The 93,444-nt window shown below is 50.7% G+C and carries 75 protein-coding genes (1 of these 75 cut by a window edge); 46 read left to right on the top strand and 29 right to left on the bottom strand.

Going from position 1 to position 93,444, the window contains the following annotated elements; all coding sequences use genetic code 11:
* Positions 1–139 precede the first annotated feature (139 nt).
* Both purC and V5T57_RS09530 read right to left on the bottom strand, forming a co-directional pair.
* Positions 140–868: a phosphoribosylaminoimidazolesuccinocarboxamide synthase gene (gene purC, locus V5T57_RS09535; RefSeq protein WP_332890970.1), complete on the bottom strand. Its 729-nt coding sequence runs from the start codon at positions 866–868 to the stop codon at positions 140–142.
* Positions 869–932: 64 nt separating this feature from the next.
* Positions 933–1,763 (bottom strand): TIGR00282 family metallophosphoesterase, encoded by an 831-nt coding sequence (locus V5T57_RS09530; RefSeq protein WP_332890969.1) that lies wholly within the window; start codon positions 1,761–1,763, stop codon positions 933–935.
* Between the two features lie 99 nt (positions 1,764–1,862).
* On the opposite strand from V5T57_RS09530, the gene V5T57_RS09525 reads away from it, so the two are divergent.
* The gene (locus V5T57_RS09525; protein WP_332890968.1) at positions 1,863–2,306 is read left to right on the top strand and encodes a YtoQ family protein; all 444 of its coding nucleotides are present in this window, start codon (positions 1,863–1,865) and stop codon (positions 2,304–2,306) included.
* Positions 2,307–2,635: 329 nt separating this feature from the next.
* On the opposite strand, the gene V5T57_RS09520 is transcribed toward V5T57_RS09525, so the two are convergent.
* From V5T57_RS09520 to V5T57_RS09485, 8 genes are all read right to left on the bottom strand, one after another.
* Positions 2,636–3,721 (bottom strand): L,D-transpeptidase family protein, encoded by a 1,086-nt coding sequence (locus V5T57_RS09520; protein WP_332890967.1) that lies wholly within the window; start codon positions 3,719–3,721, stop codon positions 2,636–2,638.
* On the bottom strand, positions 3,718–4,884 hold the full coding sequence (locus V5T57_RS09515) for a CinA family protein (RefSeq protein WP_332890966.1): 1,167 nt from the start codon (positions 4,882–4,884) through the stop codon (positions 3,718–3,720). Before V5T57_RS09515 ends, V5T57_RS09520 begins: the two co-directional genes overlap by 4 nt.
* A 117-nt stretch (positions 4,885–5,001) precedes the next feature.
* Positions 5,002–5,505, bottom strand: coding sequence for a phosphatidylglycerophosphatase A family protein (locus V5T57_RS09510; protein WP_332890965.1), 504 nt, complete (start codon positions 5,503–5,505; stop codon positions 5,002–5,004).
* A 441-nt stretch (positions 5,506–5,946) separates the two neighbouring features.
* On the bottom strand, positions 5,947–6,663 hold the full coding sequence (locus V5T57_RS09505) for an ABC transporter ATP-binding protein (protein ID WP_442918194.1): 717 nt from the start codon (positions 6,661–6,663) through the stop codon (positions 5,947–5,949).
* Positions 6,664–6,680: 17 nt separating this feature from the next.
* A complete protein-coding gene (locus tag V5T57_RS09500; RefSeq protein WP_442918193.1) occupies positions 6,681–7,553 on the bottom strand; it encodes an ABC transporter ATP-binding protein in 873 nt (290 codons plus the stop codon).
* Complete coding sequence (livM, locus tag V5T57_RS09495) at positions 7,544–8,818, bottom strand: high-affinity branched-chain amino acid ABC transporter permease LivM (RefSeq protein WP_332890963.1); 1,275 nt, start codon at positions 8,816–8,818, stop codon at positions 7,544–7,546. Before livM ends, V5T57_RS09500 begins: the two co-directional genes overlap by 10 nt.
* 4 nt (positions 8,819–8,822) lie before the next feature.
* Positions 8,823–9,746 carry an ABC transporter permease subunit gene (locus V5T57_RS09490; RefSeq protein WP_332890962.1) on the bottom strand — a complete coding sequence of 308 codons (924 nt, stop codon included), beginning with the start codon at positions 9,744–9,746 and terminating at the stop codon, positions 8,823–8,825.
* A 179-nt stretch (positions 9,747–9,925) separates the two neighbouring features.
* Positions 9,926–11,050: a branched-chain amino acid ABC transporter substrate-binding protein gene (locus V5T57_RS09485; RefSeq protein ID WP_332890961.1), complete on the bottom strand. Its 1,125-nt coding sequence runs from the start codon at positions 11,048–11,050 to the stop codon at positions 9,926–9,928.
* Positions 11,051–11,314: 264 nt separating this feature from the next.
* Here V5T57_RS09485 and V5T57_RS09480 point away from each other — a divergent pair, with 264 nt between their 5' ends.
* Positions 11,315–12,742: a sensor histidine kinase gene (locus tag V5T57_RS09480; protein ID WP_332890960.1), complete on the top strand. Its 1,428-nt coding sequence runs from the start codon at positions 11,315–11,317 to the stop codon at positions 12,740–12,742.
* An 89-nt stretch (positions 12,743–12,831) separates the two neighbouring features.
* Complete coding sequence (locus V5T57_RS09475) at positions 12,832–14,925, top strand: RecQ family ATP-dependent DNA helicase (RefSeq protein ID WP_332890959.1); 2,094 nt, start codon at positions 12,832–12,834, stop codon at positions 14,923–14,925.
* Between the two features lie 262 nt (positions 14,926–15,187).
* Here the strand turns inward: V5T57_RS09475 and mltA are convergent, their stop codons facing one another.
* The 4 genes from mltA to V5T57_RS09455 all read right to left on the bottom strand — a co-directional run bounded on the left by mltA (position 15,188) and on the right by V5T57_RS09455 (position 19,693).
* Positions 15,188–16,426, bottom strand: coding sequence for a murein transglycosylase A (mltA, locus tag V5T57_RS09470; protein ID WP_332890958.1), 1,239 nt, complete (start codon positions 16,424–16,426; stop codon positions 15,188–15,190).
* Positions 16,427–16,681: 255 nt separating this feature from the next.
* A complete protein-coding gene (locus tag V5T57_RS09465; RefSeq protein WP_332890957.1) occupies positions 16,682–17,014 on the bottom strand; it encodes a hypothetical protein in 333 nt (110 codons plus the stop codon).
* Positions 17,015–17,091: 77 nt separating this feature from the next.
* On the bottom strand, positions 17,092–18,120 hold the full coding sequence (locus tag V5T57_RS09460; protein ID WP_332890956.1) for a Tim44 domain-containing protein: 1,029 nt from the start codon (positions 18,118–18,120) through the stop codon (positions 17,092–17,094).
* A gap of 289 nt (positions 18,121–18,409) precedes the next feature.
* The gene (locus V5T57_RS09455; RefSeq protein ID WP_332890955.1) at positions 18,410–19,693 is read right to left on the bottom strand and encodes a (Fe-S)-binding protein; all 1,284 of its coding nucleotides are present in this window, start codon (positions 19,691–19,693) and stop codon (positions 18,410–18,412) included.
* 276 nt (positions 19,694–19,969) lie between these two features.
* On the opposite strand from V5T57_RS09455, the gene V5T57_RS09450 reads away from it, so the two are divergent.
* The 3 genes from V5T57_RS09450 to ruvA are packed head-to-tail and all read left to right on the top strand — an operon-like array spanning position 19,970 to position 21,878.
* On the top strand, positions 19,970–20,719 hold the full coding sequence (locus V5T57_RS09450) for a YebC/PmpR family DNA-binding transcriptional regulator (protein ID WP_332890954.1): 750 nt from the start codon (positions 19,970–19,972) through the stop codon (positions 20,717–20,719).
* A 17-nt stretch (positions 20,720–20,736) separates the two neighbouring features.
* Entirely contained in the window at positions 20,737–21,264 is a 528-nt protein-coding gene (gene ruvC / locus V5T57_RS09445; protein WP_442918192.1) for a crossover junction endodeoxyribonuclease RuvC, read from the top strand.
* The gene (ruvA, locus tag V5T57_RS09440) at positions 21,261–21,878 is read left to right on the top strand and encodes a Holliday junction branch migration protein RuvA (protein WP_332890952.1); all 618 of its coding nucleotides are present in this window, start codon (positions 21,261–21,263) and stop codon (positions 21,876–21,878) included. The genes ruvC and ruvA overlap by 4 nt, the downstream gene beginning before the upstream one ends.
* 26 nt (positions 21,879–21,904) lie before the next feature.
* On the opposite strand, the gene V5T57_RS09435 is transcribed toward ruvA, so the two are convergent.
* Entirely contained in the window at positions 21,905–22,390 is a 486-nt protein-coding gene (locus V5T57_RS09435; protein WP_332890951.1) for a hypothetical protein, read from the bottom strand.
* Positions 22,391–22,859: 469 nt separating this feature from the next.
* On the opposite strand from V5T57_RS09435, the gene V5T57_RS09430 reads away from it, so the two are divergent.
* The 11 genes from V5T57_RS09430 to ybgF all read left to right on the top strand — a co-directional run bounded on the left by V5T57_RS09430 (position 22,860) and on the right by ybgF (position 32,730).
* On the top strand, positions 22,860–23,462 hold the full coding sequence (locus V5T57_RS09430) for a hypothetical protein (RefSeq protein ID WP_332890950.1): 603 nt from the start codon (positions 22,860–22,862) through the stop codon (positions 23,460–23,462).
* Positions 23,452–24,042, top strand: a complete 591-nt coding sequence (locus V5T57_RS09425; RefSeq protein WP_332890949.1) for a hypothetical protein — start codon at positions 23,452–23,454, stop codon at positions 24,040–24,042. The genes V5T57_RS09430 and V5T57_RS09425 overlap by 11 nt, the downstream gene beginning before the upstream one ends.
* Before the next feature lie 227 nt (positions 24,043–24,269).
* Positions 24,270–25,301 (top strand): Holliday junction branch migration DNA helicase RuvB, encoded by a 1,032-nt coding sequence (ruvB, locus tag V5T57_RS09420; protein WP_332890948.1) that lies wholly within the window; start codon positions 24,270–24,272, stop codon positions 25,299–25,301.
* Positions 25,298–25,693, top strand: a complete 396-nt coding sequence (gene ybgC, locus V5T57_RS09415; protein ID WP_332890947.1) for a tol-pal system-associated acyl-CoA thioesterase — start codon at positions 25,298–25,300, stop codon at positions 25,691–25,693. Before ruvB ends, ybgC begins: the two co-directional genes overlap by 4 nt.
* 8 nt (positions 25,694–25,701) lie before the next feature.
* The gene (gene tolQ / locus V5T57_RS09410) at positions 25,702–26,391 is read left to right on the top strand and encodes a protein TolQ (protein ID WP_332890946.1); all 690 of its coding nucleotides are present in this window, start codon (positions 25,702–25,704) and stop codon (positions 26,389–26,391) included.
* Position 26,392: 1 nt separating this feature from the next.
* Positions 26,393–26,821 (top strand): protein TolR, encoded by a 429-nt coding sequence (gene tolR, locus V5T57_RS09405; protein ID WP_332890945.1) that lies wholly within the window; start codon positions 26,393–26,395, stop codon positions 26,819–26,821.
* A 22-nt stretch (positions 26,822–26,843) separates the two neighbouring features.
* A complete protein-coding gene (tolA, locus tag V5T57_RS09400; RefSeq protein ID WP_332890944.1) occupies positions 26,844–27,866 on the top strand; it encodes a cell envelope integrity protein TolA in 1,023 nt (340 codons plus the stop codon).
* Positions 27,867–27,872: 6 nt separating this feature from the next.
* Complete coding sequence (locus tag V5T57_RS09395; RefSeq protein WP_332890943.1) at positions 27,873–29,210, top strand: TonB family protein; 1,338 nt, start codon at positions 27,873–27,875, stop codon at positions 29,208–29,210.
* A gap of 23 nt (positions 29,211–29,233) precedes the next feature.
* Complete coding sequence (gene tolB / locus V5T57_RS09390) at positions 29,234–30,583, top strand: Tol-Pal system beta propeller repeat protein TolB (RefSeq protein ID WP_332890942.1); 1,350 nt, start codon at positions 29,234–29,236, stop codon at positions 30,581–30,583.
* A gap of 210 nt (positions 30,584–30,793) precedes the next feature.
* Positions 30,794–31,414, top strand: a complete 621-nt coding sequence (gene pal / locus V5T57_RS09385) for a peptidoglycan-associated lipoprotein Pal (protein WP_332890941.1) — start codon at positions 30,794–30,796, stop codon at positions 31,412–31,414.
* A gap of 110 nt (positions 31,415–31,524) precedes the next feature.
* The gene (ybgF, locus tag V5T57_RS09380; RefSeq protein WP_332890940.1) at positions 31,525–32,730 is read left to right on the top strand and encodes a tol-pal system protein YbgF; all 1,206 of its coding nucleotides are present in this window, start codon (positions 31,525–31,527) and stop codon (positions 32,728–32,730) included.
* A gap of 236 nt (positions 32,731–32,966) precedes the next feature.
* Here ybgF and V5T57_RS09375 read toward each other — a convergent pair whose 3' ends face one another.
* A complete protein-coding gene (locus V5T57_RS09375; RefSeq protein ID WP_332890939.1) occupies positions 32,967–33,533 on the bottom strand; it encodes a hypothetical protein in 567 nt (188 codons plus the stop codon).
* Between the two features lie 91 nt (positions 33,534–33,624).
* On the opposite strand from V5T57_RS09375, the gene V5T57_RS09370 reads away from it, so the two are divergent.
* From V5T57_RS09370 to folP, 8 genes are all read left to right on the top strand, one after another.
* Entirely contained in the window at positions 33,625–34,635 is a 1,011-nt protein-coding gene (locus V5T57_RS09370) for a GlxA family transcriptional regulator (protein ID WP_332890938.1), read from the top strand.
* Positions 34,636–34,857: 222 nt separating this feature from the next.
* Positions 34,858–35,745, top strand: coding sequence for an SPOR domain-containing protein (locus V5T57_RS09365; RefSeq protein ID WP_332890937.1), 888 nt, complete (start codon positions 34,858–34,860; stop codon positions 35,743–35,745).
* 106 nt (positions 35,746–35,851) lie between these two features.
* Positions 35,852–36,211, top strand: coding sequence for an Hpt domain-containing protein (locus V5T57_RS09360; RefSeq protein WP_332890936.1), 360 nt, complete (start codon positions 35,852–35,854; stop codon positions 36,209–36,211).
* A 268-nt stretch (positions 36,212–36,479) separates the two neighbouring features.
* Positions 36,480–37,583 (top strand): response regulator, encoded by a 1,104-nt coding sequence (locus V5T57_RS09355; RefSeq protein ID WP_332890935.1) that lies wholly within the window; start codon positions 36,480–36,482, stop codon positions 37,581–37,583.
* A 60-nt stretch (positions 37,584–37,643) separates the two neighbouring features.
* A complete protein-coding gene (gene queC, locus V5T57_RS09350) occupies positions 37,644–38,321 on the top strand; it encodes a 7-cyano-7-deazaguanine synthase QueC (protein WP_332890934.1) in 678 nt (225 codons plus the stop codon).
* Positions 38,322–38,324: 3 nt separating this feature from the next.
* Complete coding sequence (gene tilS, locus V5T57_RS09345) at positions 38,325–39,371, top strand: tRNA lysidine(34) synthetase TilS (RefSeq protein ID WP_332890933.1); 1,047 nt, start codon at positions 38,325–38,327, stop codon at positions 39,369–39,371.
* A gap of 162 nt (positions 39,372–39,533) precedes the next feature.
* A complete protein-coding gene (ftsH, locus tag V5T57_RS09340) occupies positions 39,534–41,552 on the top strand; it encodes an ATP-dependent zinc metalloprotease FtsH (protein WP_332890932.1) in 2,019 nt (672 codons plus the stop codon).
* Positions 41,549–42,706, top strand: coding sequence for a dihydropteroate synthase (gene folP / locus V5T57_RS09335; protein WP_332890931.1), 1,158 nt, complete (start codon positions 41,549–41,551; stop codon positions 42,704–42,706). The genes ftsH and folP overlap by 4 nt, the downstream gene beginning before the upstream one ends.
* Positions 42,707–42,720: 14 nt before the next feature.
* Here folP and V5T57_RS09330 read toward each other — a convergent pair whose 3' ends face one another.
* The 5 genes from V5T57_RS09330 to V5T57_RS09310 form a co-directional block, all read right to left on the bottom strand.
* On the bottom strand, positions 42,721–43,044 hold the full coding sequence (locus V5T57_RS09330) for an STAS domain-containing protein (RefSeq protein ID WP_332890930.1): 324 nt from the start codon (positions 43,042–43,044) through the stop codon (positions 42,721–42,723).
* Positions 43,045–43,234: 190 nt separating this feature from the next.
* Positions 43,235–45,640, bottom strand: a complete 2,406-nt coding sequence (locus V5T57_RS09325; RefSeq protein ID WP_332890929.1) for a methyl-accepting chemotaxis protein — start codon at positions 45,638–45,640, stop codon at positions 43,235–43,237.
* A gap of 411 nt (positions 45,641–46,051) precedes the next feature.
* Entirely contained in the window at positions 46,052–48,490 is a 2,439-nt protein-coding gene (locus V5T57_RS09320) for a methyl-accepting chemotaxis protein (RefSeq protein WP_332890928.1), read from the bottom strand.
* A 526-nt stretch (positions 48,491–49,016) separates the two neighbouring features.
* The gene (locus V5T57_RS09315; RefSeq protein WP_332890927.1) at positions 49,017–50,024 is read right to left on the bottom strand and encodes a thioredoxin domain-containing protein; all 1,008 of its coding nucleotides are present in this window, start codon (positions 50,022–50,024) and stop codon (positions 49,017–49,019) included.
* A gap of 105 nt (positions 50,025–50,129) precedes the next feature.
* Positions 50,130–50,567 (bottom strand): type II toxin-antitoxin system RatA family toxin, encoded by a 438-nt coding sequence (locus V5T57_RS09310; protein WP_332890926.1) that lies wholly within the window; start codon positions 50,565–50,567, stop codon positions 50,130–50,132.
* 381 nt (positions 50,568–50,948) lie between these two features.
* Here V5T57_RS09310 and gap point away from each other — a divergent pair, with 381 nt between their 5' ends.
* From gap to V5T57_RS09290, 4 genes are all read left to right on the top strand, one after another.
* Complete coding sequence (gap, locus tag V5T57_RS09305; protein ID WP_332890925.1) at positions 50,949–51,947, top strand: type I glyceraldehyde-3-phosphate dehydrogenase; 999 nt, start codon at positions 50,949–50,951, stop codon at positions 51,945–51,947.
* A gap of 693 nt (positions 51,948–52,640) precedes the next feature.
* Positions 52,641–53,168: an HPP family protein gene (locus V5T57_RS09300; RefSeq protein ID WP_332890924.1), complete on the top strand. Its 528-nt coding sequence runs from the start codon at positions 52,641–52,643 to the stop codon at positions 53,166–53,168.
* Positions 53,169–53,461: 293 nt separating this feature from the next.
* Positions 53,462–56,341, top strand: coding sequence for a CHASE3 domain-containing protein (locus V5T57_RS09295; protein ID WP_332890923.1), 2,880 nt, complete (start codon positions 53,462–53,464; stop codon positions 56,339–56,341).
* Positions 56,342–56,690: 349 nt separating this feature from the next.
* Positions 56,691–57,281, top strand: coding sequence for a hypothetical protein (locus V5T57_RS09290; protein WP_332890922.1), 591 nt, complete (start codon positions 56,691–56,693; stop codon positions 57,279–57,281).
* A gap of 56 nt (positions 57,282–57,337) precedes the next feature.
* Here V5T57_RS09290 and lptE read toward each other — a convergent pair whose 3' ends face one another.
* The 3 genes from lptE to V5T57_RS09275 all read right to left on the bottom strand — a co-directional run bounded on the left by lptE (position 57,338) and on the right by V5T57_RS09275 (position 61,577).
* Positions 57,338–57,853: an LPS assembly lipoprotein LptE gene (gene lptE, locus V5T57_RS09285; protein ID WP_332890921.1), complete on the bottom strand. Its 516-nt coding sequence runs from the start codon at positions 57,851–57,853 to the stop codon at positions 57,338–57,340.
* A 2-nt stretch (positions 57,854–57,855) separates the two neighbouring features.
* Positions 57,856–60,435, bottom strand: a complete 2,580-nt coding sequence (gene leuS / locus V5T57_RS09280) for a leucine--tRNA ligase (RefSeq protein WP_332890920.1) — start codon at positions 60,433–60,435, stop codon at positions 57,856–57,858.
* A 935-nt stretch (positions 60,436–61,370) separates the two neighbouring features.
* Positions 61,371–61,577 (bottom strand): hypothetical protein, encoded by a 207-nt coding sequence (locus tag V5T57_RS09275; RefSeq protein WP_332890919.1) that lies wholly within the window; start codon positions 61,575–61,577, stop codon positions 61,371–61,373.
* Positions 61,578–61,614: 37 nt separating this feature from the next.
* On the opposite strand from V5T57_RS09275, the gene V5T57_RS09270 reads away from it, so the two are divergent.
* The 8 genes from V5T57_RS09270 (at position 61,615) to blaOXA (ending at position 73,347) form a co-directional block, all read left to right on the top strand.
* Positions 61,615–63,303, top strand: a complete 1,689-nt coding sequence (locus V5T57_RS09270) for an FAD-dependent oxidoreductase (RefSeq protein ID WP_332890918.1) — start codon at positions 61,615–61,617, stop codon at positions 63,301–63,303.
* A 17-nt stretch (positions 63,304–63,320) separates the two neighbouring features.
* Positions 63,321–64,307, top strand: a complete 987-nt coding sequence (locus V5T57_RS09265) for a succinate dehydrogenase/fumarate reductase iron-sulfur subunit (RefSeq protein WP_332890917.1) — start codon at positions 63,321–63,323, stop codon at positions 64,305–64,307.
* 15 nt (positions 64,308–64,322) lie between these two features.
* Positions 64,323–65,210: a CoB--CoM heterodisulfide reductase iron-sulfur subunit B family protein gene (locus tag V5T57_RS09260; protein WP_332890916.1), complete on the top strand. Its 888-nt coding sequence runs from the start codon at positions 64,323–64,325 to the stop codon at positions 65,208–65,210.
* Positions 65,211–65,439: 229 nt separating this feature from the next.
* On the top strand, positions 65,440–67,005 hold the full coding sequence (locus tag V5T57_RS09255) for an HD-GYP domain-containing protein (protein WP_332890915.1): 1,566 nt from the start codon (positions 65,440–65,442) through the stop codon (positions 67,003–67,005).
* A gap of 58 nt (positions 67,006–67,063) precedes the next feature.
* Positions 67,064–68,818, top strand: a complete 1,755-nt coding sequence (locus V5T57_RS09250) for a chorismate-binding protein (protein WP_332890914.1) — start codon at positions 67,064–67,066, stop codon at positions 68,816–68,818.
* A 125-nt stretch (positions 68,819–68,943) separates the two neighbouring features.
* Positions 68,944–69,840, top strand: coding sequence for a substrate-binding periplasmic protein (locus V5T57_RS09245; protein ID WP_332890913.1), 897 nt, complete (start codon positions 68,944–68,946; stop codon positions 69,838–69,840).
* A 1-nt stretch (position 69,841) separates the two neighbouring features.
* Positions 69,842–72,520 (top strand): response regulator, encoded by a 2,679-nt coding sequence (locus tag V5T57_RS09240; protein ID WP_332890912.1) that lies wholly within the window; start codon positions 69,842–69,844, stop codon positions 72,518–72,520.
* 11 nt (positions 72,521–72,531) lie between these two features.
* Positions 72,532–73,347 carry a class D beta-lactamase gene (gene blaOXA / locus V5T57_RS09235; protein ID WP_332890911.1) on the top strand — a complete coding sequence of 272 codons (816 nt, stop codon included), beginning with the start codon at positions 72,532–72,534 and terminating at the stop codon, positions 73,345–73,347.
* 152 nt (positions 73,348–73,499) lie between these two features.
* Here the strand turns inward: blaOXA and rlmB are convergent, their stop codons facing one another.
* Together rlmB and cysS are read right to left on the bottom strand one after the other, a co-directional pair.
* Positions 73,500–74,237: a 23S rRNA (guanosine(2251)-2'-O)-methyltransferase RlmB gene (gene rlmB / locus V5T57_RS09230; RefSeq protein WP_332890910.1), complete on the bottom strand. Its 738-nt coding sequence runs from the start codon at positions 74,235–74,237 to the stop codon at positions 73,500–73,502.
* A complete protein-coding gene (gene cysS / locus V5T57_RS09225; RefSeq protein WP_332890909.1) occupies positions 74,234–75,685 on the bottom strand; it encodes a cysteine--tRNA ligase in 1,452 nt (483 codons plus the stop codon). The genes rlmB and cysS overlap by 4 nt, the downstream gene beginning before the upstream one ends.
* 235 nt (positions 75,686–75,920) lie before the next feature.
* Here cysS and trxB point away from each other — a divergent pair, with 235 nt between their 5' ends.
* The 4 genes from trxB (at position 75,921) to V5T57_RS09205 (ending at position 79,532) form a co-directional block, all read left to right on the top strand.
* The gene (trxB, locus tag V5T57_RS09220) at positions 75,921–76,865 is read left to right on the top strand and encodes a thioredoxin-disulfide reductase (RefSeq protein WP_332890908.1); all 945 of its coding nucleotides are present in this window, start codon (positions 75,921–75,923) and stop codon (positions 76,863–76,865) included.
* A 389-nt stretch (positions 76,866–77,254) separates the two neighbouring features.
* Positions 77,255–78,391, top strand: a complete 1,137-nt coding sequence (locus V5T57_RS09215; RefSeq protein ID WP_332890907.1) for a glycosyltransferase family 4 protein — start codon at positions 77,255–77,257, stop codon at positions 78,389–78,391.
* A 150-nt stretch (positions 78,392–78,541) separates the two neighbouring features.
* Positions 78,542–79,027 carry a hypothetical protein gene (locus tag V5T57_RS09210; RefSeq protein ID WP_332890906.1) on the top strand — a complete coding sequence of 162 codons (486 nt, stop codon included), beginning with the start codon at positions 78,542–78,544 and terminating at the stop codon, positions 79,025–79,027.
* A gap of 136 nt (positions 79,028–79,163) precedes the next feature.
* Positions 79,164–79,532, top strand: a complete 369-nt coding sequence (locus tag V5T57_RS09205; RefSeq protein WP_332890905.1) for an STAS domain-containing protein — start codon at positions 79,164–79,166, stop codon at positions 79,530–79,532.
* Between the two features lie 30 nt (positions 79,533–79,562).
* Here the strand turns inward: V5T57_RS09205 and V5T57_RS09200 are convergent, their stop codons facing one another.
* Positions 79,563–81,575 carry a diguanylate cyclase gene (locus tag V5T57_RS09200; protein WP_332890904.1) on the bottom strand — a complete coding sequence of 671 codons (2,013 nt, stop codon included), beginning with the start codon at positions 81,573–81,575 and terminating at the stop codon, positions 79,563–79,565.
* A gap of 177 nt (positions 81,576–81,752) precedes the next feature.
* Between V5T57_RS09200 and V5T57_RS09195 the strand changes: the two genes are divergently transcribed.
* From V5T57_RS09195 to V5T57_RS09175, 5 genes are all read left to right on the top strand, one after another.
* Complete coding sequence (locus V5T57_RS09195; protein WP_332890903.1) at positions 81,753–82,613, top strand: hypothetical protein; 861 nt, start codon at positions 81,753–81,755, stop codon at positions 82,611–82,613.
* A 361-nt stretch (positions 82,614–82,974) separates the two neighbouring features.
* Entirely contained in the window at positions 82,975–85,296 is a 2,322-nt protein-coding gene (locus V5T57_RS09190) for an EAL domain-containing protein (protein ID WP_332890902.1), read from the top strand.
* Positions 85,297–86,003: 707 nt separating this feature from the next.
* Positions 86,004–86,828 (top strand): ethylbenzene dehydrogenase-related protein, encoded by an 825-nt coding sequence (locus V5T57_RS09185; protein ID WP_332890901.1) that lies wholly within the window; start codon positions 86,004–86,006, stop codon positions 86,826–86,828.
* Complete coding sequence (locus tag V5T57_RS09180; protein ID WP_332890900.1) at positions 86,828–90,034, top strand: hybrid sensor histidine kinase/response regulator; 3,207 nt, start codon at positions 86,828–86,830, stop codon at positions 90,032–90,034. The genes V5T57_RS09185 and V5T57_RS09180 overlap by 1 nt, the downstream gene beginning before the upstream one ends.
* Positions 90,035–90,455: 421 nt before the next feature.
* A complete protein-coding gene (locus V5T57_RS09175) occupies positions 90,456–91,604 on the top strand; it encodes an aldo/keto reductase (RefSeq protein ID WP_332890899.1) in 1,149 nt (382 codons plus the stop codon).
* 55 nt (positions 91,605–91,659) lie between these two features.
* On the opposite strand, the gene V5T57_RS09170 is transcribed toward V5T57_RS09175, so the two are convergent.
* Both V5T57_RS09170 and ahcY read right to left on the bottom strand, forming a co-directional pair.
* Positions 91,660–92,793: an acyltransferase family protein gene (locus V5T57_RS09170; protein ID WP_332890898.1), complete on the bottom strand. Its 1,134-nt coding sequence runs from the start codon at positions 92,791–92,793 to the stop codon at positions 91,660–91,662.
* Positions 92,794–93,238: 445 nt separating this feature from the next.
* Positions 93,239–93,444 carry the 3' end of an adenosylhomocysteinase gene (ahcY, locus tag V5T57_RS09165; protein WP_442918190.1) on the bottom strand. It continues 1,120 nt past the right edge of the window, so 206 of the gene's 1,326 nt are visible here — the last part of the coding sequence; the start codon falls outside the window, past its right edge; the stop codon is at positions 93,239–93,241.

The raw sequence follows: 93,444 nt of genomic DNA, 5'->3' as shown, positions 1-93,444 counted from the left end.
TACTTCACAGCATCTCTCCCAACCTCGTACAGTGTCTCTGGCCACCCCAAGCACCCCAGGCCAAAACCCGACAAAAAAAGGTCCATGCCTTGGAAGAGACATGGACCTTTTTTTTCATCACGAGCAAGAAGCAGAGCGCTTACTTGGTGGGCATTTCCAGCCCCATACGACGCGCAACCTCTTGGTAAGCCTCTTCAACACCACCCAAATCGCGGCGGAAGCGGTCTTTATCCAGCTTTTCACCGGTCTCCATATCCCACAGACGGCAGCTGTCGGGGGAGATCTCATCGGCCAAAACCAAGGTAGAAGGGCTCGCGGCCAGACGACCGTACTCCAGCTTGTAGTCCACCAGGTCAATACCGATGTTGGCGAAGAAGCCCAGCAAGATGTCATTAACCCGCAGAGACATCTCAATCATCTCTTCAATTTCACGATGCTTAGCCCAACCAAAGACTTCCGCATGATCCATAGTGATCATGGGATCATCCAGTTCATCGTTCTTATAGTAGAACTCGACCAATGGACGGGGCAGTTCTGTACCCTCTTCAAAACCCAGGCGGCGGGCCAAAGAGCCTGCAACACGGTTACGAATAACCACTTCCACAGGCAAAATTTCCACCTTGTGCACCAACTGCTCACGGGGTGAAATTTGTGCTTCCAGATGGGTGGGAATACCCACTTTTTCCAGAATGTGGTAGAGGCGGGCTGAGATCAGGCTATTAACCACGCCTTTATCGGAGATGGTACCCTTTTTCACCCCATTAAAGGCGGTGGCATCATCCTTAAAGTACTGGATAAGCATATTGGGTTCTTCGGTGGCAAACAGAGCTTTTGCCTTACCTTCGTAGAGCTTTTCCCCTTTTTGCATGGCACACTTCCTCGCGAAACAAAGCGGGTTTTTAAATAACCCGTACAACATGATGATCAGTTCTTTACGGTGTGGGAGAGAGCCCATCACCGCGGCGAACCGGTTGAATATCCACGCAGCGGCCATTTTTGGCCTCTGCGGTTATCACAGTTCCACACAACATCGCAGAACCTTCTTGGATGGTATGCCGTGCTGGCATAGCGCTCAGATATCGATCAATGATCGCTTCTGGCTTCACCCCAATAATTGAATTTACATACACACCACACATACCCATATCGGTCTGCATACCACTACCCCCTGGCATAATACGATAATCTGCTGTGGGAATGTGGGTATGGGTACCGACCATGGCGGTGATTCGTCCATCCAGATAGACAGCCATGGCCTGTTTTTCAGACGTTGCCTCAGCATGCATATCCACCAGAATAATGTCGCACTCCTGGCGGATCCGATCCAACAAGCTATCCGCAGCTCGGAACGGACAATCTACATCGTTCATAAAGACACGACCGATGAGATTGATTACACCAACTTTAACACCAGACTTGGTCGTTACAATACCATGACCATGCCCTGGTGCTGCAGGGGGATAGTTCGCTGGGCGTAAAACACGCCGCATCTGCTGGATCTCTGCGCTTAACTCTTTATAATGCCAAACATGGTTTCCGGTGGTCAGTAAGTCCACCCCCATGTCAAAGATCTGGTTGGCATGTTTGGGGGTTAGCCCATTACCATTGGTGGCATTTTCAGCATTGGCCACCACCATATCCAGATCCAACTCTTTTTTCAGGCCAGCCAGATGATCCTGGACCACTTTACGTCCGGGCCGTCCGACAATATCGCCAAGCATGAGAATGCGGACTTGACCTGCACCTTTTGTGGGCACGGACATGGGCTTCCTTTCCTGGAAAAAAAGGCGTGATTTTAGCACAGAACCGCACTTTGGCAATCAAAAAGTGTTTTATAGCCCTTTTAGCAGGAGTCTTAAGTTATGGTTTGGCGGGTTTATCTTTCCGGTGAAATTCACACCGATTGGCGTACACAGATTGAACAAGGGTGCAAAGATGCAGGCTTGGATGTGCATTTTGATGCACCGGTTACAGACCATGCAGCCAGTGATGAGTGCGGTGTCCGTATTATGGGGGAGGAGCCCAACCCTTTTTGGGCAGACCACATGGGGGCCAACGTTAACGCCATTCGCACCCAAACCCTGTTAAAAAAAGCCGATGTAGTGGTGGTGCGTTTTGGGGAGCAGTACAAACAGTGGAATGCCGCGTTTGATGCAGGCCAAGCTGCGGCTTTGGGCAAGCCAATGATTGTCATGCACGATCCTAAGCTCACTCACGCCCTCAAGGAGATTGATGCCGCAGCCCGCGCCGTGGTACAGACACCAGAACAGGTTGTTGAAATGCTTAAGTATGTCATGACGGCATAAACCGTGTCATACCATAGCTTTCGCGGTGTGGCGTGAAGTGGGGCTCATCCCCTAGCAGGGTCATCCAGCGTGGACCGGCCTGTCTATTTAGCATGAGGGTTTCAAAGACGCTACCGGATCAGCCACCAAACAGCTTTGCTTCCTGCCACAGGGAGGATTGTTCTGTTGAACCCCGTCACTGAGATCGGCGGCTCCACCCCGGTAACACCCCAGCCAAAAAGCCCCCTATAGAACGCAATCTATAGGGGGCTTTTTCGTTTTAAACAGATCTAAAACTGTTAGGGTTTGGGTCACCGTTTAATCAGGTACCCTCCCCATCTTGCTAAGGATTAAGGCTGCATTAACCTGACCGGAACCAGCTGTTTCATATCGTCCCCCACGGTCATACGCCCAATCACACGGGGAATACCATCTGGCGCTCGAGCCATACCACGCACCAACTTCCAATCAATTTTGGCGGGGTAACCCGCACGGCGCCCTAACGCTTTACGTATGGCCATGGCGGCCATCTCTTCCAACGGTTTGGGGGGTTCCACCTCTTTTTTCCCACGTCTTTTGGTCGGTAGGCTCGGATAGATCTCCAGCAAAAGGTTATCTCCATACCACCCCGCCTTGGCCGGTTCGTTCACAATGGCCACACTGGAGCCTACACGGGCATTGGAGTGCAGTCGGGGAATATCTTCGGGATACATGCGGATACAGCCATGGCTTACCCGACGACCAATACCATAAGGTTTGTTGGTGCCATGGATCAGATAACCCGGCAAGCTCAGGTAGACCGCATGGGAACCCAGAGGGTTGTTTGGCCCCGCTGGCACCACCTTGGGGAGCTTAGGATTCTCTTTACGGATGGAAGCGGGCACATACCAGTTGGGCGCCGATTTTTTACGGGTAATTTTAGCCCGCGCAACCGGGGTATCAAATCCCTCCCGGCCAATACCAACCGGATAGGTTTCCAGGCTACCATCGCCACGCCGGTGGTAGAGACGCATCTCTGGCAGGTTGATGACCAACGCGGTGCCGCTATGTAAATCCGTTGGCAGAACATGCGTCATGGAGAGGAAAATTTCGTCCCCTTTTTTCGGTGCCCAGGCATCAATTTTAGGGTTGGCCAAAGAGACCTCGTTGTACCCTAAATCGTATGTACGCGCCAAAAGCAGCAGGGTCTCATGCCCTTGAATTCGATATTTAAAAGCGCCACTCCCGATCACCTCGGTTTGGGTATCAAAAGGGAGTGGCCGGTTTTTATGGGCCAGGTTGGCGTCCATTTGCAAATTCTTGACGCCATCTTTCTCTGTACCATCAAACCACTTCCAGTTTTGGTTACCAAATGCTGAGGCACAACCAAAACTGAGTGAACTGAACATCAACAGTGCCATACCCAGCACCGGACGTTGTAATCGCCATGTTTTCATGATGAACCAACCTTTTCTGCCAGGCGACGCAGTAGATGCAACGCCGTCTGACTGGCCTGATACCGAACCCGGTCCCGGTTACCCCGGTACAACCCCCGATGTTCCAGTATGTTCCCCTCCTGGGATACCACAGCAAGGAAGACGGTTCCTACCGGCTTATCCTCGCTCCCTCCTCCTGGACCGGCTATGCCGGTAATCGCCACGGCTAAATCAACACCGTGCCCTTTTAAGGCGCCTCGGGCCAACGCCAAAGCAACCTCTGCACTCACCGCACCACAGCGCTCTACCAACGGTGCAATACCCTCTACCGTCCGGGCCTTGGATTCATTGCTATAGGTAACCCAGGCTCCATCCAAATAATCACTGCTACCTGGCACAGCAGACAAGCGTGCTGCGGTCAAACCCCCGGTGCAGGACTCCGCCGTCGCCACCCGCCAACCACGCCGCCATAAAATTTCTGCCACATGCTGCTCTAAAGAGACCGGTCCCTGACCATAGAGCCGATTACCCCAGACATGGGGTAAACTTTCCCCCATAATGTCGCCAGAAGGGATCATGACCGCAGTATCCCCACTGGGCATAGGCATAACCTTGCAACGTCGGTACATCGCTGCTGCGGTTGTCTCATTCATATTCAAGGTGATGGTATCCGGGTTCCCCGCACACTCCACCAAGCGACATTCACTAAAGGGTAAACGCCTTAAACTCCGTGATCCTTCGGTCAAGATAACCCGTAATCCATACTCCAGCGCGGGCATTACCTCACTAACCGTATCATCACAGTAGGCGACCACCCGGCCCCGTTTGTTGGAGAGAAAACCCACCGTCTCCCCTGCAGCATTACGCAGCTGTTTGGCCCCTGCCACCCGTAGCGTGGTGGAGTTCTCCCCATCCAACCCCAGGGAGAGCCCAAGGCTGGAAAGGATCCCACGACGTAATCGGCCTGACTCACCTTGGGCCTGAATAATCATCACACCATAGCTATCAGCCAGCTCGGAGGGATCAAACTTCTCAGCCGGATCAATCTCCAAGGTATCCAACTGATCATAGCCCAATGAGAGCAGCATCAGATCCAATAGGGGGCGGTTGGAGGGACGCAGCAGTCCTTCCAACTCACTCCAACGGGGTGTCACCAACAGAGCACGCATGGTCGCAGTATTCATTCCTTGGTTTCGCTTTTCCTAAGGTGCTTGGCAGCCCTTTGGCAGCCCCTCTCAAAGGTAGCCCCCAACGCGGGAGAACCAGCACCCGTTTCAGACTCTATCGTCGTAAATGGGAAATTAGTAAAGCGGCAAGTGGGGCTGAGCCAGTAAAAGCAGGATACCTGCAAAGATACCCGCCACCAGATCATCCAACATAATACCCAAACCACCATGGATATGTTTATCCAGCCAACGGATGGGCCAAGGCTTTAAAATATCGAAAAAACGGAACAGTACAAACCCCACCAAAAGATTGGTGCCAGTAAGAGGTACAAACAGCATGGTTAGCAGCAAACCGGCGGTTTCATCAATCACCACCGCACCAGGATCCTCTCTACCCAACAGCACCACGGCACGGTTACAGACCCACCACCCCACGGCAGAGGTGATCACCAGAATGATCACATGTACGGTCACCCCCCCATACATGGCAAGCCATACCAGGGGTATGGATGCCACGGTACCCATGGTACCCGGTGCCTTAGGCGACCAGCCACTGCCACCTATGGTGGCCAGAAGCATGATTAAACGGTCGATAGCAGACCACGTGCGCCAGTGGGAAGGTGCTGTACCCCAAAACATAGAATAAAACCTCAAATGGTTTGAATAAGAGCGCTAAAAGGTGTGTCGAAAAGCTGGGGAGGAAGCGCTTGGATGGTCCCAGAACCATCTGTGCAGCTTGAGCAGGCACCACACCCCACGACTGGGGTGTAACATAGGCAGCTAATCCTTGCGGGTACGACCACCTATCCTCACTCGGCACACCGGTATGGCCAGACATCGGCGTCATCGTGGCGCACAAAGCTTCGGATAAAAAAAGGGGATCCCAAGAAAGCGCCTTCCCAATACTGGCCCTAGATCTTCCGAACAGGCCGAACACTGAGACTTTATAATCAATCATCACCACAAAAACCAGGAGACAAATCTCTACGCAACTGCCGCCCTAACGGACCGGGTGACCACACGTGCGATGGTCAAGCCCCCAGCCAGTATACTTGCTCAAGGGAGATATACACCCTCGACTTAGTGCCCACCCAGATAAGCATGGCGCACTTCCGGGTCATTCAACAGCGCCTGCCCTGAGCCCGATAAGGTAATGCGCCCATTCACCAACACATAGCCACGGTTGGCCAGTTGCAAGGCCTGGTTGGCATTTTGCTCTACCAAAAAGATGGTCACCCCCTCTTGGGCAATTTGCCGAAGTGTGGTGAAAATCTGTTTAATTATCAGTGGCGCCAAACCCAATGAAGGCTCATCAAGCAACAGCAGCTTAGGGCGGCTCATCAGGGCCCGACCAATGGCCAGCATCTGCTGCTCGCCACCGGATAGGGTACCGGCCCGTTGCGCTTTACGCTCCTCTAAGCGGGGAAACAGGCTCATCACCCGCTGTAGATCTTGCGCCTCACGGGTATCATCCCGCTCTTTGAGGGGTGCGGTACCCATGGCTAGGTTTTCCAACACCGTCATCTCACCAAAGATCCGGCGTCCCTCCGGCACTTGGGCAATACCCATACGGGCAATAGCATGGGTCGAGGCCTGGGTAATCTCCTCTTCATTAAACTTAATAACACCCGCCTGTGCCCGTGGATTACCAAAAATCGACATAAGCAGTGTCGACTTACCCGCGCCGTTGGCCCCAATTAAGGTCACAATTTCACCTTGGTGCACATGCAAAGAGACCCCATGTAGTGCGTGTACCGGGCCATAAGCAGCATCCACCCCCTCCAGTTGGAGCATCATATGTGGCTGGATCTCACTCATGCAGCATCATCCTCCACCCCCAAATAGGCCTCCAGCACGCGCGCATTGTTCTGAACTTCCTTCGCTGTACCACGGGCAATCACCTCACCATGGTCCAACACCACAACATGGTCAGAGATATCCATCACCAACCCCATATCATGCTCAATCAAAAAAATGGTGATCCCATGCCGTTCACGCAGTTTACGGATCGTGGCCGAAAGCTCTGTGGTCTCACGGGGGTTCAAGCCTGCCGCAGGCTCATCCAAGCAGATCAAAACAGGATCGGTACACAACGCCCGGGCGATCTCCAAACGTCGCTGATGACCATAGGGCAAGGCACCAGCCAACAGGTTGGCACTCTCTTCAATACCCAACTCAGAGAGCCAATAGAGCGCACGGTCCAGGGCATCTTGCTCACTACGTCGATAGGTGGCGGTCTGTAAGATACCCGAGAGCAAATTGCGGTTTACCCGCTCATGCTGGGCCACCAGCAGATTCTCCAGCGCTGTCATCTCTCTAAAGAGACGAATATTCTGGAAGGTACGAGCCACACCAGCCCGTGTCACCCGATGGCTCCCCCCAAACAGTTTGAAGTAGAGCCGCCGCATAAAAGCCGCTGGCTGAACAAAATCCTTCAGCTCAAAAGGCAGGCCCAACATCTCGACCAAATCTTGCCGCTTGTGACCTTGCCGGTTTAAAGAGATCTCCCCCTGGCTGGCCTTATAAAAACCGGTCACGCAGTTAAAGACGGTGGTTTTGCCCGCCCCATTGGGACCAATCAGGGCCGTAATACTCCCTTTTTCTACCCCAAAGGAGACCTCACTCAGTGCGGTCAATCCCCCAAAACGCATGGTCAGTTTATCGACATTTAATAAGCTCATGGCGATTTCTTCTCCACCACGAATTCTGGGCGATGAATTCTCAGCAGCCCCCGAGGTCGCCAGACCATCATTAAGACCATCGCCATACCAAAGATCAGCACACGGTACTCAGAAAAATCCCTTAAAATTTCGGGCAGTACCGTAAGCACCACCGCTGCCACAATCACACCCACAATGGAGCCCAGGCCCCCCAACACTACAATGGCCAGGATTAAAGCTGACTCAAAAAAGGTAAAGGAGGCTGGGTTGACAAACCCTTGGCTGGCGGCAAAAAACACCCCGCCAATGCCCCCCACTGTTGCCCCCATGGAGAAAGCGGATAGCTTGACCGTGACATGGTTAATCCCCAAGGAGCGACAGGCAATTTCATCTTCCCGCAACGCTTCCCAAGCACGGCCAATGGGCATTTTTTTTAATCGGTTAACTACATAGACCAACAGAATGACCATCAAAAGTAAGGTCACATAGATAAAGATATACCGAGCTGCTCGGGAGTAGTCGATCTCCATCCACTGCCCCAGCACCTCATGATAGGGGGTCCCCCCTTGCTTGGCACGTTTGGTAAACTCCATACCAAAAAAGGTTGGCAGGGGGGTTCGCAATCCATTGGGGCCACCGGTAAAGGTTAACCAGTTATTTAATACCAACCGGATGATCTCACCGAACCCCAAGGTGACAATGGCCAGATAATCACCATGCATCCGCAAGACCGGAAAACCCAACACCGCCCCAAAGCTGGCGGCAAGAATGGCCGCAAAGGGGATCGCCTCCCAAAAGCTCAGGTTCAGATACTCCGCGCCCAACGCATAACCATATGCACCAACTGCATAAAAGGCCACAAAGCCCAGATCTAGCAGCCCAGCCAGACCAACCACAATGTTCAAACCCAAACCCAATAACACATAGATTAAGGCCAACGTGGCGACATTGATCCAATATTTATTCAGCAAGAACGGTAGGGAGAAGGCTACCGCCAAGGTTAACCATATCATGACCTTATGGCGAAACTGGCCGGTAGGGCTAACCACCACCTCCACCCGATCCTTGCGCCTGAACAGGTTGGCGATGGGGGCTAAAGCCTCGGTATTACTCACGAACACCACTAAAAAACGGCCCACCAGCAGAACCCCAACCAGCCAGAAAGCGCGGGAGGGCTCATACTTAATGCCATACCCATTTAGCAGCATACCGGTCATGGGACCAAACAGCAGTAGGGCCAACAGACCCATTTTCAGGGCATCAATCGAGGCGTGTTTAAGGATCTTATTCATGGGCTCACACCTTCTCCACCGCAGGACGGCCTAAAAGACCACTGGGTTTAAAGATCAGTACCAGCACCAAAATGGAAAAGGCGAAAACATCTTTATAATCGGTGTTCACAAAGCCAGAAAAGAAGGACTCGGACAGCCCCAGAATCAGCCCACCCAACATGGCACCAGGTAGGGAGCCAATCCCCCCCAAAACAGCCGCTGTAAAAGCCTTAATCCCCGTGACAAACCCCACATGAAAATCAAAAGAGCCATAGTTTAAGGTCACCAAGACCCCTGCCACAGCAGCCATGGAGGCACCCAACACAAAGACAACTGAAATAATTCTATCGGTATTCACCCCCAACAGTTCCGCCATCATACGGTCTTGTTGGGTAGCGCGGCAGGCACGCCCTAAGGGGGTTTTTTGGATAATCCAGGTCAGAATACCCATGCTGATCAACGCCACCACCACAATCATTAATTGTAGATAGGTGATCTGTACAAACTGGTCCGGGCTATCCCCCATTAACCGCAGGTTACCTTCTATCAGGCTTGGCACCCCTTGGTTGCGGCTACCCTGGGCCAAACGCACATAGTTTTGTAGAACCAACGACATGCCAATGGCGGAAATAAGGGGCGCTAAGCGGGTAGAGCCCCTTAACGGTCGATACGCCACCCGCTCTACCGACCACCCATAGAGCGCTGTAAAGAGAATCGCGATAACCAACGTAATGATAAGGGCTAAAAAGACCGAGTTAAACCCCATGGTTGTAAGTACCGCCAGGGTTATGGCCGTTAGGTAGGCGGAGATCATGTAGATCTCACCATGGGCAAAATTGATCATGCCAATGATGCCATAGACCATGGTGTAGCCCACGGCAATCAAGCCATAAATGGAACCAAGGACCAGACCATTAACCAGTTGCTGTCCAACGACATAGCTGTTCATAGGGTTCTAGAGGTTAGAGGGCCAAAATTGGCGTAAGTGATATGCTTTAACTATAAAGAAGCAGCCTAACAGCCTGAGGGTTGGGCACTGTGATCATGCAAATAAACCTGTTGTTCACAGATACCCTGGCCGTTACCTGATAAAAAAAGGAGGGCATATCTCTATGCCCTCCCCTTTTTTTATTCTACCTCGGCATATTTGCCGTTTTTGTCCCACTTATACATCACATAGTCACTCACCTTCAGGTCACCTTTGGCATCCCATGCCTTGGTTCCCATGACGGTCTCGACCGGGTTGCTCTTTAACCAAGCGGCCAGTTTTTCCCCATCGGTAGATCCCGTTGCTTTCATGGCTGCAGCAATGGATTGCACCACAGAGTAAGCATACAGGGTATAACCTTCAGGCTCATAGCCAGTTGCGCGGAACTTAGCCACCAAGGCTTTACCTGCAGGATTTTTACGAGGGTCCGCGCCAAAGGTCATATAGACATTCTCAACAAAACGTCCACCCCCTGCGGCTGTCACAAACTCCTCAGAGACAATACCGTCACCAGAAATAAGGGGTGCCTCAATACCTTGCTCACGCATTTGCCGGACCAGGGGCCCGGCCTCACTATGCAACCCGCCAAAATAGACCGCATCGGCCTTAACAGATTTGATCTTGGTGACCAGCGCATTAAAATCCTTCTCACCACGGGTCAAGCCTTCGTAGAGGACCTCTTTCATACCCAGGCTATGCAGGTGAGCTTTCATGGCATCGGCCAAACCCTGACCGTAGGTATCTTTGTCATGCAAAACCGCGACACGTTTGGCGCCCAGCTTATTGACCACAAAATTGGCACCAACAGTACCTTGCTGATCATCCCGGCCACACATACGTAAAATGGTCTTTAAACCACGTTCGGTGACCATAGGGTTGGTGGAACCGTGGGTCATTTCCAAAATGCCCGCTTCGTCATACACCTCAGAAGCAGGCATGGTGGTGGAGGAACAGAAATGCCCAACTACAGCATGTACTTCATCATTGTCCACCAAACGGTTTGCCACGGACATCGCCTGCTTAGGTTCGCAGGCATCATCCCCTTTGATCAGTTGAATCTTCTTACCGTTAATGCCCCCCGACATATTAATATTTTTAATCGCAGCCTCAGCACCCCGCCACTGCTGCTCACCAAACGCTGCATAGGGGCCGCTAAACGGACCGGCCACACCCATACGGATCATATCCCCAGCTTGTGCGGCTACAGCGGCCATACCAGCCACAGCAACTGCTGCCGAGATTACACTTTTGCCCCAATTGCTCATCTCTTCACCTCGTCACAGAAGGTCATACTCCGCCCAAATTCATTCCAAAACCAACATAATGAAGCAATTAAACCCACAAATCCAGAAAACCCACTCTAGCACCCTTCCTTCAATTGTCAAAAAAAAGGGACCCTTAGCACTTAAACCACACTTCTTATGCATCCTCGGTGCTTCATGTGTTCACCCTGTTGTCATGCAACTACTTAATAATTCATGACTCTAAGTTCCTTGATCATCATTTTTTTGCATCCATTAAGGTTCGCTATGATTTCGTTCAAACCCTATATCCCCAAACTTTTGCACCACCAGCCTGCAACCTCCCTGCTTATGGCCTTACTGCTGGTTATGATCACACAAGGCACTTTGGCCACCATGGGCTGGCGCATGACAGCCCATAACGCCCCTTTGATTGATGCCAGTATGGAGATCAAATTTGAGCTGACCCGTTTTCATCTCTGGTTTGAAGAGATCATCCAAAGGGATCATAGCATGACAGAGGCACAGGTTTGGCAGCATCTGAAGGAAGCGGATTGGTATGCCAACGCCATGCTAGAAGGCGGGGAGAACCATGAAGGTCGTTTTATTGCTCTGAAAAATCCCCACTTAAGGGAAGTCTTAACCCAACTGCGGCTAACCATGGACAGCCTACAACAGGTGGCTAAACAGCGCCTGGTTACCAGCCAAAACAGCGGCGCAGGTACGGCAAAGGATCAACATTTTGATCTGCTTTTTCAAAAAGCCCTTGCTCAGGCAGACCTTATTGAAACCAACATTCAACAACGGATTAAACGAGAGCTAGACCACTATTTGGCAACCGCGTTAATCCTGACATTCAGTTTTCTTCTATTGACCTATTTTGTCTGGAAGCTGCTGAAACGTCATGAGGCTAAAAATCAACAGACCCAAGAAATTCTGGAGCAGGCCAACCAGGCCAAGGATCAATTTATGGCGGTGGTTAGCCATGAGCTACGTACACCCTTGAACGCCATTGTGGGCATGTCTCAAGTCTTGCTGGAAGAGGCCCATGACCCTGACCAACAACGACAACTGGCCATTGTAGAAAAAGCGGGGGCTCACCTCACGCGACTTATGGATGATCTGTTGGATCTGGCCGCCATTAATGCAGGTAAACTCTCGATGGAATCCGAGCATATTGCTCTACAACCGTTTTTGGATGAGATCATGGGGCTGTTTATTCAACAGGCCCATCAAAAAAAACTGATGATCCAGCTAGAGCTGGACCCTAAGCTACCTCGTCATATTGAAGTTCCCGCCACACGCTTGCGTCAGATCCTGATCAACTTACTCAACAACGCCATAAAATTCACCGATCACGGGCTGATTTCGCTCTCTCTCTCCACGGCTCACTATCATTCCCAGGTGCACATTGAGGTTAAAGATACCGGCCAAGGTATATCGGAAGCTGCTCTACAGCAGATTCTTGAACCTTTTTTCCAAGTAGACAGTAGCGATACCCGCCAACAAGGTGGTGTGGGCCTTGGGCTGGCCATCTGCCGTGCATTGGTTGAAGCCATGGGTGGGCGTATTCATGTCAGTAGCCAAGTGGGGCTGGGTTCACGGTTTTGGTTTATCATTCCCTATATCAATCAAGATAAACCACAACAGCAAGGAGAGAGGGACAAGCTGGTGAATACAGCATCTTTGCCACCAAAGATGGTCCGTATGGATTAATCCCACCTTGATCCGAGCAACAACTTTTGACCGCTCTCTTTCGGTGCTACAGTAGCCTGACTTTTTCTCCCATAAGGCCGAATATCATCATGCATCGAGACGAAGCGGAAAAGCTGCTACAAACCATGGTGGGCTCAGACCAAGCCTGCTTTCGCCCCGATCAGTGGGAGGCGGTGGATGCCCTGGTCAACCACCAAAAGCGGCTTATGGTGGTCCAGCGTACCGGCTGGGGTAAGAGCGCTGTTTACTTTCTAAGCACAGCCATTCTTCGTCAACAAGGGGCCGGTCTTACCATTATTGTCTCCCCCCTTCTGGCCTTGATGCGTAACCAGGTACACGCCGCTAAACGGTTGGGGATTACCGCCACATCCATCAACTCTGCCAATAGTGACGATTGGGAATCGATCATTGAGGAGATCCTGGCCAACCGCATCGATGCCCTGCTTATCTCCCCCGAGCGGTTTAGTAACCCCAAGTTTATGGATACCGTGCTGGCCCGAATTCTTGACCACATTGGCATGTTTGTGGTGGATGAAGCCCACTGCATTTCAGATTGGGGACATGACTTCCGGCCTGACTATCGCCTACTGGTCCACATTATCCAGCAAATGCCCGCGAGCACACCTATTTTAGGCACCACGGCGACCGCCAACAACCGGGTACTACAAGATATCCAGGCACAGTTGGGGGATGTTGAGATCCTACGCGGCACACTGATCCGTGAGAGCTTACTTCTACAGAACCTACACCTACCCGATCAAACCAGCCGCATGGCTTGGTTGGCTCAGCATATTCCCAACCTGCCCCACAGTGGCATTGTCTATGTGCTGACCAAGCGGGATGCTGATCAGGTTTCAACGTGGCTTAACGATCATGGTATTCAAGCACTCCCCTATTACAGTGGGGTTATGGGTCCTGGTTTTGCGACCAGTAATGATTACCGGCTCTACCTGGAAGATCAGCTTATTAGCAACCAAATCAAAGTGCTGGTCGCCACCTCTGCATTAGGTATGGGTTATGACAAACCCGACTTGGGTTTTGTTATTCATTATCAGGCCCCTGGATCTGTCATCAGCTATTACCAACAGGTGGGCCGGGCTGGGCGTGCGTTAGAACAAGCTTATGGCATTCTTTTCCATGGGGTGGAGGATGAAGCCATTCATCGTCATTTTCGATCACAGGCTTTTCCACAAGAGCATGAGGTTGAGAGCATACTCCACATTTTAAAAACCCATGAGGGTGCGACCCTAAAAGAGATCATGCGCCATGGCAATTTAGGCTGGGGGCAGGTTGAGAAGGTACTCAAATTTTTAAGTGTGCAAAAGCCTGCACCGGTTATGAGGGAGGGGCGCACGTGGCAGGTCACCGACCACCCCTTTACCATGGATCATGCCCATATTGAGTATCTCACCCAGCAGAGGGAACAGGAGTGGCAGGAGGTTCAAGCCTATATTGAGAGCCAAACCTGCCTCATGCGTTTTTTACGTAACGCTTTAGATGATCCCGACGCCTCCAATTGCGGTCAATGTGCCGTGTGCCGTGGTCAATCCATCGTACCAACCAGCTGGGAAGCTGGGCAAGCCGAAGCCGCCCGCACCCTTCTGCAGCAAAGCCATATTCCCTTTGAACCAAGAAAGCAGACCGACACAGGTGCTTTTAAGGTTGAGAATATCCCCTACCGCATTCCCAAAAAACAGCAAGCCCAGCCGGGCCGCGTACTCTGCCGTTGGCAAGATGCCGGATGGGGCATGTTGGCGGCACAAGGGTATAAAAAACGCCGTTTTGCCGATGAGCTGGTCGAAGCCATGGCACAGATGATTGAACAGTGGCAGCCCAACCCAGCCCCCACCTGGGTGAGCTGTGTCCCATCCAGCCGGATTATGGACCGGGTTCCTGACCTCTGCTTACGTTTATCCCAACGCTTAGCTCTCCCTTTTGATCCCTGTGTGGAGCAGATCCAAAACAACGCCCGGCAAAAGCAGATGCAAAACACCTTTCACCAGTGCCAAAACCTGGATGGTGTGTTTAAGGTCGGTCGTATTCAACATCAAGGACCCGTACTGCTGATTGATGATTATGTTGATTCCCGCTGGACCCTAACCGTTGTAACCGCCTTACTGGCCCAAGCAGGGGTTGAGACCATCTACCCTGCAGCCCTGTTTACCTTAGACAATACAGCGTAAACAGCCGTCGTTATAAGACGACACAGAAGCAGAGCGGTTGCTAAGAGATCCCCCCAAACCGCACCATACGGAGCGCACGCTGTTGATGAACGTTCTGTGTTGCGGGCATAGAGCAAGGGGTCGCCATTGTTAACCCCTGACCGCTAATCAGCCACCTGTACAGAACAGAGTAAACCTGATGGTGATACGACAAAGGGCCCTTCTAAACATTTAGAAGGGCCCTTTGGGTACCACCCTATGACCAACGGGGAGCAGGCTCTGATTATTCAGGCCAAGGCTTTAGATCTTGAGGGGCAAAGAAGTAGAGCGCGCCACCATCTTGCTTCATCTCACCTGCGGTTCGCTCAGCAACGGGACCAAAACCGGTAAACAGATCTACCCGCCCGGCCCCACGAATGGCCCCTCCGGTATCCTGGTTGGCCACCAAACGCACCTCTTTTTTCCAACCCACTGGGGGTCCTTCACCGCTGAATTTTGGCAGCTCTGTACGGATCATGGCTGGCGCCCCACGGGGGAACAGCCGGTAGTCTGTGGCAATGGCCCGCCCCGGCTTTAGGGGTACCCCAATATTACCGTAAGGCCCCCCTGTAATCTCTTTAAAGAAGACATAGGAAGGGTTGTGGTTTAGCACACGCTGCTGTTGCTCTGGGTGCGCCTCCAACCACTTGCGTAGAACCGGCAGACTCATCGCCTCTTTAGAGACATGCCCCTCTTCAATAAGCAATTTACCAATGGAACGGTAGGGGTGACCGTTGGCATCGGCATAACCAACCCCCATCATGGTGCCGTCAGTTAGCTGAACCTTACCGGACCCCTGAACCTGCAAGAAAAACAGAGCCACAGGATCATCGACCCAAACCAGTTCCAGATCGCGATCTTTAAGTGCCTTTTTTTGCTCAATATCAGCTCGGTCATGGTAAGGCATCAACCGGTTGCCCTTACGTTGACCGCGCAACATGGTGTTGGGTAGATCCTTACGGAAATCGCGCAGACGCAAGGTCACCAACTCATCAGGGCGTTTATAGATTGGATATTTAAACCGTTCTGTCTGAACTCTTGATCCATAAAGAAGCGGCTCGTAGTACGCGGTAAAAAGCACACTACCCTGCTCATCATGACCCACAGCCTGGAAGGGGGTGGCGTTCTTATACATCCAACGGGCAAAGAGGTAAGGTTTGGCCGTTGAAGCACCTTGGGCCATTTGGCGGGTAAACTCAGCCATTTTGCCCATGGTGGTGTAGTAACGCCCAAAACGTACTTTTTTCTGAGCAGGTTGCCGCTTGTAATAGAAGTAGCTCTGCTCTAAGGCTTCCGCCCAAGCCCGCAGGGCCGCACGTTTGGGTTTGGGGATCGGCAAATCTTGCCAATCTACCTCGACCAACGCTTCCGAAGGGTGCATCTCCGGGGCCTGTTCTGGGATGTCGGGCTCTCCTAAAAAACTACATCCAGACAGCGTGATCAGGAGAGCAATCAGTAGTGCCCACGGGCGTTTACATAACATCGGTGCGCTCCCAAAGGTCGCATTTTTATGGGTGACAGGCAAAAATCTCATGCTCTATCTATGCAACCGTTGTTCCTGTTGCATGACAATAGGGATGATTTTTTAGGCAGGCTGACACATCGCACCCCAGAGATCTCTATAGGGAACATTACCTAGACCACACCCACGCCAAAAAATGGCTTGTAAATGCACGATCCTCACACGTTTTACGCCCCTGCAACCCTGCTGCACCGACGGTAGAACGAGAGAGAGCGATCACTCAGATGGTGATTTTGGCGGATGTGAAACCTGATCCCCACAGGTCACCTTACAGGATGTTGCCTCGGCTACCGGTTTACGCTCAGCAGGGGGTAGTGTCAGATTATTGCGCGGCATTAACCGCCATATAGCAAAAACAATCAGCAAGGGAAAGATCCAACCCATGAGCCAGCCTAAGGGATGATCTGCCTCATCTTGAAGCGTCGGCGTGGACTTGCCGTTGGGGGTTTGTTCTTGAACCTGAGGGAGGGTATCGGCGAGGGGGTGGGAAAGCTCGGCCCATCCAACAAAGAGCAGAGTCACCATGAACAACAGACGTACAACCATCATGGCACCCTTTTAGTGTGTAAGATTACGTGGCTGGGGGAAACATCCACCCCAGCCACGCAAAGCTTTGATCATGCTTACTAAGGCTGCTGAATAGCGGTAAGCTGCCAGTTGGGGCTCTGAGCGCCCTCAGGGCGGGCAAAGGCCCAGTATTCACTAATCAACTGAGGCATTTTAGGATCACCCTCCACAATCGTCCCACTGGCATCTTCAATGTACTCAATTAGGGAGACATTAAAGCGTACCGTCAGGTAATCCATACCTTGCTCATTCCAAGCTTCAACAATGGCTGCTTCATTAAAGTGAATATCTTTCACCACATCCTTTTGCCCACTGGCGATCAGTTGCTGGGCATGTGCATCCACATCCTTCATCATCTGCTCCGTCAATAGACCTTGCAGTTGGTTTGGATCGTAGTTACTCCAGGCCGATTGCAGCATTTCAAAACACCGCTTCGCACCATCGATGAAGGTGAACTCATCAAAGTTAGGGTCTTGTTCCATCAGCCGGGCCATGACCTGTTCCATCTCACTATCGCCTGCTGGGGCGGCATTCGCCTCCGTCTCGACAGGTTGAGAGGTTGATACTGGCGCTTCAGCTTGACGCTGCATCGGTGCGCTGTCGGTCTCTTCATCTAAATCATGCTGACTTTGACGCTGCTGGCCATGGGGCATGGGGCTGGCATAGGCTGTATCATCTGCCGGACGGCGACCAGCCATAAACTTTTTAACCAAAAAGAACACCCCGGCGCCCAAGAGCAGCATCATAAGCAACCCACCCAGGCCACCACCGGCACTGAACAGGGAACCTAACAGTCCACCCAACAACAAGCCGCCGAACAGACCACCCAACATGCCACCCATACCACTTTTTTTCTGCTGCTGCCCCTTACCGGTAGCCTGCTGCTGTTGTGAAGAGCGCTGGCTTTGACCGCTTGAAAAACGGCTGGGGCTGCTCTTTGGGGCGGTGTTCATACTCCGGCTACCTTTAAAGCCGAAAGAGGATTTACGCCCCATACGTGCATCGGCATCTTTAGGCATAACCACCAGTGCAGAGAACATGAAGGTTAAAACAATGGCAAACAGGGCAAACCATGTGCGTTGACGCATGGTATTTTTCTCCAGATTGGATGTGTGTAAAAATTCAAAAATAAAGGTTTAACACGTCCTACAGATGGGCTTGATCTTCAAACACCACCTAGGCTGTTCTAAAGTATCCACATGGATAAGGCAAGAACGCGTCGATGCTGTGCGGCACCTTACGCCCCCTTGGTTTGGCCGATCACCCTCTTAAAGCAGGACCGAACGGCATATTTTATCCATAAATAAACCACCTCACAGCACCAGTCCAATTGGGTACAGACTCTTCCCTTAAGACGGTACCAAAAGCCAATATGGGCTAACCTTTTTGGCGCACACGTGGCTGTTGTTTTTCCCGTGCTCTCCACAACACTTCCGCCAAATGTCGAACCTTGGTTGGGTGACCAGCCTCCTCCAACCCTGCTTGGGTATTAAGGATACACCCAGGGTTTGTGGCAACAACCGTCTGTGCCCCGGTCGCCTCAATGGCATCCAGCTTCTCTTTGCGGATTAAACGGCTGCGCTGTGGATAACGCACCATATACTCTCCACCAGCCCCACAGCAAGCCCCATCTCCGGCGATCTCCTCCACAGCGACAGGCAGTGCATTCAACAAAGATCGGGGCTCAGCATAAGTTCCCAAGCCATGCCGCATCTGACAATGGTCTTGAAAAGCCAAACGTCCCATACCAGGATCTTCCGCCGCCTGCTGCCACTGACTTTGATAGCGGTCCAAAAATTCAGTTAAGTCCAGAACCTTATCGGAGAACTGCTTGGCCAGCTCGGTATAGGCTTTCTCTCGCTTACCCACCGCTTTGCCGAAACTGCGCGCGGTAACCGTACAAACCGAGCTATCACAGATCACCGCCTCAACCGCACCCAGATCACCAAAGGCATCCAATGTGGCTTTGGCTTGGCGCATAAACGCCTCTTTATCCCCCCGCTCCCGGTGTGGTGCTCCACAGCAACCAAACCCTTGAGGGGTTACAACGCGAAAACCCAAACTCTGTAACAAGGCCCGAGCACTCATCCCTACATGGGGTAAAAACAAACGGGCCATACACCCCCCCAACAGAGCCACAACCGGTGCATCTTCTGCCGGTTCAGGCAACCATACAGGTACCGGGGGACGATGCGCGGGGATGAGCCGCTCCTTACGGGACAGAGGAGGAACAAGCCGCAACAGTGGCCGTACGATCCGTTGCACACCACCGCGTACATACCAGTCGAGCAACCGGGTAGCCAAGGCCGTTTTGGCGTGGCTATCGGTTATACCATGCAGCCATTGACCCATGGGGGTTGATGGAATGGGATCCAAAGCCCGTGCGGCCAACGACAGCTTGCCCGGACGCACCCCAACGGGGCAAGCCTGATGGCACGCCCGACAGCCAATACAGTGAGAGAGCGCATCCACCGCGTCACTGGGTTGAATGGCACCACGGATCAAAGCCAGCACAATCGATACCCGCCCCCGAGGTGATTGCATCTCCTCGTTTTCTACCTGATAGGTCGGGCATACCGGCAGACAGTAGCCACAGTGGGTACACTTTTCTGCATTTTTTAATTGGCTATACTTGGGTTTACTCACACATTTTCCAGTCATTGGTGGCTCTCCAGCTCCGTCACAGTTAGATATGGGATCGACCACGGAAAATTGCAAGGGGCACACACCATATCCCCTTTACATAGAGCCGCTATCTTTTACCTTTGTGTGAGCTTAAACCACGTTTCTCACGCTGTGGAATCAGCTCCACGCCCACCCTTATGCCCTTGAGGTTTGCGAAAAAACTTCTGTTGGCTATAATGGGCGATTCACTTTACATGGAATACGCGGATTTATAACCCGCGCTTTGCCTTCATAAATACGCAGGAGAAGACCATGGCAGGTCATAGTAAATGGGCCAATATTAAACACCGTAAAGGGGCCCAAGATGCCAAACGGGGCAAAATCTTTACCCGCTTGATCAAAGAGATCACTGTGGCTGCCCGTATGGGTGGAGGCGACCCCGACTCCAACCCCCGTCTGCGTGGTGCTATTACAGCTGCGCGGGCCCAAAACCTGCCTAAAGACACCATGGAAAAAGCCATTAAACGTGGCACCGGTGAACTGGAAGGGGTGGAGTACGAAGAGGTCCGCTTTGAAGGATATGGCCCCGGTGGTGTGGCCATTATTGTGGATTGTTTGACCGACAACAACAACCGTACCGTTGCCGATGTACGCCATATCTTCACCAAGTATGGCGGCAACATGGGTACCACCGGTTGTGTGGCCTTTATGTTTGATAAAAAAGGCCAAATTATGTTTGAAGCTGAAGGGCTGGATGAAGATGCCATTATGGAAGCCGCCCTGGAAGCCGGTGCTGAAGATGTGATCCAGGAAGAGGATGGTTTTGAGGTCTTAACCGACCCGAACGATTTCTCAGATGTACTGGAAGCTCTGGCCGAGGCAGGTTTTGATAAACCCATGGAAGCTGAAGTCACCATGCGCCCCCAGAACACCCAAGCTTTGGATGAGAAGCAGGCTTCTACCATGCTTAAGCTCTATGAAAAGCTTGAAGAGAACGACGACGTTCAGAATATTTACGCCAATTTTGAAATCTCCGATGAGATCATGGAGCGTTTGGATTAATGGCCAATGGTAGCCCCATCCGTGTGATCGGCATTGATCCCGGTAGCAATGTCACAGGGTGGGGCGTTATTGATGGCCTTGGTCAGCGTCAGCAGGTGGTGGAGTACGGTACCATCCGCTTAAATGGCAAAGACCCCCTCCCCCAGCGTCTACAACAGATCCATGCCCAACTGCTGACCATTATCGAACGCCTACACCCCCATGAGATGGCGGTAGAAGAGGTGTTTGTCTCGCAAAATGTACAGAGCGCCTTAAAACTGGGCCATGCCCGTGGCGCCGCCATTGTGGCTGGTGCCCAAATGGGTCTACCAGTGGCGGAATATACCGCTGTACAGGTCAAAAAAGCCGTGGTTGGCTATGGCCGGGCCGATAAAAACCAGATGCAGGAGATGATGCGCATGCTGCTTAATCTGGAAAAAAAACCGGCCCAGGATGCCGCAGACGGATTGGCCATTGCCATGTGTCATCTTAATCAGCGTCAGTGGCACCAACAGACCGTACCATCGGCCATTCTTGGCATCAAACAAGGGAGTGTGCGGCGATGATAGCCCATCTCAAAGGAACGGTTGCCACCAAACACCCAGATCACGTTGTGCTAGATGTTGGGGGGGTGGGTTACCGGGTCTTTATCTCCCTGGCCACCTATAACGAACTCCCCAGTGTGGGGGAAGCGTTCACCATCTTCACCGTCACCCATGTTCGTGAAGATGCCTTTTTGCTCTACGGTTTTCATACCGAGGCCCAACGTAGCCTGTTCAACCTACTGACCAATGTGAATGGTATCGGCACCAAGATCGCCCTGGCTGCACTCTCTACCTATGCCCCCGACGCTTTAACCGCAGCACTGTCAGGTGAAGATGTCACCATGCTTTGCCGTATTCCAGGTGTAGGAAAAAAGACAGCACAACGCATGGCTATGGAGTTAAAAGATAAAATGGGTGGGCTGCCAACTTCAGCAGCCATCGGTGGTGTGGCCGCCCCTGTGGCCGCCCCCTCCCCCGCAGGTATGCGAGAAGAGGTTGCCTCGGCCCTGCTTAATCTGGGTTATAAACGCCCCCAGGTGGATGCCGCCTTGGCCAAGGTCTTTGCCGCCCAAGAGATCACCGACCTGTCGGAGGCTTTAAAAGGGGCATTAAAAATTCTTGCCCCCACATCCTAACCCTCAGGGTGTCTCAAAGCCCCACGTTAGAACACCAGCAACAGCCCATGCGCCCCTAACACCGCCCCCATAACCGTAACCAAACTGACGGTTAGTAAGACCCAATGCATCTTCTGCATAAAGCGGAAGGTTCCTTCTGGGTGGGTTATGGCTTTTTCTTTAAAAAGGCGGTGCAGGATAAGGGGTTCCAACACAAAGAGGATGACGGTAAACAGGGCCCAAACGGCCACCATGGCATGCAACCACCAGTAGCCAGGCGTGCTAAACAGCGACCATCCATCCATTGTGTAAAGCATATAAAAACCTGTTAGCCCGGTCAGCAAGGTGGTGATACGTGCCTGTTTGGCAAAACGCTGTTCAACCTGCTCAAAAAACTGAACCCGCTCCTCAACGCGTTTCATACGTCGCACAGCGGGTAGTAAAACCGTGGTTACCATCGCCACCCCACCAATCCATAACACCACGCCTACCAAGTGTAACCCCCGCGCTACCACAGAAAAATCGATCTCCACGTTCCCAACCCCCTCGACCAACAGGTATCCACTAGACGATACGTACCAGAACCCATACGACTCATTCCATTCATACACCAGTTTTCGTAACAAGTATCATTCTTATTTTAACCCATGTACACCCTACTCGGACTGAGACACACCATCTCTTGATATGGTGTCATTCAAACCTTCATGCCTCAGGCCAATCTTAAGACAAGAGCCCCTCTTCACGGGTCATGCTGCCGATGTCTTCACCCTCCCCCCCCCCACAGCTTCGTGCGCAAATTAAGGCAGGGTTTTTGAACCTAAAAAACCGATGACCATCACAATCAGCCCTGTTTAGCTTTCCACCCTAAAAACCAAACATGGGATAGAAACCAGAGGCTTCACATGTTATTTTTTAAAGATATCGTTTTTTCATCATGAAGCATTACATGCGGCACTTAACCAACGAGCGACACACTTTTTTTATATTAGGAACCACCTTATGAAATCTCATAAGCAACCTTGGTTTACATGGGCTGTTTTGCTCATACCTGTGCTCTTTATGAGCGCATGTGCCACAACCCCACCTGTGACCAATAGCAAAAATCTACTCAACACCTGCAACGTCTATTTAGCCAGCAACCGTCTCTCACTGCCTGAAACCCCACAGGGAGAAACGCCGAAAAATGCGATGGATTGTTACCAAGCGGTGTTACACCAAGACCCAGGTAACAGTGATGCCGCCAAAGGTCTGTGGAAGGTGGAAAAACGCTATGCGCGCCGTATTGAAACAGCCTTACGCACCAACAACCGATCCCAGGCTAAAAAAGATTTAAAACGGCTGAGGGTGGTCAACCCTGAAAGCTCTTTCATCCCCAAACTGGAACGAAAGATCACCCCGCGCTCAAAAACAACCACCCGCCGTACCGTAAAACCAGCTAAGAAACAATTAGAGACTAACCGGGCGGATATTGCCGCACAGTGGCGCAAGCAGATACGTGAACGGTATAAATCCAAACCATCCAAACAGCTCAAAAAGTCCCGTTCAAATAAGCCTAAACTAATCCGCCCTACGCTTAATAAAGGAAAAGAATTTGAAATTTAAGTGCCTTACCTACTTTATTCCTGCTCTTTTCCTGCTGCTTACCGCCGTGCCTGGGCATGCTGAAGATCTACCCTTACTCTTTTTGGAGAACGATGGTAAGAGCCTAGAAATACAGATCCACAACTACCTAGAAGAGAAAAAAGGGTGGAAATTAACACGCCGCTGGATGGGGGAAGACAAAGAGGATCTGGTTCTTATTTTTAAAGGAAAATATAAAGGTACCCCCATTTTCCTCTTTATTGATTCCAGCATCAGTGCCGTTAAACGCAATAAAAAAACGGGGAAAGAGACCTTGTTGGAAAAGGTCATTAAGGTGCGTGGCAGCATTAAATGCCATTTAGGCAAGTCCAAAAAGAAAAAAGCTCTGCTGCTGGAGGCCATGAACCACTATAAGCGCAACTACTGGAACCCCCCATCGCTCTATTTGGATAAAAACAACAACATCACCTACCAATGGCCCATCAATATTGCGGGTGACCATGCGCCCATTCATGCTGGGCAGGTATTAAATGTGGTTCAAAAGCTGATCCACAGCGTGCATCAATACATCTACCCGATGAAAAAGAAGTTCTGTTCGTAAAGCCCCAAAGCATGCGCTAAGACAAGACGCCTGCCCGTATTAGGGCAGGCTCTTTTATGGGTTATGCCCCACCACCCCGGCCAATATCTCATCGCTGATCCCTCAAACTGTACGGTCATATTTCAACATCCCTTCCCCTGCTTGGGGATCCCCAGTAGAGTATAGGATTGAAAGAAATTTCGGGGCATACCCTGCCCTGCTCCACCACGCCACGGAGGGCGTGTTTCATGGAAGAGATGCCATCCCGCATCATCTCGGGGGATCCCGAGCACGGTGAACCGTTCCAAGAGAACGGCCTACGCCCTAAATACCTCAATGACTTTGTGGGGCAAAAAGCCTTAAAGGCCAACCTCACCGTCTTTCTGCATGCCGCCAAACAACGTGCTGAAGCCATTGACCATATCCTACTGCATGGCCCGCCAGGGCTGGGCAAAACCACCATGGCGCAGATTATCGCGTCAGAGATGGGTGTCGGCCTACGTTCAACATCCGGCCCGGTCATTGATAAAGCCGGGGATCTAGCCGCACTGCTGACCAACCTAAACCCTGGTGATGTACTGTTTGTCGATGAGATCCACCGTCTAAGCCCAGCCGTTGAAGAGATTCTCTACCCTGCCATGGAGGATTTTCAGCTGGATATCATGATTGGTGAAGGGCCTTCAGCCCGATCCGTCAAGATTGACCTTCCCCGTTTTACCCTGGTTGGGGCCACCACCCGTGCCGGTATGCTCACCAGCCCCTTACGGGATCGGTTTGGTATTTTGGCCCGTATGCAGTTCTATGAGCCCGATGAACTTCAACAGATTGTGACCCGCTCGGCAGCCATTATGGAGATTGAGATCTCCCCCGAAGGGGCATTTGAAATTGCCCGTCGTTCACGGGGTACCCCACGTATTGCCAACCGCCTGCTACGCCGGGTCAGAGATTTTGCTCAGGTCGCCGGTCCTGGCCATATTGATAAGGACCTTGCTGACCGGGCCCTTTTGGCTTTGGAGGTGGATCGCAGCGGTCTGGACAACATGGACCACCGCTTGCTTAGTGCCCTGTTGGACAAGTTTGGGGGGGGACCTGTTGGTTTGGATACCCTAGCCGCCGCCATTGGTGAAGAGCGCTCAACCATTGAAGATGTCATTGAGCCCTACCTGATCCTACAAGGGCTGCTGGACCGGACACCAAGAGGACGTAAGGCGACACCATCCAGTTACGAGGCCATGGGTCGTCCGTCACCCCGTAACCTGCAGCAAGGAATGCTGCTATGAGTTTGTTTGAACAAGCGATTCGGGTCTATTACGAAGATACCGATGCCGGCGGTGTGGTTTACCACAGTCGCTACCTGAACTTCATGGAACGCTGCCGGACAGACTGGTTACGAAACCTGGGCGTGGAACAAGAAAGTTTGGCACACGCAACCGGGTTACGCTTTGCAGTCACACACATGGAGATCGCCTTTCAGAAACCGGCACTCCTTGACGATCTTTTGACGGTTTCTGTGTCGGATCTCCGACGCAGACCCGCCAGTCTTGCTTTTACCCAGGAGATCAAACGACAGGATACCCTGCTCATTCAAGCAACCGCCCGCGTGGCTTGCCTGGATGAAAATTTGCGCCCGGTACGCCTGCCCGTTGATCTTTTGCAACGATTGCCACAATAGAGGCTGTCATGAATAACCACAGCATATTTGATCTCATTGCCCAGGCCGGACCGGTGGTACAGCTGGTGATGTTCTCCCTGCTGGTTGCATCGGTGGTCTCATGGGCCATCATTTTTGATAAGTGGCGTCGTTACCGTCGTATCAGCCAGGATGCCGAGGCTTTTGAAGAGCGCTTTTGGAGTGGCGGCAGTGTTGCCAGCCTCTTTCAGAGTGCCACCAAAGAGTGGCCTGATAGCCCCATGGTGGTGATGTTCTCCGCGGGGTTCCGCGAGTGGAAGCGCTGGGAAAGCAATGAACCCACGGCCGACAACGAGGGGGATTTGGTCACCAATGTACGCCGTGCCATGACCGTGGCCCTAAACCGTGAGATTGAAACCCTGGAAAAGGGGTTAACCTTCCTGGCAACCGTGGGCTCTACAAGCCCCTTTATTGGCCTGTTTGGGACCGTATGGGGCATTATGAACGCCTTCTTGGGCCTAACCGGTGCCAAAGCCAGTACCTTAACCATGGTGGCACCCGGTATTGCTGAAGCACTCATTGCCACAGCCATGGGCCTGGTTGCAGCCATTCCTTCGGTGATCGCCTACAACAAATACTCCTCTGAACTACGCCGTCTACACGCCAAAATGGACAATTTTGGTGCGGAGTTCCTTAACATTTTGGAGCGCCGGGCCGCTGCCCGCCGCCGGGGGCAATGATATGGGTATGAGCACAGGCATGAGCGGTAATGGCGTACAACGCTACCAAGCCATGAGTGAAATCAACGTGACGCCACTTGTTGATATCATGCTGGTTTTACTTATTATTTTTATGGTAACCGCCCCCTTATTGACCCATGGCATTGAGGTAGATCTACCCAATGCTCAGGCCGACGCCATGACAGCCCAGGCCGAACCATTGACCATTAGCGTAACCGCCGACGGCACCCCTTCCATTGAAGGAGAACGCATGACCCTACCTCAACTGGTAGACAAAGTGCGCTATATCCGTCAATCCACCCCAGAGATCCGTATCTTTGTACGGGGAGACAGCGCCGCCCAGTATGGCAGCGTCATGGGGGTCATGGGCTCATTAAAATCAGCTGGCATAGAACAAGTTGGCTTGATAACAAAACCCAGCAATAGCTGAGTATAAGGGGTCTTTGACGATCATGTATGTGGAGCGGCAATTCTTTGGTTGGTCAGTTGGCCTGCACGTTGGTGTGGTGCTGGTTGTCCTGCTATTGCCGATTCTCAACCCCAAGGTTGGGGCTGAGCCTCAACCTATGATGGTCAATCTGGTGGATCTACCGGTTCAGCAACCACAACCGCCCACAGCTCCTGAGCCCCCTCCGGTTAAAAAGCCTGAGCCGCCCAAACCTGAGCCCGTTGTGGAGCCGCCCAAACCGGAACCTGAGCCAGAGTCTGAGACCATTGCGGAGCCCCCCCAGCCAGAACCTGAGCCCACGCCACCGGAGCCTGCACCGCCACCTGAGCCCGAACCGGAGCCCCAGGTCAAAGCGATTGAGGAGGCACCACCAACAAAAAAGGTGTCTGTGGCACCCATGCGGCGCAAACCTGACCCTAAAAAAATAGCGGCAGAAAAACGAAAGAAGCAGGAACAGCTCAAGAAAAAGCGGGAGGAAGAGGCCCGTAAAAAAGAGCTGGCGCTTAAGAAAAAGCGGAAGGAAGAGGCCCGTAAAAAAGAGCTCGCACGTCAAAAGGCGGAAGAAAAACGCAAAAAAGAGCTGGCGCGTAAAAAGGCCGAAGAGAAACGTAAAAAAGAGTTGGCCGCTAAAAAACTGCGGGACGCCCTGGCTAAAGAGCAAGCCCGCCTAAAAGCGGAACGAGACCGTGCTGAAGCCATACGATTGCAACAGCGTAGAGCGGCTGCTCTGGATAAACAGCAAAAAGTTGAGGTTCGACGTTGGCAAGGTGCCCTGCGCAATGCGGCGTATAAAGCGTGGCGTCCACCTTTTGGTGTGGACATCTCCAACATGAAGACCAAGGCATCGGTCAAGATCACCCCGGATGGCCGTTTAAGTTTGATTGGTATTACTCAATCTTCTGGGTTTTCTCCGTATGATGATTCGGTTCAACGTGCCATTGCAGCAACCCGTAGTTTACCGAAGCCACCGGGTCACTGTAAGCCGTGCCGAGGTGTGATCTCCATTAGCTTCACCCCTTCACGGTAAACGCACATGAAGTGGCGTAGCCTGCTCGCTCTGCTCATGATCCTGTTGCCCACTTTGGCAACGGCCAAACCCAGCCAACAGGCCATCCAGCAATGGGGGGCCAAGGTGGTCGCCCAAGTGGAGGCCAACTGGTATCCACCTGCGGGTATTGATAGCCGGGGGTTACAGGTACAACTGACCATACAACGCACCCAAGCAGGTGGGTTACGCATCCATAAGGTCCGGCAATCTTCAGGTCACACACGTTTTGATGACTCGGTCATCAGTGCCATTAAACGGACCCACGATCTACCCTCACCGCCACAAGGCTGCGGTATCTGCAACAAACGCATTACGTTTAATTTTGCCCCTGGGGCCAAGCCACAACCAGCCGCGCAGATCCAACACAAAGATCCTCAGCGCATCGCACCGGCCCCCCGAGTTCGGCACATTAAACCCTTACCAGCCGTTGCACAGAAAAAGCTGGCATCACCCCCTAAAAATCCAGCGCCTTCCCCCAAAAGGGTGAAACAAAAACCAGCAGGTTTTACACAAGCCATCAAGAAACGGGTGAAACAGGGCCCAACAGCTGCACAAACCGCCGCTGATCAAGCCCAACAACAAGCCTGGATGACACAACTACACAACCTATGGCGCCAGAACTGGCAAAAACCGGAAGCCATAGAGACAGCATCCCTTTCTGGACAATGGCGCATTAAATGGGATGGCATGGGTGGGGTTGAGATCCAGGAGATGACCCTAGGTAGCGGTCATATGGTGGTGGATCAATCCATTGCCCGGGCTTTGCAGGAGATACAGGGGTTAACCCGGCCACCAGCCCGTTGTAAAATTTGCCAGGACTCCATGTTAATCACCTTTGAACCTGGCTCGCTAAAAAAGCAACGACCTCAACCTGTTCAACCACCCTTACCACCTGTTCGGGTTGACCCCACGGCCGACCCTAATATGGACCTGGAACTGGATGAAGATGAGGATATGGCAGATATGGAGTCTGCCTTGCAAGCACCCAAACAACCCCGCATGAAATCGGCCCCCTTAAGTGTGCCCTCTGCGGTGGAGCAACAACGTGCGGTTGCCCGTTGGTTTAAACATGTACGGGCTGCAGTTCAAGAAAAATGGATCAAACCTGGGGGGGATACCCACCAGGGACGAACCATGATGATCCGCATACAATGGTTGGAAAATGGAACCCTGGAATGGGTGACCACCGTTCGACCATCGGGTCATGAGACCTTTGATGAATCGGTCTTAAAAGCGGTAGAAGCGGTGGATGAGGTCGCAGATCCACCTGAGGGTTGCAGTCTATGTCTGCGCCCCATCTATATTACCCTGCATAACGAATAACCATGAACGGGCGAGTCCAGATCATGAACCATCTTCTTCGTATACTCCGTCATATGGGCACCCCACTGCTGGGTCTAACCCTGGTGATGTTACTGGCTGCTCCTGCTCGAGCACAGATGGAAATTGATGTGCAAAAGCAGGGTTTGGAACCCATGCCGATTGCGGTACCGGCCTTTGCTTCGGTCTCAGCCAACGGTCATGTGGCGCCGCCTAACCGTTTTAACCGTCAGATCACAGCATTGATTGTGGCTGACCTTCGCCGTAGCGGCCTGTTTAACCCGCTTAATCCAAAAGCGTTTTTACAACCATCGGATAAGTTATGGAAACAGGGACCCAACTTTCGTAAATGGCGCTTGGTTGGGGCCGATGCGGTGGTACAAGGGGCGATCACCCAACGGGGAAGCCGTATTCAGGTCGATTTTTTCCTGCATGATATCTACCGGGGTAAGCTCATTGGTAAAGGGTGGCGTTTTACCACCAAACCTTCGAACTGGCGTCATGTGGCCCACCGGGTTGCCGATGAGATCTATACCCGCTTAACCGGCGAACGTGCCTACTTTACTTCACGCATTGCCTTTGTGGCCAAACGTGGTAAACAGAGCTTTCTCTCCATGATGGATGCCGATGGCGCCAACCGCATGGATTTGAAGGTAAAGGGCCGTAACGATCTGGTCCTGACCCCACGCTTTTCACCCGATGGCGAGCGCTTGCTCTACATCTCCTATGAAACGGGTGAGCCACGCATCTACCGTTGGGACCTCTATACGGGTAAGCGGGTACGCCGTTCCAACTATCCTGGCTTGAACTCTACGCCAGCATGGTCACCCGATGGTCGCCATATGGCCTTAACCCTCAGTAAAGATGGTAATGCTGAGATCTATGTCATTGATATGCGGAGTCAGAAATTAACACGCCTGACCTACAACGCAGCCATTGACACCTCACCATCCTGGTCACCGGATGGACGCCGTTTGGTCTTTACCTCAGATCGGGCTGGCACCCCACAGCTTTATATCATGAATGCGGATGGTCGCAATGTTCAACGCCTGACCCGCCGTGGCAAGAGCAGCACCGCGCCTAAATGGTCACCCCGTGGGGACAAGATCGCGTTTGTACGCGGTGGAGGCGGTAAATTCCGTATTGCCGTTATCGGCACCAACGGACGCAATGAAGTGATGCTTACCGATAGCTGGATGGATGAATCCCCCACATGGTCACCCAATGGTCGGGTCATCCTATTCTCCCGTCAACAACGCGGAACAGCCCGTACCCGGCTCTATACCATCGACATCACAGGCTTTAATGAGCTGGAAGTTCCACTGGAACAGGGCATCAGCGCCTCCGATCCTTCTTGGTCACCCGTGATCAAATAATAAGGGGTTGGCATACGGGATTTATCGTAACCCAAGAAAATAATGGAAAATTGGTAGGCAAATCGCCAAAAACGGCACATAATGTGCTGCTACAACAGGTATCACAAAGGTACGGTCATTGATGACCATACCGGGATCTGGTTCAAATGAATCAACATATCCCATTGAAAAAAAAGATCAATCGCCTACAGGCGTAGGGAGAATGAGAAGATGAAACGCACAGGTCTGTTCATTACTGCGGCACTGCTTACCGGAATTTTGACGGGTTGTGGCGCGTTGCCTAAAGATAAGCCCGGTGATCTGCGTCAAGAACAGATGCAAGATGCTGAAAAAGGCGCGGAAGAAGCGGGCAACGGTCAAGCACTAACCCGCCCAGAAGGCACCACAGAGGAAATTGGTGGTGGTGAGGGCATGGAAGGCAGCCAGTACACCCCTGGTTCCAGCTATGGTGATGAGCAAGGTGGCTATGGTGTGGCAGGCAGCACCCAAGATCCCATGGGTCGCCCTGAGAACATGATCTTCTTTGGTTATGACTCGGAAGCACTCACCTACGAAGCTCAAAATGTGCTGGCGCAACATGCGGCCAACATTGTTAAGGGCGGTGTACAGATGGTGAGTGTCGAAGGACACTGTGATGAACGTGGTACCCGTGAGTACAACTTGGCCCTGGGCCAAAAGCGTGCAGATGCGGTTAAACGTTTTCTCAATGCTCAAGGGGTACCCATGAGTGTGATGCGCACCGTCTCCTACGGTAAAGAGCGTCCTCTCTACACCGGGCATAATGAATCATCCTGGGCCCAAAACCGTCGTGCGGTTCTGCTTTATCAGTAATCTAAGCTACCGTCTAAACAATTTGGTGACAGACCCGGTAAACCCGACTTTCATTAACAGGTCGGGTTTACCCGTGCCACCACCCTTTATCAAGATGTGTGAGGTTCGACATGGATAAGTCGATGCAATCCCAACCTCTATTGGCTACCGCCCGCCGTCTCGCTTTGGTGACTGCGCTGGGGTTAAGTCTGACGGCCTGTGTGGCCAACCCCAACGCCATTGGTGACCAACAGGGGGAGCGTGCCAAACCGGTAAAAAGCCCAACAGAGCTGGCCATAGATGAGGTGCACACCAAGCTGGATGCCCTCACCGCTGCTGATGCTTCCCGCCGTACAGCCCTAACGGATCAAAATAAACGTCTGGAGCTGTTACAGCAGGAGATCACCACCCTGCGTGGTGAGCTGGATCAAACGCGTCATGGCGCCCAACAGCTTGGCCAACATGTGGCAGAACTGCGTAACTACATTGCCCGTGCTTATGGTATGCCTGTGCAGGCCCCAAGCAATGATTTTATGGCTCAGCCTACCCCACAACCCTCAGAGTTAGGGGCACAACCGGCGCTTAACCAAGCTGGTACCGGCTTGGTGGGCATGCAGACACGACCGGATGCCAACCAAACCACAGGCATGAACCCGCAGGGCACCAATCCAGGTTTGAATACAGGCATGCCCATTACAAATATATCTGGGCAGCCACCTAACCCTGCCATGCAGCCTCCCGCCATGCCTGGGCAACAGCCCGCTATGGGGCAAGGTATGCAGCTGCCCACAATGGGGCAAGGCATGCAACCACCAGCCATGCCTGGACAGCAGACAACTTTGGGGCAGAAGATTAATATGGGGCAGCCAGGTCAAACACTGCCCCCCGGTGGCCCCATTGCACCAACCCAGCCACCAAAGCCTGAAACCATGGCTCAGGCCACCACGGCCAAAGGCTCCTACGATCAAGCCAAACTCTATGTGACCAGTGGCCAATATGACCGTGCTCAAGAGCTGTTTGAAGGGTTCTTAAGTCAGTATGAGGCGGATCCCCTGGCGGATAATGCTCAGTATTGGTTGGGTGAGATGCACTATGTACAACGCAACTTCCGTAATGCGTTGGTCGAGTTCAATAATGTACTGGTTAAATGGCCAAATAGCGCAAAGGTACCCGATAGCCTGCTAAAAATTGGCTTTAGTTTCTATGAGCTGGAAGATTACGAAAATGCACGCCGTGCGCTGGAGCAACTGGTACAGAACTATCCAGATGCCAATGCCGTTCCCCTGGCGATGCAACGTATTAAACGCATAGATCAGGTAAAAGCCAATTTGCGTTAAGCATCATCCAGAGTAGATATAAAAAAAGAGCAGGCACCCAGTGCCCGCTCTTTTTTTGTTTTAAACACCACGCATGTTGAGATGGTGTACAAACAACGGCCATGCAACTGGCGCTTTCGGTTAAAAAGCCCTCCCCCATACCTTTGAACCACTTATAATCCGCTCACCCTGGAACCAGAGTGTTATCCGCTAACAACGACACCAGTTCTGCCCCACAGATCAACCAAAGTGACAGATTACCATTTAAACACCTGCATAACTTTACCCAGCATCTTTAACTTTTTCCCCCCGGTTAATTCCGGCCCTACCCGAGCCAATGTCTCATAAAACCCATGGGCAGGGATGGCATCGTTCACTCGTGCGATCCAATCTCGTTCCATACCATGGCGAATTTTACCACGGGAGGCATCTACCCAGTCGGCACAGCGCAAAGCGTTGACCAGCTCAGCATGGCCACCTTTATAGGCAGTTATCTTGTGGTGGTAGAAAATCAGGTTGTGAATAAGATCTTTTTCAAACCCTAACCCCTGAGCTTCATTAACCTTCAATGCCTGGGCGATGGAGGGTTCCAGATAGGCCAAATCCTGATCGGTCCACAATCCAATATCATGATGCACCAACGCAAATTCAATTTCTGCACGGTAGCGCTGGTCACCCTTTAAAAACCAAAGGGTGTGGTTCAACACCCGATAGATATGGCCTCTATACCCGGCAAAGTCAGGCCCTATGAGCTTTTCATAGGGGGACAACCAGTGATCTAGGGTTTCTGAGTGGGTCATGATATCAACATCCACGGATTCCATTTCAAACTCCATACAAAGGGGTTAAGGCTTGCCTTTGATTTCACCACACACTAGGCTTGTCTGAAATGACAACTATCGACTGATTTACGCCATGACCTATTCACGACGCATCTTTATTCTCATCACCCCTGGTTTTGAAATTATGGATCTGGCAGGACCTGCCGCTGTTTTTCATACCGCATCCAGCTTGGCCGATGAGACCCCCTATACACTGCATACACTCTCGATCTGTGGTGGCATCATCAGCAGTTCAGCGGGGATTGCGGTAGAGAGCCTAGCCCTGCACACCATCACATTCACCCAGGATGATACCCTGCTTATGGCGGGTATGGCAGAATCACGGGTTCAAGAAACCTTGGCAGATACTGAGCTTTTGACCACATTGTGCCGTACAGCCCAGCAGGTTGGGCGCATGGGTTCGGTTTGTGCTGGTGCCCTAGTTTTAGCCGCAGCGGGTCTGTTAAAAGGTAAACAAGCGACCACGCACTGGGCAGCTTGCCCCCTACTGGCCAAACTGGCACCAGAAGCTGATCTACAGCCCGATGCACTGTATGTGACCGATGGCAACCTGTGGACATCGGCGGGTGTAGCAACAGGTATGGATATGGCGTTAGCAATGCTAGAGAGTGATCTGGGTTCCACACTAAAAGGTCAAACCGCCCGTTATTTGGTTCTCTATGCCCATCGGCCAGGTAATCAATCCCAGTTCAGCACGTTGCTACAGACCCAGCTTCAAACGGACACCCCTTTTGCAGAGGTTGTGCAGTGGATGGATGCCAACTTAGACCGAGATTTGCGGGTAGCGGATATGGCCGATAAAGCTGGCATGTCTGAACGGGCCTTTCATCGGCGGTTTCGAGCGGTTCATGGGCAGCCCCCGGCAAAATTTCTCTCCCAACTCAGGGTAGAAAGGGCCAAACAACTGCTGGAAAAAGGTCATAGTGTACAACAGGTGACCTCGGCTGTAGGCTTTCACTCAGAGGCGGGCTTTCGTACCATCTTTACAGCCTATGTGGGTATATCCCCCTCATTACATAAAAAGCTACATACAGCAAACATTCACACATCTCCAACCAAAAACAGCTACCATTCCAAAAGCTAGAGTTCGGTAGCGACCTCCCCCCGTCACCACGACAAGGCCCTTTTTTTCAGGATTCTCCACCCTTGCTCTCCACCACCTGGGTCACATGATTAGCGACCCCACACACAGGAGATGCTCGCTTTTGCAGCTACGGCATGCTAACTGCTTACATTATTTAAGGGATGGCGCAAAGAACAGATCGTGAGCGCCCCAAACATGACGGTTCTCGAGGGGGGAAACAACATGTACCATACGGATCACCGTAACCTAAGTCGTTTCTGGTCATTTTGCTGCATCTTACTGCTTTCAACATCTGTCCATGCTGCCGGGAACCCGCCCGTTCAAGTAACCAACGCCTACTTTACTTCAGCTCTTTCAACATCACAAAACGATACGCATAAACAACCTGTTGCGCGCATGTTACCGGCCAATCATGTGGGGACTAAGGGATACTTTGTGCTTGATCTGCTCCTTCATGAATCCGGCACTCACAAAATCCAGATCAGTATTGCCGATGATGACAACACCCTTTTAGATGAGATGCACTTTCAGCCCATTCAGGTTACAAAGCCTTATGGTGGCGATGTCTATACCATTATCAGTGCGTTAAGTGGTGGGGTACCAGAAGGGTTGCTTAATTTGGTTATATCCGACCGTATTGATCAGAAAATTGCCTATCCCGTGGGGCACTATGCCATCCTGACCCGTGCATTCAGTGTGCAAGATGCCCTTAAACAGCACGCAGGTCTACCCACAACCCCAACCGCTCACATTCAGAAAAAAACCACCAAAACCCAAACTAAAACACCCAGTTTTTCTTGTTATACCGTACGGTTAGGCGTGTTTTTTAACCAAAAACATGTGCACAGCTTAAAAGCATCCATGCAAAACCATGCTCTGCCCGGTTACTTTGAAGCCATTGAGGTCAAAGGCAAGTCTATGTGGCTATTAGGTGTTGGCCCCTTTAAACAACGGCAACATGCCCTCAAGGTTCGCAATCAAATTGGCCAACAGCTGGCGGTGGAAAAACCCTTTTTAAGGCATATCTGGAACCAGGGTGGAACCGTGGGGGAACGGGCCGCCTGTCGAACACTCCAAGCCCCCCCACAGCTTGCCTCTCCTGCAACTTGACATACCATCAACCTGTTTAAATTGACAGCGGGGCAAATCTTTTTCACACTCCAAGGCATAAGAGATCAAATGCGTTGTTTAAAGTGAAAAAAATGGGAGCCCCCTCATGCCACCTCTACCAGATATTGGTTTGGAAACGCAGACCTTTGAACGGCTGCTTATCCAAAACCAACGCAGCCCTGGGTTTTTAAAAAAGCTGTTCACCCTCTATATTACCGATGGCACCCAACTGCAGAACAAGTTTCAGCAGGCCCACGAGGCTGGGGACCAGGAAGCCATGCGACTGCATGCCCACACTTTAAAATCTGCCAGTCTTAATGTCGGGTTAACCCGCATCAGTAACCTTGCCCGCGCTTTGGAACAGAACTGTATAGACGGTAAGGAAACCACGCCCCCTTTTTTGGCCCTACAACAGCAGTGGCAGGTAGCGATTCCCAAAATAACAGCTTATCTGGATACCCTATAGGCACTGATCAGCATATATTTGAGACACAGGGGCAAGCTTTAGCTTCCCCAACAACCCATCATATATGTTAAAATATGTAAGAGGATAAACAACACTTTATAGAGAGCCTATCACTCCCCTTGTTCAGAACATGGCACCACGTGTCATGGAACGGGAGGATTGTTTTTAATTAAATGACCAGAGCTATCATACAACACCACGATCCACACTGAAGAAACCGATAATAAACGAGATATTGTGTTATTTTTTGATAAGGAATTTCAGTACCATGCGCACCATTTTAATTGCTGAGGATGATGCCACCAGCGCCTTTCATTTGGAGACCTTTTTAACCTCTGAAGGTTATAAGGTTCTCATGGCTGAAAATGGCCAACAGGCTGTCGACTTATATCAGGAGAAAAAGCCGGATCTGGTTATTATGGATATCCTCATGCCGATCCTTAATGGTTATAAAGCAACCCAACAGATACGTGCATCCATCGGTAAAGATGAGATTGATCCCCCCATCCTCTTCCTTACTTCGGTTGAAAGTGATGAAGAGCTGGCCCACTGCTTGGCCTGTGGAGGGGATGATTTTGTTTTAAAGCCTTTTAACCCCATTATTCTTAAAGCCCGCCTGCGCTCTTTACTCAATCGGCTGGTTCTGGCTGAAGAGAAACAGCACGCCCTAAACCAAATTGCGGCGGTTCTCCATAAGCTCAGAGAAAGTGCCCATTTTGAACCCAAGCAGTTACACTTTGTGCAACAGCCGATCAGCCGGGTCAGTGGCGATGTGGTTTTATCCGCCACTAAACCCAATGGCAACCGATTAATCGGTATTGGGGACTTTACCGGGCATGATCTACCCGCAGCCATTTGCGGCCCCCTGGTTATCCCCAAATTTTATGAGATGACCGCTCAGGGCGTGGCCACCGAGACCATTTTTAACAGCATCAATAAAAACCTCTATGACAAGCTCCCCCAGGGGTTTTTTATGGCGGCTTCGTTCATGGAGTTTAATCCTGTTAGCTATGAGGTCTCGCTGTGGAATTTTGCCGCACCAGGTATTTTCAGCCATCAGGATGGGGAGTGGGTCTGCCATCAACTGCATCAGCTACCACTCGGTGCCCTGGAAAATCTTCACCTTCCCATGACTTCAGCCACTTTTCAAAGCAAACCAGGGGATCGCCTGTATGCCTACTCAGATGGTTTAAACGATACCCTTGAGGTTCTTATGGAGAGTGGTGAATACGATCTGCTCACTCAGTTTTTTCAGGATATGGATGCCTCTGATAGCCCAACCGAGCAGATTAAAAACCCCACAGAGGGGGCACAAAAGGTCCTGGATATGGCCAAGGATGATATCACCGTGGTTAGCTTGATGATTCCTTAAACCACCCCGCTATGCTACCATGGCGCTTTTTTACCACTCTTTGTTTTGAAGTCGTCGCCCATGTCCTCAGCTGTTGTTCTGCTCTCTGGTGGTCTGGACTCTGCCACTGTTCTACGCTTGGCCCATAATCAAGGCCACCGCATCCACGCACTAAGTTTTCGCTATGGTCAGCGTCATACCACAGAACTGGATATGGCAGCCAAACAGGCTGAGAGCCTACCCCTGGTAGAACACCGTGTTATGGATCTGGATCTCTCCCTATTTGGCGGTTCGGCCCTAACGGCTGATATTCCTGTACCCAAGGATGGGATCGAGAGTGATGCCATACCTGTTACCTATGTACCCGCACGTAACATGGTTTTTCTCTCTTTGGCACTGGCTTGGGCAGAAGCTTTACAGGCACAACATCTCTATATTGGTGTCAATGCGGTAGACTATTCGGGTTATCCAGACTGCCGTCCTGAGTTTATTCGTGCCTTCCAGCAGACCGCCAACTTAGCCACCAAAGCAGGGGTTGAAGGACAAGCCTTTACCGTACACACCCCCCTGATCGACCTAACAAAAGCACAGATCATTCAAATGGGGATGAAACTGGGGGTAGATTATGGCCAAACCCGCTCCTGTTACGACCCCGATACAGCAGGTGAAGCATGCGGCTTATGCGATGCCTGCCGCCTGCGCCTACAAGGGTTTGCAGATGCGGGGCATACTGACCCAGCGCCTTATCAGAGGTTCTGACCTTTGGATGATAAAAAGCGGGCAGCCCTGGTACGCCGTTTTCAGGCACATCTGGCCAATTTACTCCCCCAATGGCCCCTGAGCACGCCACTTTTGGTGGCTGTCTCTGCAGGCGTGGACTCCACCGCCCTACTGCACCTTTTAAAAGCTTGCTACCCCGGCCCCCTACACGCCGCCCATTTTGATCATGCCCTACGACCCTGCTCAGCCTTGGATTTGGCCCACCTTATCGAGCAGTGCCAGAACAACCAGATTAAGCTTCATCATGCGCAATGGAGCCCCCCCGACCATAAATCAAACCTCGCGGCTAAAGCCCGCCAAGCCCGCTATGCATTTTTAGGGGACGTTGCCCAACAGATCAGCGCGCCCTTTATCGCCATTGCCCACCATCAGGAAGATCAAGCGGAGACCATGCTAGAGCGGCTGTTGCTGCGGGGGGTGGGACTAAAAGGTTTACGTGGCATGCGCCCCATTGCGCCATTGCCCTATTCCAACCAGACCACCCAACTGCTGCGCCCGTTGCTCTCCTTGAGCAAATCTAGCTTAACCCAATGGCTGGAAGGGGAGAGAATTAGCTGGCGAGAAGATCCCAGTAATCAAGATCTACGCTACACACGCAACCGAATTCGCCACCGGCTCATACCCAGTTTGGAGCACGTAGCATCTCCCGCGCCCCTTACAAGCCGTTTGGCACAAACTGCCGAGCATTTACAGCAGGCCGATGCCGCGTTGAATTGGATGACCCAACGCCTATTGGAAGAGCTGGCACCACAACCCTGGCAGGAAAAAGGGGTGCAGATCCCTTTTCAACCCTATGTCGATTTACCGACTGAGCTACGTGCACGATTATTGGACCACTGGATCTTTAGCCTAACGGGGGTTCCTTCAGTGGGGCATCGTGCCAAATATAATCTTTGGCAGCATCTACAGTTACCAGCAAAATACTGGAAAATGAATATGCGTGGTGTCACCATTCAAAGAGCGGCCCAATATCTGCAAATACACACCCAACATCATGCACCAGGAAAAAGAGGCGAGACGAACCATTGAACTTTTAACTAAGCATGCCTATCTTCTAGGTAGGCGTAAATTCCCTATCTTAAGTCGTGTTCCATTATTGGCTATAGCCAGTTTGTAATTGAGCCGATAAAGGTATGCGGATCAAATCCTTTTCCTAAACTGTTTCCCCAAACCGAACGAGGAGTTCCTTTCTTGAACGGGTTTTTTAAAAACCTCTCCCTGTGGCTGGTCATTGGCCTGCTCATCGTGATGCTGTTCAATCTCTTTAACGGCCCCCAGGGACAGACTCAAACACCTTTTTCTGATTTCACCGACCGTCTAAACCAAGGTAGTGTGGAAGCCGTGACCATTGAAGGCCATATGGTTCACGTTAAAACCTCTGATGGTGGTTCCTTCACCACCCGTGCACCAGACAACTATGATCTGACCAAAGAGCTGTTGGATCATGGTGTCAAGATTGATGTACAGGAACCTGAAGGCACCCCCATGCTGATGCAGATTCTCATCAGCTGGTTCCCTATGCTTCTGCTTATTGCCGTTTGGATCTACTTCATGCGCCAGATGCAATCTGGTGGTGGTCGTGGTGCCATGTCCTTTGGTAAATCCAAAGCCAAGCTCATGTCTGACAAGGCGGCCAAGGTCACCTTCCAGGATGTCGCAGGCATTGAGGAAGCCAAGGAAGAACTGCAGGAGGTTGTACACTTCCTTAAAGATCCCCATAAGTTCCAGCGCTTAGGGGGAAAAATACCCAAGGGCGTACTGCTGGTGGGCCCACCGGGTACCGGTAAAACTCTGCTTGCTCGTGCCATTGCGGGTGAAGCCAACGTGCCCTTTTTCAACCTCTCCGGTTCTGATTTTGTGGAGATGTTTGTTGGGGTTGGTGCTGCTCGTGTTCGGGATATGTTCGAACAGGGCAAAAAGAACGCCCCCTGCATCATCTTTATCGATGAGATCGATGCGGTTGGTCGTCACCGTGGCGCAGGCCTGGGTGGTGGGCACGATGAACGTGAACAGACCCTGAACCAGCTACTGGTTGAGATGGATGGCTTTGAGTCCACCGAAGGTGTCATTTTGGTGGCGGCCACCAACCGTCCTGATGTCTTGGATCCAGCCTTGCTGCGTCCGGGTCGTTTTGACCGTCAGGTCACCGTACCCAACCCGGATATCCAAGGTCGTACGCAAATTCTTAAAGTGCACATGAATAAAGTGCCCATTTCGGATTCCGTCGATGCTGAAGTGCTTGCCCGTGCCACCCCCGGTTTTTCCGGTGCGGATCTGGCCAACCTGGTCAATGAAGCAGCCTTGATCGCAGCCCAGCTTGATAAGCGGGTTGTGGAGATGGAAGACTTTGAGAACGCCAAAGACAAAGTGATGATGGGCAAACCGCGTAAAAGTGCGGTTATCTCTGAAAAAGAGCGTAAGACCACCGCCTATCATGAGGCTGGTCACGCCATTGTCGCGATGGCACTAGAAGGGGCGGATCCCGTCCATAAAGTGACCATCATTCCCCGGGGTCGCGCGCTGGGCCTGACCATGCAACTTCCTATGGAAGATCGCTACACCTACTCCAAGGTGCAGCTTGAACAAAATATCGCCATTCTTATGGGTGGCCGGTTGGCCGAAGAGTTGGTACTTAACCAGTTAACCACCGGTGCTGGTAACGATATCCAACGGGCCACTGACCTTGCACGTAAGATGATCTGCTCTTATGGCATGAGTGAGTCCTTGGGGCCACTTACCTACGGCGAGAATGAACAAGAGATTTTCCTCGGTCGGGAGATCACGCAGCACAAAAACATTTCAGAAGAGACCTCACGTCGCATTGATTCAGAGGTGTTCGACATTGTCGATCGCAACTACAAGCGCGCCAAAAAGATCTTGAACGAAAAGATGGATGTGCTGCACACCATGGCCCTGGCACTGCTTGAGCGCGAAACCATTGACGCGGATGAGGTCTTAAAGTTTATGGCAGGTGAACCTGCTGAGACAGCTTTAAAACCTTTGAAGAAGAAGGAAGAGCGTCCCAAAGCCGAGCCCACCCCAGCGGTGGCAGACGATGGGGGTGAAGCGGGCCAGCCGGCAGAACATGCAGCGGCAGGGAGTGTCGCAGAGGCAGAAGAGGCGGAGGGATCCACCGACACTGCACCAGAGGCATCTGAAGAGGAGGCACCGAACAACGATGCCCCTGCTAAGGATGATAAGGACGTATGACGCATTATGCCGTAATTACACCGACCATGGGCGCCTTAGGCGCCCATTTTTTTTCTGCTCAAAAGCAGGGTGAAGAGGTCCCGCCCTTCCCCCCCCTGCCCCAATTACCCATGGCCGTACGTCTCTTCCCATGGCGAGAAGATTGGGACCCTCTTTTAGCACCAGGCATGGAGAGCTTTGAATCTGGTCGACTACGCATGGCCCGGGGTTGGCTCAAAAAAGCTGACATTGAAGCGTGGCAAAATCGGCTCTTTCAAACCATTGCTCAAGAGGCTTCTCTTGCGCTTCATCACAGCTTATCCAACCTTGAAGCCCCACCGTCGCCTGTACGTTTCCGCAACCTTGCAGGACAGTTGCAGTCGTTGCCCCAGCAACGCCCCTTGGTCATGGGTATTGTCAATGTAACCCCAGACTCCTTTTCAGATGGGGGGCGCCATGCTGATACAGCGTCCGCTGTGCACCATGCGTTGGCCCTGGTGGAAGCCGGTGCGGATATTCTAGATGTGGGGGGGGAATCAACCCGTCCAGGTGCCGATGCTGTCGCCGTAGAAGAAGAGCTCAGACGGGTGATACCCGTTGTTCGTGCCATCCGTGCACAGACCGAGATACCGATCTCTGTAGATACCACCAAAGGTCAGGTTATGGCGGCTGCACTGGAAGCAGGTGCAGTGATCATTAACGATGTTACCGCACTGCAAAGTGACCCCATTGCCCCCCGGATTATGCGGGATGCCCACTGCCCTATTATCTTAATGCATATGCAGGGTACACCACGGACCATGCAGAAAAACCCCCACTATGAGGATGTTGTGGCGGAGGTCTACAGCTACCTGTCTGATCGTATGCTTTGGTGTGTTGAGAACGGTATAGCGCGGGATCGTTTGGTGATTGATCCGGGTATTGGCTTTGGAAAGAGCCATGCCCATAATATGGAGCTGATGGCCCACCTAGGCGCCTTTAAAGGCACAGGGGCCACAACCCTACTGGGGATATCTCGTAAGCGTATTATTGGTCATCTAACCGGTGTAGATGAAGCCAACCAGCGGGACATTGGTAGCCATATGATGGCCACACTAGGGGTACAGCGGGGCGCCAACTGGGTCCGGGTGCATGATGTCGCAGGGGTTAAACAGGCATTGAGCTGCCTGTGTTAACGCCTGACTAAGCATTAAGTCATGGTAAAAAGCTGGTGAAAGTTGGAGTTTTCCAATATTTTTCGCACCGGTTCGCTCATATTGGTCAAAACCACTTTTTCACTGCTACGCCCCATATGTTCCCAAACCGCCACCAACATACCCAGTGCAGAGCTGTCCAGGTGCGTAACCTTGGAGAGATCTATCTCTACCTCGACATGTTGATCCAGGGATTCATAACAACCACGGAACTCATTGTAAAGCCGGAAGGTAAATGCAGCAGGTAACACCAATACCGTACGGTTGTGCGACTCACTCTCCACCACTTGAATGGTATCCATATCCTTATTGGCACCCACAGTCAAACCACCCTTTCTGAACCTCCTCAAACAAAACAGGCATGTTGCAGCCTGCACCCTCAAGAAACATAACAAACTTCCTGAGCGATACCAAATTCTCTCTTAATCTCAGCGTTTTTTAACCAAAAAAGAGAGTGACCATAAGCCACTCTCTTTTCACTATCCATACCCCCTATTAAATAGGGCTAGGCTATTCTATGTAGAGTTGATCCAGAAGATCAAATAGCTGTTTACGTAAGCTATCACACTGGTTCAGATTTACATGCTCAGGCTTTTGGTCATTCTCAAGCATCTTTAATAAATTGACCATATTGCCATGGATCTTTTGGTGCAGTTGCCCCAGTTCAGCAAAGCGAGGATCGTTTCCATATCGCTGTTGCCCATCTTGATGATACCAGCGACCAAACAGATCACCCTGCGCGGTACCCAGCTCAGCTTCCGTCATGGAACAGAAACCTGTTAACAGCCCCTCCAGCTTGCCACGCAAATGCATATGATGTTGTTTGAGCTGACCGATATCAAAAGGAGCTTGACCGATGTCTAAGCCTTCTTCAGCCTGCTTGAGCGCACTAGAGGTATCGTGTACCACTTCGGTCAAAAACCCGGAAAAACTAATGGAACCTTGCAAAGCTGCTGCAATATCCTGGGATTCAACCGACATCTTCTGCACCTCAGCCGATGCTGAAAAAATACGTTGAGAGACCTCCCGCATGCCCTCTGCTTGATCGGCAGACTGGGTTGAGCGGTCTGCTGAAGAACGCGCCAAATCCGCCATGGTATCGGCAGAATCGGCAATGGCTGTGGTATCCGAGGCTGCTTCTGATGCTGCCCGGGCAACCTCTTGAGCAGCTTGCCCCAACTCACCCGCATTATGCGTTACATCCGAAGCCGCACCATGCATCGCACGGATAGCCTCAGTGATCTCTTCAATGGCATAGACCTGCCCCTCAACCGCTTCCGAGATCTCACCGTTGGCACTTTTAATACCAACAATCAGCTTACTGGCCTCCTGTGCGGCAGAAGCGGCATGCCGTGACTGATCCTGCAGTTCATGCACCTTGGTCTCAATCTCATCGGCAGCCTTGGCTGTTTGGCTGGCCAGATCTTTAACCTCATTGGCCACCACCGCAAAACCTTTACCCGCTTCCCCTGCCCCAGCAGCTTCGATAGAGGCATTTAAAGCGAGCATATTGGTCTGCTCAGCCATGGAGTTAATGACCTCAATGACCTGTTCGATGGATTGGCTGGATTTGGCCAGATCCGTCATAATCGACTGCGTACGTTCAATGGTTTGTGTCGCCTCTAAAGAACGCTCATCGGCTTGACGGCAACGACCACGGACATCCTGCAGAGATTCCGTAACCTGCTCTGTGGTTTGTCTAACACGGGTTACCGAGTCGTTCACCTGTGACAGGTTACCGTTGACCGAGTCTAGGTTGGCACTCATCTGTTCAGCGGCTGCAGCCATAGAGGTGACATTATGGTTGGCAGACTTCACCGACTCAGCAATACTGGTAACCTGCTCTGACAGACCGTGGCTTTCGTGGGAAACCACCCGAATATCTTCACTCACCCGCGCTATTTGGTCATTGAGCTGTCGAACCTCTGTATCAACCCGGCCATTTTCAGAGGCCACTTTTTGGGCCAGATCAGTGCTCTTCTGCGCGCCATCCAAGAGCTGTTTTTTCAAAGAAACTTGCTCAGTCACCACCGAACCAATGGTTTTGGATTGCAGGGTGACATTCTGCAACGTTCGGGTCAGACGCTGGGCCATATGGTTTATACCTTGGCCAATTTGACTAATCTCATCCTCACTGGCACCCAGATCTACCCGTGTTTGCACATGACCATCTGCCATGGTTTCAACGGCGGTGACCACTTGCCCAACCGGTGCCAATACATGGCGACGCAGTAGGAACCAGATGAGGCCCATCATTAAAACAATCATCCCCACCAACAGCAGGATCAACAGCATGGTATCTGTCGTAATCTTAGAGGTTAGGCTATCCATAGGCACCTGAACCTCAATAATCCCCCGTACATCCCCGACCTCCCAGTCATCCTTAGGTGTCTCAGGGTGGCTGTTATGGCACTTCACACAACCTGGTAGCATAAGATCCGCCACCGCATAGCGAAAGAAGTCCCCCTTCTCATTACTCTCAAAGATCCATACAGGGGTTTCCGGATCCTTTTCCAGCTGGTTCATGGCCTTTTTTTCAAACGCATCATACTTCTCACCAGCAGCGCGGTGAGGGAAAGGATAGCGACTAAAAAGCCGGACCTTCATCCCCGGATAACTCTTCGCGATTTGATCCCCTAAATGGTGCACCAAAGTGGCAGGCAGTGGCAGGGTATCGCGACGTTCTGCAAAGTCATAGTTCAACCGTACCTTCATCTCTTTGGCACGGGAGACCACCTGCTTAGTATAAAAACCCCGTACCGCCACAATCTGTGAAGCCAGAGATTCACCCGCCTTAATACCCGCCAACTCCACATTGCTGTCTTTCATAAACAACATGGCAAAGAGAACAACCAATGAAGCCAGAATACCGATGGCCGATAACGGTACAAAAAACTTGGATGCAACACTACGCATGGACTTTTTGCTCCAATGAGACCATTTCCATAACAGGCAGATGGTTCAGGGAAAGGGAGAACGCAAACTCAATCAACTTAACCAAGAGTCAAAAGAACAATTATTTGATTCGTGTTTTATAAAAGCAAATTTTTTTGAATGTCAAAAGCGACAAATCAGACATTTTTTGCGCACACATCATTGATTATTCAGGAGATGATGTCTATACATTCATTTTTTCGCATACAATAATTGGGGTTATATATCAGATATGCAGTTGTATTTATGGGGGTTATTCTTAGAACAAAAAAAGGCATACACCCCATTACCTCGGCAAATGGGTGATCTGTGAAAATAGTTTACTGTCAGTCTTTTTACATAAAAAAAGGGAGGCATCATGCCCCCCTTTTTAAGATTTGATCGGTAACACTGCTATTGCCGGCCCCGTTCCACTTCAATCGCCATATGGTAGAGATCATCCAATGCCGCAAAAAGCTTACCTCGCTCTTCATGCAAATGATCCAGTGTGGTATTGGCGGCTTCTTTCTCTTTACGGTCAAACAGTTTCACCACCTCTGTGGCCAATTCATGCAGCTTTTTATTGCTCTGGTCTACCACTTGATAGATCGGCAGATGGCTGAGCTTGCCGCCAGACTCGGGATGATAAAGCCACTGCCCTAACTGCGAGCTTAGAGGATCCCCACCATCCTGAAGTTTTAGATCACCAGAGGCATGCTGTTCCAGCTTAGAGAGCCAAGCTAACAATGAACCTTTGATCAGACTCATCTCCAACGGCTCTGCACCCAGGTTAAAGGCCTGCTGGGCATGGTTAAGCTTATCTTCTACTTCACCCAGGACCCCAATGAATAAGTTGATGGTGTGGGTTGTGACTTCCAAGTTACCCAAACCGTGGGTCACATGGCCCATCTCCTTACCCATCATTTCGGTCGCAGCAATGGCCATACCCACTGAAGCCAGTACCTGAGTAGCATGTTCGTTGGCTTTGGAGGACTGCTCACGGGCCTCTGTGGCATTGCTGGCCATAGAGGTTGCGGTGCTGGAAAGCGCTTGGGCACTTGCGCTCAGCTCAGCGACGGTCTGGGAAACATCTTGCGCATTACTGGAGAGCTCATCCAGGTTTTTGGCCACACTGTTGGTTGCATTGGCCACCCCCTCAACCGCTTCATTCACCTCTTCAACACGGGCACTCTGCTCTTGGGCCATATCACCAACTTGACGGTTGGTCTCGGCCAGCATGTTGACCACCTCTACCGTTTGCATAACCCGATTGGTGGCATCCTGGGTACCCGCCTGGATCTCTTCTACCCGCTGATTAATCATATTGGTGGCTTGCTCAGTCTGTTGAGCCAGCTCTTTAACCTCATTGGCCACCACGGCAAAACCTTTACCAGCCTCCCCTGCACCCGCCGCTTCAATTGAGGCGTTCAAGGCCAGCATGTTGGTCTGCTTGGCAATGTTCTTAATGCTACTAACCGCTTTACCAATTTCGTTGGCTGATGAGGCCAAAGAGGCCATCACATGCTGGGTCTCTTCAACTTGTACAGCCGCTTCACTGGCTTCACGCACAGCACTTTCACTAAACTCCAAGACCTGCTTTTGACTGGTAGCATTGTCCCGTATGGTCTGGTGCATCTCTTCCATAAGGCCAGAAATATCATTAATGCTGATACTTACAGAGTCCACATTACCCGCCATCTCATCGATGGCCGAGGAGAGCCGGCTACTACGGTTACTACCTTCATCTGCAGAATCCGCAACATGCCCGGCCGCTTCAGCCTGGGTGGCTGCTGATTTAGAGATCTCTTCCAAAGCCTCTACAATCCACTCAGTTGCAGCTTTTACATTATCACTGATCTTAACCGAGAGATTATCGTTGGCCTCATCCGCCTTGGTAATGGCACCAAAGACCGAAGAGACCGCCTGGTTTAAGCGACTGACAGCATCCGCAAACTCTTGGCTTACAGGTGGCAGTGTGCCCGCAACATGAATGCGAATCTCCCGGATCAACTTGGTTAGTTCCATTAGGGTCTCATTCACCCCATCCGAAATTTCCCAAATTTCATCGTGCCAAGGCGTATCGGGAACACGGGCCGTAATACGACCCTCTTTAACTTCACGGAACACCACACGAATATGTTCAAGGCGACCCAAAATCCAGATCAGAATAATCGCCATCAGTATGACCAGCAGAACAACCACTGCAAATTGAAAGATCATGGCTTGTAAGGATGTATGGCCGAGCTCACCCACCTGGGTTTCAGCCTTTTTAACCCCAGCCATAATGGCCTTCGAAGCGGTGTTGATTTTACCTTCCATATAATCACGATAAATGGCGTTGACCCCATTGATGCTGTGCATCAGGTCGACCATCATCAAATTCATACCATTAAGCAGGGACTCACGCTCTTCATCATCACCAGGCTCATACTCCATACCCATGCTAATGATAATCTCAACATTTTCCAGCAGTTCATCCAACGGATCCCGATCACTACCAGGTGGCCACATCGCCTCTAGATTTTCACGTGATGTTTGGTACGCCTTAACAACCTGTGCCAGACGGTTAGTGTCCCATCCCTCTTCTTCATCGGCAATCAGGGTAATACCTTGGTTGATGGTCAAGACCGATTTCATTAAGTCTGAAACCACCCCCTGGCGACTCTGCAGTACACCAAGACTATTCAGCTCTTTCTCTACCTCAATAATCTGCGCCTCAACCTCGGCTTCACTGCTCTGAATCAGCTGATAATTGGGCACAATAAGGAACAGCTCCACCACAATGGAGCAGATAGCGACAATCCACATCTTTTTCTTAATGGAGAGTCCAAGCATATAGTTGAGCACAGACATCTAGGTTCCCCTAATATCCTATTTATAGCAAAATCGCCGTCACCATTCCTGCGACTCTGTTACATTAGACTTCAGCACATACCAAACATAGATCAATATTTTAGCGGTATATCTTAATTTATCACAACCTAGGCACGCACAAACCTTGTCCATTTTGATCTTAACCAGACAGACGTTCAGCAAATACAAGTCGACACGACAGACCTCTGGTGTAAAAAATCTAAAACACCAAACCCGACTAATAATACATTAGGTTAGGAAATATCACAGACTCTAAAGAACAAGAGATGCAGTGTAACTAATAGAGGAAGTTCACCAACCATCATACGTTAAATGGTTGAGAAATCCCCGAACCATAGCATGAACCGGTCTGGGATTCGATAAAATATCAACATTTGTGACAAAGCAAAAAGTCGATCATTTTCTTATATCTATGGATAGAGCTTATCAATACTGATAAAAAAAAGGGCACCCTAACAAGGGCACCCTTTTCTATAAAACAAGCGCAACAGCGATAAGCTGTAGCTTATTTTTGGGTCAGTTCCTGATCCACCATCTGTTTCAGGCTACCATAGGGCAAAGCACCAGAGCTTTTACGTCCATTGACAAAAAAGGTGGGCGTACCTGTTACACCTAAGGCTTGGCCCTCAGCCAGGTCAGCATCCAGTTTGGCCTGATATTTATCACTGTCCAAACATGCTTTAAAGGTGGCCATATCCATCTTCAACGTCATGGCTACTTTGTCCAGCCCGGCACGGTTCAGGTCTACACCCTCTTCAAACAGTGCGTCATGGTAAGCCCAGAACTGCTTTTGGTCACCCGCACACATAGAAGCTTTGGAAGCCAAAGGCGCTTTTTTGTGGAAAGAGAGCGGGTAGTGGCGGAACACCAGCTTGACACGGTCTCCGTAAGTCTCTTTAATTTTCTGTAATGCAGGCTGTACTTTACGGCAGTACGGGCATTCAAAATCAGAGAACTCCACAATGGTGACAGGGGCATTGGCTGGGCCCAAGGCCGGTTTCATCTCTGAAGTAAGGGTATAGCGGGGCTCTTCAGGCTCAGGCAGATTGGTTGTCACCGCAAGGTCAGCCATAAGCTGTTGAAGCAACATGGCCCGAAATTTTTTGGCCTGTGCCTCTTCCATATACTCCTTAACACGAGACTCCATGCCCACCCCACCATTGGGAAGGCGTGCCCCGTTTTGTTTGATGAACTGGCTAATTTGAGCATCACTGACAGGGGTAATCTTGTCATTGACCTCTTTCTTCTCCAGCTGATCAATGGTGATCCCCTGTTTCTTAGCTTCAGAGGCCAACAGATGCTCAACCATCATGCCATCCAGCGCCTTGGCACGGGCTTCAAAGATCTTGATTTCCAGCTCGTATAGCTCACCAGCTATACTTTTGTCGACCTCTTCCAGGGTTACTTTCCAGTCACCCATCTGCCCAACGACGGGAGAACCCGCATGGACGATACCTGACAGGGGCACCATCATGGCCAGGGCCAATGTCGTCTGTTTTAGATACTTAATCATGTATATAGACTCCTTGAACACAGCTTGAGCTGCGTGAAGTTACGCATGCGATAGTAAAAGCGGTATTGGAGCATTGCATGAAGCAAAAGTCCACTGCTGACCCACCTAGCGGTAGAGTTTCACCGCCCGTTTTCTATAATCACTGACCATCTGTTTAGAAATAATGCTAAAGACAGGCCCTAAGGTCATATTTAGAACAGGGTTACGGAATTTAAAATCAATGGAGAAGTTAATCCGGCAGCGCTTGCCCCCAGGACCCACCGGTTCAAAATCCCACAAACTGGTCAGATGCCGAAAAGGACCAGAGACCAGCGAAATCTCGACCCGTTTCCCCGGCACCAGTTTATCCAGCGTGCGGAACTTCTCACGCACCCCTTTAAAGCTAACTGTCAACTCCGCTTCAAACTGCCCCTCGTCCTGCTTGGTAATACAGGCATGAGAACACCAGTTTAGGAATTCTGGATAACGATCAACATCCACCACCAAGTCGTACATCTGCTGGGGGGAAAAGGGTACTGTTTCATTCATTTGGATCTTGGGCATGGATTGTCACCGTCCGTGCTCTAAAACTTCAGCATAATTTTACCATTCTGGTACCACGACGGGATTGAAAGGCCAAACAAATTGACCTAGGCTTCCACGGGTGGCCGATAAGGGTCACAGCCTATGCCTTCTTGGCTTTAGGATCAACGCTATTTGGGCAGAACAAAGTGAACTTGCGGTTATGGCGCACCGGTTGCAGTAGAGAAGGCATTAAAACCGGGCGGTAGCTTGTGTTTCAGCAACCATCGACACCAGAGGCCATAACGGTGTACATATTCATTTAGCTATATTTTGAGATGAAGATAAACCGAACCGCACCCATCCTGGGCAATGCGCCATTGCCCATTAAAATGAAAATAGACTTGCAATCAGGAGAGGCACATGACCATCCGTATCGGCATCAACGGTTTCGGCCGCATTGGTAGAAGCATCTTTCGCGCCCAGCGCCAGGACCCCGCATTCAAAGATATTGAAATTGTTGCCCTGAATGATCTGACCCCTAAGCCATCTTTGGCACACCTGCTGAAATATGACTCTGTCATGGGGGTGCTCAATGCGGACGTTGAAGCCAATGACAAAGGCGTTGTCGTTGATGGCCAAGAGATTGCTGTTTTTGAAGAGCGTGACCCAGGCAACCTGCCTTGGGGTGAGCTGAACGTTGACTATGTTGTGGAGTCTACAGGTCTGTTCCGCAAGCGTGAAACGGCTGGCGCCCATATTAAAGGTGGCGCGAAAAAGGTCATTATCTCTGCCCCTGCGGGTGGCGATATTCCTACCTTTGTGATGGGCGTTAATGAGGGTGACTACAACCCAGCCTCTGACGATATTGTTTCCAACGCCTCCTGCACCACTAACTGCTTGGCCCCCATGGCGAAGATCATTGATGACAAGTTTGGTATTGAGCGTGGTTTAATGACCACAATTCACGCCTACACCAATGACCAAGCCCTGCTGGACATGCCCCACAGTGACCTACGCCGGGCCCGTGCAGCGGCACTCTCCATGATCCCAACCAAAACCGGTGCCGCAGCAGCCATTGGCCTGGTTATGCCAAACATGAAGGGCAAATTTGACGGCTTAGCGGTGCGTGTACCGACCCCTAACGTCTCTCTGGTTGATGCCGTGATGGAGGTCCGTACTGAGACCACTGCTGAAGAGGTTAATGCAGCCTTAAAGGCAGCGACAACACGCTTCCTGGGTTACTTTGATACCCCGTTGGTCTCTATTGATATGCAGGGGGACCCTCGTTCCTCGATCGTGGATGGTGACTGCACCCGTGTGAACGGCAAGCAGGTTAAAGTCATGACTTGGTATGACAATGAGTGGGGTTACTCCAACCGTGTGTTGGATCTTATTCTACACATGGAAGCCAAGTCCTAAGTAGAGCTAGCAACAAAGAGCTTGATTAAAAAAAGCCCCGGTTCTGACCGGGGCTTTTTTATACCTATATGTTGAATATGCTGGGCTATCCGTATAAAACCTATAGGCATAATATCTTTCTTTTGATCTTGAGCTTCACCCTATTCTTACCCCCTTCAAGGCCCTCTTCCCGACCTCAACCGATGATCCTATGTCAGCGTTGATCTTGGTTCTGTAGGCTACAGACTCAAAACCCTATGCCCGCTTGCGCTTTAGGGTTCAAAGCTCTTGTTTTAGGTTTTTTCACCAGACCCTGCCGCCACCTCTTGGCTCAACCAAACCCAAGTCAAATAAAGCGTGAAAAAGCCATGTGTCGGCATCTGACACAGCCAACCGTTGAAAAAGTTGAGAACACTTACAGATCTAATCATTAACACCCTGAATTTTCGCTCGATCATCAAGCGTCAAGCGCAAGGCAGCTTATCCTCCCCTTCTTAACAGACCTCTCAGCACCTACTCCCTCTAATCGCAAACCATTTTCAACTGGCCATTTTAGGAATTCCTTATTATGGTAGATGCATAGGTTTTAATCATCTTCCGCCTGTTTTTCCGCCATTCCGCCACATTAATCAGCAGCTCATCACAAAGCTGAAAATCTCGGCTATGGCTTACCGGAATCAAAAACAGTGCTGTCCCGACCCAACAGGTGACCTCATGAGCACGCTGCTCCGCCAACTTATTGCGCCTGCCATTCCTGCCGCCAATATCCGTGACCTTTTTTGGTCTTGGCTGGGTAGCTTCCTTGGGATCGGCTTGGTCGCCTGGCTCCACTATGATCTGTTTACCCAACAAGATCTTATTTTTGTCATCGGCTCTTTTGGGGCTTCTGCCGTTTTGATCTATGGCGCCATTGGCTCACCGTTAGCACAACCCCGTAATCTGTTGGGTGGTCATTTGGTCTCCGCCCTGGTGGGTGTTGCAGTATTTCAACTTTTTGGTGGGATCGTCTGGTTGGCCGCTGCCTTAGCGGTCTCCTTAGCCATTGTTGCCATGCAAATTACCCGCACCCTACACCCCCCTGGTGGTGCCACTGCCCTTATTGCTGTTATCGGGTCTGAAAGCATTCACCAACTGGGCTTTTGGTATGCCCTTATCCCAGCTCTAAGTGGGGCTATCTGCCTACTTATCGTTGCCTTACTCGTGAATCGTCTGGCCCCCGGACGAACATATCCCCAAGTATAAAAGCAGCCAAATTAACGACTGTATTAAGCCTCGCTCTTATGCTTTAGGCTGATAATCCTAAACAATCACTAAGCGAACATTTTTGCAAAAACCAGCTCTTACACAACACATCTCACATTATAGAGCTTTTATTTTTTGTAGTATTCTTTATGTAGCAGAATCTCAGTCAAGGCGTTACAAATTTTACATTCATGTCTTTTTGTTAAGGAAACCCCCTTCAGCATTTGATAACGTAAATTAATACCTAGGTGTTAGTTACTCCTTTCCCCTCAATTAATGCCGGAGATTAGGACATGCAGGCACTCGCTTCACTTCCCTTACGCATAAAAATCCTTATTGGAATCGGCATTCCGCTGTCACTACTGGTGATCATTAGCCTGATCGTTATCAATAGCATTTCAACCATTGAACACACCCATGAACGGGTTGAACACACCCATAATGTCTTAGCCCAATCGGCCAGCATCGTGAGTTCAGCTGTGGATATGGAAACAGGAATGCGGGGCTATTTATTGGCGGGAAAAGAGGATTTTCTGACCCCCTATAACCAGGGGGAAACTAAAACCTATACCAGCCTAAAAGCGTTACAACAAACCGTCAGTGATAATCCCCAACAGGTCAAGCGACTGGAGAAAGTCATTACGACGCTCAAAGCTTGGCAAGCAGATGTAACAGAGCCCACCATCACCCTACGCCGTACGATTGGTGATGCCAAAACCATGAACGATATGGCGAAGCTGGTGGGCAAAGCGCAAGGTCGCATTTTTTTTGATAAATTCCGAGCACAAATCAACCAGTTTATTGCCAATGAGACCGAGCAGCTGACCATCCGCCGTAAAGAGTTTAATGAGATCTTTGATGAACTGATTGCAATGGCGGTCAACGGTGAGACCGATGAAGGCTTACTGGAGATTATGCAAAACAATGAGCAGTGGGTTAACCATACCAACCAAGTCATTACCCAGGCGGTGAGAATACTTGCCGCTGCGGTGGATATGGAAACCGGCATGCGTGGCTTTTTACTGGCTGGAGATGAAGCTTTTTTGACCCCTTATCTCGATGGTAAAAAAACCTTCTTTAGTATGGTCACGGAGTTAAAGCTGACTGTTAGCGATAATGATGATCAAGTTAAACTGCTTAATCAAGCACAAGCAACCATCCGTACATGGATTAAACAGGTCACCGAGCCCACCATAGCGTTACGTCGTAAAATTGGTCATGCCAAAACCATGGATGACATGGCAGATTTGGTCGGCGAAGCGCGCGGAAAGCAGTACTTTGATGCCTTTCGTCAACTCATGGCTGACTTCTCCAAAGAAGAACGGAACCTTATGGCGGCGCGCAAACAACAAAGCGCCGCTACGGTGGATAATACCCATACCACACTGTGGGCCGTTACTCTGTTTGCGCTTATGATCGGAACTCTGATCGGCTGGTTGATTAGCCGTAATATTCTGCAGACCGTCGATAAAATCATCAACTTCTCCCGCACCCTCTCTAAAGGCAACCTGGATGCCCACATTCAGGTTAAACAGAAAGATGAACTGGGTCGGTTAACCAAACACCTTAATGGTATGCGGGGTAACCTGGAGACCAATATTCGCAGTATCGCCCTGCAAGCCCGCACCCTAAATGCCATTGTGGATGAACAGTCTGTTCTCAATAAAACCATGCTTAAAAGTTCTCAGGAAAACTATGATAAGTCCAAAGATGTGGTGACGGAGAACGACAAAATTGATCGGGAAATCGCCAACCTGAACCGCATGCTGGAAACTCAAGAAGAGAGTGTGGGTAACTTGGATTCGGTGGCTTCTGAGCTGGCCAATAATGTGAACGCTATTGCAGCGGCCTCTGAACAAGCCAGCCAGAATGTCGGTACCATGGCTTCAGCTGCAGAAGAGATGACCAGCAATATTGAGCAGGTCAATAGCAACCTTAGCAACGTTAACAACTCGATGAATATGGTGGTTGCTGCGGTGGATGAGATGACCCGACTCTCCACCGATGTACAGACCCAAGTGGGTCAGGCAGATGATACCTCCAATGAGGCCAACACCAATGCACAAACCACCATTACGGTCATGAACGAACTGGCAGCTTCGACCTCAGAGATCGGTAATGTGGTGAATATGATCAAAAACATTGCCGATCAAACCAATATGTTGGCCCTTAATGCCTCTATTGAAGCCGCAGGTGCGGGGGAAGCTGGCGCTGGTTTTGCGGTGGTTGCCAATGAAGTTAAAGAGCTGGCCAGCCAAACCAGCAATGCCACCAAGTTGATTGATGAAAAGATCAGCGATATCACCACCCGCTCGGAAGAAGCCGCCCTGGCAACCCAAGAGGTCGGCGATTCCATTCAAAAACTCCGCGAGATTAACCAGAATATTTTACAAGCCATGGATGATCAATCCGCTGGTGTCACCGATATCTCAACGGCCATTACTCAAGTATCGGATGCCAACGAAGAGGTCACACGTAATGCCAGTGAACTCTCCCTCGCGGCACAAGAGGTTGCACGTGCAGCCACAGAAGCGGCGACAGGAACCCAAGAGATTGCCCAATCAGCTTCTCAGGTTTCTGCGGGTGCTCAAATGGTGGCCCATGAAAGTGCATCTGTACGGGAACAACTGCTTAAAACCAAAGAGACCGGCGCCCTGGTGGTGCAATCCTCCTCTATGGTGCATCAAACCATGCAAACCTTAATGGACTCATCCACACAACTGGATGGCATTGTCACCAGCAGCGGCATGTTGGTCGACATCACCAAAGAGACCAGTGCCAACCTGCGTCAAGCGGAACAGGATTTCAACATCGGTCAATCATCCTTTAAAATCCGAGATGTTAAGCAGATGCATCTGGCCTGGGTTGAGAAAATGATGTTGGTGGTACGCGGTCAGTTAACCTTGAGTGCAGATGAGATCTCTTCTGCCGAAGCCTGTGCGTTTGGGCAGTGGTGTATGAATGAAGGCCAGACCTTACAAACACACCCGGTGTTTTCTGAACTTGTCGCCACCCACCGCCAACTGCATGAGACCATTAAAGATCTGGTGGAGTTGGCGGAAAAGAAACAGTCCACTGAAGCTCAGGCTGCCTTTGAGCAGTTCAACCACTTACGTGAAAAAATGTTTGCTCACCTTGACGTACTCTATGTGGAGACCATGCATTACACGTAAAGACCGCACACGATCACACAAAGCGCAGTGATCCTTCATGATGGGGATACATGACCTGTCGTGAAGGATCACACCCTGACAGCTACCCTGACCAGTTATTATCCTTAACCGGTGCCCCCCTGCCCCACATTAAAGATCCTGAGGTGCTGAGCCGTACAAGCGGCAATATTCACCTAAAAGCCCCCCATACAATGGCATGGTGCCGCCAGGCCCCCAAGACCACCATGCCCACGTTGTTAAACCATGATGACCAAATCCAACCAATTGCATCTTTTTAAAATTATGGTTCAGCCCTTGCTTTTTTATCCATACAGCATAAGAGCAACCTTAATTTTTCAAGAGGTTAGACATGCAAATCCAATCTCAGACGGCCTATTATGCCGCCACACAGCAGACCATAGGTAAAAATGTCCCCACGGGCAGCTCATCCACCTATGCAGAACAGGCCCGAGCCACATCCAGCAGCCAGTCCACACCCCAAGCCCCCGCATCAACGGGTACTGAACCGTTCCAACAGGCCCTGGCCCGTATTCATCAAGCATCAATCAGCACCACCCCTCAACTGTTGGGCGGTAAAGATGGGCAGTTGGGGCTAGGCTTGCTGGCGCTGGGGGGGGAAGCTCAACGGGCCGATTGGGCCAAACAGGGGCTGGAGGTAACCGAGCAAACTTTGCTGGAAGCCGCGAACACGTTTAATGAGGGTTTTCAAGCCATGACCGAACAAGGCAACCCCAGGGATTATAGCCTCTCCCTCAATCGCCATCAGTTGGTTATGAATACGCAGGATGTCCCCTCCTGGTTCCTGCAAGAGTATCAAGATACGGTTCAGGCCTTACAGGACCCTGCCCAACAACAGGCTTTTGCCCAAGGTGAACCCTACTACATCTCTGCGCACAAACAGGCGACCCAAAGTGCGCTACAGGCCTATCAGCGCCACTAAAAAAGGCCTCTATAAAATCATAGAGGCCTTTAAAATAGATGCTGTTTTCACGGCTGTTAAGGTAACCGGGGCGTCTCATACAAAACGTTGGCTAAAGAGTCCACCAACTGTTTGACAGCCTCCTCACGGGCCAGATCAGAAGCCGCTTGGTTGGTCGTGGCCGCTTGCATTTCGTAGTAGTTGGCCCGCGCCTCAACCCGAGGTAGCTTTGGCTCAGCCCGCTTACCATCAATTTTCCACATCGGCTGGGCACTGACTGAAATCCGGTAGTGATCGGACCGGCCCGACTGCTCTTGCAGTCGTAACACCCGCTCAGTAGGGCTCATTTCAACCACCAAAACCGCAAGATCTTCGGCATGGCGATTAGGGGCACCACCCAGACGTAGCTGGAGACGCTCCTGTAACAAACGCGCCAAGCGTGGATGAGATTTTGTGCCTTGCCCCTTAACTTGCACCAGGACAGGGGGCAACCCCTCACCAGCCGGAGCCGTAGCCCCTGGAAAACGGTAGCCCATACAGGCGCCCAACAGCAGGGTGGAGAGGACCAGAAGAGTACGTAAAGTAGAGTTCATGCTTAGTTCGCCACAATGTTGACCAGTCGACCGGGCACCACAACCACCTTACGAATGGTCTTGCCCTCCGTATACACTTTAACATGTTCATCAGCTAGAGCCAGCTTTTCAATACCCTCTTTATCCATATCGACAGGAACATCCAGCTTGGCCCGCAGTTTTCCATTAACCTGCACAATGATCAGGATGCTCTCTTTTACCAAGGCGGCTTCATCGGCCAATGGCCATGGGGCCTGGCAGAGTGCACCTTGCCCACCCATGCGTTGCCACAACTCTTCAGTCATGTGGGGAACGTAGGGGTGGAGTAACTTAACCATGACCTCTGCGGTTTCCCGCAACAGAGCCGCGGCCTCCCCTTCCAAGGGGCCCTCCCCTTTAAAGGTTGCCATGGCGCCATTGCTCATCTCCATCACCGCGGCAATCGCGGTATTGAAGCTCTGTCGGTTAAAGTCATCGGTGACCTTAACAATGGTGTTGTGCAACTGGGTACGGAATGCTTTAAGCTTTTTATCATCAGGTGTCGTGGTACAGGCTTTGGTATCTCCACAGCGATCCATGGCGGAAAGAGCCAAACGCCAAGCCCGGCCTAAAAAGCGCCAAGCGCCATCCACACCACTATCATTCCACTCCAGATCACGATCTGCAGGCGCTGCAAACAACATAAACAGACGGGCGGTATCCGCCCCATACCCTGCAATCAGATCATTGGGATCCACCACATTGTGTTTGGACTTAGACATTTTTTCATTCCGTCCAACCTCAATGGCAGCATCACACGCTATACAGTGTAGCCCACCCTCTTTTTCCACCACCTCTTTGGGATAACGCCACCCATGCTCAGCACACTTGTGGGTATCTTTACGTACCATACCCTGGGTCAATAGGCGGGCAAATGGCTCATCACAATCCACCTCGCCCACATCCCGAAGCGCTTTATGGAAAAAACGTGCATAAAGCAGATGCAGGACCGCATGTTCAATACCCCCTACATATTGATCCACGGGCATCCAGCGGTTGGTGCGGGCTTTATCCAGCGGCACCCCCCCCAGATCTGGACAGCAGTAGCGCAGGAAGTACCAGGAGGACTCCATAAAGGTGTCCATGGTATCGGTCTCACGGCGGGCGGGCTGACCACACTTGGGGCAGTCGCAATGCTTCCAGGTAGGGTGCCGTTCCAGGGGGTTACCAGGCGCGCTGAAATCCACCTCTTTGGGCAAGGCCACCGGAAGTTGATCTTCAGGAATAGGTACCACCCCACAGCTGTTACAGTGCACCATGGGGATAGGGTTACCCCAGTAGCGCTGACGACTGATGCCCCAATCCCGCAGGCGATAGTTCACAGTACCTTTGCCCATACCTTTGGCTTCAAAATATTCAGCAATGGTCTGCTTGGCTGCCTCATTATCCAAACCACTGAACTCACCCGAGTTCACCAATTCACCGGGCCCGGTATAGGCCTCGGTTAGGGCATCGGCCTGCAGCGTTTCACCTTCAGGCTGGATCACGACCTGAATATCAATCTCATGCTTTTTGGCAAACTCAAAATCCCGCTGGTCATGAGCAGGAACCGCCATAACGGCACCGGTGCCATAACTCATCAACACAAAATTGGCGATATAGATGGGCACCCGCGCCCCTGTGATGGGGTGGATGGCCTTAATGCCGGTATCAAAGCCTTTCTTCTCCAGCTTTTCCAACGCTTCTTCAGAAGTCCCGGCGCCCTGACACTCTTTAATAAAGGCGGCTGCTTCTGGGTTGTTCTGTGCCACCGCGGCCGCAATGGGATGTTCCGACGCAACCGAACAGAAGGTTACCCCCATTAAGGTATCTGGGCGGGTGGTATAGACAGGCAATGTGCCTTCATACCCTTCCAGCTCAAAAGCAAACTCCACCCCGTGGCTTTTACCAATCCAGTTGGCCTGCATGGTCCGTACGGTCTCGGGCCAGCCATCCATTTTATCCAAATTGTCCAGCAGCTCATCGGCATAATCGGTAATGCGGAAGAACCATTGGTTCAGTTCACGTCGCTCCACCGGGGCACCACTACGCCACCCGCAGCCATCAATAACCTGCTCATTGGCCAATACGGTGTGGTCTACCGGGTCCCAGTTTACAAAAGAGTTTTTACGGTAAACCAAGCCTTTATCATGCAAGCGCAAAAACAGAGATTGCTCAGCATGGGCATAATCCCCATCACAGGTGGCAAATTCCCGATCCCAGTCGTAGGAGAGCCCCATGCTTTTCAGCTCGCTGCGCATGGCGGCAATGTTCTCATAGGTCCAATCACCCGGATGAACATTACGCTGAGCGGCGGCATTTTCAGCCGGCATACCAAAGGCATCCCAACCCATAGGGTGTAAAACATCCTTACCCAGCATGCGTTGGTAACGGGCGATCAGATCCCCAATGGCATAGTTACGCACATGACCCATATGGATACGACCCGATGGGTAAGGGAACATCACCAATAGGTAGAAGGTCTCTTTATCCCCGAGAGTTTCCGGGGTGGCGAAGGTCTTCTCTTCTTCCCAGATCTTTTGCCATTTGGATTCTATCGCCTGGGGATTGTACTTTTGGTCCATGGATCGCCAACTTCTCGTCTGAACGGTGAATCTGCTGGATAAGGTGGCCATAAACCACCCCGTAAACCCAATGATGGGCGCAAACCGTTATTTGTACCACAGATCTGCGTATGCGGCAATTTTCCCACCAGGGAAGTAGAGCTTCTACACACTTGCCTTGAAGGGCAAAAGCGTAAGAGGGGTGAATGACCCATCCATGGTGCATCTGAGCTAGAGAGCGGGCACACCAACCAACCGCAGACGATAAACCTATTCATCGTGTAGAAACACTGTCTGAGATAGCCTGATCAACCCGCCATGGATCTCACCCCCCTTATCTACCGATCAGCTGGTTCCATCCCATGTTAAAAGTGCAAAGGCTCTGTGCTCAAGCGCTGTACCATGCGTATAAAGGGCCGATCCCCCCTCCTTACGGACACTAAGCGAGCCCATACCACCACCGTGCTTTCCGATCAAAAAAAGCATGCCCTCTACCCCATGCCGCCCCCCTTGGAACACGATTCAACCTCAAACAACCATTTATTGACATCCATTTCACCCCCCCTTGATCCCCATCAATGGCAACCACCACTAACTTACATCAATATTACAAAACAGAGGGTGTTTAGCTCATGCGCCCGACCTTCTCGGCACATAAACTTCCACAGGCTCAAAACAAACTGAGCTTAGCATGTATAATTTATTTTTATGTATGCATGGCAATATATGGAACATCTCCTGAAATTTACGGATGTTACAAGATTTGCTGATAACCTGATAAATAATTCCGGGAATACCCCTCATTTCTAGATATTTATAAGATATTGAGCTTTAATCACTTTTTTTAAATCATCCGATAAGAAATGGTTGCTATCTTACGCCAACAGGCGCACACTGCGTGGACACGTTGTACAAGTGAAATCCGATACTACAGCGCCAAGATGTTTTAATCATATTCAAAGCACAAAAAACCCTACATCCCTGAATAGAGGATATTGCGGCCAGTGATCCGGCCCATTGGTTTTTTGAATTTGGCGTAGCGCCCAACTCGGGCCAAAATCAAGCTCTTTTCCGCCGCGGCTGTTCTCTTTTAATGAAGAGGTATCCCGGCGTTTTCCATCCGCCACACCGACATCCTGGCGGATCTTGCTGCTCGACCCCACGGACCAACACCATGGGGAGATGTGAACCGGAGGTGTTATGTACAGCCACGACCTGATTATCGTCGGTGCGGGATTGGCAGGCATGCGGGCCGCTGTTGAAGCGGTTAAAGCTGGAGTTAACGTTGCTGTTATCTCCAAGGTGCACCCACTACGCAGCCACTCTTGTGCTGCCCAAGGGGGCATCAACGCCGCCATCAACCCCAAAGATTCCTGGGAATCCCACGCTTACGATACCGTTAAAGGTTCCGACTTCATCGGCGATGAAGATGCCATCGAACTGATGTGCAAGGAAGCGGGTAACGCGGTACTTGAGATGGACCGCATGGGTACCCCTTTCTCTCGTTTGGAAGATGGTCTAATCGCTCAGCGCCCCTTTGGTGCTGCCAGCTTTGACCGTACCTGCTACGCCGCAGACCGTACGGGGCAAGTGCTGCTGCACACCCTGTGGGAACAGCTGGTTAAGGCCGGTGTTCAGGTCTATGAAGAGTGCCAGATCTTAAAGATCTCTGAAGTGGATGGGCAAGTCGCCGGTGTTGTTGCTTACGACATCAAAAAAGGCGAAGTGTTTGGCATTCAGGCTAAAGTCACCCTGCTTTGCACCGGTGGTTATGGCCGTGTATTCCTAACCAGCACCAATGCAACCGCCAGTACCGGTGACGGTATGGCTTTGGCGTACCGCGCCGGGGCAACATTGGCGGATATGGAATTTGTGCAGTTCCACCCCACTGGCCTGCGCTACTCCGGTATCCTGGTCACTGAGGGTGCCCGTGGTGAAGGTGGTTACCTGATCAATGATGAGGGTGACCGCTTTATGACCAAGTACGCCCCCAACAAGCTGGAGCTGGCCTCCCGCGATGTGGTGGCCCGTGCTGAGCAGACAGAAATTCTTGAAGGTCGTGGCCGTGATGGCGCCATCTTCCTGGATCTTCGTCACCTGGGTGCCAAAAAGATCAACGAGCGCCTACCTCAGGTTCGCCAGTTGGCCCGTGACCTTGAAGGTGTGGACCCTGTCTACACACCCATCCCTGTACGACCCACCGCCCACTACTCCATGGGGGGTATCCGTACCGATAAATATGGTGCCACCATTCTGCCCGGCCTGTGGGCTGCTGGTGAGTCGGCCTGTGTCTCTGTACACGGTGCCAACCGTCTGGGTGGTAACTCTCTGCTGGATACCATTGTCTTTGGTTATATCGCCGGTCGTGAACTGGGCGATAAGCTGGGTGGCATGGATATGCCTACTCTGCCAGAGAGCGAAGTTCAGGGCGTGAAAGACCAGATTTCTGAATTGATGGATCGTCCAGACAAGGGTGTACGCCCAGCCTCCATCCGTGAACGCCTGGGTGAGGCTATGAACTCCTATGTCAGCGTGTTCCGTCATCCTGACAATATCCAGAAGGCATCGGATCTGATCCCAACCCTGCGTCAGGATCTGACCACCATGCACCTGGATGATAAGTCCAAGGTCTTTAACGTCGATCTGCTGCGGGCTCTGGAAATGCAGAACCTGGTGGATCTGGCTGAGACCATCATCGCCGGTGCCATGAACCGTACCGAGTCCCGTGGTGCCCACTCTCGTGTTGACTTCCCAGATCGGGATGATGAGAACTGGCGTAAGCACACCATCACCAAGTGGGATAACGATGCCCAGACCACCGCCTTCTCTTATGAAGCGGTACGTACGGTGGGCAAAGATGCCTATAAGCCCGCGGTGCGGTCTTACTGATCCCAAGGAGGTAGCTCATGAGCGATCAGGTTTATACCCTGCGCATTCAACGCAATACGCGCCGTGATGACGGCACGATGGATACCAAGTGGGACGAGTTTCAGGTCAAGGCAACACCCCTGACCCCCGTACTCAACCTGTTGGAAGATGTTAAAGGCAACCAAGACGGCTCACTGACCTTCCGTCAGTCCTGCCGTTCCGCCATCTGTGGCTCTTGTGCCATGCGAATTGGTGGCAAAACCCGTCTGGCTTGTAAAACCCAGATTGGTGAAGTGGTGGATGAGAACAACACTGTTCAGATCACAGCTCAGCAGAACTCGCCTGTGATCAAGGATCTGGCGGTTGATATCACCAAGTTCTTCAGTAAAGTTCACCAGATCAAGCCTTTCTTACAAGAAGGTAGTGAGAGCGCTGAAGAGGTGGATGATACCGCCTTTGATCAGGTCAACCATGTTACCCAGTGTATCATGTGCGCCTGCTGCTACTCTGACTGCACCATGGCTGAGGTTTCCGATGAGTTTGTCGGTCCCGCAGCTCTGGCCAAAGCCTTCCGCTTTATTTCTGATCCCCGTGAAGGCAAAAAGAGTGACCGTCTCAAGGTGCTTTCCAACGATCACGGCATCTGGTCCTGTGCACGCTGCACCATGTGTGTCGCCGTTTGCCCCAAGGATGTAAAACCCATGGAGGCGATCGTTAAGCTACGTACCCGCGCCATGGATGCTGGTAACATGGACAACTATGGTGCCAAGCATGCTCAGGCCTTCCATGGTGACATCACCTCCAGCGGCAGCCTGAACGAGGCATTAATCCTTAACCGCACCTTGGGTGTGGTCGGAGCCTTGGGTGAAATGGGTGCTGCCCTGCACCTGGCCAAGAAGGGTAAAATTCCTTCGCCCTTCCCCCACAAGATCGAGAATCTTGATGAGGTGCAGGCGATCTACAACGAGCTGGAGAAAAACCCGCTTGATGTGGAAACCAAAGCTGAAAATGCCGTTCCTGAGTGATCGGAGGAAATCCTAATGACGATGAATTTCGCTTACTATACCGGCTGCGCTGCTCAACAGACTCAAAAAGAGGCCGATTGGGCCGCTGAAGCTGTCTGTGACGAACTGGGCATCAAGCTGCACCGTATGAACAAAGCCAGCTGTTGTGGCGCGGTAAGCTTGCGTGAAACCAAGCCTGCATTCGCTCTGGCCGTCGCCGCCCGTATCTTTTCGCAAGCCGAAGAGATGGGTATGGACATTGCCACCATCTGCAACACCTGTTTGCAGACACTCAGCCAGGCCAATAACCGCCTGAAAAATGATGATGACCTGCTCGATGACGTCAACGAAGTGTTGAAAAAATCCGGTGTGGCCCCCTACAAAGGGACCATTAAGGTTAAGCATTTGGCTTGGGTTATGGTTGATGAGGTGGAAACGGATCTGCTTAAGAGCAAGATCACTAAGCCGCTCAACGGTCTGCGCGTTGCCCCCTTCTATGGCTGCCACACTCTGCGCCCTGAAGAGATCTTCGAAGCAGATGCAGGTGAGAAGGCCAAACATCTGGATACCCTGATCGAACTGATGGGGGGTAACCCCGTGAGCTACGATGGTCATGACAAATGCTGCGGCTTCCATGTCATGCTTTCCGATGCCCAAGAGATGCGTCAAATGGTGGTTAAAAACACCGGTTCGGCTAAAGATGCCGGCGCCGATGTTATGATCACCCCTTGCACACTCTGTGACATGGCCATGGGTTCCTACCAAGGTATTGCTGAGAAATCTACAGGCAAAAAAGTGGGACTGCCTGAGATGAATTTTGCTCAGCTGTTGGGTTGCGCCATGGGGATTGATGAGAAGAAGTTGGGCATCAACCGCCTACACATCAGCCCTCGCCCTCAGCTTACCGCCCGAGGTGTGCTGTAAGCTCTGAGCTGTAGATGGTGTAAAAGTGTGTGTGTGAAAAGGCCGGTCTCCAACAGGAGGCTGGCCTTTTTTATGGGAGATGGTTAACGAACGACCCTGTAACTTTTTTGCAGGAAGCGGCAACTAAACACCATGATTGATTCTAAGAGCACTTTTTTATCTCTTTTTTTCTCACAACCGTGCACAATATTGTTTTGTTTTTTTGCTCCTTACCCTTCAGGACGGAACCATGTCTCAAGATACCGTGGACGATACCTACGACTTAACCCAAGAGGGGGTTGAGAGCCAACTTCTCGGCATGGTGCTTAAAGAAGGGGTTTTTCGTGAAGGGGAAGATCAACATTTTGTGCCCGCAGGTACGCCCATCAATACCGCCTTGATCCGCCGTTTATGCCAAGATGAGGGTATTGAGAAAATACAAGCCTGGAGCCCGCAACAGCAAACCCTCTCCAACACCATGCGCAACACCAACACAATCATGAAAAACACCCATGAAATGTGTGCATCCATGGTGGAGGAGCAGCTGAAAAGCCTAGAGAGCGATATCCAAGAACCAGATGCGGTATTTGATGCCATTAAAGCATTAAAAAAACGCGATGCCTTTACCTTCATTAATGATCTATTGGGGGATATGGATGGCATGGTCAACCAAATCCTCAAGGTACTGGATGTCACCACCATTGAGGGGATCAAACATCTACGTGGGCACCACGAAAGCACGGGAAATCATAGTATTGAAACAGGCTTAAGAGGTATGGCCATTGCCCGTTGCCAAGGTGAGTCCGATAGCTTGATTCAACAGATTGGTCTGGCAGGCTTTGTTCATGATATGGGGAAAATGTTTATTCCCCTCTCTATCTTGGATAAAAATGGCCGTCTGACCAATGCTGAGTTCACCCATATGAAACGCCATGCCGCGTTAGGGGCCGAGTTCTTGGCCGAAGATGGCATCATCAGTAAACCCTATGCATTTGCTGCGGGTAGCCACCATGAAACTTTCGTTCTTAAAGGGGGTTATGGCATTTTAACCACCGACTCTGATCTGGTACAAGTTGACCTTAAGGGTCAGGATCGTGAAACCGCTTGGCGCATAGGAAACTATTTGGCCATCAGTGATGTATGGACAGCACTGGGGGAACCACGTGCCTACCATAAAGCGGGTAAATTTGAGATCGAAATTCTTATGATCATGGTGGATATGATGAAGCAGGGTAAGTTTGATCCGACCCTGTTTAAAGAGGGCTTCTACCAGCTCTACCATCAACGCCCAGAATCCAAAAACCTTTTGGAAAAAGGGATCCATTTTCCACTGTTTTCATTCCCACGTGCGTTACAAGACGATCTGAAGAGACGTTTTAAGCTGCCCTCCCATGAGTGGAAGTTCTCGGAAGAGGATCTGGAAACACTGGGGCTGCATAAAAAGGTCCTAAGGCTGGGGTTTGATGAAGACAAAATCAAACTACACAAAGGTATTACCTTACACGAACTCCGTAGCCGCCGGGTAGCTGGGGTCCCTGAAAATCCAAAGTATGAGGGTATTGAACCGAAACCCGTTGACTATCGTATTGCCTTTATCGAGCAGGTTGGGACACATAAAGTTAAATCCATGATCTTAAAAATTGATGACACCCCCATGGATTTAAAAGCCAAAATTGAAGGGAAAAAAGGGCAGAGTCTGGATAAGATCCAAAACTACCTCTTTAAGAAAGTAGGGATGTTTGAGTTGGATCTAGGCCCCTATTTACGCTGCCCAGATGATCAACTTTTGGCTGAATTCACCTCCGGGTTTGCGTAATATCCCCCGGCTCTGCCATACTTACGCTCCTTATTCACCCTAACCTGCCATCACTACTATGCCCGCACTCTGGGTCGATTTTGCCCCATGGGGTAAGCCCCTAACATTTGATCAGCCAACCCAGCAGCGGCAAGCTGAAACCGCTGATGAGGTCGCACCTTTACTACGCTGGGCAGAAGCTCAAGCCAAGGCAGGATCATGGGTTGCTGGCTACGTGGGTTATGAAGCCGCTGCCGCCTGGGGATTACCGGTTGTAGAGAATACCCAGACCCCTTTAGCCTGGTTTGGCTGCTACGCCCCCCCCCAACCCGCGTGTTACCCCACCCAGCTAAAAGCCCCAAAAGTTTCGCTGGATCTGCAGATTAATCCGCATCAACATCATGCGGACCTTCAGCAAATATTGGACTATATCCAAGCGGGTGATAGTTATCAGGTCAACCACACGGTACGGGCAACACCCCATTTTCAGGAAAATCTGCACACACTTTTTTTGGACCGCCAGACGCGTTATCGCTTTCCCTATGCCATCTGGCTTGAAACCTCTGAACGTACGGTAGCCTCCCTATCACCTGAACTGTTTTTGCACCGGATGGGCGAGCGTGTGGTAACGGCCCCCATTAAAGGCACCCGACCAAGGGGTGAGACGCTGGCCCAGGATCAACAGTTGGCTCATGCCTTGAGGGTATCGACCAAAGATGCGGCAGAGCATATTATGATTGTGGATATGGCCCGTAATGATCTGGGACGTGTGTGTCAAACAGGCTCTATTCGCGTACCCCATCTTAAAAACTGTCGTAGTTTTGCCACGGTGCATCATTTGGAAAGCCGGGTGGAAGGCACCATCTCTAAAGAGACCGATCTAGCCCAACTTTTTGCTGCACTGTTCCCTGCAGCCTCCATTACAGGTGCCCCAAAAAAACGCACCATGGAGATTATTAAACAGCTGGAGAACAGACCCCGTCATATTTATACCGGTAGTGTCGGTGTGATCCGTCCGGGAGGAGAGGCCATTTTTAATGTCGCCATTCGTACCCTGGAACACCAAGGCGAGCAGACAACACTGGGTTTAGGTGGGGGTGTTGTTGCGGATTCCAACCCTCAGGAGGAGTGGCAGGAGTTGGCGGATAAAGCGGGCTTTCTGACCCAGCACCCCACCACACAACCCCCTGGCTTGATTGAAACGATGAAAGTCTCAAGTGAGGGGGGTATTCCCTGGCTACAGGAACATCTGCAACGGCTGGAAAATTCAGCCACCGCACTTGGCCTACCCTTTAACCGAGTGGAAGCTGACCAGCAGATCCAGGCTGAGCTTAAACAGCCCAAACAGCACCCCTATGTGCTACGTCTGGAACTTAAGGGGAGCGGGGTTATGACCATCACCACCCGCGCATGCCCAACGGATAAACAGGCATTAAAGCTGTTGGTTCACCCCTATCCGTTGGATGGACAAGATCCCCTCTTGCGCCATAAGACAACCCGACGTCAACACTTCAATACCGCGTATACCCAGGCACAAAGCCAAGGGTATGATGATGTGCTATTTTTGAACACCTACGGCCATCTGACGGAATGTGCCATTCGTGCCATTTTTCTTCAACTGCAGGGTACATGGTACACCCCCCCTATTGAAGATGGTCTCCTGCCCAGTCTATGGCGCGAACATACGCGCCATACATTGAATGCTCAGATCCGCAGTCTGACCTTAGAGGATCTAGCCCATGCCCAGAAGATCATGGTCGGGAATGCCGTTCAGGGTAGCCAACAGGTCATCTCATGGCATATTCAGGATGATCCACCCCAAAAAAAAGTATAGGCATGTACAAACCATTTCATGTGTCGGTTTATCAATAAACACGACCATTAAATGTGATATAGGCAACAGCAGCTGGCTCTGTTAAAGTGAAGATGGGGCGTATATCAATTATGGGAGGGCGTACGGTGCATCTGCAAAGATTCTATCTATTCAGTACTATGCTCTTTCTATTGTGGCTACCGCAAGCCCGTGCCCATGATATCTCCTTAGTTCCCAATACAAGTCCGCTCTACAACTTTTGCTACGGTGTTGATGCCTTCCGGCATTTGGATGGCACACACTCTCTGTTAACGGATAACAGCCCTGATCTGTGTATTTGTGGCCCAGATTGGCATGAAAAAAGCCCCATCCTGCGACTTAACACAACATCCGCACCACCTTTAAGCACAGAAAATGGCACGGGCTTTCAAGATCTATTAACCTTAGAAGCCTTTTGCCGTAACGATATACGGGTTCGCCTAACCCATTTGGCGGGCAAACCCTCCCTGCGCATGGCCAACAGCGGTGTGGATGATGGTACGGTGGGTCGTGTTGCCAAACTGCTCAAAGAGATTGATCTACCCAATCTTCTTTTGGTGCCTGAACCTTTTATGGCTTGGGATTTTTCAGCCTTTACCCGTACCGCTGAAATCCAACCGCTAGAGTGGGAAGAACTGGCCCCTTATAACGTCGCCCATAACAGTGGCTGGATTATTCTGCATAACAACATTAAGCAGGCCAAATCCATTATCCATACCCGTGACAGTGAACAACTGTTAGGGCTACTGGCCAAAGGGCGCAGTGATGTTGTGGTGGTGGAAAAGTGGCAGGGTTTACAAGCCGCTAAGCAGCTGCATATTCAAGACCTTCACCTGGTCACCCCCCCCTTAACCAGTCGTAAAATGCATATCTTTATGCACCGTAAGCATGAAGAGCTCATTGAGCCGATATCCCGCACTTTGCGCCAGATGAAACAAGATGGATCCTACCGCACCATCTATGCGCATACCTTGCAGCCATTGATTGAACAGGTAGCGCGCTGACATGGGTCAGTCATCTGCCAAGCAGCGCCTTATCAAACGGCCCATTGGTCGGCGTTTGATCCTGGCGATGATCGCCTTTAGCTCACTGATTACCCTACTTGCGACAGGGTTACAGCTATATAATGATTATCGCAATGACATCAATGCGATCGATCATAGTTTAGAGCTTATTCAACAGAGCCGCCTAAAGGCACTTGCCCATGCGGTCTGGATTCATGACACTCAGCAAATTGAACTCCTCTTAGAAGGGATGATTCAATCTCAGGACATGGAACAAGCCGCCGTTTTTGTTGATGGGGATATGGTCTGGTACCGAGGTATTACCGGTTCCAAAAATCGGATTACCCGCCATTACCCGTTAATCTACGTCTATGATGGCTCCCCACAGGAAATTGCTTATCTACGCATTACCGCCAGTGTGGACCGTGTTATGGCCCGCTTGCTGGGGAAGGTGGTGATGATTTTGGCCAGCAATGCGGTTAAAACAACCCTTGTAGCCATTTTGATGTTAATGCTTTTCCACCGTTGGGTTACCCGCCACTTGGGCCAACTGGCCACGTATGCCCATAATTTAGATCTGGACCACCCACCACCCCACCATATTTTGGATCGCTCCAACCCTAAACAGGTGGATGAACTGGATGCCGTGGCAAGTGCGCTGCTGAAGATGCATCAAAACGCGCACACCATCTACCAAGATCTAAGTGGCCGGGAACAGAGCCTACGCACCCTACTGGAGTCAACCCGAGCCGTTGGGTGGCGGTTGGATTTAGTCACCAAACAGCTCACCTATATTGGTCCACAAATTCATACACTACTGGGGTATCCGACCAATAGCTGGGCAGACTTGGTTGTTTGGCAAACCCGTATACACCCCGAAGATCGCTTAACCACACTGACCCAAATGGAACGTTTGATCACCCACCCCTGCGACCATGTCATGGAGTATCGCATGGTGGCCGCAGACGGACGCACCGTATGGATACGTGATATGTCGGCGATTATGCCGACACAAAATCATAACCATAACCCCCAACTTGGGGGCTTCTTTTTAGACATTAGCGCGCAAAAAGATCTAGAGAGCCGACTACGGAGCACCACAGAACGGGCAGAGTCAGCCAGTCGGGCCAAAAGTGAATTTCTCGCGGTTATCAGTCATGAGATCCGCACCCCACTCAATGCCATTATTGGTATGGGTGAAGTGTTGTTGGATGACCAACTGACCAACGAGCAAAAACACTATGCCCAGGTCTCACAACAAGCCGCCAATACCCTATTGGATTTAATTAATGATGTGTTGGATCTCTCCAAAATTGAAGCCGGAGAGTTCCAGTTAGATCATGCCCCCTATGATCTACAAGATCTGATACAGGGGGTTGTGGATGTCAACACCATCACCGCCAAACAGCACGGTCTGCACATCCGTTCCAACCTGCATGATAGTCTACCCAGCTTAATGTATGGGGATGCCCGACGTATTCGACAAGTGCTGTTTAACCTGATGGGTAATGCCATTAAATTTACCGACCGGGGACAGATCCGACTAGATACTGAGTTGGTCGAAACACCCACAGGGCGCTGGGTACGTATACGTGTGACCGACACCGGCATTGGCATTGCCCAGGAAAAACAGACACTGATTTTTGATGCCTTTACCCAATCTGATGGATCGGTCACACGCCGTTATGGCGGAACAGGCCTTGGTTTGACCATCTCCAAGCGGTTGGTGGAGATGATGGGTGGTCAGATTGGTGTACAGAGTCAATTGGGTGAGGGCAGTTGCTTCTTCTTTACCCTACCAATCAGTACCACATGGGATGTTCTGGAACCCTTGCAAACACCAAGTGAACCATGGCTTAAGGATAAGAACATCCTGGTTATTCATGAAGACCAGGATAATCTCAATCACTTAACCCAACTCCTGGAGCTGGTCGGAGCCTGTGTAATCCAGGGAGGAAGTTGTCTGGATAAAGAGCACTGCCTAGCACAGATGTCCCAGCCGTTACATGGGGTTATCATGAATTGCGGTGCGCTGAACAGTGACGGCATAAACTGCCTGGAAAAGTACCTTCAGCAATATCCCCAAGATCAGATCCCTCGGATCGTCTTAACATCCGAACTTAAAACACAATTACAAGCACGGGCTCAACGTATTGGTGCCCACTACCTGAGCTGCCCTGTACAAGCTGAACAGCTCTATACGCTGCTGAACCCCATGCAGGTTGAGCCAGAGACCACAACCGCCCCAGCCATGGCACAGGGCCCTGCCCTGGAAGATACCCCACCACCCAGAATTCTTATTGTGGAAGATAGTGAAGATAATGTGTTATTAATTCGTACCTTCCTAAAGAACACCCCCTACCTGCTGGAGTTTGCTTGCCATGGTCAGGAGGCTATTGAGCACTGGCAAAAGAACCATTACGACCTGATCTTAATGGATATTCAAATGCCGGTGATGGATGGACTGACAGCCACACGGCGTATTCGTGAGCGGGAACAACGCCAGGGCACAGGTCATACGACCATTGTCGCCTTAACCGCCCACGCCATGGCCAGTGATCATCAAAATGCACTGGACGCTGGTTGTGATGATTTTTTAACCAAACCGGTTAAGCGAAAAACCTTGCTGGCATCCCTCGAGAGTTATCTCATTAAAGAACATGAAAAAACACCCGCATAAGAGTATGTTCAATGTTTAACTACCTATTTTTCCGTACTTTTGCCTTCCTCACCGGCTTTTTCAGTCTGGTTGCCACCCACCCTTCTTATGCGGATGACATGCAGCTGGCAGGGCTGTTTGCCCAACATAACCTGCGTGGCACACTGGTAATTGAATCCATAGATGGTCAACATCGGTTTGTTCACAATCAAGCCCGCTCAGGGCAACGCTTTGTACCAGCCTCGACCTTTAAAATCCCCCACACACTCATTGCCTTACAGGAGATGGCGGTCCACCCTCAAGAGATCCTGCTCTGGGATGGTCAACAACACCCCTACCCACCCTGGAACCGTAACCATACCTTAGCCTCCGCTTTTAAATATTCCTGTGTCTGGTGCTTTCAAGAGTTGGCCAAACGTCTGGGACCTCAAGCGTATGGACATTATCTGCAAGAGATGGCCTATGGCACAGCGGTCGCGGGACCTAAGTTGACCAACTTCTGGCTGCAAGGGGATCTAAAAATCAGCGCCAAAGAGCAAATTGCCTTTTTGCGTAAGCTCTACCTACAGCAACTGCCTTTTTCACCCCAACATTTTTCAACGCTTAAGCAAATTATGCAGGTAGAGAAAACAGAAGATTATCAGATCTATGCCAAAACGGGATGGGCTGCAAAGGTCTACCCACAAGTGGGCTGGTATGTCGGTTATGTGGTGGGGAAAAGAGGCGTCTGGATGTTTGCCTTGAACATGAAGGTCAATAACCGTGAACAGCTCTCACTGCGCAAAAGTTTGGTCATGGAAGCCTTACGCCTGAAAAAAATTCAGCCTGCTATGACAGAGATCCCTTAATGCCCATGAACAGGGCAAGAGCTTGATCGTAACGGGGACATAAACGTAAGGGGTGTCATCAGCCAGGGCGATGCGCATGGCATGGGTAGATCGCAAAAGACCACCCTACCAGGGTGCCCCGAACGAGGGCACCCCTTATAGGACTGTTGCCATCAGCTGCGCTGTCTAAGCACCTCATACAAAGCCACACCGGTGGCTACTGAGACATTGAGCGAACCCACACCACCCCCCATGGGAATGGCCACCAACTGGTCACACTTTTCTCGGGTTAAACGGCGCAAACCTTTGCCTTCATTACCCATAATCAACGCCAATGGACCTTTACAGTTCAAGTCACCAATGGGTGTTGAATCCTCTTCCCCAGCCATACCCACCACCCAGACATTGAGCTTTTGCAACTGCTCAATAGCCCGTGCCAAGTTGGTCACACGGATCAGATCCAGCCGCTCAGCCGCACCTGCCGATGCTTTAATGGCCCCGGCGTTTAGGGGTGCCGCACGATCTTTGGGAAGAATCACCGCCAGCGCACCAAACGCTTCTGCACTGCGCATAATGGCCCCCAGGTTATGCGGATCTTCCACCCCATCCAAGATCACCAGCAAGGGTTCTTTAGCTTGTTCAACCACATCCAGCAGATCATCCCAACCCATCGCCTCACGGGGGGCACAACGGGCAATGACCCCTTGGTGCACAGCCCCATCGGCCATACGGTCCATGGCACCACGATCTTTAAACTGAATTTGTATGCCGCGCTCCCGGAAGGTATCAATCATCCCTTCCACACGTTTACCGTGGCGCCCTTTTAAGATCCACAGTTGGGAAACAGGGCGGCCACTTTCCAGCAGAGCCATAACGGGGTTAACCCCGTAGATTTTGGTTTCATCACTCACTTGCGGCTCCATTGGGTTCCCTGAGCGCCATCTTCCAGCACAATACCTTGCGCGGCCAGCTCATCACGAATACGGTCGGACTCGGCCCAATTTTTGGACTGTCGGGCTTCAGTGCGTTGGGTAATTAAGGCCTCAATCGCTTCGGCCCCCAACCCACCCTCTTCGGTACGCTCGGCTCGGAACCAACTCTCAGGATTTTGCTCGGCCAAACCCAAGTGCTGTCCCAACCCCCGGATCACACGCGCCCAGGTGGCTATGACTTCTGGATCTTTTTTCTCAGCAATGGCGGTATTGAGCATTTTGGCCGCTTCAAACAGTTGAGCAATCGCTTGAGGGGTATTGAAATCATCATCCATCGATTTCAGATAACGCTCCACCAACGCTTGTGGCGCTCCTTCCGGTACATCCGACATCTCAAAAATAGCATCGGATGGCAAGCGCCCCAAAATACCCTGAGCAGCACGCAAGGCTGTGTAAAGACGATCCAACCCAGCTTTGGCGGCATCAAGCAGACCAAAGTTGAAATCCAACGGGCTACGGTAGTGACTGTTGAGAATGAAGAAACGTAAAACCTCACCATGGTAACGTTCTAACAGATCACGGATGGTGTGGAAGTTGCCCAAAGATTTGGACATCTTCTCCGCCTCACCCTCTTCATTAATCACATTCACAAAGCCGTTGTGGATCCAGTAGTTCACCGCATGTTTGCCGGTGCACCCTTCGGTCTGAGCAATCTCATTTTCATGGTGTGGGAAGATCAAGTCACGACCACCACCATGGATGTCAAAGGAGTCGCCCAGATACTTGGTGCCCATCGCCGAACACTCAATATGCCAACCGGGACGACCAGACCCCCAGGGAGAGTCCCATTGGGGCTCTTCAGGTTTGGCCCCTTTCCAGAGGACAAAATCCATAGGGTTACGCTTATTGTGGTCCACATCAACACGGGCCCCGGCCTCTTGCTCATCCAAAACTTTTCCTGAGAGTTGGCCATAATTCTTAAACTGATCAACCGCGTAATAGACATCCCCGCCACTGGGATAGGCCACACCTTTATCCACCAAAGCTGTGATCATCTGCTGCATTTCCGGCAGATGTTCAGTCGCCTTGGGCTCAATATCTGCTTTTTGCACACCCAATGCCCCCATATCGTCATGGAAAGCATCAATGTAGCGGCTGGTCAGCTCCTGGATCGATTCACCACGCTCATTAGCCCGCTTGATAATTTTATCGTCAATATCGGTAAAATTACGAACATAGGTCAGGTCAAAACCTTTGACCCTAAAGTGCCGCGCAATGACATCAAACACCACCATAACCCGTGCATGACCTATGTGGCTGTAGTCATAAACTGTCACACCACACACATACATGCCCACTTTTCCGGGAATCATGGGAACAAAAGGTTCTTTTTTACGTCCAAGGGTGTTGTAAATCGCGATACCCACAGGTCTTTGCCTTTTTTTTCAGGTTGTTATAAAAAAGGTGGATTATACCCCAATCAACCTTCATTTGCCATTGGATAAGGAAAAGGTTATATTCCAGAATTCCAAGCTTGATAAATCGGTCAAAAAAAGGCCTATATGGAACCCATTACATTGGCACTCACCTGATGGGTGAAATGCTGTTTTTGCATTAAACCTGAAAACAAACAAGCTGTTGTCTCATTTGGAGCGCAAATCGATGTCTGAAGCCAAGCACCATAAACTGATCGTTCTCGGTTCCGGTCCTGCCGGTTTCACTGCGGCCATTTACGCGGCCCGCGCCAACCTTAACCCTGTGGTTATTCAAGGTCTGCAACCGGGTGGTCAGTTGACCATTACGACAGAAGTGGATAACTACCCTGGTTTTGAAGAGGGGGTTCAGGGTCCTGAGCTGATGCAGAAAATGCAAGCACAGGCTGAGCGTTTTAACACCGAGGTGATTTTTGATACGGTCACCAGTGCCGATTTGAGCAAACGCCCCTTTACTCTGAACTGTGACAGTGGCGATGTGTACACCTGTGACGCTTTGATTATCTCTACCGGCGCTTCCGCCAAGTGGTTGGGGATGGAGTCTGAGCAAAAACTGAACGGTTTTGGTGTCTCAGCCTGCGCCACTTGTGATGGTTTCTTCTTCAAAAACCAAGATGTCTGCGTCATTGGTGGCGGGGACACTGCGGTTGAAGAGGCGCTCTACCTGGCCAACATCTGCAACAAGGTCTACTTGGTTCATCGTCGTGATGAACTGCGTGCTGAGAAGATTATGCAGAACCAGATGTTTGCTAAAGAGAACATCATTCCTGTTTGGGATAGCGTACCCGAAGAGATGCTGGGTGACCCCAATAAAGGGGGTTTAACCGGCGTACGCATTAAAAACGTCAAGAGTGGTGAGAGCTCTGATCTGACTGTTACCGGCTGCTTTATCGCCATTGGCCACCGCCCCAATACTGAGATCTTTGGGGAGCAGCTGGATAAAGATGAAAATGGCTACCTCATCACCAAGCCAGACTCCACCGCCATGAACATTGAAGGTGTGTTTGCGGCTGGTGATGTTCAGGATACGGTTTTCCGCCAAGCTGTGACCGCTGCCGGCACAGGCTGCATGGCAGCTATTGAAGCAGAACGTTGGTTGGCTGCACAGGAATAAGCACCGTTCCAATGCATCTATTTAAAAGGCTGAGATTTTTTAATCTCAGCCTTTTTTATACCCAGACTCCACAACAGAAGACATGCGAGGGTTTTTCACTTGATCCACCCGCCCCAAAAGAACGGCGTTAACAGCAAGTGTAACCACCGCTCACAGATAGGGTCTTGGCACGGTTGATAAAACCCACAAACACCGAGCACTCCATAGCCTGCCCGCTGTGGCGGGTCACTCTATGGTTTTCATCACTCAAGGTCGAAATACCTCTCGCGCCTCCTCATTCAGTTTCCATGCTTACCCAGGGATTGGCTGCAAACATGCCCAGCGCTTGCTCATAACCAACAAACAACGCTATAACAGAGGGCCTATTCACTCCGTTCTTGGCTATTGCTATGATCACCCGCCATCAGATTGATCTGGTTCTGGCACTCTCTCAGCAGGTGCCCCTACAGGTGTGGGATCAAAAAGGCATGCTCGATCGCGAGCTGGCACTCTATCGCACCATGCAACCACACTTGCGGTCTATTACCTTACTAACCGATGGGGACCGCCATGAAGGACGCTATCAACCTCAACTAGCCGGTATGCACCTTCAATACAATCGCTGGGAGCTACGTCCTTGGCACTATCAGCGCTGGCTAAAAATGCCTTGGCGACGCTGGAAGCAAGGCCATGTTCTGTTTAAAAGCAATCAGTTAAGTAGTGCGCCTAATGCCATTGATCTTGCCCGCTACTATGGCCAAAAGAGCATTACCCGTTGTGGTTATCTGCTCAGTGAATTTGCCGCCTTACACCATGGCCCCTATTCCAAAGCCCGCCTAAGAGCGATTATACGGGAACAACGTGCTTTTCATGGTGCCAACCGGGCCTTCGTCACCACCCCGCAAATGGCCCAACTGCTGACCAACCGCTACGGTCTCTCCAGTGAGCAGATCCGTATTCAACCCAACTATGTGGACTGTACGCAATTTACGCCGACGACTGAAGTCCGTAAACCGGGTCCCCTGCGGCTGCTTTTTGTCGGGCGCCTGCACCCAGAAAAAAATTTGCTCAATCTTTTACAGGCCATGGTGGGGTTAAACGATCTCCATCTGGACCTGATTGGACAAGGAGATCAGCAAGCCGAACTGGAACAGTTTATTGAACACCATCAACTCTCCGTCACTTTGCATGGTCGGGTTGCACACAACGATCTGGTTTTATTTCACCACAACAGCGATCTGTTTGTTCTACCCTCCTTACAAGAAGGACACCCCAAAGCTCTGCTAGAAGCGATGGCATGTGGCTCACCCATTTTAACCACCGATGCACCGGGTAACCGGGATGTGGTGCAACATGGGCACACCGGTTGGATCAGCGCAACCGATGCCCCAGCGCTGCAACAGAGCTTGAAGCATTTACAAAGCCACCCAGAGCTTCGCCACCAATTGGGGGTCCAAGCACGGCAGTATGCGGAAACAGAGGTCTCTCTAACCGCCATAGCCCAACGTGAGCTGACCCTTTATGAAGAGATTTTCAACACACCTTAAGCGAGGCCTTTGTTGCGTTCACCCCTCATAACCCGCCTAAAATCCTGTTGCCTAAAAGGGGGAATCACGGGATAATGAATGTGACGTTTTGATGACAAACACAATGATCCAAGCCTGTTCGGGTCATTTGGGGGGGTGGGATATAAAAGAATGGCCAAAAAAAAGAAAAAACCGGCCAAAGAGAAACTGCTTTCCGCAGCCAAAAGGATTAAGCAGGAAAAACGGGCCCAAAAAAAGCTGATTGAAGCAACCAAAGCGCTAAAAAAAGATAAAAAGAAGAATAAAGAGAAACCCAAACAGGAAGAGGCCCCCAAACGCAGCATACGGGTTGCCAAACACCTGATGATACCGGTACAGCCTGAACCACTGCTGGCACCCCCACCTCCCCCTGTGGCAGCCCCAACGCCCCTAAAAGAGGCTGACCCAGAGGTTCTGGATCTCGACCGCTTACACATCCTTGGGCAAATTCTTGACTACGCCTTACAGCATAGCCTTCTTGATGAAGATGCTGTCTTACGTTGGGGTAAACGGTGTGTCAGTGATGCCATGATCGAAAAACTGAACCTGACCATTCATGATGAAAAACTTCCGCCGGCCAAACCGATCCGTTTAAATCCAAATCTTTATGGTGGATAGATTCGAATATTCAATAATTAACGAATACTTATACTGAATAACATGCAAATTGATTAATTGCATTCATTTGCAAAATACAGCAAACTAATCCGTGTAAGATTTTGTCTTTAACCTCTTATTGGACGGTTGCAGTGCCATGATGGAGTGTCAAACCCGCATTGAAAATGATCATCTGACCATAGGCCTACCTAAGGATTTCTCCAGTAGGCACTACCCCTCTTTTCGGGCCTGCTTCATTCATCATCCCCCTAGCTGGACCTATATTCTAGACTGCGTTCAGCTAACCCATCTAGACAGCGCAGCGCTTGGTATGTTTTTGCTTTTACAAAAACATGTCGCGGCTGGGAGGGGGAAAATAAGCTGTATTAACTGCCATCCTCATTTACAAAACTTACTGGACAAAGCCCAGTTCAGCCATCTGTTCCAGATCAACCCTATGGTTCAGCCAGGGGCACATCCGGAACTTCCACATGAAGCGATTCCACGGCAAATCGCCACAACCTAAGCCTTGTACCACGCTTTTTTAACACACCCTCTACGCATTGGGCAGTAACCCCATGACCTGGTTACGTCCCCCCTCCTTGGCCATATACAGCGCTTTATCCGCCAGCCCGACCATCTCATCCTTGCTATCAAGGGTGATATCAAAACAGGTGACCCCAATACTGATGCTTAAAGGACGCCCAGGATAGCGCCGGGACATCGCCTCACCGACTTGTCGAATGGCCAGTCGAATCCGTTCACAATACCGGGCCGCTTCTTTATAATCAGTATCCCGTAGAACAACAATGAACTCCTCACCCCCATACCGACCTACAGAGCCGTTACCTCGAGTGAGCTTTTTTAAGACGGCTGAGACCAGTTTGAGCACATTATCGCCCATTTGATGGCCAAAGGTGTCGTTAAACTTCTTAAAATAGTCGACATCTAACATGGCCACTGAGAGCTGACCCACCTCCTTTTTGGCCTGTTGAAACGACTGCTCTAAAATTTCATCAATGCGTCCACGGTTATAAAGCTTGGTCAGGTGATCACAGTGGGCCATTTGATTGGCCACCTGGAGCTGCTTGGCATGTTCCAGCGCCATGCCTAACTCATGAGCGACTTGATTGAGTGGATTGAGAGTAGGCAGATCAAACAGTGGCCCATCTGGCCCATTATCCAGAGCAATCAAACCATAAACACGCTGCGGGCCCACCACAGGGGTCAAGGCCATCTGTCTGGCCTGAATTTTATTGCGAATATGCTTCTCAACAGCTGTCTTGCCAGAGACCAGCAACTGCTTACGCTGACGCAGCGCATCCAAAAAGGCGCTGGGTTCATCATCCAATGGAATTTCCACAGGTTGTTTCATGGGACGTAAGAGCTGACTATCCCGACTAAAGCTGGCCTCTTTGACCAAGCAGCGTTTAACCGGATCTACATGAAAAACCATACCACGTTTGGCTTTAAATGCAGCACAGATAGAAGCCAGGGTATTATCAAGTATTTCCTGCTTTATCAAGCTTTTATGTGGAGCTAACAGTGTCTCTTGTACCGGTGTAGGCTTTGGTGCTTCTACAGGAGCTACAGGCTGTGGAGGGGGTTTTTTCTCATATTTAAGCTCTGTATTGAGCTTGGCCAAAGAGATTCCTGCATCCAAAAGGTTGCGATTGAAAGCAATGTGGTCAGGAAACTCAATACCATCATGGGCAGCAACTTTGCGTACATCCAGATTAACCTGCTCAACAATGGCCGCATAATCTGCCCGGTTCAGGGAGAGATACTTCTGTACCTCTGGCGGTAGAACCGGATGTTGTCCACGGGGAAGGGATCCCAAACCTTGGATCCAAGCCAAAAAGTCTGCCAACTGTACAATCGCCGTAAGCTGAGCAACCTCTTTGCCCACCTCTTTGGCATCATAACGGCTGTGATGCAGAGCAACAGCTAAAACTACCGCACTGTTCATACCCCACTTGTTCAGAGTATGGGCACCGATACCATCATGCCCAACCCCCAAAAGGGTCCGCTCATAAGCGACGCTATCCCAATCCGTCCGGATAGAGATCTCCTGCAACTCCTCATAATCCATAGCCCCCAGGCCATCGATAAGCAGTTTGCCGAGATCGTGCAGCAGACCTGCAAGATAGGCCTCTTCAATATTGGCATAGTTGACCTTTTTGGCGATCACCCGTGCCGCACACGCAACCCATAAGTTATGGCGCCACAAGGTGGCACGATCAAAGCTACTCTCATCATCCTGAGCAACATGGATAAAATGGCTGAACATCAGCCGTTCCAGCGCGGTGGCACGAATGGTATTAAAGCCTAATCGTACCACAGCACCATGCAGCCCCCCCTCCTCCTCACCGGTCATTTTTAGAACAGCACGGGCTAGCTCAGGGCTCTGTTCAACAATCGCCACCACATCTGCCGCATTGGTGCGCTCCAGACGGGTACTACGTAGCAGCTCAAATAGGGTCGTGGGTAGGCCTAAGCTCTCAATCCCACCACGGGTTAATACACTTTCCACCTTTTTGTCCGGTGGTAGCCATGGATCAACCTTCATAATGCCCCCTTTAACACATGCCGGTGCTGCTGTTCAGATATTGTAGGGATTGCCGCCCTCTTCTTATGTTAATATCGGCAGCTGTGACGGGTTCTGTAGTGATGATGCACAATCCGTCACTCAAGCTATCTGTCTCTTCTTTTAAGCACAAGTTTTCCATTTGGGCGGAGATAAACCGTGCGCGTCATGTTGTGGCTGATCACAGGGCTTATGTTACTCACAGGGTGCAGCAGCACCAACCCTTATAGTGACCGTCTACACCTTATGGCCAGAGAAGCCTCCCTGCACTACAAAGTACACAGCGGACTAGAGTATGATATCGCCACTTGGCGACGTATCCAAAATACGGGCGCTCCCCTACACATTTATATCGAAGGGAGTGGCCATATTTGGGAAGCCAAAGGGAGACTCTCTCAAGATCCCACACCCCACCACCCCAAGGCATTTCATCTTGCATTGGCAGACCCTCACCCCAACGTTGTCTATTTGGCCCGCCCTTGCCAATATGTAATGGATGACCCCAAGCACAACCGCCATTGTGGGCCCCAACTATGGTCCACTCACAGCCTAAGTGATGCTGTTCTCGCCGACCTTAACCGTGCGATCCACACACTTAAACGAGAAGCCCAAGCCAAAAAGATCCATCTAATTGGGGTAGGCAGTGGTGGTAATGCCGCAGCACTACTGGCTGGTTCCCGCTTTGATATCGCCAGTTTACGTAGTGTCGATGGTATTTTGGATCATGACCTATACCATACCAGCTTAAAGCAGCCACGCTGGGCGGCTTCGTTAAATGCCAAAAACATGGCCAAACTCCTGCGGAAAATCCCTCAAACACACCACATTACCGGGCTAGATAGCCGATTACCCCGAGAGATGGCTGCACAATTTTTAAAACCAATGGGTCGTGAATCCTGCGCCCAAGTGGCACTCCATCAATGGAATGATCTCGATACATTTTTGATTAAATGGCCAAAACTCATGGCAGAAGCCCCCCCCTGTCTTAAGGCTCCTGAGCAGGCTGATCAAAAGCCCTAAGTTTTTTGACCGCTCTGCGCCGAGCTCTTATGACCCATCATTTTTGCTTCATGCCGTGGCCAAACCGCTCTTCTGCATCACCGACCCGTTTAATCTCCCCCCCCCCCCGTTCGCACACCGTATTTGCACGACCAAAAATGATACGATAGCCTACTGTTTTTTATCCTCTAAACAATATGATATGGGCAACTCATCCAATCACCTGAAGCTTTTTTTACATCAGACTTTTGTTTGGTGGTAAAGCATCATGGATTTCGGTTACATTGGTTATTCGTGCGCGTGATAATAGGTGGAGACCCGACTGCTGCATTTGGCTGTTGGTCGAATGGGGTTTTGACCGAATCTGGAGGGGAAAGTCTACATGGCGGTTCGACGTTCCAAAGTAATGGTGCCTCTGTTAGGAGGATTTGTCGTATTACTGACAGCTCTAGTAGGCATGTGGGGATTTAACTACCAGGCCTCAGAACAGCTATTCGGTACCATGCAAGGCAGTATGACCACCGTACACAAAATGCATATTATCTCCGAACTTATGGAGACCATCCGTGCCCGGACCCGTATTGCGGCTGAAATGTTGGATGAAGAGGATGTGTTTGCCAACGATGGTCACAAAATGGAGCTGGATGCGCTGGCCAACCGTTTTGTCTCATTGCGTAAAGAGTTGCTTGCACTCCCCCTGGACACAAGTGAAAAGATCATTCTCAACGATCTCAGCAGCAAAGTGATACCACCGACGGTCAAAGCACTTCGGCAGGTGATTGAAATTGCCATGTGGAGTGAAGAAGAAGAAGAGCGCGCCATTGCCCGTCGCCAGCTCTATGACACGGTGCAGCCTGGCCAAGGCAAGGTCATCGATCATTTTATGCGGTTCCAAACCCACTTAGAAACCAAGATCACCAAAGCAACGACCGCGACCATTCGATCTCACCGCACCAACCTACAGAGCCAACTGTTGGTACTGCTGATCCTGCTTTTGATCATGCTGGTTACCACTTATATTACCATCCGCCGGGTCATGACCATTGAGCGCACCCTTCATTATGAAAAAGAGCGTGCCCAAATTACCCTGATCTCCATCGCTGATGGTGTGATCACTACCGATACAGATGGCTTTATCCAAGATGCCAACAAAGTGGTGGGCGCTCTTGTCGGTAATAATCCTGAAGATCTGGTTGGCAAACAGCTGGAGCAGGCCTTCCCCACCAGCGCGCGCAATGAGGAGATGGCCTCCTTGCACGAAGATCTTAACAGCCTGCTGGCCAGTGAGATCCCCAAACCCATGCACACCATGGTGGTTCTGGACAGTGATGGGGATGATCTTCTTCTGGATGCCACCCTCTCCCCTGTTCAAAGTAGTGAAGGGGTTGTTTTAGGGGCGATTATTACGGTTAAAGATGTAACCGAACAACAACGCATGTCGGAGAAAATTCGTTATCAGGCCCGCCATGATCACTTAACCGGGCTGTTTAATCGACACGCGTTTGCGGATCTATGCCGTGAAAGCATGGATGTCATGAAGCCCGAAGAGACCCACAGTCTCTGCGTGATTGACCTGGATCGTTTTAAAGCCATTAACGATACCTGCGGCCATAAAGCGGGAGACATGGCGTTAAAACAGATCTCCACCATGATTCAAGGTTGTGTGCGTAAGCAGGACTATGCCGCTCGAATTGGAGGGGATGAATTTACCGTCTTTTTGGCCGATTGTACCGAGGCTGATGCGGTGAAAGTCATGGAAAAACTACTGGAGCAAGTTCAGGAATACCGCTTCTTATGGGAGGGTCAGACCTTCACCTTGGGCTTCTCCATTGGTATTTGTGAAGTACACCAGCAGGTACCGTTTGAAAAATCCTTCCAAGCTGCTGACTCTGCGGTGTTCCAGGCCAAGGATGATGGCCGAATGTGTATCCGTACCCGCTCAGTAGAGACCAACGCTCTAGAGACACCACCTGCCGAAGAGACCAACTGGGTTGGCCGACTGCACCGTGTTTTAGGTGATGAACCGCTGGTTCTGGTGGCACAACCCATGGTGGCGTTTGACCAAACAGAGCAAGGCGCTCCGCTCTTTGAGATTTTTATGCGTCTGCCTGATGGTGAAAAAAACCATCCCCCCAACGCCTTTCTACCGACAGCTGAACGCCACGGTTTAACAGGAGATCTGGACCGTAAAGTTTTGGAAATGGCCATTGAGGATTTAAAACAGCGGGATGATGGACGCATCTACAGCATTAATCTGTCTGCAAAAACCTTAGAAAGCACAGAGAGCTGTGATGGTCTGTTTGAGGTTCTGGATGCGCAGGAAGCCTGGGCCAAGCAGATCTGTTTTGAGTTGGATGAGAACACCTTAATCAACAACATGGATCAGGCCAGTCAGTTCTTATTTGGCGCCAAACAGCGGGGGGCCAAAACAGCCTTGGATAACTATGGCGGCTCACTGGGTAACTGTCTCTACCTGGAACAGTTAGAGCTGGATATGTTAAAAGTGGATGGTCAGCTGGTTCAACAGGCCAAAGATAAAGTAACAACCCGAACCGTCGTTGCGGCCATCCATAATATTTCGCAATCCATGAAGATCCAAACTGTTGCGAAACATGTTGAGGATGCCGAACTGGCAAGCCAGCTCAACGAAATTGGCTTTAATTATCAACAAGGCTTCTACCACGCCAAGCCTGAATCTCTTTAAGATCACCAGCTCCAAAAAGAAAAAGCCACACCCAAAAGGTGTGGCTTTTTTTATCACTTAACGAAAGATCATCTGACCCAGACACACAAAACCCGCCAGCGTGTGTGGCGGGTTTTCCTCTTGTGGATAACTCTGTACAGAACATCCAAAAGATAAGATTGCCGGTACGTTCCAGGGGGCGGTCCGCTAACTACTCGGCCGGGGCCTGGAGGTCCATTCACTGGGCTGGTGGGCGTCCGCATCCACCGCGCACCGACTGCATGCCATGGCTCCCTATTGCTGGCGTCTCTGACCGGGACTAGGTCAATGTTACGATCACTTGCTACACATCCTTATACACATCCTTATACACATCTGTGCTGCACATCCCGATCCTCTCACCGCCCCCTCCCGTGAACCTCCGGGGGGGCTTGTGCCCGCCAGTTCTTGGTCGCAGTTGTAGTATCTCTATTTACCCTGTATTGGGCAATTGAAAAATGATGCCTTTAAGAATTTTTTATAGGCCATCAATCTAATTTTTATTTTATTGATCTCTTATCTGCCCCCTATTCACTGGCCAAATTCAAGGGGTAATGGCGATATCTTCCACCCTAAATTACAAAGGCTAACATCCTGCAAATCCTAATGAAAGATGGAATTTAATCGGAAGCTACCGTATAATATGAGCTATTGCTAATTATCCAACCAAGCTTAATAAAGAGCGTGTCATGGGTGCAGGATTAAAAGTTCTTTTTCTACTGTTTTTTCTGTTAAGCCTGGGCCTAACCCCACAGACTTGGGCACAAAGCGCGCGCCTACAGCTCTCTTTGGTCACAGCACCCCCAGCCATGGAAGTCTCTGCTCAACAAGGCTGGGACCAAACATCTGAGCGATCCATTTCAACGGCAGCAGGCCCCCTTAGGCTGCAGGGCCTGTATGACCCCCAGTTTCTCTATATACGTTTAAGTTTTGCAGATTCCCAGGCCGACCAAACCCCAGGTTATCTACAGTGGGATGAAGCGTTCCAAAGCTACCGGAGCCATCTACTACCCATTGACCGTGTCGCACTCATCAGCTGGTTTCCTCAAGCAGACAAGCAACAAAAAGGGGATCTATGGATCTGGTCTGCCTTGGCCGGACACGGTGCTGAGGATGCCACCGTGACCTGTAGCCGCTACCCCTTTGCTCAAGCTGAAGCCAGATTGAATGACCATGGCGGACTGTTCTACCAAAAGATTACCCCTGATCCAGGCACCGCACCCTACCGGCTCAACGTACCAAAAGGTAAGCAGACCCCCAAGCTACCCAGAACAGTCGCCCAAACAGCAACAGGTAGCCGTGCAGATATCCTGACCTATAGCCAATGGCTGGATGGCCAGTGGACCATTCTCTTTAAAATTCCTCGGCAACGAACCGATCCAAACGATCTACCCTTACAGGGGGTCATTCCGCTCACACTACTTATTCATTGGGCTCCAACACAGCCCTTATGTGAACAACCGGTTCACCTGGAACTAGAGCTCCCCCCCCCAACGGTTAAGGGGGCCTTATAATGCGCACTTTTTTAATTCGGAACAGTGGTCTGATCACCTTGTTCCTGATTCTTCTGTTACTGCTTGGTATCGCCTATGAGCGCGCCAACCTGGGGGTTAGCCAGCTCATCCCTTTGCATGTATCCAGTCATGATGTTGCCACTCAAATTCATCAACTGGAACATCTAATCGACTTAGCCCGCAGCCGACATCATCAAGCCCAAAAGCGACAACAAGCCGCACAACAGGCTGAAAAAGCTCTACGCCAACTTAACCATCACTTGGGTCAAATCAGCTTTAAGGCAAATCCTCACTCAATTTTTATTCACCTCGATCAATTGCGACAGAGTGTACTTCTGGAGAGCGCCCATCAACTGCTGGAACCTTCCCCCGCTTTAGAGGCTGGCTATGCACAGAACATTCGCCTGACCCTAAAGGCTTTGGATCAAGCTCTGCGAGAAAGCTTGCAAGAGGTTCAATCAGACAGGCATTTCTCTAACACTGTACAGGCCCAAAAGTGGCAGGCCATGGGCACACCCATGCGCACGTTGGTGGATGCCCTAAACCAGTTTTTACAAACACCCCCACCCTCTCCCCTTCTGCCTCTGTTGCGTCAGGGTCATCAGGTTTTGACACACCTACCCATGATCCCATGGCAACAGACACCAGATTTATCCGAACATATGGACCAACTCCGTGAAAAATACCACCAGATGGTCCAACAGATGTTGGCGGTTCTTCCCCCCTGGCATGCTCCTCAGTGGCATGGGAAAAGTGTAGCGTACAATCGCCAAGCAGATGTTAACGCAGCTTTTATTGACCTTCGACATACCATCATTGGCTTTCAGGTCTATCTACAGCAAGCTCAGCAAGCGTATCAAAAGGCCATGGCCAAAGCGGCACGCCAGCACCAATTATTTTTGATCAGCGTGGCCTCCTTAGCCTTTTTAATGAGTATTCTCACCATTTTTTTACAGAGCAAGCTGCTCTCTCAACGCATCCATGTTTTGGTGGAAGGCGCACGTCGTTTTGCCCGAGGTCAGGCAAACCATCGTATTGAGGTAGTGCATAATGATGAGCTGGTTGAAGTGGCCCACGCCTTTAACAACATGGTTAGCTCACTGGAAAAAAAAGAGCAACGGGAGAAACAGGAAAAGCGCCTACAAAACTTGCTCAACGAACTATTGGCCACCGGTTTTTTGCCACTGACCTTAGAAGAGCAACTCCACCGGGCATTGGAACGTACGGTAATCGTGCCCTGGTTACAACTGGCCCCTCACGGTATTCTTTACAGCTGGGAACAGGATCATTTTCAAGCTCAGGCTGCGCATGGTCAGTTACAGCCACTTCTCTCCAACCCCTCGGCTGATCCTTTTCATGGGGGTCTGGAATATTTAGATCATCTGCTGCATAACGGCCAGTTAAGTCCTGCTCAGGCACAACAGCTTACCGATACCGCACCGTTTGGTTGTTATGCTTGCCCCATTTACCATGGTGAGGATTTTGTCGGGGTCATGGTTCTGTTGATCCCCGCACAAATGCCCAGGGATGGACACCGTGAAGATAGCCTTCAACGCATTTCTCAAGTTTTGGGAGAAATTATTCAGCGTAAACGGGCTGAATCGGTTTTGACCGAGGCCAAACAACAGGCCGAAGCTGCCAGTGAGGCCAAAAGTGATTTCCTGGCCACCATGAGCCATGAAATCCGCACCCCGATGAATGCCATTTTGGGCAGTGCCGACCTCTTGCAAGAGACACAGTTGGATGCTGAACAACATAAATATGTGCGTATTTTCCGAGGTGCAGGGGAAAATCTTTTAGGGATTATCAACGATATCCTGGACCTCTCCCGCGTAGAATCCGGCAAAGTAGAGCTGTCTCTACAACCTTTTAATCTGGAAGAACTGGTCCTCAGCGTTGCCTCCGTCTTAACCCCTTTGGCCAGTAAAAAACATCTCTATCTGCGCACTCATATTGCCGACAATCTGCCCCTCTCCTTGATCGGTGATGATATGCGCCTGCGTCAGGTGCTGCTGAACTTAATTGGGAACGGCATTAAGTTTACCGAGACAGGGGGGGTTGATCTGGAAATTACCGGGGCCACACTACCAGGTGGGGCTGTTGATCTCAGGTTTGCCATTCATGATAGCGGTATTGGTATTCCTGAAGAAAAATTGGGGGATATCTTTAAAGCTTTCTCTCAAGCCGATCAATATATTACCCGTGAACATGGGGGTACAGGTCTAGGTTTGACCATTAGTCAACGCTTTATACGACTCATGGATGGTCGTATTGAGGTCGAGAGTTCACTGGGTGAAGGCAGCACCTTTACCTGCTATATCAAGCTCAATATCTGCCTGACATGTGGGGATACCCGTGAGGAGACCCAAGCCCTGCTCGCCCCTTTAAAAGGGAGCCGGTTGATCTATCAATCCACCGAAAAAAGAGACATGTATGGGGAGCTTCTACAGCAAACGGGGATTGAGGGTCGCTTTATTGATCATGAGATGGATCTGATTGAACTGCTCTTGGATGCCCAGCAGAAAGGTAACCCCTATGAGGTTGTGATTATGCACCACAACCTACAAAGCTGGTCCCCTATGGAGTCCATACAACAGCTGCGCAGCCATAGCAGCCTAAGTCAACTACCTATCCTGCTAATCAGCCCTTGGTGCCGCAAAAGTGATTTACAGATGGGTAAAGCCCTGGCTGTTGATTATTTAATTAAACCGGTTCACCGTATCGACTTTATCAAAGCACTGTTACGGCCTTTACAGAACCAAAGTGATGAAACCACTGCTGTGGACTCTCTCTCGCCCACATCATCCAACCCAGAAACCTTAACTATCTTAGTGGTGGATGATTCTGATGATAACCGTACTTTGGTGCGTACCTTCTTGAAAAAATCACCCTATCAGGTGGAGGAGGCCATCCATGGGCAAGAGGCTGTGGAACGGGTTATGGCTGGCGGAATCGATTTGATCTTCATGGATGTACAGATGCCTGTAATGGATGGTTATAGCGCCACCCGCACCATCCGTGCATGGGAAAGCAAAGAGGGACGCACGCCGCTTCCCATCATTGCATTAACGGCCCATGCCATGAAGGAAGATGAAGCCAAGTCCTTACAAGCAGGGTGCGATGCCCACATGACAAAACCCATTCGTAAAAAAGGCTTACTTCATGCCATTGAAACCTATCGCAGCATGGGGCAGCCAACCGACTAAGCCACCATCCCGTTACTGACCTTATGAGATAAACGGCAACTTGCTAAAACCTGACCAAACCCCACAGCAACCGATTGGGGGGCCTGTCTAGCTTGGTAGACGCTGGCTAGACACACCGCATTTTCAAGCGGCTGCTCCCCTAGCTTACCCATCCTACAGGGCCAAACCTGTAGCTGCCTATTTTCACAGGGTATGGTGTGATCCCTGGAATGCATGCCAGAACAGCTCTTTAAGCACGCAAGTATCCAACAACAGAGCTGTCGCCACGGTTATTCACCTAATCAATGTAGTTAAGGTGGTTATTTAAACAATCAAAACACCGCCAACCACAAAAAAACTGTTCCAAGCTTATTGGGCACGTTAAGCTAGTCTTTAAGATGACCTTCCCTTACAAAGCCACCCCTACTGAGCATATAACACCATGGAATACAGACGTTTTGGAAAAACTGAGAAACAGGTATCTGTCTTTACCATGGGCGGTATGCGCTTTGTTCAAGGGTGGGATGAGCCCCATGATCAGCTCCCCCAAGCCAGCCTGGATCACTGTCATGAGATGCTACAAACGGTTCTAGATGGTGGGGTAAATTTGATCGAAACAGCCAAAGGCTATGGCAAAAGTGAACGGCTTATTGGCCAAACACTCCCCAAATTACGCCAAACCCGTGATCAATATATGATCATGTCCAAAGCCAGCCCTACAGAAACCGCCGCAGAGATGCGAACCCATGTGGAGAATGCGCTACAGTTTATGGGGATAGATCATATGGAGTTTTTCGCCCTGCACGGGGTGAATACCCAAGCATTACTGGATATGAGCCTACGACCCGGCGGCCCCTTCTCAGCTTTACAAGCCATGAAAAAAGAGGGAAAGATTGGTCATATTGGCTTTGCAACCCATGCACCCTTACCGGTCATTTTACAGGCCATTCAGACCGACTGCTTTGAGTTTATCAATCTTCACTACTACTTTTTCCGTCAAGGCAACCGGGCGGCCATCGATGCTGCGGCAGCCAAAGACATGGGGATCTTTATCATTTCACCACAGGATAAAGGTGGGATGCTCTATACCCCCCCAGCGCGTCTGGCCCAGCAGAGCCAACCCTTACCCATTGCCAACTATAATGAACGCTGGATCCTCTCTCACCCACACATTCATACCATGACCGTTGGCATGAGTGAACCTAACCATCTGGATCTACACCTGCACTCGTTGGCCATGGGAAAACCATATTGGGGAAAAGAAGAACGCCAGGTTGAAATTCAACTTAAAGAAGCCGCGGCCCCCACCCTGTTGGACCGGTGTGGTATCTGCACCCAATGCCTACCCTGCCCAGAACGTATTGAGATGCCAGATCTGTTGCGCCTAGAGCATTTGGCCCTGGCTCATGACATGACCCCCTTTGCCCAATACCGTTATGGCCTTATGGAGCCACAGAGCCATTGGGTTCCTGGCGCAAAAGGGGATACCTGTAGTGACTGTGGTGACTGTCTGCCCCGCTGCCCTCAACAGTTGGATATTCCCAAGCTGGTCCGGCAGGCGCATGCACGGATGCATCTCCCCCCAAGCTAAGGAGATTCCGCATCCTAATCATGGTGAGCAGATCTCGCCTGCCTGCAACAGGATCTTAATGGTAAGGAACAAACCGCTTAAGTCGATTGATTGGCGTCTCAAAAGCAAACCAAGAGAGGGATGTGATAAGAATCAAAATAGAAACTAAAAAAAGCATCCGTCCAATGGGTCCAAAAATCTCCATAATAGAGTAGCCATAATGGTTAAACAGAAGATTAACACCTGTGATCACAAAAGGGTGAAGCAGATAGATGCCATAGCTAATACGCCCGATATAGCGAAAAGGCGGGAACATCAAGACAGCACCCACAGGCCCTTTGATCGTTTTCCCAGCTGCTACCACAACTGAAGCTAACGTTAGCATATAGAGTGTATTGTAGATAAAAATGCCCCAAACACTCTTGGGGACTTCGCCACCTGTTTGAAAATAATAGAGCGTTAAGAGAAGAGCTCCCATTAATCCCAAGATGGGAAGTTTCTCTAAAAATAGACCTTTCCAAGGTGCACCAACACCTTGTACGCATTGAAATCGCCAAAAAGCAAAAAGCGCCCCCATACCCATAAAGGAGAAACTCCAAGCTGGAAAATAGTATCCAAAATGACTACTGAACCACCCCATGCCTATACCAAGGGCATTAAAACCAATACCAAAAATAACCACCCCCACAAAGAGCCCTCCCAGACGGGCCATCGGGAGAAAAAGCACTAAAGTGGGCCAGAGTAAGTAAAATTGTTCCTCGGCGGCCAAAGACCAAAAATGGGTCACAAAGCCGTGATATTCTCCCTTAAAAGCAATAAAGAAATTTGTGCCATAAAAAAAGTGCCACGGAAAGCTATCCGCCACATCTTCAATACCAATAAAGAGTGCAAATAGGATCAGCAGATAGTAAAGCGGGAAGATACGTAACGCCCTTCTCATGTAAAAACGACGTACAATTTGAAAGCGCTTTTGATCCGTACTTTTTTCCCGTGCTGTCAAGAGAATAGAAGTAATAAGAAAACCACTAATGACAAAAAACAGGTGAACCCCACTGCTCCCCCTTAACCATAAGACCCCCTGTCCAGGCACCCAATGCAGGAGCACGACCAAACCTACGGCCACAGCACGTATGCTATCTAATTGAGGCATATAGGCGATTTCCGCCAATATTTGTGGTTGTTCTTGCTTCCTGTACATATTCATTACCATCAACGGTCAAAGGCAGACTAAAAATAGATAATGGATCCCATCACAACCTGCTACTACGCCCAACCACAATTCCATATTATTGGCGTATTCTCATCATCCTACACAAATCTTATCTAGATAATTAACAGACTAAAAAGATTATCTATTCTTCCATAAACCTACTTTTACAGACTGCTAAGTAATCCATTCAATCTCATACAGGCTCGTCAGGGTAAGAACGCTGTTAGCCAGTTTACCGCTGAGGGACCTACCCGTCATTCTGTGCATAAATCTCGCCACCTCAAAGACACAGCATCATTTGTATACAAAGCAGGGCATACGGTTGAGATATCGCTTTGATGGAAGGCACGCCAAGTCGAGACGCTACTGGTTCGCCGCCCATAAAAAAACAGGCCCCCATCTGTACAGATGAGGGCCTGCTATAACCGCAACTGCAAGCAAGAACTTAGTAGCGATAGTGCTCAGGCTTGTAGGGTCCATCCACAGGAATACCCAGATAATCCGCCTGATCCTGGCTTAACGTGGTCAGGTTTGCACCGACTTTACCCAAGTGCAGACGGGCCACTTTTTCATCCAAATGCTTAGGCAGCACATAGACCTTGTTCTCATACTTATCCGCACTATGGAACAGCTCAATTTGTGCCATCACCT

Origin of the sequence: Magnetococcus sp. PR-3, from assembly GCF_036689865.1 — a bacterium.
In the GTDB taxonomy this organism is placed as follows: Bacteria; Pseudomonadota; Magnetococcia; order Magnetococcales; family Magnetococcaceae; genus Magnetococcus.
This window is presented reverse-complemented; position numbering and strand designations above follow the sequence as displayed.

Excerpts from the sequence above, each read along its gene's own strand:
- purC (WP_332890970.1), bottom strand. The coding sequence starts at position 868 with ATGCAAAAAGGGGAAAAGCTCTACGAAGGTAAGGCAAAAGCTCTGTTT.
- V5T57_RS09530 (WP_332890969.1), bottom strand. The coding sequence starts at position 1,763 with ATGTCCGTGCCCACAAAAGGTGCAGGTCAAGTCCGCATTCTCATGCTT.
- V5T57_RS09525 (WP_332890968.1), top strand. The coding sequence starts at position 1,863 with ATGGTTTGGCGGGTTTATCTTTCCGGTGAAATTCACACCGATTGGCGT.
- V5T57_RS09520 (WP_332890967.1), bottom strand. The coding sequence starts at position 3,721 with ATGAAAACATGGCGATTACAACGTCCGGTGCTGGGTATGGCACTGTTG.
- V5T57_RS09515 (WP_332890966.1), bottom strand. The coding sequence starts at position 4,884 with ATGAATACTGCGACCATGCGTGCTCTGTTGGTGACACCCCGTTGGAGT.
- V5T57_RS09510 (WP_332890965.1), bottom strand. The coding sequence starts at position 5,505 with ATGTTTTGGGGTACAGCACCTTCCCACTGGCGCACGTGGTCTGCTATC.
- V5T57_RS09505 (WP_442918194.1), bottom strand. The coding sequence starts at position 6,663 with ATGATGCTCCAACTGGAGGGGGTGGATGCTGCTTATGGCCCGGTACAC.
- livM (WP_332890963.1), bottom strand. The coding sequence starts at position 8,818 with ATGAATAAGATCCTTAAACACGCCTCGATTGATGCCCTGAAAATGGGT.
- V5T57_RS09490 (WP_332890962.1), bottom strand. The coding sequence starts at position 9,746 with ATGAACAGCTATGTCGTTGGACAGCAACTGGTTAATGGTCTGGTCCTT.
- V5T57_RS09485 (WP_332890961.1), bottom strand. The coding sequence starts at position 11,050 with ATGAGCAATTGGGGCAAAAGTGTAATCTCGGCAGCAGTTGCTGTGGCT.
- V5T57_RS09480 (WP_332890960.1), top strand. The coding sequence starts at position 11,315 with ATGATTTCGTTCAAACCCTATATCCCCAAACTTTTGCACCACCAGCCT.
- V5T57_RS09475 (WP_332890959.1), top strand. The coding sequence starts at position 12,832 with ATGCATCGAGACGAAGCGGAAAAGCTGCTACAAACCATGGTGGGCTCA.
- mltA (WP_332890958.1), bottom strand. The coding sequence starts at position 16,426 with ATGTTATGTAAACGCCCGTGGGCACTACTGATTGCTCTCCTGATCACG.
- V5T57_RS09465 (WP_332890957.1), bottom strand. The coding sequence starts at position 17,014 with ATGATGGTTGTACGTCTGTTGTTCATGGTGACTCTGCTCTTTGTTGGA.
- V5T57_RS09460 (WP_332890956.1), bottom strand. The coding sequence starts at position 18,120 with ATGCGTCAACGCACATGGTTTGCCCTGTTTGCCATTGTTTTAACCTTC.
- V5T57_RS09455 (WP_332890955.1), bottom strand. The coding sequence starts at position 19,693 with ATGACTGGAAAATGTGTGAGTAAACCCAAGTATAGCCAATTAAAAAAT.
- V5T57_RS09450 (WP_332890954.1), top strand. The coding sequence starts at position 19,970 with ATGGCAGGTCATAGTAAATGGGCCAATATTAAACACCGTAAAGGGGCC.
- ruvA (WP_332890952.1), top strand. The coding sequence starts at position 21,261 with ATGATAGCCCATCTCAAAGGAACGGTTGCCACCAAACACCCAGATCAC.
- V5T57_RS09430 (WP_332890950.1), top strand. The coding sequence starts at position 22,860 with ATGAAATCTCATAAGCAACCTTGGTTTACATGGGCTGTTTTGCTCATA.
- ruvB (WP_332890948.1), top strand. The coding sequence starts at position 24,270 with ATGGAAGAGATGCCATCCCGCATCATCTCGGGGGATCCCGAGCACGGT.
- ybgC (WP_332890947.1), top strand. The coding sequence starts at position 25,298 with ATGAGTTTGTTTGAACAAGCGATTCGGGTCTATTACGAAGATACCGAT.
- tolQ (WP_332890946.1), top strand. The coding sequence starts at position 25,702 with ATGAATAACCACAGCATATTTGATCTCATTGCCCAGGCCGGACCGGTG.
- tolR (WP_332890945.1), top strand. The coding sequence starts at position 26,393 with ATGGGTATGAGCACAGGCATGAGCGGTAATGGCGTACAACGCTACCAA.
- tolA (WP_332890944.1), top strand. The coding sequence starts at position 26,844 with ATGTATGTGGAGCGGCAATTCTTTGGTTGGTCAGTTGGCCTGCACGTT.
- V5T57_RS09395 (WP_332890943.1), top strand. The coding sequence starts at position 27,873 with ATGAAGTGGCGTAGCCTGCTCGCTCTGCTCATGATCCTGTTGCCCACT.
- tolB (WP_332890942.1), top strand. The coding sequence starts at position 29,234 with ATGAACCATCTTCTTCGTATACTCCGTCATATGGGCACCCCACTGCTG.
- pal (WP_332890941.1), top strand. The coding sequence starts at position 30,794 with ATGAAACGCACAGGTCTGTTCATTACTGCGGCACTGCTTACCGGAATT.
- ybgF (WP_332890940.1), top strand. The coding sequence starts at position 31,525 with ATGGATAAGTCGATGCAATCCCAACCTCTATTGGCTACCGCCCGCCGT.
- V5T57_RS09375 (WP_332890939.1), bottom strand. The coding sequence starts at position 33,533 with ATGGAATCCGTGGATGTTGATATCATGACCCACTCAGAAACCCTAGAT.
- V5T57_RS09370 (WP_332890938.1), top strand. The coding sequence starts at position 33,625 with ATGACCTATTCACGACGCATCTTTATTCTCATCACCCCTGGTTTTGAA.
- V5T57_RS09365 (WP_332890937.1), top strand. The coding sequence starts at position 34,858 with ATGTACCATACGGATCACCGTAACCTAAGTCGTTTCTGGTCATTTTGC.
- V5T57_RS09360 (WP_332890936.1), top strand. The coding sequence starts at position 35,852 with ATGCCACCTCTACCAGATATTGGTTTGGAAACGCAGACCTTTGAACGG.
- V5T57_RS09355 (WP_332890935.1), top strand. The coding sequence starts at position 36,480 with ATGCGCACCATTTTAATTGCTGAGGATGATGCCACCAGCGCCTTTCAT.
- queC (WP_332890934.1), top strand. The coding sequence starts at position 37,644 with ATGTCCTCAGCTGTTGTTCTGCTCTCTGGTGGTCTGGACTCTGCCACT.
- folP (WP_332890931.1), top strand. The coding sequence starts at position 41,549 with ATGACGCATTATGCCGTAATTACACCGACCATGGGCGCCTTAGGCGCC.
- V5T57_RS09325 (WP_332890929.1), bottom strand. The coding sequence starts at position 45,640 with ATGCGTAGTGTTGCATCCAAGTTTTTTGTACCGTTATCGGCCATCGGT.
- V5T57_RS09320 (WP_332890928.1), bottom strand. The coding sequence starts at position 48,490 with ATGTCTGTGCTCAACTATATGCTTGGACTCTCCATTAAGAAAAAGATG.
- V5T57_RS09315 (WP_332890927.1), bottom strand. The coding sequence starts at position 50,024 with ATGATTAAGTATCTAAAACAGACGACATTGGCCCTGGCCATGATGGTG.
- V5T57_RS09310 (WP_332890926.1), bottom strand. The coding sequence starts at position 50,567 with ATGCCCAAGATCCAAATGAATGAAACAGTACCCTTTTCCCCCCAGCAG.
- gap (WP_332890925.1), top strand. The coding sequence starts at position 50,949 with ATGACCATCCGTATCGGCATCAACGGTTTCGGCCGCATTGGTAGAAGC.
- V5T57_RS09300 (WP_332890924.1), top strand. The coding sequence starts at position 52,641 with ATGAGCACGCTGCTCCGCCAACTTATTGCGCCTGCCATTCCTGCCGCC.
- V5T57_RS09295 (WP_332890923.1), top strand. The coding sequence starts at position 53,462 with ATGCAGGCACTCGCTTCACTTCCCTTACGCATAAAAATCCTTATTGGA.
- V5T57_RS09290 (WP_332890922.1), top strand. The coding sequence starts at position 56,691 with ATGCAAATCCAATCTCAGACGGCCTATTATGCCGCCACACAGCAGACC.
- lptE (WP_332890921.1), bottom strand. The coding sequence starts at position 57,853 with ATGAACTCTACTTTACGTACTCTTCTGGTCCTCTCCACCCTGCTGTTG.
- leuS (WP_332890920.1), bottom strand. The coding sequence starts at position 60,435 with ATGGACCAAAAGTACAATCCCCAGGCGATAGAATCCAAATGGCAAAAG.
- V5T57_RS09270 (WP_332890918.1), top strand. The coding sequence starts at position 61,615 with ATGTACAGCCACGACCTGATTATCGTCGGTGCGGGATTGGCAGGCATG.
- V5T57_RS09265 (WP_332890917.1), top strand. The coding sequence starts at position 63,321 with ATGAGCGATCAGGTTTATACCCTGCGCATTCAACGCAATACGCGCCGT.
- V5T57_RS09260 (WP_332890916.1), top strand. The coding sequence starts at position 64,323 with ATGACGATGAATTTCGCTTACTATACCGGCTGCGCTGCTCAACAGACT.
- V5T57_RS09255 (WP_332890915.1), top strand. The coding sequence starts at position 65,440 with ATGTCTCAAGATACCGTGGACGATACCTACGACTTAACCCAAGAGGGG.
- V5T57_RS09250 (WP_332890914.1), top strand. The coding sequence starts at position 67,064 with ATGCCCGCACTCTGGGTCGATTTTGCCCCATGGGGTAAGCCCCTAACA.
- V5T57_RS09240 (WP_332890912.1), top strand. The coding sequence starts at position 69,842 with ATGGGTCAGTCATCTGCCAAGCAGCGCCTTATCAAACGGCCCATTGGT.
- blaOXA (WP_332890911.1), top strand. The coding sequence starts at position 72,532 with ATGTTTAACTACCTATTTTTCCGTACTTTTGCCTTCCTCACCGGCTTT.
- trxB (WP_332890908.1), top strand. The coding sequence starts at position 75,921 with ATGTCTGAAGCCAAGCACCATAAACTGATCGTTCTCGGTTCCGGTCCT.
- V5T57_RS09215 (WP_332890907.1), top strand. The coding sequence starts at position 77,255 with ATGATCACCCGCCATCAGATTGATCTGGTTCTGGCACTCTCTCAGCAG.
- V5T57_RS09210 (WP_332890906.1), top strand. The coding sequence starts at position 78,542 with ATGGCCAAAAAAAAGAAAAAACCGGCCAAAGAGAAACTGCTTTCCGCA.
- V5T57_RS09205 (WP_332890905.1), top strand. The coding sequence starts at position 79,164 with ATGATGGAGTGTCAAACCCGCATTGAAAATGATCATCTGACCATAGGC.
- V5T57_RS09200 (WP_332890904.1), bottom strand. The coding sequence starts at position 81,575 with ATGAAGGTTGATCCATGGCTACCACCGGACAAAAAGGTGGAAAGTGTA.
- V5T57_RS09190 (WP_332890902.1), top strand. The coding sequence starts at position 82,975 with ATGGCGGTTCGACGTTCCAAAGTAATGGTGCCTCTGTTAGGAGGATTT.
- V5T57_RS09185 (WP_332890901.1), top strand. The coding sequence starts at position 86,004 with ATGGGTGCAGGATTAAAAGTTCTTTTTCTACTGTTTTTTCTGTTAAGC.
- V5T57_RS09180 (WP_332890900.1), top strand. The coding sequence starts at position 86,828 with ATGCGCACTTTTTTAATTCGGAACAGTGGTCTGATCACCTTGTTCCTG.
- V5T57_RS09175 (WP_332890899.1), top strand. The coding sequence starts at position 90,456 with ATGGAATACAGACGTTTTGGAAAAACTGAGAAACAGGTATCTGTCTTT.
- V5T57_RS09170 (WP_332890898.1), bottom strand. The coding sequence starts at position 92,793 with ATGGTAATGAATATGTACAGGAAGCAAGAACAACCACAAATATTGGCG.